The organism is Hymenobacter crusticola (assembly GCF_002154225.1).
Classification (GTDB): domain Bacteria; phylum Bacteroidota; class Bacteroidia; order Cytophagales; family Hymenobacteraceae; genus Hymenobacter; species Hymenobacter crusticola.
On the sequence record NZ_MTSE01000006.1, the window covers coordinates 230,685 to 346,027 of the forward strand.

The window sequence follows — 115,343 nt, forward strand, 5'->3', positions numbered from 1 at the left end:
TCGAACCAGCCCGTGCCCGCCGGTAGGTAGAGTGAGCGGTTGCGGGCACGATAGTCCGTCACGGGGTTCACCAGCAAGCTCGGTCCGAACAGAAACTGGTTGCTGATGTTGCGCACACCAGCATCCTGGCCGAAGTCCATCACTAGGCCGCGCATGATGGTGCCGTTCTCATGGTGCGTGTGGCCCGCCAGTGAGTAGATGTAGGGCATCAAGCGGTAGCGCAACTGATTGTAGTACACCATGCTCTGGTACGCGGGGCTGCCTTCGGGCGCGATGTTGTAGATCTCACGGAAGGGAAATTGCCCGTGCACCCGGAACAACGGGCAGAAGGCACCATACTGGTACCAGCGCGCATTCAGCTCGCGCCACTCCTCTTGGTCTTGCGCTGCCATCGGGGTTTTCTCGTAGCGGCGCTCCACGGCAAAACCACCGATGTCGGAGGTCCAGTACGGAATGCCGGACATCGAGAAGTTCAAGCCCGCCGGAATCTGGTTTTTCAAATCCTCCCAGCGCGAGGCAATGTCACCGCTCCAGATGGCCGCGGCGTAGCGCTGCGAGCCGGCGTAACCCGAACGCGTGAGCAGGAACACCCGCTGGTCGGGCTTGGTGCCGCGCTGCCCTTCGTAGATGCCCTTGGCGTTTTGCAGCGGGAACCCATTGAAGTACAGCGTCGACGACCCTAGGTGCGTGGGCGTCATCAGCTCCTTGCGGGTCTGCACGTTGGTGTTGGAGTAGATATCAGGCTCGGAGGCGTCCATCCACCAGGCATCGATGCCTTTGCTGAAGAGCTTGGTGTTGAGCAGGTTCCAGAAGGCCTGCCGCGCCTGCGGGTTGAAGGAATCGTAGAAGGTGGAAGTGTAGCCTTGCGCAATCCAGTCGCGGGTGCGGTTGGCGATGTTGCGCTTGTAGAGGTAGCCCTTGGCGTTGAAGTCGTTGTAGTTCGTGATGCCCTCGTAAAACTTAGGCCACACCGAAATCATGAAGTGCAGGTTTTGGTCGTGCAGGGTCTTGATTAGGCCCTCAGGATTGGCGAAGCGTGCGGGGTCAAACTCCTGGCTACCCCACTCCGCCTGCTTCCAGTACGACCAGTCGAGCACGATATTGTCAATCGGGATCTGGCGCTTGCGAAACTCGGCGGCCGTGGTCAGCATCTCGTCCTGGGTTTTGTACCGCTCCCGGCTCTGCCAGAACCCCATGGCCCACTTCGGCATGATGGGCGCGGGGCCCGTGAGGGTGCGGTAGCCGCTGATGACCTCATCGGCCGAGGCGCCCTGCACGAAGTAGTAGTTCAGGTCGCGGCCCGCTTCGGAGCGGAAGCCGTACTGCTGCTGGCTCGCGCCCACCAGCGGACTCAGCCATTTCAACCCGAGGTACGATTCGCCGCCGTCGGGGTCCCACTCTAGCTTAAGGCTGTACTTGCGGCCCTTCTCCATCTGGAGCGGCACCACGGACGTGCCGGGGTTCCAGGCTTGGCGCCATTTGTTCACTACCTCTTTGCCATCAATAAAGAGCTTGGCGTAGCCCGCGTTTTTCAGCCAAAAGTGGTGCAAGCCCGTGGTGCCCGACTCGACGCTGCCTTCCCAAGTGGCCAGCACGTCGCCGAGCTTCACCGTGGCCGGGAAGTTCTTTTGGTCTTCCAGATACTCGTAGTTAATCACCGACTCGGGCCGCTGCACCACGACCTGGCTGGGTTGCTTCTTATTGACGTACGTAGCCGTGAGCCAGCCTTCCTCGCCGGTCTTGGCGTAGAGCTTGAGCGTGGACAGGGGCTCGTAGGTGCGCGTGTCGCCGACTTGAGTAATGGAGTAGTTATCCCAGAGCACGCCGTAGTTCTTGCTGGAGAGCAGAAAGGGCACGGCCACGTCGGTGTTGTTTTGGGCCAGCTCCACCTGCTGGCCTTTGTAGTTCATCACCCCGTTCTGGTGCTGACCTAGGCCGTAGAGCGCCTCGTCGGTGGGCGACTCGAACGTTTGCGTCACTTCGTAAAAGGACTGCCCATCGGCTACAGTGGGCCGGAAGGTTTTGCCCCCGAAGCTAGGTTCGCGCAGCAGCACCTGCCCCTTGGCATTGGTGAAGGTGACGGCGCCGCTGGGCAGCGCCACGGCGGCCGTGAGCGTGGGCGTGCTGATACTCGCTTGGTCTTTCTTACTCTTATACTGCCACTTGGCGGTGGTGGGCTGCCGCTCCACCGCCATCAGGCTTTTCACCGTCGATACCGTATCGAGGGGGCTGGCTTGCACGTGCACGATCTTGTCGCCGATGACTTGCAGGCGAATGGTGCGGGCCTGCTTGGGGCCACTCGGCGGCAGGTGCACCAAGATGCCATCGGGCAGCTTCTCGACGCGCGCTTGTTGAGCCTGGGCTTGCGGGGCAGCCAGCAAGGCGCTTCCTCCGGCAACCAGAACAATGGCTAGGTAGTGTTTCAACATACGCTGGTGAATGGTTGTCTTAGGTACAATGAAGATCTCTGGCTCAAGGCGTTAGTACATCAAGCCAACTAGGTTCTGCCAGCCGTTGGTGCTGTGCTTACGGTTTGTTTCGCCAACAGCCGGCCGGGCGCTTAGAGTGCCGGACTAGGCGAAACAACTTATCAGGTGCCGTTTTGCGCTAATAACTGGCCACGTTTGGGGCCTCGCTTACTTGATGGCTTTATACACCTCCTGGGCCAGAATAGCGTCGCCCTCGGCCGTGGGGTGAATGCCGTCGGGGGCTAGGTCGTCGTGCCCGAGCAGGGGTGTGTAGAGGTCGATAACCTGCGCGTGCGTTTTCCGGGCAATGGCTTCCACCAGGGGCAGTATCTCGTTTTTGATAACTTCCGGGTTGATGCCAAAGTTGGCGCGGTACGCTGGCATCGGCTTGCAGATATACACCTTGGGGTGCGACGGCAGCTTTTTGAAAGACTTCACAAACGCTACGTAATCCTTCTTGAAGTCAGCTTTGTATTTCCAGTTTTGGGGCTTGGAGTCGTTGGTACCTAGCTTGATGATTACCACGTTGGGCTGCCACTGCAATGCTTCCTGGTACTTAGCTTCTTTCCAGTAAGGCCGGTCGCCCTTTTTCAGCAGTGTGCGACCCCCGAGGCCATAGTTGCGCACGTCGTAGGTGCCACCGAGCAGCTCCTGCAACTGCACGGGGTAGGTGCGGCCATCCTTGACGCCATAACCCTCTGTGATGCTGTTGCCCATGCACGCTACTTTGATCTTCGTTTGGGCAACGCTCGTGCTGATGATGAGAGCTAGCAGTAAGCTCAAAAACCAGGACTTGAGGATACGTGAGGGCATAACAAGAAAGTCGGACGCCGCTTTGCGCCCTGTGTTTTGGGTGGTAGTAGGTAGCAGACGGAATCAGGCCGAAGCCTAGCGGTAGCAAGTATAGGAAAAAGTGACGCCATCCGCTGCGCCAAAGCTGGCGCCACCGACGAAACTTTTTCGTGCCTCACGTAGCCTGTTCTCCCCTGGGCTACGCGCCGCGTGGCACTTTTTTCACGCGTTCAGTGAAGCTCAACGATTAACTCTGGCAGAAGCTCCGTCGTACAACTTTTACGCTGTTTACCCCGATTTTTTGAAGTGATCAGCACGGTGTAGAGCCATAATACGTTGCGGCTCGTCGCGGTGAGAACTGCCTGGGCACGTTGCAAAACCGCTTTCCGCGCACAAAATAGGCAGCGACGAGAAGATGCGAATTAATGCGGTTCTATACCTTTTTGAGATAACATGACTACGTTTTCAAGTACGCACTAGCACCCATTGCCATGCCCCTGCACCGTTTGTTAGACCAAAAGCTGAGCAAAACTTACGAGCCCTCGGCGCGCATAGATGATGTATTCAAAGGCTACGACATCACCTTTCTCACCAATGAGCTAGGGGAGCCCATCACGCTGTTCTTCGGCAAGCGCCGACCCGATGGTGCCATTGCCGGCGAGCGGTACACGCGCACCATCAAGCGCGAGCCCGGCAGCATGGCCGTGGCGCACAGCCACTGGGATTTGCGCGGCAAGGTGACGCGCTAGCAGCAAGCTTGAGTATAAAGACTAGATTCCCAAGTAAATACAGATACCCTTTCTAAAGCACATATTTGTGTGCTGCACCGAATTTTTATGCGCTACCTGTTTACCAACTGCACCATCTACACCGGCACGAGCGTATTGCGCAATCACGCGGTGCTGGTGAATGACACCCTCATCGAAGCTGTGCTGCCCGCGGTGGAAACCACGGCCGAAGTGCCTCGCTACGACTGCCACGGTGGTATTTTGAGTCCGGGCTTCATCGATTTGCAGTTGTATGGTGGTGGCGGCAAACTCTTCTCCGTCGAGCCGACGGTGGAGGCGTTGGCAAGCATTCGGGCGCACACCTTGCGCCACGGTACCACGAGCTTTCTGCCCACCATGCCCACCAACTCGCCAGCCATGATGCAGGCTGCGGTAGCCGCCGTGCGCGAAGCTCAGCTTACGATGCCCGGCCTGCTCGGGGTACACCTAGAAGGCCCGTACATCAACCCCATTAAGAAGGGTGCGCACCAGGAAGAGTTCATTCAACAGCCGACGCCGGCTAGCATCACGGAGCTGCTAGCTTACGCCAAAGGCATTTTGCGTATCATGACCCTAGCTCCGGAACTAACGACACCGGAAGTTATTGGTCAGTTGCGGACCGCCGGCGTGATACTTTCCGCGGGTCACTCCAACGCCACGTATGAGCAGGGCAGCGCGGCTTTTCACCAGGGTTTCACCGCGGCCACGCACTTATTCAATGCTATGTCGCAGCTCGGCAGCCGGGAGCCAGGCTTAGTAGGCGCCATCTACGACGCCGACATGGCCCGCGCCAGCATCATTGCCGACGGCGTGCACTGCGCGTTTTCCGCGGTGCGAATTAGCAAGAAAATGCTGGGCGAGCGACTGTTCCTGATTACCGACGCAGTAGATGAATCAACAGAAGGCGCCTACCGCTTCCACCGCAAAGACAACTACTTCGTGGATGAGCAAGGCATCTTAGGCGGCTCGGCCCTCACCATGCCCGGCGCCGTGCGCAACTGCGTGGAGCAAGTGGGCATTCCGCTGGCCGAAGCCCTGCGCATGGCCACCCTCTATCCTGCCCAAGCCATTGGCCTCGATGACGACCTAGGCCAGATCCACCCCGGCTACGTGGCCGATTTGTGCTTGCTCAACGACAAGTTTGAGGTGCAAGCCACCGTGCTCAAGGGCGAGTTGCAGTGGTACTAATCTAGTTTACAGCGTAATGTAGAGGCACCTACTTGTGTCACTACGTTGAACGACCTGCGTCGGCATGACTAAGTCAGAATGATGTGGCTCTGAACGACCTACGTCAACCACCTCAGCAACGAGGAGGCATAAGCGTGTGCCTCTACGCCCACTTGGTTCGTTGCTACCTGGCTATGGCCTGTGCTAAAGCCGACCTGTGACTACCATGCTCTAGCTTAACCAGCGCCCGCAATTCCGATGTGTTTTGCGGCGCACAGGCGCGTGCTAACATCCTACAATAACTTGCTAAAAGTCAGTAAAAATACCGACTGGGGTATCGCCATATTTGCAAGAGTCACTACTTTATTGCGCCAACAATTATTTTGTATTTAAGATTAATCTCATAAAAAATATTTATAAGCTTATCAACGAGCCATTTTAGTATTGCAAAGGCAACTAATATGAGCTTTATATTATCTTATCAACTACATACATTTATTTAATTATAAATTAATAAAAATAGAGCATCTACAACCAAGAATTGATTAACAACAAACGTTAATGAAGAAGGAAGTACTGAAATCTTGGTTGTTCTTTTTTGCTACAGTATTTGCCTTTACAGCGCACGCGCAATCCGACCAGAATAAGGTTCCGGATGCTGTCATGCAAAAGGTTTATAACGAAGTAAAAACTCCTTACAAATACGGCCTAGCTCTCATACCCACCGAGAATTCGAAGAAAATGGATTGCCCGAGCGTGTTTCGCAAGGGCAATCAGTGGTACATGACCTACATCATCTTCGACGGCCGCGGCTATGAAACCTGGCTGGCGCAGAGCAAAGACCTGCTGAAGTGGGAGACCAAGGGCAAGATCATGTCCTTCACCGATACCACCGACTGGGATACCAACCAGAAGGCCGGCTACGTGGCCCTGCAAGATTTCAAGTGGGGCGGCAGCTACGAGTGGCAGCCCTACCAGGGCAAGTATTGGATGTCGTATTTCGGCGGTAACTCCCGTGGTTATGAGAAAGGTATGCTGTCCATCAGCATGGCCTACACCACCAAAGACCCCACCACGGTCCACCAGTGGGAGCGACTCCCCAAGCCGGTACTTAAGCCCAACGACCCGGATGTGCGCTGGTGGGAAAACCACACCATTTACAAAAGCTCGGTCATTTGGGACAAGAGCAAACTCACGGGTCACCCCTTCGTGATGTACTACAACGCCAATGGCGACAGCCTCGACAAGAAGCGCGGGGCCGAGCGCATCGGTATGGCCGTGTCCGACGATATGACGCACTGGACTCGGTTCCGCCGCAACCCCGTGATGAACCACCACAAAGGCATTACCGGCGACGCACTCATTCAGAAAATGAACGACGTGTACGTGATGTTTTATTTCGGGGCGTTTTATCCTGGTGTGAAAGGTGCGGTGAATCGTTTTGCCTGCTCCTACGATTTAGTTAATTGGACGGACTGGAAAGGCGACGATTTAATTAAACCCTCGGAACCCTACGACGAAACGTTTGCCCATAAATCATTTGTCGTGAAATACAAAGGCGTAGTATATCATTATTACTGCGCCGTTAATAAAGCCGACCAGCGCGGAATTGCGGTTGCCACGTCAAAACATATGGGCAAAAGCAAATTAGATTTTATTGCACCGCCACCTTCTAAAGCGAAGAACAATTAAATTCTTTTTGAACTGTCATGCTGAGCTTGCCGAAGCATCTCTCCCGCTTCGTTGAACGATTAGAGTTAGCACTGCGGTAGAGATGCTTCGGCAAGCTCAGCATGACAGCACCAACAAAAACACCCTAGTAGCCGCTTTCATGTCCAGAGTTTATGTAATCTGTTTCGCACTATTTATCCTAGGTCAAGCAGCATTTGCGCGGCCGTTGCCCCGGGTCGTAACAGATTTCAACAAGGACTGGAAATTCTACCTAGGTGACAATGCCCAAGCCGAAGAGGCACAGTTCAACGACGCGCAGTGGCGTCGCCTGACGCTGCCCCATGACTGGAGCATCGAAGGGAAATTTGACGAGAAGAACCCCGCCAAACCCGAGGGCGGCGGCTTACCAACCGGCATCGGCTGGTACCGCAAAACCTTCGTGCTGCCCGCTGACGCGAAGGACCGTCATGTTTTTATCGAGTTCGACGGTGTGTATCGTAATAGCGAGGTCTGGATTAATGGGCACTCCTTGGGCAAGCGGCCGAATGGTTACATCTCGTTTCGCTACGAACTCACGCCTTACTTGAAGCCGGGCAAGCAGCCGAATATTCTAGCCGTGCGGGTCGACAACTCGGCGCAGCCCAACTCGCGTTGGTACTCGGGCTCCGGCATTTACCGCAACGTGCGGCTGGTTACGACCAGCAAAATAGCTGTCGATCAGTGGGGCACGTTCGTGACAACCCCGAAGGTTGACAACAGCTCTGCCGCTGTTCGGGTGAGCACCAACGTGCGCAATACCACCGGCAAGCCGCAGCAGGTGAGCGTCGTAGCGACGATCTACGACGCCGCGGGCAAGCAAGTAGCCGAGCAAATCAATCCTAGCCTCACGCTGCGCGACACCCTGACGACTGTAACGCAGGGCCTAGCCTTGGCGCAACCTAAGTTGTGGTCCGTTGAGCAGCCGTATTTGTACAAGGTTGTCACGACGATAAAGAGCAAGCAGGGCGTAGAGGACCGCTACGAAACGCCACTTGGTATTCGTTATTTCGGCTTCGACGCGCAGAAAGGCTTTTCGCTAAATGGCAAGACGATGCGCATCCTGGGCGTGTGTCAGCACCACGACCTAGGTGCCCTCGGTGCGGCCGTGAATGTGCGGGCGATGGAGCGGCAGCTGGAAATTTTGCGAGCCATGGGCTGCAACGCCATCCGCACGGCGCACAACCCGCCCGCACCCGAGTTGCTCGACCTCTGCGACCGGATGGGCTTTCTGGTGCTGGACGAGGCCTTCGACATGTGGCAAAAGAAGAAAAACGGCCAGGACTACCACGTCGATTTCAAGCAATGGCACCGCCGCGACCTAGAGGACCAAGTACGCCGCGACCGGAACCATCCGTCGGTGTTTATGTGGAGCATCGGCAACGAAATCCGCGAGCAGTTTGACAGCACCGGCACCCACCTCACCAAAGAGTTAACGGCCATTGTGAAGCGCCTCGACGCTACCCGGCCCGTCACCTCGGCGCTGACGGAGCAGGAGCCCGACAAGAACTTTATGAGCCAAGCAGGCGTGCTCGACGTGTTGAGCTTCAACTACAAGCACGAAGGCTACCCCGAGCTGCCCAAGCGGTTTCCCAATCAAATCTTCCTAGCTACCGAAACCGCCGCGGCTTTCGAAACTCGGGGCCACTATGACCTGCCTTCCGACAGTATCCGCGTGTGGCCTAAAGACGGCAAAACCAAACTCACCAACGGCAACCCCGACTTCACCGCCTCGTCGTACGACAACGCCCGGCCTTATTGGGGCGCCACCCACGAAGCGGCTTGGGGCGCTATCAAGAAAAATCCGCACCTGACGGGCCTCTTCGTGTGGTCGGGCTTCGACTACCTCGGGGAGCCGCTGCCTTATCCGTGGCCGGCGCGCAGCTCCTATTTCGGCCTCATCGACCTAGCCGGCTTCCCGAAGGATGCCTATTACCTGTACCAAAGCGAGTGGAGCAGTAAGCCCGTGCTGCATATTTTGCCGCACTGGAATTGGTCGGCGGGCCAGACGGTGGATGTGTGGGCCTACTACAACAATGCCGACGAGGTAGAGCTTTTCCTAAATGGTAAGTCGCTAGGCGTAAAGAAGAAAGGCAACGACGACTTACATGTAATGTGGCGCGTGCCGTATGCGCCCGGCACCCTGCAAGCTGTGTCGCGCAAGGGCGGCCAAACGGTACTCAAGCGCACCATCAGCACCGCCGGCAGGCCCGCCAAAATCGAACTTACCGCCGACCGGAACGCCCTCAAAGCCGACGGCCGCGACCTAGCTTTCGTGACCGTGCGCGTGCTAGACGACAAAGGCAACTTGATACCGAACGCCGATAACCTCGTCAACTTCACCACCAGCGGTCCAGCTTCCATAGCCGGCGTCGACAACGGCTACCAAGCTAGCTTAGAGCCTTTTAAAGCAAACTACCGCAAGACCTACAACGGCATGTGCCTAGCCATCCTCCAGACGCAGGAGAAAGGTGGCAATATCAAGCTCACCGCTACGGCCGAGGGCTTAGCTCCGGCGAGTATTACCCTGCAAAGCAAGCCCTGACGTAGGCGCCTCACCCCTGGCCCCCTCTCCGAAATGAAGAGAGGTAGCCAAACGAGTTAAGAATTGATTGAAAGCAACATGAATAGGCTTCACCCACATCATACTACCAATTGGAGTCGCTCTGGCTCCCCCGCAAATGCTTTATGCGCATTACCATTTCGGAGAGGGGGCCGGGGGGTGAGGCGCCCCATCTGGACGGCCCTGCTCCTGCTCCTTGCCTCAGTTGCAGCAAGCGCCCAAGAAGCTAGCGTGTACTACTTTCCCGGTGTTTCAAACCCACCGAAAATCTACAACGGTGAAGGGTGGGACAACCCTCTCGTTTCGGAACTCAACCGCGACCCAGCACGAGCCACGGCCTATTCTTTCACAAATGAAAAAGACGCTCTAGCCGGCGACCGGGCGAAGTCGCGCTTGCTCTCCTTGAACGGCAATTGGGACTTCAACTTTGTAAGCAAACCCGCCGATGCGCCGCAGGACTTCTATAAGAGTCGGGTGCAGGGTTGGAAGCAGCTAGAAGTGCCTTCCAACTGGGAAATGAAGGGCTACGACTTGCCGATTTACAAGAGCGCAAAGTACCCGTTTCGGCCCGTGAATCCGCCGTTCGTGCCGCAGGATTACAACGGCGTGGGTTCGTACCAGCGCACTTTCACGGTGCCGGCCAATTGGAAAGATTTGAACGTGACGCTGCACTTCGGCGGCGTCAGCTCGGCGTTTAAGGTGTGGGTGAATGGCCGGTTTCTAGGGTACGGCGAAGACAGCTGCTTGCCATCGGAGTTCAACGTAACGCCTTACCTGCAAGCCGGCGAAAACACGGTTTCGGTGCAGGTAATTCGTTGGAGCGATGGTTCTTACCTCGAAGACCAAGACCACTGGCGCCTCAGCGGCATCTACCGCGAAGTGCTGCTGCTGGGCGAGCCGAAGATGCGCCTAGCCGATTTTCACTGGCAGGCCAAGCTCGACAAGCAGTATCGCGACGCCGTGCTGAGCATCCGGCCTAGGTTGGAAAACCTCACCGGCAACGACGACCTCAAAGGCTATCTGCTGAAGGCCCAACTCTATAACAAGAACGGTCAGCCCGTTTTTGCCAAGCCGCTGGAGCGCACCGGCGACGCCATCATTAACGAGAAGTACCCGCGCCTCGACAACCGCAAGTTTGGCTTGCTGGAAACCACCGTGGCGAACCCCGCCAAGTGGAGCGACGAGCAGCCCAACCTCTACACGCTGGTGCTCACGCTGGAAAAAGACGGCAACGTGCTGGAAGCCAAGAGCTGCAAGCTAGGTTTCCGCGCCATCGAGTTTTCCAAGACCGACGGCAAGCTGCTCATCAACGGCAAGGTGACCTACCTCTACGGTGTGAACCGCCACGACCACCACCCGACCAAGGGCATGGCCGTATCGCGCGAGGATATTCGACAGGATGTGCGCACACTTAAGCAGTTCAATTTCAACTGCATCCGCACCAGCCACTACCCCAACGACCCGTACTTCTACGACCTCTGCGACGAGTACGGCATCTTGGTGATGGACGAGGCCAACCTCGAAACGCACGGCCTAGGTTCCAAGCTCAGCAACGACCCGAGCTGGACGCAGGCCTACGTGTCGCGCAGCACCCGCATGGCCCTGCGCGACAAAAACCACCCGAGCGTTGTCTTCTGGAGCCTAGGCAACGAGTCGGGCCGGGGGCCGAACCACGCCGCCATGGCCGCCTGGCTGCACGACTTCGACATCACGCGCCCCGTGCACTACGAGCCCGCCCAAGGCGACCCGCACCTCGACGGTTACATCGACCCGTCGGACCCAAACTACCCTAAGAATCACGCAAAGCGCATCCAGGTGCCGCGCGACCAAGCCTACGTGGACATGGTCAGCCGCATGTACCCCACGCTGACCACCGGTGCGCTGCTGGCCAACCAGCAAAACGGCGACAACCGCCCAATTTTCTTCTGCGAGTACTCGCACTCCATGGGCAACGCCACCGGCAACATGAAGGAGTTTTGGGACGGCTGGCGCGCCACCAAGCGCGTGATTGGCGGCTGCATCTGGGAGTTTAAAGACCAAGGCTTGCTCAAGCGCGACTCCCTGGGCACGCCCTTCTACGCCTACGGTGGTGATTTTCAAGAGAAATACTACGACGACTTCACTATCAAAGGCATCGTGGCCTCGGATGGCAAGCCGCACGCAGCCCTCTACGAGTGCAAGCGCGTGTACCAGCCCGCCGAGTGCGTACTGACAGATGCTGCCAAAGCCTTGATCAAGGTAACGAACCGCCATGCGACGGAGTCGTTGAACAGCTACAACGTGTCGCTAGTGGTGCGGGAAGACGGCAAAGTGGTAGCTATCAAAGCCTTGCCGCACCTGCGTTTGGCAGCCGGCAAGGACACGACTATCAGCCTCAAGTCGTACTTGCCCAAGCTGAAAGCGGGTTCGGAATACCTAGCGGACATCCACTTTACCCTGGCGCAGCCTACACTGTGGGCAGATATGGGCCACGAGGTAGCCTCCAACCAATTTGAACTGACCAGCCTAGCTAAGCCCACGAGCAAACCGCAGCAATACGTGGCACTCACCACACGGGAAGATGCCAGCGCCTACACGCTGAGTGGCAAGGGTTTCCAAGCCACTTTCGACAAAACCAGCGGCGCCCTCACCTCCTACCGTTGGAACAACCAAGAACAGATTCTAGCTCCGCTCCTGCCCCACTTCACCCGCCCCCTGACCGACAATGACCGGCGCGGTTGGAAGGCCGACAAGAAGTCAAAGGAGTGGTTTGAACCTAGCTTGAAGCTCAAAACCATCACGCTCGATCAGGCGCAAAAAGGCGTGGCAACTATAAAGAGCGACTACACGCTCATCGACGGCAAAGCGGCCGTGCAGGTGGTGTACACGCTCAACGGCGCCGGCGTGCTGAAAGTAGACTACAAGCTCAGTCCCCAAGCTAGCCTGCCCAACATGATCAAAGTGGGCATGCAGTGCGGCATCGCCAACGACTACCGCCAGATCAGCTGGTACGGCCGCGGCCCTTGGGAAAACTACATCGACCGCAGCTACGCCGCCGACGCCGGCATCTACTCCCAAGGTCTTCAGGATTTTATGGAGTCCTACGTGGTGCCGCAGGAAAACAGCAACCGCACCGACGTGCGCTGGATGCTACTCTCAAGCGCGCAAAAAGGCGGCCTCTTAGTAGTAGCCGACAGCCTCCTGAGCATGAGCGCCTGGCCCTACACCGAAGCCAACATTGCCAAAGCCAGGCACACCAACAAGCTCCAAGAAGCCGGCTTCCTCACCCTCAACATCGACCTGAAACAAATCGGAGTAGGCGGCAACACCAGCTGGGACGACGACGCCCAACCCGTTGAGCAATACCGCATGCCCGCCAAACCCTACGCCTACAGCTTCTACCTCCTGCCCACCAACAGCAAGAAAGAAGCAGCAAGCGCATTAGCCAAAAGCATCAAGTTTCAAAGTAAGTTTTCCTCGTCAGTAGGCGTGAAATGAAAACCAATCAGAACATCAGTATAGAGACGCGATACTTCGCGTCTCGGCGTTGAACGACCCGGCTCAGAGCAACCTAGCTAAACAACATCAGCAACGAGGAGACGCGAAGTGTCGCGTCTCTACACCCAAAACCCACCACATGACAACACAAGGCGGCTCGAAAATTCTGCGACATGGTTTGCTGGCCGCCTTTACCTGTGTAGTGGCGGCTAGCACGGCGCACGCCCAACAAGCACCGGCCGCGGCTACCTACCTGAAAACTATCTTCCAAAATCCACCTGAGTCGGCGAAGCCGTGGGTATTCTGGTATTGGATGAACGCCGCCGTGAGCCGCGAAGGCATCACCGCCGACCTAGAAGCTATGCGCGAGGCGGGCATTGGCGGGGCGTACCTCATGCCGATTAACGGGGCGGCCAACCCGCCCGCCCTCAGCCCGCCGGCGGAGCAGCTTACGCCGCAGTGGTGGCAGATGGTGCGCCACGCCATGCAGGAAGCCGACCGGCTCGGCGTGAAGCTAGCGATGCACGTGAGCGACGGATTTGCACTGGCCGGCGGCCCTTGGATAACGCCGGAGCTGTCGATGCAAAAGGTGGTTTTTGCTCAAACCCAAGCTGTTGGTGGCCGGCGCTACAGCCAAGTATTGCCGCAGCCGCAAGCCACCAAAGGCTATTACCGCGACATTGCCGTGTACGCCTACCCCACGCCAGCGGGCGGCACGGCCTCCACCTACACCACCAAGCCCCAGGTAACCACCAACGCCACCGGCACCGATGCGAATGCTGCCTCACTGATTGAGGCCGGCAACAAGAAGGGTTTCCAGAGCAGCGCGCCGTGCTGGATTGAATACAAATTCGATAAGCCGTTCACCTGCCGCTCCATCCGGATTCGCTCGAAAGGCTATAACTACCAGGCCAACCGCCTCCTCGTGGAGACCAGCGACGATGGGCAGCAGTTCCGACCAGTTGGGCGGTTGCAGGCGCCACGCAGCGGTTGGCAGGATAGCAGCGCCGTCACCCACGCCATCGTGCCGACCACAGCGCGCTACTTCCGTTTTCTATACAACCCCGAAGGCTCGGAGCCCGGCGCCGAAGACCTCGACGCAGCCAAGTGGAAACAGTCGCTGAAAGTCACCGAAATCCGCCTTTCGGAAGAGGCACGCATCAACCAGTACGAGGGCAAAAACGGCGAGGTATGGCGCGTGAGCAAGCGCACCACGGCGCAGCAAGTGCCTGATAACCTGTGCGTGCCGCTGGCGAAGATGGTCAACTTGACTAACAAGCTAGGTCCTGACGGCCGCCTGACGTGGGATGTGCCGCCCGGCCGCTGGACCATCCTGCGGGTGGGGCACACCTCTACGGGGGCCGTCAATACCACCGGCGGCGGAGCGCGCGGGTTGGAGTGCGACAAGTTTAATCCCGAAGCCATTACCCTTCAGTTCAATAGCTGGTTTGGTGAGGCTATCAAGCAAGCCGGCCCCGACCTAGCTTCGCGGGTGCTGAAGATCTTTCACGTGGATAGCTGGGAGTGCGGCAGCCAGAACTGGTCGACGAACTTCGCGGCCGAGTTTCAGAAGCGCCGTGGCTACGACCCCATGCCTTACCTACCCGTCATGGCCGGCGTGCCGATGCAGAGCGCCGACGTGTCGGAGCGCTTCTTATTTGATGTGCGCCAGACGATTGCGGAGCTGGTGAACGATAAGTTCTACGCCACGCTCGCCGACCTAGCCCACGCCAAAGGCTGCACTTTCACGGCCGAAGCCGTAGCGCCCACGATGGTCAGCGACGGGTTGCTGCACTACAAAAACGTGGACGTGCCCATGGGCGAGTTCTGGTTTCGCAGCCCCACTCACGATAAGCCCAACGACATGCTCGACGCCATTTCGGGCGCGCACATCTACGGCAAAAACATCGTGCAGGCGGAGGCCTTCACCGAGCTAGGCGTAGCGGGCATGGCCTGGGACGAGCACCCTGCTTTGGTAAAAACGCTGCAAGACCGACACTACGCTCTGGGCGTGAACCGCTTAGTGAACCACGTGTTTGTGCACAACCCCTGGCTCGACCGTAAGCCGGGCATGACGCTGAGCAACATCGGCCTCTTCTTCCAGCGCGACCAAACCTGGTGGAAACCCGGCCGCGCCTGGGTCGACTACACGCGCCGCTGCCAGGCCCTGCTTCAGCTAGGTCGCCCGGTGGTGGATGTGGCCGTGTTTACGGGCGAAGAAACTCCGCGCCGCGCCATCCTCCCCGACCGCCTCGTGCCCGACCTGCCCGGCATCTTCGGCCCGGAAGTAGTTGCGAGCGAGAAGAAGCGTCTAGCAAACAAAGGGTTGCCAATGCGCCAAATGCCCTACAAAGTCAATTTCACGGCCAACCTCACGGATGCCGAATCGTGGATTGACCCGCTGCACGGCTACGCCTACGACTCCTTCAACAAAGACGCCCTGCTGAACCTAGCCACGGTGAAGAACGGCCGCGTGGAGCTACCCGGCGGCGCCAGCTACGGCGTGCTCGTGGTGCCCGGCGCCCAAGCCATGTCGCCCGACAGCACCTCTATGTCGCCAGAAGTAGCGAGTAAGTTGCTGGCATTAGCCAAGGCTGGTGCTACAGTATTGCTAGATAAGAAACCTAGCCGTTCGCCTGAGCTCAAAGGCTACCCGGCTGCCGATCAAGAAGTCCAACAGCTTACAACCAGCTTACAACAGCTAGCCTTACAAAATACGTCAGGCTCCCCCTCTCCCTTTTCGGAGAGGGGGGCGGGGGGTGAGGCGCGCCGCCAGAACGGCCCCAACGCGGCACCTACCACACCATCTGTTGCCAGCCCAGGCCGAGTAATAAAAGGCCCGTTCACCACCGACTCCTTCCAAAGCCTAGGCCTAGAACGCGACGTAGTAGCCACCAGCCCCGACGGCCAGCGCGCCAACAAGCTAGCTTGGATGCACCGCACTGATTCACAATTTGACATCTATTTCATTTCCAATCAACTAGACAGCGTACGCACCATCGACTTGTCGTTGCGCGTAGCGGGGCGAGTGCCCGAGCTGTGGGACCCCGTGACCGGCGAAACGCACCTAGCTTCCGATTGGCAAGTGGAGAAAGGTCACACGCGCCTGCCTCTCCGCCTCGACCGCAACAGCTCCGTGTTCGTGGTATTCCGCCAAGCTACCAACGAGCAAGCGGCGCACACCGGTAAGAATTGGCTCGAAACCGAACCAGCCCAAACCCTAACTGGCGCGTGGCAGGTAAGCTTTGACCCAAAGTCGCACAGACCTAGCCAACCTATTGCTTTTCAAGAACTCACCGACTGGAGCAAGAACCCCGACGAGCTTATCAAGCACTATTCCGGCACGGCTACTTACACCAAAACTTTCACCTGGAAAGCCGCCAAAGTCAAGCAAAAGCGCGTGTACTTGGAGCTAGGTCAAGTAGCGAACCTCGCCGAAGTGCGCGTGAATGGCCAACCCTGCGGCATTGCCTGGACGGCGCCGTACCGCGTCGACATTACGCAGGCGCTGAAGAAAGGCAAGAACCAGCTCAGCATCGACGTGACGAACACCTGGGCCAACCGCATCGTGGGCGACCGTGCCTTGCCCAAGGACCAACAAATAACCCAAACCACCGCCGCCTACAACTTCCCCGAAAAGCCCCTCCTACCCGCCGGTCTGTTCGGCCCCGTGACCATCAGCACGGCTCCGGATACCAGCCTGAAATAGAATATCTAACCTCAAAACGTCATGCTGAGCTTGTCGAAGCATCTCTACCGCTTTGTTGCGGATGCCAGACCAATGTAGAGACGCAACACTTTGCGTCTCGGCGTTGAACGACTTACCTAGAACGACCTAGGCAAACAACATCCGCAACGATTGAGACGCAAAGTGTTGCGTCTCTACACCGGCCGACGAAGCAGTAGAGATGCTTCGGCAAGCTCAGCATGACAGACAATTTAAACTCCTGACCTTATGCTTCTTCCCACCCATAAAATCCTTCTTGCGAGCTTGCTGTCGTCGGCGCTGGTGCACCCTAGCCTTGCCCAAGACAAGGGTCTCGTGAACACCTCGACCAGCAAGTACGCCAAGCTCGGCACCGTGGACCTAGGTAGCGTGACCTGGACGCAAGGCTTCTGGGCCGACCGCTTCAAGGTGTGTCAGGAGTCGATGATTCCGACCATGTGGAAGCTCTACAAAGACCCAGTGCGCAACCATTCCTTCCGCAACTTTGAAATTGCAGCTGGCTTGGAGAAAGGAGAGCACAAAGGCCCACCCTTCCACGACGGCGACTTTTACAAGCTGTTCGAGGCCGTGGCCTCGGCCTACGCTACTACCCACGATCCGAAGCTGGATCAGATGATGGACGAGGTAATTCCGGTGATTGCCAAGTGCCAACGCGCTGATGGCTACCTAAACACCCAGGCTACCATTGCGGCCATCAACAGCGGGAAAAACACTGCGTTTCAAGATCGGCTGAACTTTGAGAGCTATAACCTAGGTCATTTAATGACGGCCGCCTGCGTGCACTACCGCGCCACCGGCAAAACCACCATGCTCGACCTAGCCCGCAAAGCCACCGACTACCTCTATAATTTCTACAAACGGTCGTCGCCGGAGTTGGCGCGCAATGCCATTTGCCCCTCCCACTACATGGGCGTGGTGGAGATGTACCGCACCACCAAAGATCCTCGGTACCTGGAGCTTGCCAAAAACCTGATCGACATTCGGGGCATGGCCGGAGATATCGGCACCGACGATAACCAAGACCGCATTCCGTTCCGCAAAATGACCAAGGCCGGCGGCCACGCGGTGCGCGCCAACTACCTCTTCGCTGGCGTGGCCGACGTGTACGCCGAAACCGGCGACCAGTCGCTCATGTCGACCCTGAACCTGATGTGGGATGACGTGACCAGTCACAAGATGTACGTGACCGGCGCGTGCGGCGCCCTCTACGACGGCGTGTCGCCCGATGGCACCGCCTACAAGCCCGACACCGTCCAGAAAATCCACCAAGCCTACGGGCGCGACTACCAACTACCCAACCACACCGCCCACGGCGAAACCTGCGCCAACATCGGCAACGTGCTCTGGAACTGGCGCATGCTCCTCGACACCGGCGACGCCAAGTACGCCGAGGTGATGGAAACCGCCCTGTACAACAGCGTGCTCTCCGGCATCAGTCTGGACGGCACCAAGTTCCTGTATACCAACCCCATGGCATTTTCCGACGACCTGCCCTTCAACCAACGGTGGTCCAAGGATCGGGTGGAGTACATCAACCTGTCGAACTGCTGCCCGCCCAACGTGGTGCGCACTATTGCGGAAGTGAACAATTACCTCTACAGTACTTCCGACAAAGGCTTGTGGTTCAACTTCTACGGCGGCAACACCCTCGCTACCAAGCTCAAAGACGGCTCCCCGGTGAAGCTCACCCAAACCACGAACTACCCCTGGGACGGCAACATCAACGTCACGTTCCAAGAAGCGCCCGCTAAGCCCACTTCGCTGTTCTTCCGCATTCCAAGCTGGAGCGGGCCGGCGAAGCTCATGGTGAACGGCAAGACCTGGACCTCTGCCCTCACGCCCGGTCAGTACGCTGAAATCAACCGCCAGTGGAAAGCCGGCGACAAGGTGGAGCTAGTGCTGCCCATGCAGGCCCAACTAGTAGAAGCCAACCCTTTGGTAGAAGAAACCCGCAACCAAGTAGCCGTGAAGCGTGGCCCCGTGGTCTACTGCCTCGAATCGACGGATTTTTCGAAGGACAAGAAAATCAGCAGCCTAGCTATTCCCGCCAGCTCCACCTTGACGCCCAAGCGTTTGCAAATCGCCAACAGCGATATTATGTACCTGGAAGGCAAAGGCAAGCTCACGCCCGAGCAGTGGAGCGCTAACCAACTCTACCGCCCCCTCACCGACCAAAAGCTAACCACAGTACCGCTCAAGCTCATCCCCTACTACGCCTGGGGCAACCGCGGCCACGCCGACATGGAAGTCTGGATTCCGCTGAGCCGGTAATTTTTGAGCTAGCTTACAGACAGCAACCATCAAACAAAATCGTCTGTCATCCTGAGCTTGCGAAGGACCTTATCACGCAAGAACAAGTCGTTGTTATTGACGTCGTTCTTGCGTGATAAGGTCCTTCGCAAGCTCAGGATGACAGTAAAGAGTATAGATCAGACTCTACCTACTATCTACATGACCCTCAAGTCTTCCCTTCTTTCCCTCAGCTTAACTATCCTAGCTTTTCCCGCAGCCTTACGGGCAGAAGTCAAACTACCTTCCATCTTCACTGATAACATGGTGCTCCAGCAGAAAGCTGACTGCGCAGTGTGGGGTTGGGCAAAGGCGGGCAGCACCATTACGGTGACCCCATCGTGGGGGAAACAGAAGTACACGGCCAAGGCCGACGCGGCGGGCAAGTGGAAGCTACAGGTGCACACGCCCGCCGCAAGCTACACCCCTTACGGGCTGAGTGTCAGCGGTGATGGACCAGTTGTTCAGCTCAAAAACGTGTTGATCGGTGAGGTGTGGCTGTGCGGTGGGCAGTCAAACATGGAGATGCCGATGAAGGGCTTCAAGGGCCAGCCAGTGCTAGGGTCGAACGAGGCGATTTTGCATTCCAAGAACGACCAACTGCGGCTCTACACCGTGCCGCGCTCGTCGGTAACCGAGCCGCAGGACAATAGCAAGCCTTCCCCCTGGCGCATAGCCGAGCCCGAGGCGGTGAGCAACTTCAGCGCGACGGCCTACTACTTTGGGCGCCTACTGCAAGAACAACTGCACGTGCCGGTGGGGCTGGTGCATTGCAGCTACAGCGGCTCCTTTATTGAAGCCTGGATGGACCCGGCCACGCTGCGCGAGTTTGCAGGCGTGAAGATTCCAGCCAAGGGCGACACTATCAAGCAGGTGAGTCGCACGGCCACCACGCTCTACAACGGCATGTTGCATCCTATTGAAGGCTACGGCATTAAGGGCGCTATCTGGTACCAGGGCGAATCGAATTACGACCGACCCGATGAGTACGAGAAGATGTTTGCCGCCATGGTGAAGCAGTGGCGCACGCATTGGGGCCTAGGCGACTTTCCGTTCTACTACGCCCAGATTGCTCCCTTCGACTACACCCGCACCTCCAAGAATAAAGGCGGCAAGTACAACTCAGCCTTCATCCGCGACACCCAGCGCAAGCTCCAGACCCAGGTGCCCAACACCGCCATGGCCGTGCTACTGGATATAGGCGAGGAGACGAGCATTCACCCCATGCGCAAAGAGCCCGGCGGTACCCGCCTAGCGCTGTTGGCGCTGAATAAGACATACGGTCTGAAAGGTTTCGGCGCCGTGAGCCCAGGCTATGAGTCGATGCAGGTGAAAGGGAATGAGGCGATAGTGCGGTTCAAGGACTCGCCCAACGGTATGACTTCCTTCAGCCAGGAGCTTACAGGCTTCGAAGTAGCCGGCGCCGATAAGAAGTTCTACCCAGCCAAAGCTAGCATCAACGGCAGCAGCATCACGGTATCGGCCGAGGCGGTGAAGGTGCCCGTAGCGGTGCGCTACGCCTTCCAAGATTTCACCCGCGCCACGTTGTTCAGCACGGAAGGGCTGCCGGTATCGTCCTTCCGCACAGACGATTGGGCGGAATGAGAATGTTCGATCATGCGCCTCACCCCCCAGCCCCCTCTCCGAAAAAGGAGAGGGGGAGCCTGACGACTACATTCAAAGAACGTCTTCACCTGAAATGTGCCGCCGTGGCTCCTCCTCTCCTTTTTCGGAGAGGGGGCCGGGGGGTGAGGCGCCACGTCAGCACGATCCTAGCGCTTCTTCTCCTAACTAGCCTTTCTATTCAAGCCCAAAACCTAGCTACCGAGCTAGCCGACTACAACCTAGCCTGGACTACCCAAAGCAAGAACAGCAGCGAATCAATGCCGTGCGGCGGCGGCGACGTGGGCTTAAACGTGTGGGTGGAAAAAGGCGAAGTGCTGTTCTACGTCGCCCGCAGTGGCACCTTCGATGAGAACAACGCCTTGTTAAAGCTAGGTCGGGTACGGCTTAAACTGACACCTAACCCGTTTGAAGGCCAGAGCTTCAAGCAAGAGCTTGTACTGCAAGATGGCTACGTAAAGATCAGCGGCGCTAATGGACAGCTTTCGGCGCAAGTGAACGTATGGGTGGATGTATTCAAGCCCGTCGTGCACCTAGAAGTTGCTAGCAACCAAAAGCTTAGCGCTGAAGCGAGCTACGAAACTTGGCGCTTTGAAGACCACGTGCCGAAAGGCAAGGAAAACAACGCCAACTCTTACAAGTGGGCGCCCCAAGGCGACGTGCGGACCTTCCAAGACAGCGTCCTATTCCAGAACCAAGGCGTTGTGTTCTACCACCAGAACCGCCCGCAGACGGTGTTTGATGTAGTGGTGCGGCAGCAGGGCTTGGAAGCTATAAAGCCGCAGCTGTTCAACCCGTTGCAAAACCTAATTTTCGGTGGCGCGCTGCAAGGCAATAACATGACGCCGGCAGGCACCACCAACGGCCAGTACCTAGATACCCGCTACAAAGGTTGGAAGATTAAGAGCCAAGCTCCCGCAAAATCACATGCTATAGCGCTGGTACTCAACACCGCCAAAACGGGCAGCGTAGCGCAGTGGCAAGCTAGCTTGCAGCAAATTATCAAGCCAGCTAGCGCCAACAGCAAAGCCGCCCGCCAACGCACCCTAGCCTGGTGGCACGACTACTGGAACCGCAGCTTCGTCTTCATCGACCCAGGCCAGAAAGCTGCCAATACCCCTAGGTGGCAAGCGGGGCGAAATTATCAACTCTTTCGCTACATGCTGGGCTGCAATGCGTTCGGCGAATACCCGACCAAGTTCAACGGCGGCCTCTTCACCTACGACCCGTCACGGGTTGATTCTACACTCAAGTTCACGCCTGACTTCCGCAACTGGGGCGGCGGCACGCACACGGCCCAAAACCAACGCTTGGTGTATTGGCCCATGCTCAAGAGCGGCGACGCGGACTTGATGCGCCCGCAGTTCACCTTCTACCAGCAGCTTCTGCGCAATGCCGAGCTGCGCAGCGAAACCTACTGGCACCACCCCGGCGCGTGCTTCACCGAGCAGCTCGAAAATTTCGGCCTGCCCAATCCGGCCGAATACGGCTGGAAGCGGCCCGCCGACTTCGACAAGGGCATGGAATACAATGCTTGGCTCGAATACGAGTGGGACACCGTGCTGGAGTTTTGCCTGATGATGTTGGAAACCGAGCGCTACGCCGGCCAAGATGCCACGGCTTACCTGCCTTTCATCGAAAGCTGCCTCACCTTCTTCGACCAACACTACCAGTACCTAGCCCGCCAGCGCGGCGCTAAAGCCCTCGACGGCGCGGGCCACCTCGTATTCTATCCTAGCTCCGGCGCCGAGACCTACAAGATGGCCTACAACTCCACCTCCACCACCGCGGCACTCCACACGGTGCTGACGCGCTTGTTGGAGCTACCGCCGAGCTACTTAACGGAGCAAAAACGCAAAGACTGGACGGCCATGCTCAGCCGTATTCCGCCCCTCAACTTCCGGAGTGTTGACGGCCACCCAATGCTAGCCCCGGCCAAGCTGTGGGAGCGAGTAAATAATACGGAAAGCCCACAGCTCTACCCCGTTTATCCCTGGGGCCTGTACGGCCTAGGCAAAGCCGGCCTCGATACGGCACGCAATACCTACCTGTATGACACTGACGTGCAGAAGTTTCGCAGCCATATCGGCTGGAAGCAGCACAACATCTTCGCCGCAAGGCTAGGTCTGACGCAGGAAGCCGCCGAGCTGACGGTGAAGAAGCTGCAAGACTCTAGCCGCCGCTTCCCTGCCTTCTGGGGCCCCGGCTTCGACTGGACGCCGGACCACAACTGGGGCGGCTCCGGCATGATCGGCCTGCAAGAAATGCTGCTGCAAACCGACGGCCGCAAGATCTACTTGCTTCCCGCTTGGCCCAAGGAGTGGAATGTGCATTTTAAGTTGCACGCGCCGTATCAGACTACCATCGAGGCAGTAGTGAAAAACGGAAAAGTGCAGGAACTGAAAGTACTACCAGAAACGCGGCGTAAGGATGTAGAGATAATGCTGAAATAATCTAATTGTATTGCCAGCACGAGTCGCTTACTCTTGTAGCTTATTTTCAAGTAGTTGATAGCGGAGTTTATTATTGATTGTGTCGACATACACCCTGAGGCTTGGACCAACGCCCTCTTGCAGGCTGATAGCTACTTCGCTGGACCGTTGGGGCGACTTGAAAACAGGCAGATTTTTCAGATGAATTGTTTGTCGCTTCAACGGCTGCCCTCGAGGGAGCAAATATAGTATCTTCCTTTCCAAGTCGAACAGGTAATGCGTTTGAGTAGATCGTAGGTAGCCGTAGTTTAAGTCAGTTCCATCCAAATAGTCGATTTCTGCGGCTCTTAGTGGAAAGGAGTCTAGCACCCGCCCATCGAATGTCATCACACAGGCGTTGTTTTTAGGCGCAGGGAATTCTTTTCCGTAGAAGTTACCATTCTCGTACAGCACCAAAGCGATACGGTCATTGAGTAGCTGCACGGCAGCGGTACGCAGCTTTTCGCGCGTTATATTTATTCGTCGGCCATCGGCGTGCAGGATAGCGGTACGAGTTAACAGCACACGGCCGTTCGTAGTGAGAGCGTTACCGTTATGCATATCCTCGCCACTGTGGTCAAATAGCGTGTAGCGCACTTTGCCAGATACAGCATCAAGCAGCAATAAGGCCGACTCAGCCCAGTCAGTTCCCTCAGCGACAAACCATAACTGGAAGATCAGCGCGTTAAATTGAGGCAGGTAGCCCAGAAAAGTGGGTTTGTCTGGTGTACTTTCTACTAACAGTTCTCTGCTCAGAGCAGGCGCAAAATCCATTGTGTGCCGCACCGTGGTAAATCGCGCACGACCATCAGGCGTTACTAATCTGAATGTGTAGATAGCATCATAGCCGTACCCACTCGAATCCATATTGGCTACCGTTGCTGAATCTGAGCCGATCGTGAGAGAATCTCTATCAATTAGCCTGTGTGTAAGGTCGGGCTTGCCACTAGTTTCTACCCAATACACCTGCCCGTTAATGCGAGCTATTGGGCTCCCATTTAGGGAGTCTATCTGCGCACCGAGTGGTTCGAATGGCGCTGTTGTATCAGCCGCCATTAAGCTATGCTTTATTATGGTCTGATCAGAAGCAACTGCTGGCACAGCATTTTCCTGCGTTACCACCGATTTTCGCGCCTCACAGGCGGTTATCAAAAGCAGTATTGCTAGCCCGTAGAGCCAATTGTACATAGCTTCAGTTCGCTTGAAGGTACGCTGTGTTGGTAGCCGCAACATGCGAAAACCAAGAAGCTCAACAACGCTGACACGAATTATACCACATTAAAAACACCTCAGTGTCCATTGAAAATCAAATACAACACCACCATTACCGCGGCTAGCGTGCCCCATAATACTTTCACGCGCGCAGTGGGCTTTGCCAGCACGCCATAATCCACGGCGACGCGGCGCTCCTGGCCGGCTTTGTCCAGCAACGACAACAGCACGGCGGCGACAAACAACACGGCGAAGATGCAGAACGACAGTGTCAAGTAATGCGGCCAGAAGGTATTTTGGGTGGGCGACGGCGGCAGCACCCACAGGTACACCACCCCTACCCCTAGGCTAAACGCCGAACCCCAGGATAGAATGGCGTTTACTGCTAGTTGTGTGGTGCGTCGCCAGAATACGGTCAGGAGGAACACCACGGCCAACGGCGGCGCAATGAAGCCAAGCACCGCCTGAAATACATCGAACAAATTCAAGCCTTTCACCGAGTCAATAGCTAGGGCGACGAGCACGGCGAAGGCACAGCCCACCAGCACCGTCATACGGCCCACGCGCACCACGTCTTTTTCCGTGGCATTGGGGTTGATGTTGCGGGCGTACACGTCCATGGCGAAGACGGTGCTCAGCGCGTTCAGCGAGGAGCTAATCGTGCCCACCAGCACGGCAATCAGCACCACGATTACCAAACCCTTCATACCGGCCGGGAATAGGCTCGTGACCATCGTCATGTAGGCTTGGTCCGGGCTGGTTAGGTTCGGAAACAGGACATAGCACAGGATGCCGGTCAGGATAAACAGCGGCAGTGAGAGAATCTTGAGCCAGCCAATGAAGTTCACGCCTAACTGCCCTTGTTCCAGACTCTTCGCCCCTAGCACCGACTGCACCATGGCTTGGTCAGTGCAGAAAAACGCTACGGCTGACACCGGATACCCTAGCAAGATGGCGTACCACGGATACTTCGGGTCAGAAGCCGGGTGCACGAGGTTCCAATAATTACCCGGCACGCTGTGCCACAGTTGGCTCAGACCGCCCACCTTCATCACGCCAATGACGGTGAGCGTAAGCGAAACGCCGATGAGCAGCAGCATCTGAAAGACGTTGACTTTGGCAATGGCTTTCAGCCCGCCGGCAAACGTGAAGAAGCCCGCAAACAAGACCAGCACAATCACCGACTGCCACATCGGGATACCTAGGATCTGCCGCACCAGCACCCCGCCCGAGAACAACCCCAGCGACAGCCACGAAATCAGAATCTTAATAAGGGCGTACCAAGCGAGGATGTTCTGGGTAGAATCGCCGAATTGCCGGCCCATGAAACCAGGCATAGTGCTAACGTTGGCCGCTAGGTAGCGTGGCGCAAACACCGTCGCTAGCAGAAACAAAAACACGAAAGCGTACCACTCAAAATTCACCGCCACAATGCCGGTGCTGTAGCCAATGCTAGCAAACGCCAGCAGCATCGACGGCCCCACGTTGGTCCCCCACATATTGAACCCAATGCTCGCCCACCCCAACGACTTATTCGCCAGAAACAACGATTCCTCGGTTTTCTCCTTCTTCGAAAAGCTAGCCCGGTAGCCGATAGCGAACAGGATAACAAGGTACGCCGCTACAATAGCGTAGTCCCAAATCGTCAGACGACCGAGTAAGTTATTTCCCATAAGGCGGGGTGATTAAGTTAGGGTGGGAGTGTAGAGAGGACGAGGAAAAAAGAACGGTCATGCTGAGCTTGCCGAACCGAAGGAAGGCGTCAGCTAAGCATCTCTACCGCTTCGGCAGAACATCACCGTAGAACGTCATTTCGACCAGCGGGAGAAATCTCGCAGGCAGTGCTAACTCTAACCATTGGAGATTACTTTGGCACGCGAGATTTCTCCCATTGGTCGAAATGACGGCCTAGCAAAGCGGTAGCGCTGCTTGGCTGACGCCTTGCTTCGGTTCGATAAGCTCAGCATGACGAGCTAGGTCTGGCTAATAGCCTAGGCCTTCAATGGCGTGCTCGGCTAGGATGTCGCGCACTTTCACTGGCTGGCCAGTCGTGAGTGAGCGGTCCATGGCTTGTAGCAGAGCCACGGTGCCGATGCCTTCGCGGATGTCGGGGTAGGCGGTAAAGTTCTGCTCGATGGAATCGACGAAGTACTCTAGGTAGTTCTGGTACTCGCCGGCGTGGTGGCTTTTGCCCTCGAAACGGAAGTAGTGCTTGAGCTTGTGCTCCCAAGTCACGATGCGTTCCTCGCCGGTGTTGTCGGTGATGGCGTAGCGTAGGTCCATGTAGTCGCCCTGGCTGGCGCCCTCGGTGCCGCGCAGGATGCAGCTCATTTCGGAGTCGCGCGTGACGGGCTGCACGGGGCCGGTGTAGCAGCCGCTCACCCGCGCCACCCGGCCGTCGGTGGCTTTGAAGATGAAGTGCATGGTGTCGGGGTTCTTCAGGCCGCCTTTCGCGCCGTTGGAGCTGAGCATGCCGTAGCCCATCACCTCTTCGATGTTGGGCAAGTACCACCGGATGAAATCTACGGGGTGGCTAAGGCCGCCGTAGAGCCACTTGAAGGCGTTTTCCAACGACCAGCCCTTGGCCAAAAACCAGCGGTGGTCGGCGTGATAGTAGCTTTCGATGCTGATCAGCTCTCCAACTAAGCCCGCTTCGTAGTCGGCGCGCTGGCGCTTCATGGGCTCGAAAAAGCGGGAGCTTTGGCCGATAAATACCTTCTTGCCCGTTTGCTCGGCTAGGGCTAGCAGTTCGTTGGCCTTCGACAGATCATCAATAAACGGCTTGGTGCAGACCACGTGCTTGCCAGCCCGCAACGCCTGCGACACGTGCTCAGCGTGCAAGTGGTCGGGCGTGTAGATGGCGATGATGTCGATTTCTGGATCATCGAGCATGTCCTGGTAATTCGCCGTGACGTGGCCCGTAAACTGAAACTCTGCGACGCGGTGCTGGCATAGCTCCTGGTTCCGGTCGCAGATGGTTTTGAGCGTGAGCTTGGGGCTGTTGAGCGCCGCCGACATGGTGCTGCGGCCCTCGCCCAGACCTAGGATTCCTAGCGTTAACATTTATTCGATTGATGGTTAATTAGTTCGCGCCTTGCTGTGCGGACAGAAGCATCTCGTGTGCTTTGCCTGCCGATTGTAGAGACGCAATACTTTGCGTCTCCTCGTTGCTGATGTTGTTTACCTAGGTCGCTCCAGATAGGCCGTTCAACGGGGAGACGCGAAGTGTCGCGTCTCTACAGTTGTGCTAGCGTCCGCAACGAAGCAGTAGAGATGCTTCGACAAGCTCAGCATGACGTTCTGTTTAGTCTTGAAGTGCCGGTTGCTTTTTCATGGCTATCGGTTGCAGAAACACCCAGACTTCGCCGGGCATGGTACCAGGCAGGCCTTCTTGGTACTGCTTCATGAGAGCGTTCCAGTCATCGACGCGGGGGTTGTTGCGCGTGGTTTTGGGGTTCAGCTCATCAAGGCTCGCTCCGTGCGGAATACTGATGACTAGCATCAACTGACGGCCATTGCGAAACACCAGCAATTGTTGGAAGCTAGCATTGCAGAAGCCTTGTCCGACTTCTGGCCACTTCTGAAACTGCGTGGCGTGGTAGGCTAGGTACTCCTGCTGCTTGGCTGGGTCGCGCACCAAGTTGGCGGTGAGCAGCACGTTGTCCCACTGCTTGCTGACGGCCTTATCCGTGCAACGCTGCCGGTCAAACTTGTAGAAAGGCGCACTGTACAGCTTCACCGTTGCCTTGCCGTAGGTTGTACCTAGCTGCTTGTGCACTTGTCGGATTTTCTCCGCCGGACCGTACGCGACTAGGTGGTTTTGCCAGCGCCGCACATCCACGGTCGGCACTTGGTACTTCCGGCACAGTTGCAGCAGCTTATCGGTGGGTAGCGGCGTGGTGCCCGTGCCGATGATTTCCACCACGGCGGCGGGCCCGGTCGGCTGCGCCACGGCGGGCGCTACGCGGAAGCCTAGCAGCAGCAAACCTAGCCCTAAGCGTGCGCCTGCTCTCTTAACTATGCTGACGCTCATTTCACCGCGGGGCTTTGCAGCGCTTGATACGTTACCACGTATTCGCTTCCCGGCGCGATCTGCATTTCGTACTGACCATTCGGCAAAGCCTTGATTTTGCCGCCTTTGCTTGTGGGTTTTACCTTACTCTGGAAGCGCAAGGTTCCCGTACCAGCAGCGCCTTTCACCTTGATTTGCTTTAGGTTACACGATACTGTGATGTCGCCTTGGGGCGTGGGCACGGTGCCTTCCATGAACTGCAAACCGCCTAAGTTGGGCTCGACCAAGTAGGTATCGTAGCCAGCCGTGAGTGGCTTGACACCGAGGTAATACTTGCCGAGCAGGTAAATCGGGCTGGCGCCCCAGGCGTGGCAGAGGCTCTTGCCGAAGGGCCGGCCGTACATGGCGTAGTGCTCAGCGCCTTTCTTGGCGGGGTCGTATTCTTCCCAGAATGAGGTGGCACCTAGGTCAATCATGCCGCCCCAGTACGACTTCATTTCCTTCAGCACGTACGACTGCTCGCCCATGGCGCAGAGGGCTTCCAGCTCGTAGAAACGCATGTAGGGCGTCGTGATTTTGGGCACTTCGGGATTCAGGAGCACATATTTCTTCACGTCTTGGCGCTGGGCCTCGTTGAGGTAGCCGAAGAAGATGGAGAACATGTTGGCGTAGCGCGTCACGTTGGTGGTGGGCTTGCCATCTACGCGGCTGTGCACCAGGGCGTGCTTGTTTTCGTCCCAATAGGTGGCGAAGATCTTGGCTTTCAGATCAGCAGCTAGCTTTTGGTAATTGGCGGCGCCCGCTTTGTCGTTCACGAGGTTGGCGCACACGGCCATGGTTTCGAGGCTGCGGCAGAACAGCAGCTGCTCAAAGCTCACCTCGCCTTTCTTACTCAGACCGTCGGCCCAGTCGATGAACACCCAGTCGCCGGCGAGGCCTTCCATCATGCCATCTTTGTTGCGGCGGGCGAGGCAGTAGTCCATCAGGCTTTGCATGCGCGGGTACATTTGCTGCACCAGGGCCTTGTCGCCGGTGTACTGGTAGGCGTCGTAAATCCCCATGAACCAGTAGAAAGTGTAGTCCATGATGGTGTTGATGTGGCTCGTGATGGGGTCTTTGCCGCGTAGGGCAAAGAGGGTGCGGCTCACCGTGGGCGTGTCGAAGTACAGGTAGTAGTTCATCAGGTAGCTCTGGTAAGCGTCGCCCGACCAAATCCACCGGTCGCGCTTGATGCCGTCGATGAAGAACTCCCGCGTGTTCAGGTGCATGGTGTACGACGCCACGTCCCATATCTTATTGAGCTGTTGATCGGAGCACCGGAACTTACCGCGCTCCAGCACCGGCGCAAACTCGTACAACATCGACACCGAATCGAGGCTGACGCCTTGGTCATACTGGATATTGACGTAGCGAAACGCCTTCGACATGTCGGTGGTGCGCTCGGCTTTCTGGGGCTGATCTACAACGATGCGGTCGAGGGTTTCGCAGGTTTCGGTGGCCAGCGCTTCCTCCCGCGACTCGCCATAGTACAGCGTCAGGTTGCCTTTGCCTTGCAGGCCGTGCAGCTTCACGTAGCCGAACGTTTCGCGCCCAAAATCCACGACCATCGACCTAGGTTGCGCCGCCACATTGGCGGCCCGTTGCGGCTCCGTAATCAGCCGAAACCGCGAAGGCGCCCCCCGAGGGTCGTCGAAGTTCCAGCTGCCGGCCTGCAACCACGTCGTGCCCGACTGGTCCGAGGCTTTGCCGGAGGCGTCGATCCACTCCTTGTCCTCGTAGGTCACCAGCCACGTATTGTCGGAGGCAATGGTGGCGCCGCGCACGTAGATGGCCGGCACCCGCTCCTGGTTGTACACCTTGATGTTGATGCGGTGCTTGCCGGTGGGCACCGTGAAGCGCTGCGGCGACCCCGAAATCAGCTTGCCGTCGACCTTCACGTTGTACTGCCCTTCGGCCCGCAGCTCCACTTCTTCGGCTTTGGCTAGGTCAAAATCCTTGTGGAAGTCGATGAGCACGTAGTGGCTATCCATGCGCCAGAACGGCGGGAAGAACGACCCGCGCTCGGTACGGCGGTTCTGCATTTGGTTGCCTAGCCAAATTTCGAAGTCGCCCGGATACCAGACCCAGGTGGCTTGGTTTTGGGCCATGGCGCCCGCCATCGGCAGGAGCAGGCAACCTAAAGTCAAGAGCAACCAACAACGCATTTTCTTGATTATCATCTGCTTGTTCTAATAAGTCAGGTTTCTTCTGCTTAGACTACCGTCATGCTGAGCTTGTCGAAGCATCTCGCCTGCAATGGTAATCAGATTACTTTGACAATGACCGCAGGCGAGATGCTTCGACAAGCTCAGCATGACGTTCTTTTCTATTTTACGACTTGACTTTTCATGGCTTCTTTCTTCAACTCCCGGTATGCCGGCTCAAGTCCCGCCGCTTGCTTGATGCGGTCGGCCACCATGGGACCGTTGTTTTGCCACACGTTGCCGGGGCCGTTGGCATTGGCCAAGAACTTCTCGGCCGGGCACCAGTTGTCGCGCACGGTGATGTTGGAGGAGCCTTCGTCGAGGTAGAGGTAGAACCAGTGGTTGGGGTCGTGCACGTAGGGCGAGAAGCCGATGCTGTCCACGCAGTTTTCGCTGATGAGCGTGTTCGGCTGAGCCGACAGCGTGTAGATGCCTGCCACGTCGTACATGTAGTTAGCGTAGTGGTGGATGTAGTTGTACTGCACCTTGTTATCGCGCATAGCGTTGGCGGTTTTGGTCCACCCCCACCCTAGGCTGATGCCGGTGTAAGGCACCTGCGCAATCTCGTTGTGGCGAATGGTAATGCCCCGGCCATACCCCACGCCGATGCCCACGCAGCCCCAGTCTTCATTGCCGCAGCCGACTATCAAGTTATTCTCGATCAACTCATTGGAGCATATTTCGCGCTCGTCGCTGGGGTTGTAGGGCAAGTGGGTTTCGGTGCCCGCGTCGGAGAAGGTCGCCATCTGAATGCCGTTGCCGCCGATGTCGCGGAACACGCACCCGACGATGGCATCATCATGGGTGCCGCTCACGTAATCGAGCCCGGCGGAAGCTAGGTGCTCGAAGCGGCAGCGCTCAAAGCCGGTGTGATGGGCGCCACTGAGCGTGACGGCCGCCGCGGGACGGCCAATCCAGGCTTGGTTTTCCAAGCCTTTCTTATCCGGCGTGCCGGGCACTTTCAGCTTGTACGCGTCGAGCATGAACATGCCCGCTTGCAACGGCACGTGCCCCGCCTGCGCCGGCCGCAGCCATGCGGTATGCGCAAACGTCAAGCCCTTGAAAAACACGTTGCTCACCGGATGATCGAGGTTGCCGCTCACCTGCACCAGGGTTTCCAGCGCCGGCACCACGGCCTTAGCCGTCGTCATCGTCTCTCCCGACCTAGGCCAGTAGATAATCTGCCTCCGCACTGCGTCATAAAACCACTCGCCCGGCCGATCCAGAAACTCAATAGCGTTGGTCAGGTAAAAGGCTGAGCTGCCGTTCTTGCCATCAATCACCGCCGACGGCCACGGGTGCTCGAACTCAATCTGGCTCTCAGGGTCCTGGAAGGTTATCTTCGTTTTAGCGCCTTGTACTTCCAGCGTTTTCAGACGAAGGAAAGCCACGGCCCACATTTGGTGCAGCACCATTTCGGCCTGCCCAGCGCTTTTCAGCCCAGCAAGCGACGAGGTTGGAATCCAGCCTTCTTGTTTGGTTTTATCCCAAGATAGAAGGCGCGGCAAGTCATTGTTATCGACTTCTCGTGCCCGCGTGGCTTTGCGGTCGTTTACCCAGAGCTGCCGAAATTCTAGCACCCGGCCATTGACCCTAGGTGCATCGGCTACCCACACGTTGCCTTGCGCCGCAACCGGCAAGCCGGGCAGCTTGGCAGTTGGTTTCCGCCAGCCTTTCACGCTCACGCCTCCGCTCAGCACCGGCTTTTCGCCGGGTGCGGCCTCTACTACCGTCGGGCTGCTAGAGGTGCCGGAGTCTTCGGGCCGAAAAAACAACGGCTCGTACAGCCGATACTCTCCCCCACGCAGCAGAATATGCACGCCACTCTGCACCGACTGATCAGCTAAGCGGCGCAGCTCACGGCCCTGGCGCACAGCCGCCGCCACAGAAGCTAGGGGCTTCTCCTTCGTGCCGGGGTTTTGGTCAGAGCCAGTGGGCGACACCCAGATATCGGCCGCCGTGACGGGTGCCGCCGCGAGTAGGCCAAGAGCGAAGAGTAAGCTTTTTCCGTTGAATCTACTTGTCATGAAATCTTGAGTATCCTACTAGGATTCATTGGCCTGTCATGCTGAGCCTGCCGAAGCATCTTTCCCGCTTCGCCTACCGATTGTAGAGACGCAATACTTTGCGTCTCGTCGTTGCTGCTGTTGTTTACCTAGGTTGTTCTCGCTAGGTCGTTCAACGCGGAGACGCAAAATGTTGCTTCTCTACATCGTTCTGGCTACCTCAACGAAGCAGTAGAGATGCTTCGGCAGGCTCAGCATGACGTTCTTTTATAAGCAGAAAGCTTTACTGATGGGCCACCGACTTATTGAACACCGCCTGCAAGGCATCAAAGCCTTTGATGGCGTTAGCCGGCAGCAGTTCGCCGTTCTTGCCGAAGACTCGTTGGGCTTCTTCCTTTTCAACTGTCACTTTCGCCTCATCGAGCTTGCCCGAGTTATCCTCAGCAGCGGCTAAGTTCAGGCCTAGGTTTTTGGCCATGAACTCGTACATGGCTTGGCGTTTCGAGGGGCCGTAGTCGTGGCCTTCCTTCGGCAGGTGCACGTTCTTGGCTAGGTCAACTTTGCCGTAGAAGCCGTAGATTTTTTGCACGAAAGGATAGGCCGTTTCGGGAGTTTGGGCGGTCCAGTCGCCGCCGTCGGTTATGGCAAGTAGGGGCCTGGGGGCAGCCATAGCGGCTATTTCGGCGTTGTTGGTGCCGCCACCGCAGAGGTGCACGGGCATGCCGCTTTCACAGGGGCAGCCGCCGCTATGGTAGGTCGAGAGCATTACCACAGGCACACTCACTTTGATGCGGTCATCGAGGGCGGTGAGCAGCATGGTTTGGCTACCACCGCCCGAGCCGCCGGTGATGGCCACACGGTTCTTATCAGCGTCTTTCAACGACAGCAGGTAGTCCAAGCTACGAATGCCGTTTAGCGCCTGCACCGTCATGGCGAGGCTACGGTGGTGGTCTTCGCCTTTAAACTGGAGCAACGATTCGCCCCAAGCAAACAGGTCGTAGCTGTACACCATGGCGCCCATGCGGGCTAGGGTCGCGCACCGGTACTGCGCATCCGCCCGGTAGCGGCCGTCGCCAAAGTGGCCATCGGGGCTGATGATGACTGGGACTTTACCTTTCGGTTTCAGTGGTTTATACAATGAACCCGTCACGTAGAGGCCGGGCAGCGTTTCAATAGCTAGGTTCTCAACGGTGTAGCCGTCGTACTGCCGCTTGTTGGTGATGATGGGCTTGCTGCTCGGCTTGGCAGGCAGCGGCGAGAGCCGGAGCGCCTGCCACATGCAGCTGCGCAGCTCGGTTTTGCGCTTTTCCCAGGTGTCTTGGTCGTGGTACAGCGTGGAGAGGTAGGCTAGCTGCTCCCTGCCTTCCTCGGGGGTTTTGAGGTGATACTGAAAGGTCTTCAGCTTGTACGACTTGTCGCCCGATGGCGTCACCTGAAGGTCAAATGGCGACAATACGTTGCGTAGCGTCTCGTCCACATCGGGGCGGTAGCGCCACTCGGCGTAGGTCAAGGACTTGTCCTTCACCATGTCGGGCGAGTACTTGATCTTCACGTTGTAGCGCTGCTGAATCTCGTCCAGCACCGTCTTGAGCGGCATTTGGTACTGGTCGTCCGAGTTCTGGGCGAAAGCACTAAGGCGAATCAGGCTAGCACCAATAAACAGAAGAAGCTTCTTAGACATAGAAAGTAGGTTATCGTTCTGGTGGGCGCCTCACCCCCTAGCCTCCTCTCCGAAAGGGAGAGGGAGGATTAGCTCTAATACATTAGCTCTTAGCCTTTAATAATAAAAAAGCCAGTCCAGTATTAGAGAAACTAGAGCTAGTCCTCCCTCTCCTTTTCGGAGAGGGGGTTAGGGGGTGAGGCGCCCGTCCGCGCTACAGCGTTTAGTCTTTGGTAATCTCGGCGGAGCCTTGCGGCGGTTTGTAGCCTTTGATCGTGGGCCACACGCCATTCTCGATTTTCACTAGCTTCATCTTCTTCGGGTCGAGCACGGCGTGTTTGATGCGTTGGCGCCGCCACGTGTAGATGAAGTGCACCAAGCCATCTTTGGTCTGAATGACAGAGGGATACGAATACTGGCTAATCGGCGAATCTTCCAGAATGGCGGCGGCGTACCACGTCTTGCCGTCCTTCGACACGGCTACGTTGAGCGGCGTGCGGGGGCCTTTGGCCAGGGTGCCGGGCGGCAGCACGTGGTTGTACACCAGCAGTTGCCGACCGTCGGCTAGGGTCACGGCGTCGGTGCCGGAGTTGTTGTTGGGCAGCGTGGTTTTCGCCAGCGGCGACCAGGTTTTGCCTTGGTCCGTCGACCACGTTTCGAGGATGGCCCGGTCGCGGCTGCGGCAGAGGGCTTGCAAACGGCCGTCTTTGTAGGTCAGAATGCTAGGTTGGATGGCACCTTGGGTCTGGCCATTGTCCACGGGGCCGATCATCGACCAGGTTTTGCCCTTATCGGTTGATGCTTCGAAGTGCACTTTCCAGCCGCCGCTGCCCTCGGTGCTGGTGGGGCTGAGCAACGTACCATTGCTGAGCAACACCGGCTTGTTCTTCACCGGCCCGATAAAGCCTTCCGGTAGCGCTTCGGCCGCCGACCACGTCAGGCCGTTGTCTTGGGAGGTGCGTATCCAGCCTTTCCACTCCGAGGGCTTCGGGCCAATTTTGTAGAACAGCAGCAAGTCGCCGTTAGGCACTTGGTAGAGCACGGGGTTCCAGGTCGGGTAACGCAGCGTCTCGTTCACGATGCCGTTGGCCACTTCTACCGGCGCAGTCCATTTGCCGTTTTCCTGGCGGCTCACCCAAATCCCGACGTCGGGGTTACGCTCCTTGGTGCCGCCAAACCACGCGGCGACAAGGCCCTTTGGCGTCTCGGCGATAGTTGCGGCGTGGCTCTCTGGGAACGGTGCTTTCTCGAAGATAAACTCGTCAACTACAAGGCCTTTCTGCCAAGTTTTGAGTTGCGCCTGCACGTTGCCAAGGCCAGCGGAGCAGCCAAGCAACAGGAGGAAAAGGGCTTTTTTCATTCGTCTACTATGTAAATACTTAGAACGTCATGCCTCGTTGACCCCACCCCCGTCCTCTCCCCTCCGGGAGAGGGGTGCGTTCAACGAAGCTAGGTTGTCGTCTGGCACCCCTCTCCCGGAGGGGAGGGGACGGGGGCGGGGTCCTCATTTCACCTCAAAAGCATAATCACCCGAGCCTACTTCAAACACAGCCCTATCCCCTTCCATCCGCACGAACTTCACGCCTTCTGCGGAATTGGCTTTCTTGCCGCCTTCGCGCACGTCTTTCTCCGACTTGGCGGGGAGGTAGAGTAGCGCTTTCGTGTTGCCGGGCACCGAGATATTCCAGGTGAAGCGCTTGGCGTCGCGCTTCCAGCTGCTGCGGATCAGGCCGTGCACGGAGCGGTAGGAGGCTTGCGTGGAGGTCAGGCCGTCGATGAGGGCGGGCTTCATTTCGAGCTGCTTGAAGCCGGGGGCGCCGGGGGCCGACTTGATGCCGGCTAGGTTTTCGTAGTACCAGATGAGCAGGTCGCCGAGCAGCATCACGTGGTTTTGGGAGTTCATGGCGGGGTCGGCGGTGTTGCCGTTCCACAGCTCCCAGATGGTGGTGGCGCCGTTGGCGGCCATGTAGCCCCAGCTCGGATAGTCGCGGTTGGTGGCGAGCTTGTAGGCAATGTCGGGGCGACCATTGGTGGTCAGGCCGCGCATGAGCCACTGCGTACCGATGACGCCGGTGCTGATGTGGCCTTTGTTCTCGACCAGAATCTTATCGGCAATGTTCTGAAACACCTTAGCGCGGTCTTGCTCCCGCACCATGCCATAAGCAAGGGGTAATAAGTTGGCCGTCACGGTGTTGTTGCTGTACTGGCAGCTTTCCGCGTTCAGGAATTTCTTGTTGAAGCTTGCCTTGATTTTGGCACCTAGGTCGGCGTACTCCTGCGCGTCCTGGGGCTTACCGACGATGGTGGCGAAGCGCTGCATCAGGTTGAGCATCTGGTAGTAAGTGCTGCTGGCGATGAGCACGCCGTCGGTGTTGCGAGCGGGGTCCTGGGAGTGAATCAGCTTCTCCGATTCGGGCGGCACGCACCAGTCGCCGTACTTGTCTTTGGTCACGATGTAGTCCGCGGTCATGTAGTTGGCACCCATGTAGGTGAGCCACTTCTTCATCGAATCGTAGTGTTTCTCAATGGGTTTCCGGTCGCCGTACTGGGTGTAGAGCATGTCGGCGACGGTGAGGTAGGTGCCGGGCCAGGTCACGTTGTCGCCGTAGTAGCGCCAGAAGGTGGGCGCCACGTCGGGGATGCTGCCGTCGGCTTTCTGGGCATTCGCAATGTCGTCGACCCACTTGGCGTAGAGGCGGCCGTTGTCGAACACGAAGCTTTCCCCGTAGGCGCCGGTGGTCCGGTCGCCGAGCCAGGGCTGGCGCTCGTTGCGCTGTGGGCAGTCGATGGGCATGCCTTTGTAGTTGCCCCGAATGCCCCAGTAGGCGTTCTTATACACCTGATTAATCGTCGGGTCGGAGGTCGTGAACTCGCCGGTGGTCTGGATGTCGTCGTACACCACGCGGCCGTCGAAGTCCTGCACCGAGGGCGTGCCGGGGAAGCTGGTGACCTCCACGTAGCGGAAGCCGTGGAAGACGAAGGTCGGCTCCCAGGTTTCGGAGCCACCGCCGCGCAGGGTGTACACGTCGGTTACCTTGGCGTCGCGCAGGTTGGCTACGTACAGCTCGCCGCTTTTTTGCAGGGTTTCGGCAAAGCGCAGGGTCACTTTGTCGCCGCGCTTGCCGGTGGTGCGCATCCGCAGCCAACCCACCATGTTCTGGCCCATGTCGAGGATGTAGACGTTGGGCTTCAGGCGGGTGATAGACGCGGGCTTGCGCGTTTCCATCACCTTCATGTTGTCGTTCATCTGGGCCTCGAAGGCGCCGCCGGGCTCCTGCACCAGCTCCGCTTTCAGCCAGCTTTTGTCGTTGAAGCCGGCGGTACTCCAACCGGGCATTTCCTTGGTAGCGTCGTACTCTTCGCCGTCGTACTCGTTGTTGGTGCGGATGGGGCCGTCGGCGGTACCCTTCCAGGTGTCGTCGGTCTTGATGACGTCGGTGCTGCCGTCGGCGTAGGTTACTTCCAGCTGCATCAGCATCTTGGGGTAGCCAAACGTCTTGATTTTGTAGGGCTTGTAATTCTGCCGCATGGCGTAGAAGCGGCCGTTGCCGAGCGCGGCACCTAGGGCGTTGGGGCCTTGCTTGAGCAGCGAGGTCACGTCGAAGGTGTTGTACTTCACGTTCTGGGTGTAGTCGGTGGGGCCGGGCGCCAGCACCTGGTCGCCCACCTTCTGCCCGTTCAGGTACAGCTCGTACAGACCTAGCCCGATGATGTAGGCCGTGGCTTGCTTGATGGGCTTAGCGGCGGTAAACTCCTTGCGGTAGTAGCGGGCCGAGAGCCGGGCGTGGCTTTCTTCCTTATCCCACGCAAACGGGTGGTCGAAGCCGATCCAGCGGCCTTTCCAGTCGAGGTAGTTTAGCAGGCCCATGCTCCAGGAGTTAGCCGGGCTCCAGGCGCTTTCGCCCTTGGTCGTCCAGGTTTTCACCTTCCAGTAGCACTGCCGACGACTTTTGAGCGGTACGCCCGCATACGCCACGTGCACTGATTGCGAGGAGGCCACTTTCCCCGAATCCCACAAGTCGCCCTGATCGGCGGCTAGCTTCTCGGGCGTGGAGGCGACCAGCACCTGATACGCCGTTTGTTCGAGGCCGCGCTCCGAGCCGGTCAGTTCCCAACTCAGCCGGGGGGCGGTAGCGTCGATGCCTTTGGGGTTGGTAAGCAGTTCGCACCGCAGATTTTGCAGCGCCACGCCGGTGGGCGCCGTCACGCGGAAAGCCGACAGCAGGATTGCCGCGAAGAGGGTAAGCAGGAGTTTGTAGTTCATACAGCGACCTCACCCCCTAGTCCCACTCTTACGAGCAGAAAACCAGCCGATTGGCCGGCGTGCGCCGGAGGTTCGTGGAATGCACTTTTAGGCGCTCCATAGTTCGCAAATTTTCCCGCCGAATCATTCTAGGATATTAGCACAAACCTTCACGATTTATACATGGTGGGCGGTTTGGGTGCTTTTTGAGGGTAGACAGTACTTCTGCTGTCGTGAAGGTGTGTTGTCTCTTTTGGAACTCAAAAGCGCTGCCCTTAAATGTCCTTCATCAACTTAGGGTTGAGGACGAGGCCTTTTTCTATATTTTTCTTGATAAATATACCTTGCAAGGTCTTCTTGATAGACCCTCTGCGCTGCTTCTCTATAAGCTGATAAGTATATTTTATCATCATACTTCTTAGCTAATAACTTCCTCATCTCGGTATCATAGCATTCTATTGTACGGTTTGTTACACAACCGCCACGAGCTGTTTTGATTTTATACTTTGTTTCTAATACCTCAGCAGTTACGTCCGAAGTTTTCGAGTCGCCCATTCCCCATTGCACTATTTGATATATGCCTCTTTCAAAATCATTTTGCGCAGAACGCTTAGCGCCATCACATGTTTCACACTTCTTTATCAAGTTATAATACATACGATCGATATATAACTCGCTTTCTAGAACGAAGTATAGTTTTGAAATAGCGATTGTAAATACAAGCACTACGCTGATTAGGAGAAGCGGTATTCTTATGGGTACATTATAACGATGCATATTACCGAACTACTATCTTTTTTGTCACTTTCTACAATAACAACAAAGAGGTATGCTTTATTGCCTTGTTCCCTGAACCTAGATCCTACCTTCTCTTTGGCATTTGTAGTAAGGTAGCTTTGTCTCGTTGATTAGGATTGGCTTCTAGGTTTCTTAGTATGTTATCTGCTTTTCCGTGTCCTAGTTCTCTTGCCTGTTGTATAAAAGCCAGGGCTCTTTCGTACTCGTTTGATTCTGTTAGGAGCTTAACATCATAATCAAACACAGCTTCTCTCGTCACAGGAACATAGGTAATATTTCCTGTTTTGACATCAACAGCAAAATAGTCCTCAGCTACTTTTTTACTCTTGTAAGAACGTATCCAATTGATCTGATAAATATTTATCATCTCGCTATTTATCCATTTTAATCTATCGAATGACCTAAAATCAAATTCTCCAATTAAAAATATTCTAGAAGTCAAATGATCTTTATCAAATAAGACTAAAGAAGTATGTTTGATATCCTCAGACAGATACCCTCTTAATTGAGCTGATTGCCTCTTATTTGGACTAACCTTTATATCCTTATAAAAGCCACTGAATACAATCCCATCTGCAAGAACTCTTTGCTCTATAGCTTCAAAAGGTTCAAATGAACAGTTACGAGCATGACAACATAACTTTATACCCTTTACAAGCAGACTTAATAGCACTTGCTTACGCTCAAGATTACCTAGTTCAAGCAACTTATTTTAATCACAAAAGACGTAGCAATCCTGACATAGACCAACTTCTTGAACCGTTTCATCTAAGTCTTTATTAGATGTTAGTTGAATTATAAAACGCCAGATATTATTACCGACTTCAATTTTTTGGAAGTAGTATATTAAAAAGGTCTTCAATTAAGCAGCATTGCTTTTGTATGTATTTTTGCTGATCACTGAAGCTATCAACTCGATACATTAAGTCCTGAAGATACCTACCCATATTATTAAAATAGATTTTATATACTTACTCAAGTAAAACTTCGCGTCTTCAGTTCAGCTGCCGGTACTCCGTCGGCGACTTCCCTGTTTTGGTCTTGAAGATCTTGGTGAAATGCGAGGGATGCTCAAAACCTAGGTCATACGCAATTTCACTGATGGACTTTTCGGTACTCCACAGCAGCGCTTTGGCCTTGTCGGTCAGGTGCAGGTGAATGTGCTCCTGGGTGGTCTTACCGGTGTAGCGCTTCAGCAAGTCCGACAAGTAGTGCGGCGACAGGTTCAAGGCGGAAGCAAAGAATTTCACATCCGGCAAGCCGGCTTCGACAAGCGTTTCCTGGGCAAAATACGCTTTTAGCAGCTTTTCGAAACGCTGCACCAGGTCGTTGCTTACGTTTGCTCTGGTCAGAAACTGCCGGTTGTAGAACCGGTCGCAGTAATTAAGCAACAGCTCGATATTATTCTGAATAAGGCTTTGCGTGTGCTGGTCGATATTCTGCGAGTATTCTCTTTTGATATTTTCGATGCAGCCCTCAATAATTAATTTCTCTTCTTCGGATACGTGCAATGCTTCATTCGCATCGTAGTAAAAGAACGTGTAGCCAGCTATTTTTCTACCTAGCTCCGTTCTGTTTAGCAAGTCGGGATGCATGAGCAAGGCCCAACCTTCTTCTATTTGCAAGTTGGGGCCGGGTGATATTACCTGCCCAGGAGCGGTAAACATCAGCGAGCCTTCGTTGAAATCATAATACGACTTGCCGTATTTTAAAGCCCCCTTGAATTTCTTGTAATAAACGCTGTAGAAACCTAGCCGGTAAATACCCTCCGCTTCAATGCTGCTGCGGTTTATTTGCGTCAAGTCGAAAATCGACACAAGCGGGTGCTTGGGTTTTGGCAAGCTATACAGGTTGTGCAAATCACTTATCGAGTCGATATCAATGTACTTGGCTTGCATAGCGAAGAGTTTTTGGTAATTGCTAGTTGAATAAAAAAGAACGTCATGCTGAGCTAGGCGAAGCATCTCTACTGCTTCGTTGCCCGGTGTAGAGACGCAACACTTTGCGTCTTGTCGTTGCTGCTGTTTTGCACCTAGGTCGTTCAACGGGGAGACGCAAGGTATTGCGTCTCTACATGGTTCTGGTGTCCGCAACGAAGCGGGAGAGATGCTTCGACCAGCTCAGCATGACGTGACGTTCAATGGAAGATGAAGGACGTTATTAGCGTTGTTATCAGCAGGTCTTAATTGATGAACCAGTCGCGGACTAGTTTTACAAAATCCTCCTGGCTGTTTTCCTTTTTCGCGTCAATATAGAACTGCGCGTCCTCGCCTACCACATAGCGTAGTTGTGCTTTGCCGTCGGTGGCGGCTTGGTAGATGGTGGTGGCTACGTCTTCGGCCGTGGCTTTGGCTAGGTGCTGCGTTGGTTGGTCGTAGCGTTGGAAGAACGCAGTCATCAAGGGATTGTACTCGGCTATGTCGTTTTTGATGAGTTCCAGGCCGTTGCGGAAGTTGGTATGCACGGCGCCGGGCTCCACGATCTTCACCGCAATGTTCAGCTTTGCTAGCTCGTGCGACAGCGACTCAGAGAAGCCTTCCACGGCGAATTTAGTGCTGCTGTAGAAGCCGCCAAACGGCAGGGCCACCACGCCGCCGAAGGAAGAGATGTTGATGATAGTACCGCCACCATTAGCCCGCAGATAGGGCAGCACGGCTTGGGTTACGTCCATCAGGCCGAACACGTTCACGGCATATTGCTTCTGAATCTGCTCGCGGCTTGCCGATTCAAAAACGCCCATGAGCCCATAGCCCGCGTTGTTCACCAGTGCATCGAGGTGGCCGAACCGCTCCACACCTGCTTTAACTGCTTGTTGGATGGACTCCAGATCCTGCACGTCTAGGTGAGTAACCAGCACGTTTTCTAGCTTGGTCAGCTCGTCTTCCTTCTCTGGGGCACGCATGGTTGCCACTACATTCCAGCCGTTTTGCTGAAATAGCTTAGCTGTTTCTTTTCCGAAACCGGAGGAAGCGCCTGTAATCAATACGGTCTTTGCCATTGTCTTTTCTGTTGTGAATGAACAAGGCAAAGGTCCGGCACCCGGTTGCGGCAGGCTTATACGTTTCTACTGAGTACTTATACGTTTGGTGGTTCTTGTAGCGTGCTAGGCAGGTGCAGTTTAGCGCAGCTTTAGTCTTGATTAATGATAATGGGACCAGCACCCATTTCTCCTTTGTTCAAGATCGAATTGACCTTATCGGATAGCCTAGTCAGTACAGCGTACGTGTTGATTTTCGTGTTGAGGACGAAAACTGTCAACGTGTATTTCTCAAAGTTCTGCTGATGTTGAAGGTTTTTATCAAACGTCAGTAGTGCGTCAAAGCTGTCGGCAAGCATCCGCTTTAGTAGCTCTCCGTTCTTGACGCCATTCCAACCCTTATCGCGAACAGTAAAGATTTCGTGATTGGGGAAGTCTAACTTCAGCCGCTTCGGCAAGTTTTCGTCAAGCAACAGCCGCATACAGCTGAGCTATGTTTTTTGAAGTTAAAAGCCTGTTGGCTAGCTCCAGAACAGCAACCGCTTGCTCTTTGGTTACCGTGGGGAAATCGTCCAAGAATTCATCCAACGAAACACCAGCTTCTAAATGGTCGAAAAGTGACTCGACTGGAACGCGTGTACCCGTGAATACAGGTTGACCACCTAGGGTATCTGGGTCAACGGTTATGAGTGTGTTAATGTCCATGTTTCAAATATGATAGCTAATTATATATTGAAAAACATCAAAGCACGTTTTAGTTGCTCACTTATCCATTCTTACCACTCTCGAGTCGCTATCAGCTCTTCTCCATCAGCCTCAAATCCATAAGCTGTTGCGATAAAGTCAAAATCACTTCCAATGCAGTCTCTCGCAGCTGTTTCTATCTCACTATCTGCTTCCAAGAATTCTTCTTGTAACTCATTAAAATCATCAGTCGCAGAATGTGTCAGTTTATACAATTCCTCTAACGTCTTTGGCTGCTCTCGTTCGATTTGCAAGCACAATTCCGCTAGGATTTTCTTGCCTTTATCAACAAGCTTGGGTGGAAAATAAGAGTCTTCGTACATCTCCTTCAGAAACGAATATTTTCTAACTGCCTCATTTTGAAGATCTGCCTGCTTCTTTGCCATTTCGTTTCTCTTAAGGGTTCTCGCTTGCGTAGGTATTTCTTTACCATAATACATAAGAAAGCCGCAGATAGTAGTCATCAACTTACTATCTGCGGCTTATATGAGAATTAGCGTTTACCGCTGTCCTACAGTGGGTGCTTGCGCTTGCTTGCCAGAGAAGTCGAAGTACAAGGTCATTTCCTTGGCGTAGGAGGGGTCTTTGCTGTAGTCGTAGTACATGTTGGCGCGACCCATGGGACCCATGTTCTCGGGTTTCTGCGATTTGGTGCCGATGGGTGGGATGCCGTGCATGAAGGAGAGGTTGCCGCTGGGGAAGGGTGGGGCCGTGTTGTAGGGCTTGGCGCCGAAGCGGGGCGTGAACAGGCGCAAGTACACGTCTTCCTGGTCGCAGAGGATGGTGAGGGGCTGGCCGGTGGTCTGGAGCGTGAGCCAGTAGAAGTTGGAGTAGTAGCCCTTGAACTCGGGGTAGACGGGCGACTTGGTGCCGTCGGGCTCGCCGGTGCTGGTGTTGTTATAGTCTTTGCTCCACACACCTAGGTTGGTGCCTTTCAGGCGGTCCTTCCACACGCGGTAGGGGCCGTCGCCGCGCCACTGAATGCCTTTTACTTCTTTTTCGGGGTAGTTGAAACTTAGGCCGGCCAATTGGAAATCATAGTCTTTGGGGAAGTACTTGGCCGTCATCTTCACCCAGCCCGAGGGGTACACCGTCCATTGCAACGACTGGTAGCGGCTCGCCTTTCCAAACTTCGCGTCGATAACTACATTTTGTCCTTCCTGACGCTGGCTCAGGCCTTCAAAGGCCGTTTCGCCCTCAGCTAGCACGGGGCCGTGGCTCAGCGGAATGATACCCTTGGCGTTGCGCACCTGTCGCAGCAAACCGGTTTTGCGGCTGAAGGCAAGCGTGATACCATTGGCCGAGGCCGTGTAAAGCGAGTCGCTCTCTGACACCGTGGCCGCGCTGCCGCCCTGCTTGCTGACGAGGCGCTGGGCTACCTGGGCCGGGTGGGCAATGGGCCAACTCCAGGTGTAGATTTCGCGACCAGCGGGGTCGATGGCCGTGATGTAGAGGACGTCCTGCTGCTGCCAGTCGGCGGGCAGGCTTAGCTTGAGCGGACCAAACTCGGTGGGCGCGATGCTCGGGGCGGTGACGGTGCCGGTTTTGGTGACGGGCGCCGCTTTGCTGCCGGGGCTAGGTAGCTGGGCTAGCTTCCAGGTGAAGCGGCACTGGTTGAGGTTGAGGTAGTGGTAGCGGTTCTGGACCCGAAACGTGCCATCGAAGGCGGGCGTGATTTCGCGGCGCTCGAAGAACACGGGGCTCCATACTTCCTTGATGGTGTAGTAGCTCCCCTCCTTCTCGTGGTAGGGACCTAGGATGCCGTCGGGGGCATGGTCGCCGTCGACGTCGAGGATGCCGCCCTTGTCGGTGCGGACCACGGCGGCGTCAGCGAAGTCCCAGAGGAAGCCACCAGCTGAGAGCGGCTCACGCCACATCTGCTCCCAGTAATCTTGCAGGCCGGCGCCGTGGCCGCCGTCGTAGAGGCCGTGCAGAAACTCCGTTGGGAATACGATGTTGTGCCCTTGCAGATGGGTGCCGTTGCCGTAGTCGTAGTTGATGTAGTGCTGGGTATCGGTGCCGCGGAATACTTGCCAGGCGTGCACCACAGGACGCTTTTGCATGTCCATGCGGTCGAGCACGGGGTCGAGGTCGAAATTGTGGCCGCCCTCGTTGCCGTTGACCCACACCACAATGCTCGGGTGAGTTTGGTCGCGCTTCACCATTTCCTCGGTCAGCTTGGTGCCCACTTGGGTGTCGTAGGCGGCATGCCAGCCGGCCACTTCGTCGAGCACGAACAAGCCGAGGGAGTCGCACACTTCCAGGAAGTGCTCGTCGGGTGGGTAGTGCGACATGCGCACGGCGTTCATGTTCATGTCCTTCATCAGGTTCACGTCCTCAATGCTCAGCGCCTTGCTCATGGTGCGACCTGAGCTAGGCCAGAACGAGTGCCGGCACACGCCCTTGAACTTGATCTTGGTGCCGTTCACGTAGAAGCCTTCCCGCTCGCGCAGCTCCACCGTCCGGAAACCAAACTTCTTGTTGACGGTATGCACCGCCTTGCCGCCCTGGCGCAGGGTCATCACCACGCGGTAGAGGTTCGGCGTTTCGGACGTCCAGAGGCGGGGGCTAGGTAGCTTGGTTTCGAGGTGTACGGTAGCGTTGCCGCCAGTCACGGCACCCTTGAACTCTTGTCCAGCCTTCTGACCATCAAGCGTATAAAGTTGTCCTACTACTTCGTCGGCGCTGGTGCCGTCACCTAGGTATACATCGGATTTAAAGCTGCCGTCGGCTTTGGCGTCGAGGGTTATGCGTTCGATGTGCTGGGGCGGCAACGCCTCCAGGTACACCGGCCGGAAGATGCCGCCGAAAATCCAGAAGTCACCGCGCCGTTCGGCACCGTTCACCGATTCGTTGGCGGAGTGTTTGGCGACGGTGGCTTCGAGCAGGTTGGTTTTGCCGTACTTCAACAGCTTGCTGATATCGTACTTAAAGCGGTAGTACGACCCTTGGTGCATCGCCCCAGCCGATTGGCCGTTGATCTTCACCTCCGTGTCGGTCATGGCGCCTTCGAAGACGATGTTGATCGTCTTGCCTTGCCAGTTGGCGGGCACCTTGAACGAGTACTTGTACAGGCCTTTTTCCTTGCCGCGCGCCGTGTCTTTGTCGTGGCCGTAGTTGTACTTGCCGAAGCCTTGCAGTTCCCAGTTGGAGGGCACTCCAATGGTGGTCCACTTGCCGGAGTTGCGCCCGGCCGTGCAGAAGAACTTCCACTTCACCGTGTGGTCTTTGTCGGTGCCGGAGAGGTACTGGGTTTCGGTAGTCTGAGCGCGGAGGCTCAGGGGGATAAGTAGCAGGAGGATGAGTAGGTATTTGGGCATGTTGTTCTGGTGGGCGCCTCACCCCCCGGCCCCCTCTCCGAAATGGAGAGGGGGAGCCTGACGACGGTGATGGTAAGTGGGACTATTTATTTTATAGATTGGTTTTGATGGCGGCGAGAACTGCGTCCATTTGGTTAAGGGCTTGCTCGTTGGAGAAGCGTAGGATACAATAGCCTAGCTCTTCTAGTAGAGCAGAACGTCCACGGTCGTAATCGGCTTGATCGGGTTCTGCGTGTCCGGCGCCGTCTAGTTCTACTATTAGCTTATGTGAAAGACACACAAAGTCTACGATGTAGCGGTCGATGCTATGTTGCCGACGGAACTTCACTCCAAGCTGACCTCCTCGTAGCTGTTGCCAAAGCTTGTCTTCAGCGGCCGTTGGCTCATGGCGCATTCTTCTGGCCCGTCCCTTCAGATCTAGCTTGCTGTACTGATTTTTATTAGCAGTGAAAATCTTGTCTTGAGGTAGATAAGGTTCAGTGGGTTCCATCCAATCCAAAACGAACAAGTTAAAAACACGTCGCGCCGCCGTGGCTCCCCCTCTCCTTTTCGGAGAGGGGGCCGGGGGGTGAGGCGCCCACACTAGGGCTACTTCGCTCCCACATCTTTAGAAGCTTTCGGAGCTAGGTCAGTGGTCGAAGTTTTCAACGACTTCAAGTAGAACGTCGCGAGTGGCTCCGAGTCGCCGGTGTGCGGCAGGTCGGTGTCGCGGTCGGCGGGGGTGTCGGGGGTGGGGTAATGGCGGGCTTCGCCGGTGCGGAACAGGATGCGCTCAAAGGAAGGCACCGGCGCGTAGAAGATGAACGTGCTGGTTTTGCCGCCATTCACCGCTACCGTGCAGGTGCGGTTGGGGGCATCGAGCGTTACGCGTAGGTCGTATTGCTGACCGGCTTGGTACTTAGTCACACCCTTGAAGCGGGCGCCGGCTTTATAGATCAACGTACCGGTCGAGTCGAAGGAGAGTTGCACCGCAGGCAGGCCTTTTCCATCTTGAAACTCGATTTGGAGCAGGCCTTTGTCGTTTTGCGCGGGAATGATGGAGAACTCCGCCACCATATTTTTGGCCTCCGGAATGATCCGCTCGGCGGTGCCGTAATCAAACTTATCGGAGTCTTTGAGGACCAAACCCTTCGAGCCGTCGGGCAGCTTGTCGATGCCGACGGGCGCTTGCACGAGGCTGTAGGTGTTCCAGTTAGCTAGCTCCTGGCCGGCGGGCATTTGGGCAAACACCTCATTCGCTGGCGCGTCCGTTTTCACGCGCATGGGCACGGGCACCGAGGAAATCCAGATGTCCTCCTTGTTCATGCTGTAGGTCACCCACATGTTTTTGTCGGGTGGCGTGCCGTCGCCTTCCTGGATGCCGCGCACGTATTGCGGGCCATACGACTTGTAGTTGCCGCCGTAGCGCATGGGCGAAATCTCGCCGTGTACCAGCCACAAGTCGGTATAATCGAGGCCATTCGCGCTGGGCGAAACGGCCAGCGGCCACCGGAATTCGGACGGGTTGTACACCGTGGCGTAGTGGCCATCGGACGTGCGCTGCCCCCAAATTTTGGCGTTGCTATTCACGAAGTGCGGCGCCCGAATAACCGGATTCGGCCAGCTCTTGCCCCCGTCGGGGCTGATGGTTGTCAGGGCGTGCTTCCAGAGGCCCACCACCCGGTTATCGGGCAAGTGATAGTAGCTGAAGGCTTTGTAGTCTTTGTGGATGGGGATAAGCGGGTCGTCCTTGTCTTGCTCCTCCACCATCTGCTGCATCATCAGCGGGTTCGCCAAGATTTCCTCGCAGGCCGCGACGAAGCCTTTGTCCTTGCTCTTCTTGTAGAAAGGATACGTCGACTTCGATTGGTCCCAAGTCTTGTTGTAGCGCAGAAAGTAGATGGGGCCGTATTTGCCGCCCGGCAGCACTTCGCGCACCACCCGCCCTATGCCTTGGCCGTCGTTGGGGTCATCTTTGGCATCGAGGGCAATGCCGTAGTAGCCTAGAGTAAGCAGGCGGTTTTTCTTCGACACGTAGAAGCCGACACGCTGGTGCATCACCGCGTCGAGGTTCTTAGCCACTTTGCCCGGCTGGTCGGGCTTCGTGACGCCGTCCGGGATTTTGTAGGGCGGGAAGATCACCGTGGGGTTGCTCCAGGTGCGGCCGTCCTTGGAGGTTAGGAGCAGGGTGCGCCCCGGCGGCACGTGCTCCCCAACGGGGTTGCTCAGGTATTGCAGGTAGAACTGATTTTTCCAATACGCCAGCATCGGGGCGTGATTATACGTCCAGCCCTCGCCGTTGGCGGCAGTCGGATGCTCGCGGTCGGCCCGTAGTACCTGCTGATTGTGAACGCCAATGACCGGGCGCAGCTGCCCGTGGTGGTAATCCACGTTGCTGAGCGTGGTGCCGGTGTAGCGGATGGTTTCTTGGGCGTGCGCCGAACCTAGGCCGAGCAGACCTAGCAGCGCGGTAGTGATGAGCAGACGATTCGCCTCACCCCCCAGCCCCCTCTCCAAAGGGTGGCGCGCATCAAGCGCTTGCGGGGGAGCCAGACGGCAGAGTTTTCTAGCTATTCCCTTATTCATGGTTTTACGCTGCTTGAGGTGGCGCCGACGGCCGGAGCCGCGGGTGATGCTTGCTGTAGTTTCTTGAGGGTTTTGCGCGGGGCCATGAAGATGGTGCCGTGCTTGTGCCCCACCGGCACGCTCACTTGCGCGGAGGCATCGGTGAACGTCTTAAAATCAGAGGTTTTCATGGCGCCGTACTTCTTCTCGCGATAGGCGTCGTAGTAGATTAGCCACTCGCCGTGCGGCAGTTTGGCCACGCTTGGGCCTTCGGTGAAGTTGGCCGTGAAGGGCTTCGACACGTTCGGAAACGGACCTAGGGCCGTGGGGCCGAAAGCGACCTTAATGTCGCGCTCGGGCCGGGTGTTGTCCTTCACGACCAGCACGTAGTCGCCGGGGCCGCGCTGGAGCACCTCCGAATCGATGGCGCTGAACCCAGGGTCTAGGTAGAGCTTGGCGGGCGTGAAGGTTTGGAAATTCTTCGTGGTGGTGTAGTAGAGGCGGTGGTTGTTGTCCTCGTCCTCCTGCCCTTTCGGGAAGCGGAAGGGAATGGTCGAGGCCCACACGATGAGGTATTGCTGGGTAGGCTTGTCGTAGAAAATCTCGGGCGCCCACACGTTTACGGTGGTCGGCTCGTGGCTCATCACATCAACAAAGCGCTGTGACGACCAGTGAATCAGGTCTTTGGAGCTAGCATAGCCGAAGCCTTTGTCGCCCTTCCAGCCGCAGGTCCAGACGAGGTGGTAGGTGCCATCGGGGCCTTGCGTGATGGACGGGTCGCGCATGAGCTTGCTCGGACCGGCCTGCGGGGTGAGGAAGGTTTTACCTAGGTCCTGCCACTTGTAGCCGTCGTAGCTGTAGAGCAGGCGCAAACCTTCGTTGGCCGGCTCGTGGAAGGACGTGAATAGGTACACGTCTTTGGAGCAGGACGCCAGTAGCCCTGCGCACAGCAGCGAGGTTAGGCAGCGTACAGCTTTATACTTGATTGTCATTAGGTTAAATCAAAACACTAGAACGTGTCATGCTGAGCTTGTCGAACCGAAGGAAGGCGTAAGCCAAGCATCTTTACTAATTACTAGAACGTCATTCCGACGATAGGAGAAATCTCGCGTGCGGTCGTTGCAATGGCAACCTGACGATTGGAGTTACTACTGCACGCGAGATGTCTCCCGTTGGTCGATATGACAGGCTGGCGGAGCGGGAGAGATGCTTGGCTTACGCCTTCCTTCGGTTCGACAAGCTCAGCATGACGTTCTTTTTAGATTATTCAACATCTGCACAATCATTCTACACCGAATCCAGAATTAGCACCCAGTCGTTGCCATCCTTCTTCTCGGCCGGCGGGTTGAACTCTTGCGTGCCTTTATTGGGGAATGTACCGATGGCCGTGGTCTTGCCATCACGGGGGCTGAACCAAGAGGCTTTCACCTTCGCGCCGGCGATTTTGCCTAGGTTCACCTTCATGTTCCGGCCGTTGTAAGTGTAGATGAAGGCGTAGTTCTTGCCACGGGTGGCCACTAGCCGGTCGTACTTCTGGCCTGCTTCGCCGGCAATCAACGACTGGTCAGGCACCCGGTCGAAATAAGGCCGTGAAAGCATCAGTGTTTTCAGGTGCACCATCTGCGCGGAGCCCGGCGCGTTGATGGCCGACGACCACAGCTCTTTCGAGCCGTAGGCGCTGCCTTTGTCGAAGCTGCTGTGCATCTGCATCACCGAGTTCTGGCCGTAGGTGTAACCGAAAGCACCGGCAAACACCGACCAGTAGCCGTAGCGGCGCACGTCGGCATCGGTCCAGCGGGGCTGCGTGATGTCGTGGAGGCCCTGCGGGATGCCTTCGTAGGAAGGCTCGCCGTCGAGGCTAGGTTTGGTAGGCGTCATTTTGTAATCAGCCTGCTGGTAGCGCCAGTTATCGGGGCCGTAGTGGTTCTTTTCTTTCCGCGACGTATCCTGCTCGTAGCGCTGGTGGCCCGATTGGTACATATTGAAATCCAACCACTTGGCCTGATGAAACCAATCAGACGACTGCGTGCGGCCGCGCGGGTGGTACGTTACCAGGTGGTTGGGGTCATTAGCTTTCAGCGTGGCGCCGATGGTATTCCAAACTTGTAGGGAGTCGGAGCCAGCAATGTCGCCGCCGTTGAGCCAGATAATGTTTGGGCGGTTGCGGTAGCGCTCGGCCAAGAAGGTGGCGTAGGTTTTGGCTTGTTTCTGGGTCACTTTGCCGTTTTTCACGTTGGTGCCCCACACCGGCACCATGCCCATGTAGAGGCCTTTCTTCGCGGCTAGGTCGACGATGTAATCGACATGGTCCCAAAAGTCGTATTGTGCGGGGTCGGTAGCGGTGTTGCCTTGGGTGGTCAGGGGCCGGGCCACGTCGGCGCGCACCAGGGCCGAGTCGCCGTACACGTTCACGGCCGGCACTTGGTGCAGCACCATCACCTGAATCACGTTGAAGCCCTTTTTGCGGCGGTCTTCGAGGTAGGTTTCGGCTTCTTCGCGCTTGAGCTTGTTGAATAGCAGCCAACCGGTGTCGCCCAGCCAGAAGAACGGCTTGCCGTTCTCCGTCGTCAGGTACCGACCGTTGGCCGACACCTTCAGCTTGCCGGTGGGCTCCACCGGCGTCCAGGCCGCCAGCAGGGAAATCAGGAGAAACAGAAAAGGGGTACGCGCTTTTATAGACATCTGATTACTGAGAGAGACTACTTATTCCGTGTCGTGCTGAGCTGGTTGAAGCTCTCGCATCGTTGCCCGGTGTAGAGACGCAACACTTTGCGTCTCGTCGTTGCTGAGGTTGTTTACCTAGGTCGTTCTAGGCAGATCGTTCAACGAGGAGACGCAAAGTGTTGCGTCTCTACAATTGTTCAACGAAGTGGTAAAGATGCTTTGGCAAGCTCAGCATGACGTTCTTTTTGGATTATGCGTGCTCCACCCACAGGATAGCGGGCGAGGCTTGCGGGTTCTTCAGTTCCAAGGCTTTGCCGCCCTTCACCTTCTGCTCTTTCCCGATAAGGTGACCATCTTTTGCATCGAGCCAATGCACCCGGAACGAGCCAGTGGCTTTGCTCAGATCAATTTGGGCGGGCATATTGGCGTCGCAATATTGGATGTAGGACTTACCGGGGCTAACTAGGGCAAACTGCTTGGCCGTATTTTCTGGCTGCTCCGTGGGCTGCGCTGCCACGGGCATAGCGGCCGCAGCCGCCAGGAACCTAGCTTCTGGCACGGCTGGCACATCGGGCAGCGAACCACCGGCCATTAGCACGGCCCAGCCAAACTTGTCGGCGCCGTCGCCGGAGTAGATAACGGCTTTTTCGGGGTAGCGCTGGCGGTACTCGTGCACGGCGCGGTACACTTGGTCGAAGGAGCTAGCTTTGGGCTTGAGCAAGCGCGCGTGCTGGCGCGGAGCTAGGTTCTGACCGCCTTCTGGCGCGTAAGCCTTCCCGTCGGCTTGGTAGTGCCAGTAGCGAATGTCGATGATGTCGACCACGGCGGCGCGAGCCGGATCGGCCAGGATGGCGTCTTGCACATCTTTGGTCGTGCTTAGGCCCACGAGGGCGTTTTTGCCGGTTTCCTGCTCCCACTCCTTGATGGTATCGAGCCAGAACTGCACAAAATGCAGCGGCCCCGTAAACTCCGCCCCGATCAGCTGAATGACGCCGTTATTCGCCGTGAAGTTATTGAGACACTGCCGAATATAAGCCCGGTGCAACGCCCGCCGTATCGGATGGTTGACGTCGTAGAACTGCTCGGCCATGAAGATGCGCTTGTCGCCGGCGTACGGGGGCGGCTCGGGAAAGCCCGTATTATTGATGTTGTTAACGGGGCGCCAAGTGAAGTCGGCGTAGTGGGCGCCGGCTTCGATGATGTTGTGCTGGAAGTAGTTCTGGTGGATAAGTACCAAGCCTTTCTGATCGGCTAGGTCGGCAAACTGGCGCAAGCGGCCCCAGTACCACGGGTTGTACTTGGTGAGGTCGTACTTGCTCAGGCCGTCCCAGGCGGTTTCTTGGCCGCTACGGGCGAAGGGCACTTCGTAGAACGGTGGCCATACGTCGCCGTCGAGGCGGCGCACCCGCTCGTGGTCATCGCGGCGGCGCTCGTACCAGAGGGCGTAGTTCTGCTCGATACCCACTTGGTGACGGCTGAGCATGGAGTCGGTGAGCTGGGCTAGGTCGTCGGTGAGGCCGCGGCCGGTGCGACCGGGCACGTAGCGCGTAATGGCTTCGCCAGCCGACTTCAACACCTCGGGCCGCACGCTGCTGTTCCACCACGGCACATCTTGGCGGCTGCCGGTCACTAGGTTGGTGCCTCGCACCAGCCAGCCGTTGACGACGCGCATGGGCGCCGCCGACGGCTGGCTGGCCGAGGACTTTGTTTTTACTTGATCAATGGTTTTGACCCCACCGGCTGCCACCGAAATCGGCTGGCGCTGGCTGGCTTGGGTAATCCAGTTGGCAAGCTGCGGGGCGGGTTGGGTCGAGTTGGCCGTTAGCTCATTCGCCACTTTCACGCTCGGGCTGCTGGAAGCTTCGGTTTGCACCGGCATCACGTGCGGCTTCACAGCTAGGTTATTACCTAGGCGCTCAGCGAGTTGGGCGTAGTAGAGGCTGCGCGGCTGAATGCTGTTGTTCGACTCGCCCCAGTAGCCATTGCCCTGAAATTGGGCCCAACTGCCAAACGCCCAGTTTTGGGCCGTGGGGGGTTGAAAGCAGTCGATGCGGGCGGCGGTGCACTGCCAGAACACGCTGTTGGCGGCGCACCAGCCGGCACCCTGCCCGTCTTGGCCGCGGTTGGCGTAGCTCAGGGCGTTGCCGTCGATGTTTACCACATCAAACAGTACGCCCGAGGCCCAGCTATCCGTAGCGCCGCTGAAGCTCAGCGACTCGTACGTTTGCCCCTGCACAAAGGCATTTGGGCCGGGCGCGGCATACCCCACGGTAAAATCATGGTAGCCATGCTCGGAGTAGAGGCGCTGGAAAAGCGTTTGTTGGCCATTGGTGTAGAAGGCGTTGCGGCGCTGCCCGCCTATTTCCGATACCGGAGCTAGGTTCTTGCAGTCTTCCACCGTCACGCGCTTGGCCGTTTCGAAAGCTGCCACGGCAGAACCGGCAAAATGCTCAAACACCACCTGGCGCACCCAGGCGTCGGCGGTGTTTTCGAGGGAAATGGCCATCCAGCGGTGCGCCTCGTCTTTGGGGTTCTTGGCGTCGAAGGAGGAGCGGCAACGCAGATTTTCGACCCCTACTTGCGTGATGCGACTCGGCCAGCGGTAGGTGCGCACGGTGCCACCGCCGTAGGTAGCGTCGAGGGCAGTGGTGAGCGGGGCGTCCAGGGTTAGCACGTCGCCTTCCACGGCAACCACTTGCCGGTCCCAGTCGATTTCGCGGGTGCCGGGCTTCCACCCGAGGGCCGAGATACCGCCGCCAAACTCCAGCGTACCTAGCTCTTGCAGCCACTCCTTGGTCGTAGGCCGGTGCACCAGCACTTGGTCGCCGGCTTTGAAGGCGCCGGCTTTTGCCACGCGAATCTTGGTGGCGTTTACCGGCACGTAGGCATCAGCCACGGGCGCGGCGGCGGCGAGCTTACGGTCGTTCTTCCCTAGGATGCGAACAAGCGTTTCGCGACTCAGGCCGCTGCCTAGCAAGATGGTGCCGTCTTCGCCCATACCGTTGCCGCGCAGCACCACGCCCGAGGCTTTGATCTGCAAGCCGCCGGCTACTTCGTAGGTGCCTTTTTCCAGCAACACCGCGCCGCGGATACCGTCGCGGCTAGCCGGTAGTGTGGCGACGTAGTCGAGGGCGGCTTGAATGCGCTGGGTGGCGTCGCCGGATTTTAGGGGTACCAGGATGCGCACGGGCGCGTCTGGAATGGCTTTTTCGCTGGCCGCGTAGCCGCAGTAAGAGAAGTCTGGAATGCGGTTGCCTTTCTCATCAGCCACGTACACCAGCTTGTCGCCTTTTTCGGCTGAGAGCGGGGGTAGCGGCTTAACGACTTTGGGCTTTTGGGCACTTGCGGAGCTAGGCCAAGCCAAGCACCCCACAACCACCCACGTAAGTAGTTGAAGCGGCAGACTCTTTCTACCAGACACAGAAAGCGGACGAGGGGGTATCAAAATCTAGGTTCGGTTTTCGGTTCTGGGTAGTCGGGTGTTGCGCTTTTACGTTCGTCAAGAAGAGGAAAGCGTGTCATGCTGAGCCGGCCGAAGCACCTCCCCCGCTCCGAGTCCCACGTCAGAGCGAAAGAGCTGCTTAGCTTGCGTCTTCCTTCGTTTAGCCGGCTCAACACGACACATTTCCTTTAGTAATAGCTTATAAAACACGGATATAAATCACTTTTTCACTTTCAATTCTCTGCTAGAGGCTAGCATTAGAGGCTAACAGCTCCCCTCCTTTTTTCAAGGAGGGGTTGGGGGTGGTTCGGTTAGAATTAGAAACCTAGATCTAGCCTGTCGTTCAACGACTTTAACCACCCCGTCCTTCGGGCACCCCTCCTTAAAAAAGGAGGGGAACTAGACCTAGCTTTAGTTCTAGCTCATCCTTACGACTTGCGCTGACCTGATGCAGCGGGCTTCACTTTCTGGATTTCCACGGCGCTGTTCAAGAACTCCTCGATGTTGGTGTAGCCGTCTTTGTCGCGGTCCTTGCTGGCGTCGGTGGGGTCTTTGGGGTTGAGGCCGTGCTTTTTTTCCCAGTCGTCGGGCATGCCGTCTTTGTCGGTGTCCGTGTAGGGCTTGCCTTGGTAGGTGGGGTAGCCGCCTACTTGCTGCGGATCGGTGATAATACCTTGTTTGTAAGAATCTTCCGGCAAGCGGCGTTTGATGTAGGGGCTCTTGGCGTAGGGCTTCGCGTCCTTGGCGTAGGTGATTTTGCCGGTGCGCACATCCTCCACGATGCGGGCATCTACGGCGTCGCGCTTGGGCAGGGTAGCCCCCGCGTTGGCTAGCACATACTGGTAGGCTTCCTGGGCCGGAATTACGGTCACGTTCGGCAGCGGGAAAGGCTTGTCGGTGCGGATACTAGCTAGGATCTTCTCCGGCTCGGGCACGTCTTCCACTTGCACCCCGCCGGCCCAGTTATCCTTGGTAATCTTGTCGTTACCTTCAACAATGTTACCAGCTACGTAAGCTTTGCCAAATACATTTTTCAGCTCTTTCTCGCGGCTTCCTTCGGGCTTGAGGATGCGGTAGCTGATGGGTTTATCCATCGGCGTGATGGGGCCGGGCTTGTAGTAGTTGTTCACGAAGTTGTACTCCGAGCGGTTGTCGCCGCCGTCAGCCGAGCGGTTCCACCAGTTGAACACCACGTTGTTGGCAAAGCCAAAGTCGCCATACATGCCCACCGAGGGGTTGCGGGCAATGTTGTTGGCCCACAGGTTGCGCACGAAGGTGCTGTTCAGCCCGCCGATGGTGCTGCCGAAGGCATGGTTATAATAGTCAAGCGCCTCCGAGAAGATGGAGTTCTGGATGGTCACGTTCACCGTCGGCAGCTTGTCGGCCTTGCCGGTTTCGGGGTTGTGGTACACGTGCCGGTACATCGACATGTTCTCATCTAAGCCCCAAGAGGCCGACACGTGGTCGATCAGGATGTTGCCCACGGGGTTGCCGCCGAGGGCATCGTCGCGGCGGCCCACCTCCGTAGCGCCCCGACGGAACCGCAGGTAGCGCACCACTACGTCGTGGGTGTTCAGCCACACCGACTCGTTGGCCACGCACACGCCGTCGCCAGGGGCCGTTTGGCCGGCAATAGTGATGTAGGGGGCCCGAATAATAATGGGGCTCTGTAGCTTGATAATACCCGCCACGTTGAACACCACAATGCGGGCGCCACCTTGTTCGCAGGCTTCGCGCAGGCTACCAGGGCCGCTGTCGGCCAGGGTCGTTACGACGTACACCTTGCCTCCGCGCCCACCAAACGTGTGAGCACCCCCACCTTCAGCGCCGGGGAAAGCGACGATGCTAGCTTGGGGCAAGTCCGACGGCTTGGCGGCCCACGGCACGAACGGCTTCCCGGCTTTCGCTTCCTTTTCTACAATGGGCAGCGCCTTCGCCCACATCTCATCCGAGTGCTTCTCGGCGGCCGCGAGGTAGGCTTCGGCCTTGGCTTCCACGTCGGGCGGGATGGTAGGGTACTGTGCCCACGCCGGCCGCGCCGCACCGGCTGCCACAAGAAGAGTAAGGAAAGCTAGGTTCTTATTCATGGTACTTTGTGGAAATCAACTATCGTATTGCCGGATCTTATGGCTTCTTAGAAGCTAGTAACCAGGATTTTGCATAAAGTCACCTTTGCTCGTCACGGCGTCGATGTCGCTCTGCGGAATGGGGCGCAGCAAGTGGAAGTCCTTGATATCGTTTTTGGCGTCGGGGTTGTAATTGCGCACACGCTCTAGCAGCTTGCCAGTGCGCTTGAGGTCGAGCCAGCGCACCTGCTCGCCGGCTAGCTCCCGGGCGCGCTCGTCGAGAACGAAGTCTAGGTTCATCTGAGCGGCAGTGACCTGCATGGCGGCCGTGCGGCCGGGCAGGGCGGCGCGAGTGCGCACTAGGTTCACGTAGTAAGCGGCCGAGTCGGCTTTGCCGAGGCGCACTTGGGCCTCCGCCCCAATCAGGGCAATGTCGCCGACACGCAGGATGAATACATCGCGGGAGCTTTGTGTTTCTGTGGCCGAAGCACGGGTTGGGTCGTCGAACTTCCGTAAGGATGGATAGTGGAACCGGTCCTTGGGTGTGCCGTCGGCGCTGTAGATATCGTCGATATCGTAGGTGCGGAAGCGGAAGCGCGGGGTGTAGCGCTGTTGAAAGTCTGGGATGCTGCGCTTGGTGGTCAGCACGGCGGTGTCGCCCACAGCAAACTTAGGTTGATTCAGTAGCGGCGCTAGGGCAGCGTTCTGGCTCACTTCGGCTTGGCTCCAGCGCGGAATAGTAGCACTGTTGTTAGCTAGCCATGCCTGCTTAAAAGAAGCCGTATAGCGGCTGTCATTCTGCTCGTTATACAGACTCAGCAGGAAGCGCGTGGGCATGTAGCGCACATTGGCGAAGCCATTGGTCACATCGCGCGTCATGCCGGGCAACGTGTTGTACTCCATCAAAAAGAAGGTGTGCCCTAGGTTGCTGCCCGCGTTGAAGGTCAGGTTGGTGGAGTAGTTCACCGCCCACAGCACCTCCGAGTTGCGCTGGTTGTTGATGTTCCAGAGGTCAGCGTAGCTGGCGACGAGGCGGATGCCCTGGCTGGTGTAGCCGGTTGTTACTTTGCGGGCGTAGTTGGCGGCGCGCTGGTATTGGCCCCGCGTGAGGTACACCTTCGCGGCGAAAGCCTCAGCGGCCGGTCGTGTGATGCGGCCATAGTCACTAGCGGTAGCTGGAGCCGGGTAAGCAGCCAACGTCACGGGCAGGTTCGCCAAGGCAAACTCTAGGTCGAGCAGCACCTGGGTATACACATCGTCGACGGAAGCGCGGGTGGCAGTAGTCACCACGCCTTCGGTTGGCTCTAGGCGCAGTGGTACCGCCCCGAAGTTTTCTGCCAGCAGGTAATAGTACCAAGCGCGCATGAAGCGGACTTCAGCTTCCGCCGACGGCCGGCGGGCCGACGTTACGTTCGCCGTGCCGATGTACTTCATAGCTTGGTTGCAGAGGTTGATGCCGGCGTAGCACTGCTGCCATAGGTTGTTTTTCACCCACACGTTGTCGGCATTCAGGCCTTGGTAGGTCATCAGCGACGGTTGCGGGGTCACGCCGTTGGTCGACGTAGCGCCGTTGTTGGCAGCGCTGGTCCAGATATCGGTACCCATTTCCAACAGCGCGTAGCCCGACTCCTTGCCGTAGATAGCGCGGTTGTAGGTGTAGGTGCCGTTGATGGCCGTTTCTATTCCCTCGGGGGTAGTAAACACGGCCTCAGCCGTAGCCCCACTTGGGTTATACTCTTCCAGCTGTTCTTCGCAGGCCGTGGTAGCTAGGCCAAGCAGCGCGAGAGTCAGGAGACGAATGTTCTTGTTCATGGCTGACTGTCGAATTAAAAGCCCACGTTCAGCCCGATTACATAGGCACGGTTCAACGGCCTATCAATAACGCCCTCACCCTCCGGATCAAAGTCTTTGATGTCGCTGAGCGTGTAAAGGTTACGACCCGACACATACACCCGCACGTTGTCGATTTTGGCTTTCCCGACAATCGACTTCGGAATGGTATACCCTAGGGTCACGTTGCGTACTTTGCCGAACGAGGCTTGGCGCTCCGTGAGAGTGGTCACGTAGCTCAGCGAGCGAGTGGCGTGGGGACGCGGATACTCGTTGGTGGGGTTTTCGGGCGTCCAGTAGTCTACGCGGGCGCCGTTGTTGACGCCGCTGCGGGTGTACTTGGCGTAGTAGTCGGAGCTGATCCACTGGCCCACGCGGGCCACCAACAGCACGTTCAAATCGAAGCCTTTGTAGCGGAAGTCGTTGCTGAGGCCACCCGTCCAGGCTGGCACCCGCGAGCCAATCACCTTACGATCGGCAGAGGTTATTTTGCCGTCGGGCACACCGTCGGGACCGGAGATATCCGCCACCTTCAGGTCGCCGGGAATAGCGCCGAACTGCGCGGCAGCGGTTTCCTCACCTAGCTGCCAAATGCCGGTTTTCACGTAGTCGTAGTAGATCTGCGCGGGCTGACCCTGAATGAGGGAGTTGCGGTAGTCATCGGCAATCACATTGCCATTGGGCAGCTCCACAATGGTTTCCTTGTTGCGAGCGAAGGTGGCTGTGGTCGACCACGTGAAGCTCTTGCCCGTCAGGTTTTGCGAAGTCAACGACACCTCAATACCCTTGTTGCGGGTGCGGCCGATGTTGCGGTTTACCGTCGTTACGCCCGTCAGCAGCGGCAGTGTGTAGGGAAAAATCAGGTCCTTGGTTTTGGCGTCGTAGTAGTCGACGGTACCGGTGATGCGGTTGTCGAAGAAGCCGAAATCCACGCCGAAGTCCGTCGTATAAGTTTTCTCCCAACCTAGGTTGGCGTTGCCGATAGTGGGCGAGATAGTATAGGTGGGCGCAGCGTTGGCGTCGCCGTACGAAAACGACGTATTAGTCAGCGAATTTTGCGTGCCATACGGGTTAATTACGTCGTTACCCGACAAGCCATAAGAGCCGCGCAGCTTCAGCTCGGTGACGACCTTCAGGTTCTGCATAAACGGCTCATCGATCAGGCGCCACCCTAAGCCCAGCGAGGGAAAGTTGGCCCACTTATGCCCCGGCGCGAGCTTCGAAGAGCCATCGGCGCGGTTGGTCACGGAAAGTAGGTAGCGGCCTTTGAAGCTGTAGTTGACGCGACCCGTAAACGAAATCAGTTTGTTTTCGGAGAAGCCGCTGCCGTAGAAAGGGTTCTGGTTGGCCGAACCTAGGTTGTAGAACGATTGCGAAGGCAGCACCTGGTTGTTGCCGCCCGCGAAGCTCGACGTGTTGGTAAACGACAGATAGCTAGCTACTCCCGTGAAAGTGAACGAATGTTCGCCCACATCCTTCTTGTACGTCAATACGTTTTCCCAACTCAAGTTCCGGTTTTGGTTGTTCGTGATGGAAGCCTGCGAGTTGGCCCCACGCCCGTCAATAGTGTTCCGGCCGTAAAAGCTGCCCGCTTCCGACGTAGCGTAGTTGGCCGCGAAGGTTGAGCGCACACTCAGCCCATCCAGCGGTGTCATCTCCACGTAAGCGGCGGCAGTGATGCGGTTGGTTTTGGTGTTGCGCTGGTAAGCGCCGGGCTGCTCGTCGGCCAAGGGGTTCACCTGCGTGCCGCCCAGTGGGAAGACGATCAGGTTACCTTCGTCGTCGTAGGGTTGGCCGAGCGGGGCAATCTGCGAAGCGATGTTGAACGGGTCGCGGCGGATATCGTTGTTGATGTACGCTAGCTGGGTTTGCACCCCCACCTTCAACCACTTATTCACGATCTGGTCGACGTTGGCGCGGGTGGTATAGCGCTTAAAACGGTCGAGCTTCAGCAGACCTTTCTCGTCGTAGTAGCCCAGCGAGAAGTACACTTTCGTGTTCTCGGAGCCACCAGACAAACCAACCTGGTAGTTCTGTTGCATGCCCTTGTGCAGCAGTTGATCGGGCCAGTTCACGTACTCGCCGTTTTCAATGGCCGCTAGCTGGTTGGGGTTGAATACTTTAGAATCGTCTTCGGGGCTGTTCCAGGTGCCAGCAGCGCGGAAGGCCTCACGGCGGAACGCTACGTATTCGGGTCCGCTCATAAACTCGCCGTAGCCGGCCACTTTCGTGATGCCGGAGTAGGCATTGAAGGAAATCTTGGGCTTGCCGGTGCTGCCGCGCTTCGTGGTGATAATAATAACGCCATTGGCCCCACGGGAACCATAGATGGCCGTGGAGGAAGCATCTTTCAACACCTCAATGCTTTGCACATCGTTGGGGTCAATGTCGGCGGCGTTCACGCCCTGCACCCCATCCACGATATAGAGCACGTTGTTGGAAGCGCTCGGGTTAGCAATAGAGCGGTTACCCCGAATCCGGATAGACGCTCCCTGACCGGCGTAACCGTTGGCACGGGTGATATCGGCGCCCGGGATTTTACCCTGGAGCGCCTCCGTCACGGTGGTTACCGGTAGCTTAGTTACTTCTTCACCTTTCACGGAAGATACCGAGCCGGTCAGGTCGCGTTTTTTCACGGTTCCGTAGCCAATTACCACGACGTCATCGAGCGCCGCAGCCTCTTGCGAGAGCCGAATTTCCACCCGTGTCTGGTCAGGCCTCACGGGCAGTTCCTGGCTTTTATAACCTAGATAGGAAACGGTAAGAGTGACCTCGCTTTTATCCGGTACCTGAATGGTGAAGCGACCCTCACCATCAGTTGAGTTACCGTTGGTTGTGCCCTTCACCACTACCGTTACGCCAGGAAGCGCTTCTCCTTTGTCGCTGCTCACCACTTGGCCGGTAAGAGTGCGCGTCTGGGCCTGCGCTGCCCCAACGAGCAGCAACAAGACCGACAACAACAGGAGAATTCGTTTCATAGCTTGGAGAGGGAGAGTGGGAATTGGCAGGGGCAACGTTCGGAAAGGAAGCTGAGCGGGGCTTTTACCGAGTCTTATTGAGCCAATTCGGCTTGCTCAACTGGTTGGGCGCTTTCGGCTAATTCCACAGCTCCGCAGAAATGCACCTCAAGGCCTAGCTCAGCCATGGCCGCCGCCTTGATGCGGCAGGCGCGCTGGGCGCTGGCTTCGTCGGTGGCGTACACGACTTGGATGTGGTTGGCTTTGTGGCGGGCCATCATCTGGTCGCGGCTCACGCCTTTCAGCGTAGCGTTCATGATGGGCCACTGCGGGGTGGTTTCTTGCCAGCGGCGCTGGGTTTCGGCTTCGGGCAGCGCTACGGCTTCGCCCACACCTAGGTCGCAGTGCAGCTTGCCGTCCATCACGTACACGCGGCTCCACACGATAGCGCCGGGCCGACTTACGCCTTTCAGGCTGCCGCCGCCCAGGCGGAAGTACATGGGCGGCTGCCGCTCGCTGCTAGCGCCTTGGTAGCCACCCACAAAGTGCGCTGGCGGCGCGGCGCCCGAAATCAGGAATACCCACACAAAATCGTCGATACCGTTGCCAGTGAAGTGTTGGCCCCAGCGCAGGTCGTGCAGCGTGGTTTCGCCGGGCAGACCTAGCTTTTGCCACAGGTGGTAGGTGAGCAAGGCATCGAGGCCGGCGCACTCGTCTACTTCGTTGAAGTGCGGTAGCGCCTGGCCGGCGTACAGCTCCTCCCCTGCCTCCGAGAATACCGGCGGACGGTCTTGGTTGTTGAGCAAGCCTTCGACCAGGTCGCTGGCGGGGGTCAGGTCTTTCAAACCTTGCTGGTACTGAATGCCGATGGTGGCGCAGCCGAACGTATCGGCCAGGCGCACGGCGGCGATGTACATTTTGCACTGCTCCAAGGTCTGGGCTTCCGTTAGCTCGGTGGCGTCGTCGGTGCCCCAGTTGAATTTCATGCCTTTGGCCAGCAGCCAATCGAGCACTTGGCGGGCTTCCGCGTCGGTTACGGTGCGCATGGTGGCGTACAGCGTCGATTGGCTTAGGCGCTCCTTAAATAGGCCCGTGGGGTGCAGCAGCTCGTCGGGGATGATGGCGTTGTACATGCCCATGCAGCCTTCGTCGAACACGCCCATGATGGCTTTGTCGCGCTTGAGCTTGCTGGCAAAGTCGCGACCTAGTTGCTCGTCTTCGGCCGGCAGCTCCACGGAAGCTAGGTCGGTCACGTGGCTGTCGTCTTGGGTGATGGTGCCGGTGGTAAGCCACTCCTGCAAGCCTTGCGCGAAAAACTCATCCGTGAAGTCTTCGCTCCAAAGACTGCTATAGGTCACGCCGGCTTTGGTCAGGGAGCCGTTCAGGTTTAGCATGCCCACGAGGCCGGGCCACTGTCCGCTCCAGTTGGCCACCGTCAGGATGGGGCCTTGGTGCGTGGTGAGGCCAGCCAGTACGTGGTGGGTGTACTGCCACACGCTTTCGGCCACGATGAGGGGCTGCTGCGGATCGAGGTGGCGAAACACCTCCATGCCCATCTTCTGCGAGTCGATGAAGCCGTGCTGCTTTTCCGCGTCGTACGGGTGGGCCCGCTTCACCGACCAGCCTTGCTTTTCCAAAGCAGCCGTCAGCAGGCGCTCCATCTCGGCTTGAGCGGCCCAGCAATCCTGGTTGGCCGCGAGCCGCAGGTCACCACTCGCCACTAATAGAACTTCCTTCCTCGCAGTAGACTCCATGGCTAGCACAGCTATTAATTAATTCGATGCAGAATTAAAACGTTGGTCATTTTTAAAACCAACTTTCGTAAACACCAGAAAAGCAGCATAAATAACGACGACCCTATTTTGCAAAAACTCAAGATTGGATTATCGTTAAGTTTTTATGGAGCAAAAGAAGCGTTTCGTTATCCGAAAAATCTGCTGAGCAAAAAGGCTAGCTAAGCTGGTATGCAAATATGATTGTTCCTTAATCAGCGCCCTTATTCGTTATTATCTACTTACTATAGGATATTATCATTCACTACTCAGGCATTCAGAAAGCAGCTTTTTCCATCTATTTATTTGATAAGTGCAGGATGCTCTCTCGGTTCACTGCCGGAAACGCCAGACCTAGCTTGTAGACTGCCAACAACCTCCTTTCTTAGCAGACTTCCTTATCCTATTACTTACTTGGTAGATAATAAAGAAAGATTCTACACCAATTTAAATTGCTGTAAAACAATATCTTATACTGACGAATAAGCTTACTCACGCACCTTGCGGGCAGTACCATTCGCTTAGCGTGAGCTTTCGTTAGCGAGGTCGGCCTCTACCAAGCTGGTGCAGTCTAGGAAATAACCTAACTGTGAAAGCACACTGAAACGTTTGCGCATGTCTTTTGCGCCCGAAAGCCAGAATTTAGTAGCTGGGGCAAGACGCTTTTGCTGTAAAGTTGTTCCTCAAACTCAAGCGCATGCCTATTTCAGCCTGCGGATCTCGTTTGACCTGCTTGGCAAAGGCAGTACTCTACAGGAGAGTTGGCCCAAATGAAAACCGATACTTTGGGTATCCTACGCAAACCTTACAGTAAACTTCTCGTCCAGTGATTTCCTTGAAGTAGGCGGTACTTCTACTGAATCGGAATTCGTACCAGAAGATAAGATCGTAGAGTAAGAGTATAAGAGAGCATGTTACGCAGGCAAAAGGTGCTGCCCATCCGGTGCTTCCGGAAACGTTTGCTTGACTGATAACAAGTAAGAGTATGATTAAATACTGCTTCTGAACAGCCCCACTGTTTGGCGCAGTGCTGCCGCCAATCAGCCTTATTGATTAAACGTCTTCCCACATTAATTATATCTGCTTTCATTTTCCCACTTCCACTCTTCCTGCTATGAAAGCCCACTTTCACAAAGTCCCCGTCAATACGCAGAATTCGTTTAGCATTCGCCACGACCGCCAAGCGAATTTTGGTACTACTTGGCATTATCACCCCGAATTAGAATTACATTATGTAATTCAGGGAGAAGGTGTGCGATTAGTTGGGGATAATATCAGTAATTTTTCTTCGGGTGAAATTATTTTACTCGGCGAAAATCTACCGCATACGTGGCGCTGCAAAGAAGAATATTTTCAGCAAAATCCAGAATTAGCAGTTGAAGCAATTGTCATTCAATTTTTACCCGATTGCCTAGGTCGCTACTTGCTAGGTTTGCCCGAAGCGTATCTTATCCCAAAGCTATTTGAGAAGGCCAAGAACGGCTTGATGGTAACCGGCGCGGCTAGGGAGAAGCTTATCCCGCTGATGTACGCGGCGGTCGAAGCCACCAACCTCGACCGAATCATCATCCTGCTTTCCATCCTCAAGATCCTGGCGGAAACCGACGAAGTTGACACAATTGCTACGAAGTATCACGCCTTTGCGCAGTCGAACGAATCGGATACGGTGCGCATCAACAAAGTGTGCAGTTACACGCTGACGAACTACAAAAAGGAAATTACGCTCGAAGAAATTGCTTCCATCAGCAACCTCAGCGTGACGTCGTTCTGCCGCTATTTCAAGCTCATTACCAAGAAGACGTACTACGACTTCCTGATTGAAATTCGCATCAGCCACGCTTGCCGCCTTCTCATTGAAGATAAGCTGCCCACCGAAGTGCTCTGCTTCGATTGTGGCTTCAACAACGTGTCGAACTTCTACCGTCATTTTAAGAAGATCACCAAAATGACGCCCTTGGAGTATAAGCGCAAGTACCTGCACCACAACTACAAGGAGCTGATTGCAGCTTAACCTAGGTCGTGGCAGTAGCACGGACTACACAGCCTGTGCTACTACCACGACCTAGGTTACACGGCGTATTCCAACGACTTGCGCAAGCTGGCGTACTCGCCGTAGAGGTTCTCGACGTTTCTTTTCACCGCGTTTGAGAAATTGCCCACTTTCCGGCGCGTGAACGTCGAAATATCGATGCCGCGCTGGTTCAAAGAGTACTTGGCCACGATGGGGTACACGTTGTGCATCACGTTCATGTTGCGCACGAAGAACTTCTGCACCTCGTTCACTTCGCCGGCTAAGGAAGCATCGTCGTAGTGGTTGCACAGCCAGACGATCAGCTCGGGGTAGAAATTGCCTTGGATGCACGACAGCCCCGCCGAGCCTGCCTTGAGTGAGTCGACGGCGTGCACCATATAGGCGTCGTACAGACCGAAGTTGTGGCCTTGCACGGCAGCTAGCTTGCGCTGCACTTGGCTGATATCGAGGCAAGTATCTTTGTGGTAGATAACCCGGCCAGTCTCCACGAACTTCTTCAACTGCTCAGACGACAAAAGACGCTTGTACGGCTCTGGGCACTCGTAGAAACCGAGCGGAATGCCGGGCGTCAGGTCGAGTAGCTGAAACACCTGGTCGTTGAAGTACCCTTCAGACTGGTCCTCGGTAGCCAGCAGGCCCGTGATGGCAATGACGGCTTCGGTGCCAGCGTCGTACACTTGCTTCACAAAGTCGGCCTGCTGCGCGATGGGGCCGCCGAAGGTGCCGGTTGCCACCACGGGCACGGCGCCACCCACTACATCTACAACGTGCCGAATGGTCTGGAGCCTTTCTTCAGGCGTTAGCTCAAACATCTCGCTGGAGAGGCAGTTGGCAAATAAACCTGATGCACCCGCGTCTAAGTATAACTCCGTCAGCTTGGTAAGTGCGTTGTAGTCTACCTGCCCATCATTTTGAAAAGGCATGAGCATGACCGGGACAAATCCCTTTCGTGATTTTTCCATTGTTATTGTAAGTCAGAAATTGCGGGTTGAGGGGAAAGGGCCTAGGTTAGTGGACCGACTGTTTGGCGGGTTCCGTGGTGTTGTACACGGCTGTGCCTCTGCGAAGTTTGGTGAGAAGAAGACCGATTAAGAAAATGGTGAGGGTACCCACCACGATGATCATGCTTTTGTGCAGCGTGTTGCGCAAGCCGGCGTACTCGTCGGGCAGGCTGCCGGAAAACGTCATCCAGATGATAACGAAGATGCCGCTGATGGTGGCTGTTAGGGCTTCGTGGCTGCGGGTTTGGCGACTGATTACGCCGAGCAAGAACAAGCCGAGCATGCCCGCGGCGAAGATGCCGGAAAGCTCCCACCAGATATCGAGCACGCTTTTCACGCCAATCATGGCGATGCCGGTGCCCATGCCGAACAGGCCGAAGCAAACGGTAGCTAGGTGCAGGAGCCACAGCGTTTGACGCCCCGTCATTTGGGGTTTGAAGTAGCGCTGGTAAATATCGACGGTGAAGACGGTGGCCGAGGCGTTCATGCCCGAGCTGATCGTGCTCATGGCTGCCGACAGGATGGCCGACACAATCAGCCCCACAAAGCCTACCGGAATCTTGGTTACCATGAAATGCGGCATCACTTTGTCGCCGTAGTCGGCGGGCGACAAGCGCGCGGCAGCCTCCGCAATTTGGGCCGCAGTAGCGGTTTGGGGCAGGTTGGTAGCTGCCACTTGCAGCTTCACCGCCTGAATGAACTCGGGGTGTACCTGATAGTAAGCAAACAAGCTGGCGCCAATGACAAAGAACAGCAGCGAGGCCGGCAAGTACAGCCACACGCACAGCCAGATGGACTTGGACGCCTGCTGTGGCGAGGCCGCCGTATGATACCGCTGCACGTAATTCTGGTCGACGCCGAAATTATTTAGGTTGATAAAAAAGCCATACAAGAACACCACCCAAAACGTAGATTGGGTGAAATCGGGAGAGAAACCCCCTAGGCTGAATTTATTATTTGCCTGGCCGATTTCCATAACTTTCGCTACGCCGCCAGGCATATCGTAAATAATTAATCCAATAATTAATAAAGCGCCAATTGTTTTAATTACGCCTTGCACTACTTCCGTCCAGATAACGGCTTCGATGCCACCTAGCACGGTGTAGATAATAATACAGATGCCCGTAATAAGCATAATCAGTTCCATCGAAAAGCCCGTCAGCGCTTGTAGCGTGAGGGCAATGCCGTAGAAAATAGAGCCAATACGGGCCAGTTGGGTTAGCAGGAAGCACACAACGGCATAGGTGCGCGCCCAGGGGCCAAAACGGTGTTCTAGGTGCGTGTACGCCGATATTGCGCCAGTGCTGCGGTAAAAGGGAACAAAATACCTAGCCGCTATCCAAGCCGCAAATGGCATGGAAATACTAAATACGAAGGCGTTCCAATTGGTACCGAAAGCTTTGCCCGGAACTCCTAAGAAGGTATTGCTACTTAAAAAAGTGGCGTAGATAGATAAACCAATTGCCCACCCCGGAATTGAGCCGGAAGCGCGGGAATATTGATCAGCATCGTCATTTTTTCGGGAAAAATAAATTCCCACGCCAATCATGGCGGCTAGGTACAGGCCAATAATTACTAGGTCAGGGGCGCGTAGATTGTTCATGCAAAGGCTATTTTTTGAAATATAGCTTATCTCGCTCTATACCTTAGGCTATTGGTCTTGCTTACAAATTTACCGGTAGGCGCTGCGTCGTACGTGTACCATTTTCTCTATCTATTGTAGCATATTAGCTTTGACGGGCTAGCCTCATCCGATACGAAGATGCCCGCCGGTTATCGTTGCGGTCATCCACCGGTCGGACGCCCTAGGGCGTCCGACCGGTTGTCGTCAGAACAACTCATCAGAACGATGGTCGTGCACCTAGCTCGTGCAAGCGTCCGCAGCCGACAACCGGTCGGACGCCTAGGACGTCGGGCCGGTGGACAACGCGACTCTTACTGCACATCTAGGCCCGATATGCTTAGGCCGGCGGCGTTGGTGGCGGTTAGCTTCACGCGGTAGCTGCCGGCGTTGATCATGCTGCCGGTGGAGGTGGTCAGGTAGTTCCACTTGCCGGTTTTCGAGGGGTCTAGCTCCACGAGTTCTTCCTTGATCAGGGTGCCATCGGCGTAGGCGACGGTGAGCTTGCCGGTAAGCTTCTGGGTGAGCGGGTTAGCGTAGCGGAAGGTGAGGGAGTACGTATCGGCCACCCCCACGGCGAACGTCCACTCCAAGGCGCCGCCGCTGGGTTCTTTGAAGGTGATGCTCTCCTTCGTGTTCACCGTCTCCTTCACCATGCCGGGGCCTGATACGCGGGCTGTAGCCGGTTTGTAGCCGGTGGTAGGCTTCAGGTCGTAGGCAGGCTCAATGGTGCTGGCGCGGTTCACGACCACAATGTAGGCCAGCGGTTTCTTACCTGCCGCGCTGCCATTCGGACCTAGCTCGACGGTCGCTTTGGCTGGAAAGCGTTTACGGTACACCCGGAACAAGTGGCCGCCATTCTGAGCTAGCGCTAAGCTGGTTTTCGTATCCTCGTACTCTTTCAGCCAGGCGGGCAAGGCAGTTATTTGAGCGTCCAACCCGATGTAGACGTCGGCAGTGGTCGTCACGTCGAACGATACTCGTGGCGCGGTGGTCGTCATGGTTTTCGGCGTGCGCAGCCACTCGGCGCCGTACAATCCAGAGGGTAGTTCGCTGAAAGCGGCTAGGTCGTCGGTGTAAGGCGACTGACCGGTATCCAGCCACGTTTGCGCCGACCACTTACTGGCTGCTGCGGGGTCGGCCATCGTCAGCTTCCCGATGACAGCCGGTGAGCTAGGTGCAGGTTTGGCATTAGCATCGGCGGAGGCAATAGCGAGGGCAGAAATCAGCGCTTGCCCAGAAGCTACGCACGGGAAGGAAATGACGAGCTGACCGCCAGTTACGCGTGCTTTCACCGTCTTCTTCAAAGCCTGATCGTGGCCGGCTTCCTTCCAGATGTCGAGGCCGTGCAGCACCGTTTCGCCGTTGATGGCCACGTCGAATAGGCGCCAGCCGGTGCAGTCGAGGCCACCGCCGGTACCTAGCCAGGGCTCAGCGAAGTAAAGTTCTACTAGGTACTCGCCATCAGGCACGGGGAAGCTGTAGCGGAGCTTGTCGCGGCCGTAGCGGAAGTCTTGGAACAAGGGCCAATCGGCGGTACCTAGGACAGGGTCGTGAGTGCGGCGCTGGCTGGCAAAGAACGGCGCTAGGCCGGGAAAGTCATTCGTCCACGACTCAGAACCCCAGGTACTGGCGTCGGTGCGGGGCTGGTCGGCGAGCCAAGTGTTGCCGCTTTTGTCGACGTACGTGGGGCCGCCGCAGTTCACGCGGTAGAGGTAATTGTAGCTAGGTTGCGGCGCTGTGATGGGTTTGGCCCCGGCGAGAAACTCGCTGAAGTGCGGGGCCTGAGGCAAGTGGTGCAGCACGATGTAATCTTTGGCCACGGCTTTGCCCTGCACGTAGCCCACGGCGTACAGCACATTATATTGAATAGCAGCGCCGTCCCACTGAAAATGCGTGCCGACACCCGCCCGCGTTTTGCGACCTAGGGAGGTGCTGTTTACGTCGTTGAACAGCTCTACTTCGTCGCAATTTGAGTACACCGTGATGCTGTCCTTTTTGCCGGGCGTGAGCCAACGGTCGGGCCAGGTGTGGGAGGCGATGTACACCATCGGCTCGGTGGCCTTGGGGGCGTAGTTGGCCCGAAACATATAGAAGGCGTCGGTGGGCTCTTCCCACGGCGTGAGCAGGCCTTTGTAGTTCACGGGGCCAATGCGGTCTAGCTCGCGCTGCCCTTCGCCGCCCTGCACCCGGCCGGGGTTGTCGTGCGAGGTGAAGATCCAGAAGAAATGCCCGGCGGTTTGGTCCTTTACTGATTCCGCCAAGCGCACTTTCGTCTCCATAATCTGCGTCATGCGGTCCTCGCTGAAAGGGCCGTTGTTGAGAATGGGTGGACCTTCGGCGTGCAGATCGAGGGTGCGCCAGGCGCCGTACTCACCTACCAGCACTTGGCGCTGCACGTCGGTGGCGTAGCTCGCGGGGTCGCCGCCGTAGGTGCCGGTCCAGTTTTGGGGCACGTCCCAATCGGTGCCTTTGCCGCCGTTGCAGGTCGTGACTTTGCGCTGGCTCGAAGCCGTGGGGTCGAGCTGCCGGATGAGGGCGGTGCATTCCTTGGCAAAATCTTCGGGCAGCGTGCTCTCGTTTTCCAAACCCCAGAGCACGATGGACGGGCTGTTGCGCCGCTCCTTGATCCAGTCGACCAGCAGGGTTTTGAAGTTGGCGCGGAAGGCGGGCGTGTCGTACCACACGTGGGCGGCAAGCTGCGGCCACCAGAGCAAACCTAGGGTGTCCCAGTTGGCTTGGTAGCGCAGGTTATGGGGCTGGTGCGCGTCGCGGAAAGCATTGAAGCCGAGCGCTTTCATCTGCTGCACCCGTGTACGGATTTGGGCGGCGCTGAAGGCGTGGCTTTGCCCAAGCAAGTGCTCGTACTCCGCAATACCATTGATGAATACGGGCTTTCCGTTGAGCAAAAACGCTTTCTGGTTGGCAGCCGCTTTGCCGATGGGCCAGCTGATCCAACGAATGCCGTAAGGGGTGACGAGTTCATCAACCGGCTTTCCCTTCTCCACTATCCGCGTGACGAGGCGGTACAGGTACGGGTCTTCCAACGACCACAAATGCGGCTGGTTAAGCCGTGGAAATTGCTGCTTGATAGTGGTAACCACGCCCGGCCGAAGCTGCTGCTTGGTTTTCACCTCCGCTATCGTATCTCCTTTCTTGTCAATCAGTTGGCTCAATACCGTGACGGACCTAGCTTTGCTTTCGTAGTTCTTCACCTCCGTGGTGAGGTATAGCTGCGCCGACTTCTCCGACACCGTCGAATCGCTCCAGATGTGTACGCCGAATGGCTCCACCCGCACCGGGCTCGTCACGACGAGCTGCACCGGCCGGAAGATGCCCATGGGCTGCGAGCCTTCCGAAAAGCCCCGCTCCTCGGAGCAGCCGCCGCACACCCATGGCAAATCCTGGATACCGGCCGGATGGTCGGCGCGTACGGCTAGCAGGTTGGGCTTACCATCGAGGTGAATGGCCTCGTTGACATCGAGCGTGAAGGTGGTGCGGCCGCCCGCGTGAAAGCCTACCTTTTTGCCATTCACCCACACGGTAGCGTAGGAGCCCACGCCTTCGAAAAACAGGAAGTAGCGCTGGCCGCTTTTTTCGGGCTTGACAGTGAACGTCTTGCGATACCAAGCGTAGCCGTGGCGGTTGCCGTGGCGCAGGCGGCGGTAGCCTTCGTAGGCGTCCCAGTTGTGCGGCACAGCGACGGTTTTCCAGTCTTTGTCCGAAAAGCTAGCTTGCTCGAAGCCGTTGAATGCTTGCGGGTTGTTGTCGTCGGCTACGGTGCGCCAGTCCGTTTCGAGCGGAATGGTGTGGCGAAGCGCCGACTGTGACCTAGCCGCAGTAGCAGCCAGCATCAACAGCACGAGCAACGTTAAGTGCTTGACAACAAACATGAACTGTTTAGCCATGAGGAAATATTCACAATAAAAAAGACCGTGTCATGCTGCGCTTGTCGAAGCTTCGCTGCCGAAATCAGAACGATGTAGAGACGCGACACTTCGCGTCTCCGCGTTGAACGACCCGGCCTAGCGCAACCTAGGCAAACAACATCCGCAACGACAAGACGCAAAGTGTTGCGTCTCTACAATCGGTAGGCGAAGCAGTAGAGATGCTTCGGCAAGCGCAGCATGACGGCAATGTGTGTATTAAAGCGACTTCAAATCACCGTTCAGTCGGTAGGTTTTACCCTTTTGCGTCGCTAGGCTCACTTCTTTGGTGCCGTAGTGCAGCACGCAGGTGCCACCCGTTTTCGACAGAATTTCAAGTTGTTGGAGCTTGCCTTGCTGCCACTTCATAGCTAGTTCGAAGCCGCCGCGGGCGCAAAGGCCGCGAATCTCGCCGGTAGGTAGGGCGGTGGGCAGGGCAGGCAGCAGGTCGAGGTAGCCGACTTGGCTTTGCACCAGCATTTCGGCCAGGCCCGCCGCGCCACCGAAGTTGCCGTCGATCTGGAAGGGCGGGTGGGCGTCGAACAGGTTGTGGTACACGCCGCCCCGCTCGCTACCGGTGCCGGTTTCGGCAGGCGAAAGCAAGTTCTTCGCAATGAGCAAGGTATGGTCGCCGTCCTTGAACCTAGCCCACAGGTTGACCTTCCAAGCTAGGCTCCAGCCCGTGCCCTCGTCGCCGCGGTAGAGCAGCGACTGTTTGGCGGCTTTCAGCAGGTCGGGCGTGGCCCAAGTGATGTCGGTGCCGGGGAATACACCCCACAGGTGCGACACGTGCCGGTGGGTGTCCGTGGGGTCGTCTTTGTCTTCGAGCCACTCCTGTAGCTGGCCATGCTTACCAATTTGGTTTGGAGCGAGTTGGCTGGCTTTTTCTGCTAGCGTTTTCTGGAAATCAGCATCGGTGCCGAGCACTTGAGCGGCGGCGCTGCAATTCTTGAACAGCTCCCGAATAATCTGGTGGTCCATGGTAGGGCCGGCCACGAGGCCGCCGTGCTCCGGCGAGTTCGAGGGCGTGCTGATGAGCCAGCCAGTTTTGGGGTCCTTCACCAGAAAATCCACGAAGAAGCTAGCCGCTTCCTTCATCACCGGGTACTGCTGGCGCAGAAACTCTTCGTCCTGCGTGAACTGGTAATGCTCCCAAATGTGCTGAGTCAGCCACGCCGCACCCGTCACCCAAATGCCGTGGTTGGAGGCGTTGATGGGGGCCGTGCCGCGCCACAGGTCGGTGTTGTGGTGGAGCACCCAGCCGGGGGCGTTGTAGTGGGCCTTGGCGGTGCCTTTGCCGGCTTCCGCCGCTTCATCAATCAGCCGGAACAGCGGCTCGGTGCAGGCCGAGAGGTTCAGCACCTCCGCCGGCCAGTAGTTCATCTGCAAGTTGATGTTGGTAGTATACTTACTGCCCCACGACGGTGTAAGCGACTCGTTCCAAATGCCTTGCAGGTTGGCCGCCTGCGCGCCGGGCCGCGAACAGGAGATGAGCAGGTAGCGCCCGTACTGCATGTACAAGGCCAGCAGCGCCGGATCGGCGGTGGTGCTGAACTGCCGGATGCGCTCATCCGTGGGCAAGTTCTCGTTGGCGCTATGCCCTAGGTCGACGGTGAAGTTTTTGAAGTAGCCTTGGTACTCCCGCAGGTGCTCGGCTTTCAGCGCGTCGTACTGCTTGCCCTTGCTAGTAGCTTGTGCTTGGGCAGCTAGCTTTTCCGGGTCGGCCGATACGTCTTTGTAGCTCTTGAAGCTAGTGGCCGCCGTCAGGGTGAACGTGGCTTCGTCGGCGTTTTCCAGTTTGATCTGGTTGTTGGTCACCGTCACGTTGCCGCGCTTGGCATCCACGCGCAGGTAGCTCACGCCCCGTAGCACCCCGTCGCGCACCTGCACCGAGAGGGCTAGGGTGTGGTCGTCCACGCGGCGCGTAGTCAGCTGCTTATGCGGACTTTTAAGCACGGCGGCTAGGTTGATAGCGCCTTTTTTATCGGCCGTGAGGTGACAGATGATAGCTTGGCGGGGTGCGCTGGCGAAGTACTCGCGGGTGTAGTTGACGCCGTTGCTGGTGTAGGAAACGCGCGTGATGGCCTCGTTCAGGTCTAGCTCGCGGTGGTAGTTGGTGGGGGTTCCGGCTTGCGGAAACTGCAAGTACACGTCGCCAAACGGCTGGTAGCTAGCTTCGTAGGAAGGGGTTAGCGGCGGATTATCATCCTGAACCCAATATTGCCACGCTGGGTCGAGCGGCACGTTGGTTTCGGGGCTGCCGCCTTCGGGGTACACCACAAACACGGGCTGGTTTTCCTTCACCCCGATCAGGCCGCCTTTGTCGTAGAAGTTCAGCACCTTGATTACCAGCTGGTTCTTGCCAGCATGCAGCGCCGCGGCCGGAATGGTGTAGCGCCGTTTCTTGCTGATGCCTTCGTCGGTGCCGATCTGCGTGCCATTCACGTAGGTGTAGTCCACATCCCGAATGCGACCTAGGGCCACGGTCAGGTTTTTGCCGGCCCAGGCTGGGGGCACGTCGAACGACGTCTTCAGCCACACGACGCCATCCAGCCCTTCAAGGCCAGCGCTTTCCCAACCGTTTGGAGTCGGAATAGCTAGGTTCTTCCAGGTGTGGCCGGGCGCTAAAGCAGCCGATACGTTCACGGTTCCCACTTTTTGCAGCCATGCGGCCTTCTGTGCCGCATACTCGCCCTCGTGGTCTTTCACGCCCATGAAGTGCTGCTCGGCTAAGGCTTCGGCCTCGGCTTGCTTACCCTCGGCCAGCAGCTGTCGAATCGGACCTAGGTACTGCGCGGCGCCTTCGCGGTAGTAGGTGCGCGGCCGCCCCGTCCAGAGCGTCGCCTCATTGAACTGAATCCGGTCTTCCGCCACGCCACCGAACACCATCCCGCCGAGCTTGCCGTTGCCGATAGGCAGGGCGTCGGTCCACTTCTCGGCGGGCTGGTTGTACTGTAGCTTTAGCTGCTGCGCCTCACTGGTGCCTAGGGTTAAGCATACTAACCCGGTGATAATGAGGACAAAGCGCAGGTTGATCATACTATTGGTAATTGTCATGCTGAGCTGGTCGAAGCATCTCTACTACTTCGTTGTAAACGCCAGGCTGATGTAGAGACGCGACACTTCGCGTCTCCTCGTTGCTGATGTTGTTTAGCTAGGTGATCGTGCAAAGGGGAGACGCGAAGTGTCGCGTCTCTACAATCGGTAGGCGAAGCGGGAGAGATGCTTCGACCAGCTCAGCATGACGTTCTTGAGAGTTTGCTTTTACACTAATCCACTACCACTTGCTCCTTCACCACATCCTCCTTCTTCAAGGGCGCTTTCACGTACTTGAAGTTGTTGTTGCGCAGCACCACGTTCTTGGTTTTGTCGCCGTTGAGCTTCAGGAAGGTTTCGGTGCCGGCGGCGGGAAAAGAGTTGTAGACGAACACGTCTTCGGCGTTGGTCAGGTCGATGGTGGCGGTGGCGGCTTTGGGTGCTAGGGTGCGTACGCCGTCGAGCAGCAGGGTTTTTACGTTTTCGGCGCGCACGGCGGGGCCGGTGGCGGCATTCACCTGCACGTTGTGAAACTCAATGTTTTGCGCCTGTTTCACCGTGAAGCCGGTTTTGGCATTGAGGTTCATGTTGTTGAAGGTGACGTTTTCGATGGGCATCTCTTCCAAGCCGTTCAGGTAGCCCGCTTGGTTTGTCTCGGCGGTGATGTTGCTGAAGTGGATGTTGCGGAACCTAGGGGTGCGCTCCGTGATGGGCTCGGGCTGGCTTTTGGCGTACTGCATATCCAGCACAATGGCCTGTTCGCGGATGTTTTTCATCACGATGTTGTCTACCCGGATTTCCTCCACCACGCCTCCCCTGCCGCGGGCCGTTTTGATACGGATGCCGCGGTCGGTGCCGTCGAAGATGCAGTTGGAGATAGTGATTTTCTTCACGTCGCCCGACATCTCGCTGCCGATGACCACGCCCCCGTGCCCCGAGAGCATGGTGCAGTTGGTGATGGTGTAATTCTCGGCTGGCGCAGCCATCTTCCGGCCGGGGCCATCCTTGCCTGATTTAATGGTAATGCAGTCGTCGCCGACGCTGATGTGGCAGTTGGAAATGTGCACGTACTTGCATGACTCCGGGTTGATGCCGTCGGTGTTTGGCGACTTCGGGTTGTTGATGGTCACGCCCGTCACCGTCACGTTCTCACAGAACTCGGGATTGACCGTCCAGAAGGGTGAGTTGCGAATGGTGATGCCTTCAATCAGCACATTCTTGCAGTACATGGGCTGGATGAATGGTGGCCGCAGGAAGGCGCGCTCCATCACTCCCGGCACATCGGGCTTCAAGCTGTTCAACACGTCCGGGTTCAGGCGTCGGAATTCCTTTTGCCACTTCGACTCGTTTTCCCGCCGCGACTTGCCCTCGGCAAACGCCCACCACTTTTTGCCCTGCCCATCAATCAGGCCGCGACCTTTAATGGTAATGTTCTCGACTTTATAGGCGTAAAACAGCGGCGAGAAGTTTATCACATCCACGCCCTCGTAGCGCGACTGCACCATGGGCAGGTAATCGTCGAAGTTGTTGCTGAAGTAGATTTCCGCCCCCGCATCAATGTCGATGGTGATGTTGCTTTTGAGGTGAATCGGGCCGGTTTTGTACTTACCCGCCGGGAAGTACACCGTGCCGCCCCCCGCCTTTGATGCCGCGTCGATGGCTTTGGCAATGGCCTGGGTAGCTAGCTTGCTGCTGTCGCGGCGCGCGCCGTATTTCACCACATTGTAGTACTGCTGCGCAACGGAAGCCGTTGAACTTGCCAGCAAAAGCAACAAGCCGAAGGCTAGGCTTTTGAGGTTTCGGAGTATTCCGTTTTGCTTCATAGGGTACTTGAGGTTGAATAATGAAGTAATTAATGCAGGCGGAGCGCCTCACCCCCCAGCCCCCTCTCCGAGAAGGAGAGGGGGAGCCATCGTCTGAAGTGTTGGGTGAGAAGGGTTGAAGGTTGCGTTAAAAAGGTCACTTAAAACTGAGAACCTAGCACTTCTCACTTCTTGCATCAGGCTCCCCCTCTCCTTTTCGGAGAGGGGGCCGGGGGGTGAGGCGCCCCACCTGAACGAGACGAATTACCTAGCCTGGCAACGTCGCCAATGCGCGCTTCAGGTCTTTGCCTTGGTAGATTTGCTTGCCGTCGGCGTAGATGCGCAGGCCTTTGCCTTTGCCGTACTTCTGGCCGGTTTCGTCCCACAGCACCGTGATGCTCTTACCGTGGTAAGGCACATTATCGAGGCAGAACCACGCCCACTTTCCAGCCGGAACAAGTGAGAAGACTTCTACCTTGTTATCGGCGCGGGGCTTCAAGCCGACCAGGTCGCTGATGACTAAGTCGCAGAAGCCGGAGTGATTGTAGAAGCTGCTGCGGGGGTTGTCACCTTTGAGCCAGTAGCCGTTCTTTTCGTCCTGATACTCACCTAGGTAGGGCACGCCGTTCTTCTGGTGCGAAAGGGCATATTTGCGCAGCTCGTCGTAGTACACCTGCGGGCTCATACCGTCTTGGTGCTTGTACTGGGTGAGCAGGTTGGCGAGGCCTTTTAGGGTTTGGGTGGTGGCGAAGGGCCACACGGCGCCGTCCCATTCGCAGCCGTGGCCGGAGCCGTGCGTTCGGAAGGTGGGGGCGCGGCGCTCGGCGGTGGTCAGGCCCCATTTGGCTTTGAAGCCGGCCGTGTCGGTGAGCTGCTCCCACTGCTTGGCGTACTTGGCTTTGTCGTCGGGCAGGGAGAAATACCAGGGGATGTAGCCTAGCTCCTCGCGCGACTCGCAGAGCGGACCAGCTTCGTACTTCACTTTAAAGAATGATGCGGGTTCATCCCATAAATTCTTCTGTACTAAAGTCTTCAGCTCCTTTTCCTTCTGCTTGTACTTGCGCGTGAGGCTGTCATTTTTCACCAGCGCCGCCATAGCCGCTAGCGCCTTGGCGTTGCCGTACATGTAGCTGTTGATGGTGGGGCGCACGTTCTTGGCCTTGCGCGAGCCGCTGATGGATTCCTCCATGGCGTCGCGCACGTCGAATTGCCAGAACATCTGGTTGGGCAGCTTGCGCTCCGTTTCCCACAGGCGGTAATCGTCGTTGAGGGCGGGCAGCACGGCCTGCACGAAGGCTAGGTCGGGCTTGACGAGGTAGCGGTTGTACACGGCATCATCGAGCCAGCTACTGAAGGCGTGCAGGTGAGGCTTCTTCTGCTTCGGATCGACGAACAGCCAGAACTTGATGTATTCGTCGAGGTACTGCTGGTTGCGCAGCCAACGCGCCTCGTAGATGTGGTGCCCCAGGGCGCTGCTGATGGTGTTATGAACGCCCGCGTGGTTCATCGGCGTGATGAACTCCGTGAATACGTAGCCGTCGGGGGTCTGCTTCAGGTGCTTGCGCATGGTCCACCAGCGGTAGTAGTAGGTCTCCTGAATGGCCGAGTCGGGGCACTCAAACAGCGGCACGTTCTGCGCCATCCAGTCGGCCGACTGGGCGTTGGTGACGTAGTTTTTCACGGCTTCTTCTGCGTCCAGCGAGTTGAAGTACGCGACGCTGCTTTTCAGCTTATCGGTGTTCAGCACCACGGGCGTGCTCTGCTGCGCAAAGCTAGGTTGCGGCCGTTGCCACAGGGCTAGGCAAGCGAAGGAGAGAAGAAGCTTGGTTCGTAAATGCATGGTTTGTACTACCTCTTTATGTAGCGCGGACTTTGTGGTCCGCGCCTAGCTTGTTCACGCCGCGGACTACAAAGTCCGCGCTACTTGCACCCGACTGGAGAAGGACACTTTATTCAAAAAGCCAGTCGATTTCCTTTTTCTCCCCGCCCGTCCCTAGGCCAGCGTCGTAGGTGCGCACGTCCTGGTTGCCGTCGATGAAACCTAGGATCAGGCAGGCGCCCCGGTTTAGGTTCAGAGTGTGCGTGCCGGCTTTGAAGGAGAACGTGTGCACGTTCACAGGCGGTTGGTTGCCGGCGAGCAGTGCGTGAGCGGTTTTGGTATCGGCCTGGCCGAAGTCGTTGGCGCTGGCGTCGGTTTCGAGTTGCGGCGCTTGCAGGTAGCCCGCGCCTTTTTTCTCAAAGTAGCCTACCAGCACTTTCACCGGCTTGGTGGCCGAAAACTTCACCTCCGTACCTTGTTTCTGCTGGCTAGCTTTGGAGAGCAGCACTCCTTTCAGGCCCACTAGCTCCGAGGCAAACTCCTTGATCTGTGCGGTAGTATCGGCAAAAACTTCTTGCCCCGGCGCAATGGTGTAGTAGCCCTCCACTTTGCTGAGCACGTTCACCGGGGCGTTCTTCAGAACAACGAGCTTCTTGGCTTGGGCCGAGGGCTTGATGGCCTTCAGCGAGTCGATGTTGTGGCGGAAATTGGTTAGCTCTTTCTCGTACACCGGCAGCATTTCCACCCAGGTTTTGTAGGTACCATCCACCCCGCGCATCGGAATTTTGCGCTGGGAGGTTTGCATGCTATTGGCGTAGAGGTAAGCGTTTTGGGTGTGCTCCACCAGCTTTTTGAAGTGCTCGATACTGCGCTGCAAGGGCGGCACGGCTAGCTCTAGGTCAGCCACGTTGTTGGAGTATTTGTAGCGCAGCACCTGCACGGCGGCCCGCGCCTTTTCGGCGTAGAAGTTGGCCATGGCGTCGTAGCAGTACATGTCGTTTTTGAGGCGCTCAAACTCCTCCTTGTTCTTCGTCACGCTCGGCGCGGCTTTCTCGATGGCGGCCACCGCCTTGCGGCCGTGCACCACCACTTCGTCGGCTACTTGCGGGGGTGTCTCGCCGATGTGCGGCTGACGGGCGGCTTCTTTCGCGGCATACTCAATAATCATCTCGCCCTCTGGCGCTTCCGAGTTATAGAGCAGCGTAAACAGGCCGTAGCGGTTCGGGTTGATGAGCTGGCCCATCAGCATACCTAGGGTCAGCGTCTGGCGGTTGCCATCGGTGATGCCGTAGCGGCGCAGGAGCTTCGGCGAGATTTCGCCCGACTCTTCGTAGGCTTCCAAGATGGCTTTACCGGCTTGTTCGTCGCAGCCGTACATCTCGCCGATGGAGCTGCCCCAGTAGTTCACTTCCGCGGGGCGCGGGCGGTTGGCTTTCCAGGCGTAGCGGGCCCAGCCTTTGTACCAAATCCAGTCGCGGTCTACTTGCAATTGGCGCTGCGCTACCTTGTCGGCGGTGTAGGGCCAATCCCAGTACGAGGCTTGCGGGTAGAGGTGCAAGCCGTTGGCTTCGTACACGTTGTGCATGGCTTGCACGCTTTTCTGCATGAAGTCGGCTGAGCCGTAGCGGAAGGGTTCTAGGTTGGCCAGGATGTGCACGTTCTCAATCTGCACCGTGCCGATGCGGCTCAGGTTGCGGTGCAGCTCGGCCCAGGGGCCGCGGGGCGTGTAAGTTGTCAGGGCCTCGCCGTTGAACTTGGCTTCCGTGTACAGATTTTTGTAGATGGGCAGCGCCGCTTTCATCACGGCTTGCGCGTCGGTGTCGTGGGCGCGCAGCACGATGGGCGGCTGCGTGGTCTGACCGAGGGCTTTCAAGCCGTCCTGCACGCCGGGGATGATGGTTTTGGTAAACCAATCTACGTCGTCTTGGCCCACACCTTCCATGGCCTCCCCTAGCGCCACCATCAGGCCCACGTTCGGGTACTTCTCCACGAAGGCGGCAATCGACTTACGGGTGTAATCGGCAATGAGCGGCACGATGGGCCGGTTGCGGTCCTGGGTTTTGATGTTGTGGTGCTCGGCGAAAGGCTTGGAAACGATAATGTTATAGAACATCTGAATCACCCAGATACCGCGCTTATCTGCCTCTTTGGTCACAAAGCCGAAGATTTCTTCATTCTTCTTAAAAGTCGCCTCGTCTACTTCTACCGCGTACGGGTATTCCTTCAAGCGTACCAACGACGCAAACGGGTGCCCGTTCCAGAGGTAGAGCGAGTTGTAGCGGTTCTCGACCATCATGTCGAGGTACTTCACCCACAGCTCTTTATCGTAGAGCCACGGAAACACCTCGGGCGTGTACGGATACTCGTACACGCCGCGGCCGGGCAAGTACGTTGGTTTTTGAACCCCGATGCAGGTACCGCGCAGCACCATTTCGGGCTGGTCGATATAAGAAATCTGCTCAGGTAACGCCTGCTTTTCCTTCACCTGATCGGCTAGTTCCAGGCAACCGTACAGAGCGCCTGAGTCGTCGGCACCGGTGATAACCAGCACGTTGCTCTTCGCCGAGTTGATGGCAAAGCCTTCCTTGGCTAGGGTTTTGGTCGCGCCAAGCTGGTAGGTGGTCGTTGCTTTTTGCAGCAGTTCATCCCCCGGCTTGCCTATCACGATTAGCCCCTGCTTGCCGGCTAGCTTATCTTGCTTCACTACTTTCACCTGATAGCCCGCTGCTTGCAGCGCCGTTGCCAGTCGATTGGCACCGAACTCTACCCGAGCGTGCGCCGCCTTCGGAATTACAATGGTGCGCGACTGGCCTTTAACCGGTTTGCCTAGCCCATAGGACCTAGGCGAACAAAGCAGCAGAAAACAGCTGATAAACAGTAAAATGCTGGCTGCTTTTTTCAGGGGAGAACGATGCAAAGGACTAGGTTTTAGGAGGAGGTTAACTTTTGACTCGCGTCTGCCGGTCCGACGCCTAAGGCGTCGAACCAGTTGTGGTGTGCTGCTGTCTGCACAAGCTAGGTGCACAATGATCGTTCAACCAGCTTGTTCTGACGCCTGCCGGTCGGACGCCCTAGGCGTCCGACCGGCAAGCGTCAGCAATTGAGCGCAGCGCTACCGTTCGGACGGTTAGTACTGTCCGACCGGCGGGTGATTCGTGCTCTAGTACCCAGGATTTTGGCCGAACTCCGCCGCGTTGGTCAAGGAGTTCAGCTCCTCCTGCCGGATGGGCCGGAGCACGTGGAAGGGCTGCACTTGGTTGATGTCGGGGTTGCGCTGCTTGATGTAGTTCACGAAGTCGTCGCTGCTGCGCACGCCTTTCATGCGCTTTACATCGAACCAGCGGATGTTTTCGCCGGCAAACTCGCGTGCACGCTCATCCAAGATGAAGTCGAGCGTTACATCGGCGGCCGTTATCTGCATGGCCGCGGTTTGGTTCACGGGCGTTTTGCGGGCGGCGCGGGTCCGCAGCACGTTGATCATGGTGGCAGCCGCAGCTTTGTTACCGAGCTGCAACTCCGCTTCCGCCGAAATCAGGTACATCTCGGCTAGGCGCATTACCATCACGTCGTTGGTGCCGGCCTGCACGTTGGGCGCCGAGCGGTTCGGGTCAAAGAACTTCTTTAAGTTCACGTAGTTCAGCCCGTCGCGGATAGTGCGGTTGGGCAAATACACGTCGTTGCGGTCGTACACCACGTAGGTGCGCAGGTTCTTATTGGTCAGGGCGCGTTTGGTGACTACTAGCGCGGTGTCACCTACGCGCAGCTGTTTGCCCACAATGCTAGCATCCTTGCCAAAGGTGCGGGCGTCGGCGGCCGTCCAAGTGTAGGCTTTGTTAGCCAGCCACACTTCCTGGAAAGAAGCCTCGTAGCGAGCATCCTTGGTAGCGTCGTAGAGGTCCAGCAGCGTGAGCGTAGGCATCAGGCGGCGGTTGTTTTCGTAGCCATAAGCTAGGCTCTGCTCTAGGCCCGGCCGACCGTTGTAGGGAGCCTGAAATACTTGAAACAGGCGGTTGCCTTGGTCGTCGATGTTGAGGCTAGGGTTCGTGGAGTTGCTTACCACGTACAGCGCCTCTCCCCCGTCTCGGCCTTGCTTTTTGTTGTTGGCGGGGTTGAAGAGGTCGGCGTAGCTAGGTACCAAATCGACCTTCAGCTCCCCCTTGCGAGTGATGATGCTGTTGGCCATGTCGCGGGCCTTGGTGAAGTACGTCTGCGCGTCGCCACCCGTCGCGTAGTAGGCCTGCGATAGATACGCCCGCGCCAAGAAGCCCATAGCGGCCTTGTTGGTGGCGCGGCTATACTCGTTGCCCCAGCTCACGGGCAGGTTGGCGGCCGCAAACTCTAGGTCACTGATGATCAGCTTATAAAAATCGTCTACCGAGCTGCGCGTCGCCGTCACAACGGGCTCTTTGGTTTCCTCGGTGCGCAGCATCACGCCGCCCCAGGTTTCCACCACGTGCCAGTAGTAGAAGGCCCGCAAGAAGCGCAGCTCGCCTTCGCGCTGGTTCTTATCTTGCGCCGAGGTGAAGCCCGCTTCGTTGATGCGATTGATACCAGCATTACACAAGTTGATCGACTTCCACAGGGCCGTCCAGGCCGCACGGTTGGGGTTGCCTTGCAGTGGGGTGAGGCCCGCGTATTGGGTGAGCTGGCCGGCATAGGTGCTCTTGGAACTGTTGAACCACAGGTCGGTGCCCGTTTCGCTCATGAACTCGCCGTCTTCCTTGCCGTACCAGGAGCGCTGCTCGGAGTAAGCACCGTTCACCACCGTCACGAAGCCTTCGGGCGTGCTCCACACGGTATCGGCGGTAGCGTTGGAGGGGTTGTACTCGTCGAGGTCGTTGCAGGCACCTAGCCCTAGCGTGAGCATCAGCGCGAGCCCGCGGGAGAACAGGACTTGCTTGTTATTTGCCTTATGAAGTAGGTTCATGTTCGTATCTCAATTAGAAATTAAGATTCACCCCGAGGATAAATTGGCGGCTCAAGGGCGTCGATTCGCTGCCACCGCGCTCGGGGTCGTAATCTTTGATCAGGTGGCTTTTGGCCAGCACAAAAAGGTTGGAGGCCGTGGCATAAATGCGGGCACTTTCCAGGAATGCTTTGCCCGCAATTCCTTTCGGAATGGTGTAGCCTAGGGTCAGGGTTCTCAATTTCAGATAGGAACCATCCACAAAATTCAGCGCCTGGTAGCCGGTGTAGCCTTGGTAGGAGCTCAGCGTGGTGCCTCTGCGTGGCCGTGGGAAATCATTCGTGGGGTTTTCGGGCGTCCAGTAATCAATGATAGCTGGTCCGTTGCCGGAACCCGCCGTATTGTAGCGGCCCAAGAATTCGGCATTGATCATCTGCCCGTAGCGAGCAAACCAGAACATATTCAGGTCAAAGCCTTTGTAGGTGAACGTGTTCTGGAAACCAGCTACCCACTTCGGCACGTTCGAGCCGATGTACATCTGGTCGGCGGCGGTGAACGTGTAATCACCATTCAAGTCCAGCAGCTTGATATCACCGGGCTTAAAGGTGTAGTTACCTAGCTTGTACTGCGCGGCAATGTCGGCTTCGTTCGTCTGCCAAATACCTAGCTTTTTGTAGGTGTAGAACGACCGAATCGGGTGACCGAGCAGCAGCGAATTGCTCTCGGGGTTGCTCGAGGCAATAATGTCGGTGCCGCTGATGAGTCGCGTAATCTCTTCAATGTTGCGGGAGAACGTAATCGTCGACGACCATTTAAAGTCTTTGGCCTGAATGTTCTGCGTGGTCAGGGCAAACTCGATTCCGCGGTTGCGGGTAGCCCCGATGTTTTCGTATACCTGACTCACACCCGACGAGATAGGCAAGGGCCGCAGCAACAAAATGTCGGAGGTGCGCGTGTCGTACACATCCACCGTGGCGCTCACGCGGTTATTGAACATACCTAGGTCCAACCCGATGTCCGTCGTTGCCGATTTTTCCCACCCTAGGTTGGGGTTACCCACCGTAGCTTGGAATAAATAGGCCGTCGCGGGCACATCGCCAAAGCCCATGCGGGTGCTAGCCGACAGCACGCTTTGCGTGCCATAAGGGTCGATGGCATAGTTGCCGGCCACGCCGTAGCTAGCCCGAAGTTTCAGGTTATTCAGCTTTTCGAAGTCTTTCAGGAATGCTTCGTCGCTGATATTCCAGCCCACGGCTGCCGACGGAAAGAAATCCCACTTATTGCCAGCTGCCAAGCGCGAAGCACCATCGTAACGGCCGGTCAAGGTCAATAAATATTTTCCTTTGTAGCTATAATTTAAACGACCTGCATACGCCATATTTTTCGAACCCACGTAGGGCGAGCGAATAGTGCGCGTAACGGAAGTGCTCGTAGCACTCAAATCGTAAAATAATTGCGAAGCCAACAATTGGTTGGTACCGCTGGCGTAGGTATTATCATTATCACTCTGGATATAGTTAGTAATACCCGTGAGCGTAAAATTATGGTCGCCGAAATCCTTGTTGTAGCTTATAATATTATCCCAGTTATAAAACCGGCTGAAATTATTTTCCGTCGATGATACGGAGGTGCGGTTGCTGGCTTGCGTGAGCGACGTACGGTCGTTGTAGATACCGCGGCGGCTGAACGTCAGGTTCGTACCGAAGTTTGAGCGCAGCGACAGGCCTTTTACCGGCGTGACTTCTAGGTAGCCGTTGGCGATGATATTGGTGCGAATGGTGTTGTCGCGGGCTACGTACGGACCGCGCTCATCCGCGAGCGGGCTCACGCGGCTCTGGTCGGCGGCAATGGGGTATGTGTTGATAGCACCATTGGCATCATACGGCACCCCGAGCGGACTGAGGGAGGTAGCCTGCCCAAGCGGATTCTGGCGGTTGTCCTGCTTGAAATAGGTAATCTGGCTTAGGAAGCCGGTTTTGATGATCTTGCTGATGTTCTGGTCAACATTGAGGCGCAGGTTATAGCGGTCATAGTCGTTGTTGCGCAGCATCCCTTCTTCGCGGAAGTAGCCTGCCGAGGCAAACACCTTGGTGTTGTCGGAGCCGCCGCGGAGCGATACGGAGTGGTTTTGCTGAGTGCCATTGCGCTTCACGAGGTCTACCCAATCGACCCACTGCCCGGCTTGCACAGCCGCGTACTCGCCTACTTCGGGAAAGATCTTGGCGTCGTCGTCGGGGCTGTTCCAGTCACCGGTAGTACGCCATGCTTCGCGGCGCAGGTTCAGGTAATCCTGACCAGTGCGCGACTCCGGAAAGCGGTACGTGTTGACGCCGTAGTAGCCGTTATACGCTACCCGTACCTTGCCCGCCGCGCCCTTTTTGGTCGTCACGATGATAACGCCGTTGGCACCCTGCGCGCCGTAAATAGCCGTAGAGGAGGCATCTTTCAGCACCTCAATCGACTCAATATCATTGGGGTTCAGATCGGCGATGTTGCCGCCCTGGAAGCCGTCGATGATGGTGAGCGGACCGTTGCGGTCGATGCCGCTAGCAGCACCGGTACCAGCGTTGTTGATGGAGCGCGTGCCGCGGATAGAAATGCTCGAGTTAGCCCCTGCTGCACCTGAGGTTCGCACAATATCAGCGCCGGGCACCCGACCCTGAATGGCTTCGATGGCGTTGTGGGTGGGCGTTTGCACGATATCATCCGACTTCACCGAGTACACCGAGCCGGTTAGGTCGCGCTTCTTCACGGTACCGTAACCGATCACGACTACCTCGTCTAGCGCGGCTGTGTTGGCCGCTAGCCGAATGTCGAGTCGGGCCTGGTCGGGTGCTACGTCCAGTTCCTGCGCCTTAAAGCCGATGTAGCTCACCACAAGCGTGACGCGCTGATTGCCGGCTACGTTCAGGGCAAACTCGCCCTTTGTGTCCGTCGAGATGCCGTTGGTGGTGCCCTTCTCCACTACCGTTACCCCAATTAGCGGCTCTGATTTGTCCGCACTAACGATCCGGCCGGTTATGCTTCGCGTTTGTGCGTAGCCAGCTACTATGGTACCTAGCAGCAGGAACCACAGGAGAAAAATTTGCTTCATAGAATAGCGTAGAACAGGAGGTTGGGTGGCACTTCCTCTACTCGCAGTAGTTGGGAAGCATAACACCAAAAGTAATTTTATCCTGTGCTGCTGCCTTATATCATTTTCTCAAACCATTATAGGAAGTTATCATAGAGACACACGACAATTACAGCACTTCTATAATACGCACTAAAGGTTTATTTTTTAAATAATTAAATCAATAAAAAAATAAACCTTATTCATAAAATAGTATTTACATAAATTATAAATAAAAAAGCGTCACTATACTAGTATAGCGACGCTTTTTTATTTATTAAAAGAACAATAACTAAAACAAATTATTAAAATTTATTCCCATCATGTTCAACTTGTTGAAGCATGCCCAAAACTCAATACCCTATCAGCGGCTAGCTACAGCGTTCAATTTGCTGTGCTTATTGCTGTAGCTGAAATAAATAGCCAGTCCAATAATCAGCCAGCCAAAAAATAAGATCCAGTTGCTGATACCTAGCTGCGTCATCAGGTATAAGTTGGTGAGCAGACCTAGCACCGGAAGCAACGACAAGCGCTTGGTGAACGACACCACTGCCAGCCCCACGCAGAACAGCAAGAACACAATCATGGGGATGAGGTGGCGGAATTGCTCGTAGCTGCCACTGCTGAAGGCGCCCCAGAACTCGTTGATAGCCGGGCGGTTGTAGTTCCAGAGCAGCACCGCCCCAATTAGCAGCACTACCGGCACCAAGAAGCGGCCGTTCACGTAAGGCACCTTAAAGCGAGCGTCAGATTGGCCGTAGGGGTCGATAACGAGGATGCCGCCGCACACTAGCGCGAAGGCGAACAGGGTTCCGATGCTAGTCAGGTCAATGACGAGATCCATGTTGAGCAGCAAGGCCGGCACACCCACGAAAAAGCCCGTAACGATGGTACTGAACGAGGGCGTGTGAAAACGTGGGTGCACTCTGGCAAACACGGGCGGCAGCAACCCGTCGCGGCTCATAGTCAGCCAGATACGCGGCTGCCCGATTTGAAACACGAGCAGCACCGAGGTCATGGCGAATACCGCTGATACGGCTACCACGCCCGCCAGCCAATCGACGCCTACTTTCTTGAACACGAACGATAAAGGGTCGCCGACGCCTAGCTCTTTGTAGCTTACCATGCCGGTAAGCACCAGCGTGATAATGACGTACAACACGGTGCAAATTACCAGGGCGTAGATCATGGCGCGGGGCAGGTCGCGCTGCGGATTCTTGCACTCCTCGGCGGTGGTGCTGATGGCATCGAAGCCGATGTAGGCGAAGAACACCGCCGATACGCCCTTGAGCACGCCACCGACGCCGTTGGGCGCGAAGGGCGTCCAGTTGGCCGATTTCACGTAGAAAGCGCCCACCGCAATGACCACGGCCACGACAGCTAGCTTCAACAAAACCAAGAAGTTAGAAGCCGTCTTCGATTCCTTGATGCCAATGTACACCAGGGCCGTTACGAGCACCGTGATGCAAAACGCGGGCAGGTCGCACACCAGTTTAAAGTCGCCAAACAAGGCGGGGGCGCTGTTCCAGATCCGGTACGCGTCGAGCTGGGCAGGCGAGGCTTCCGACAAGGGCTGCCCGGCTTGCATGAGAGCAAGCACGTCGTGGTAGCCTTTGTAGGCGCTCTGGGTGCCTAGGGTCAGATAATCGGGGATGTGCATGCCGATGCCGTCGAGCAGGCCCGTGAAGTAGTCGGACCAGGAAATGGCCACTACGATGTTGCCCACGGCATATTCCATGATGAGTGCCCAGCCGATAATCCAGGCGGCTAGCTCGCCGAAAGAGGCGTAAGCGTAGGTGTAGGCCGAGCCGCTCACCGGGATGGTGGCCGCGAATTGCGCGTAGCACAACGCCGAAAAAGCGCAGGCTACGGCCGTAAACACAAATAGCAGCGACACCGCGGGGCCACCGTCGTGGGAGGCGTTGCCGATGGTGCTGAAGATACCCGCCCCAATAACGGCCGCAATGCCGAGGGCGGTGAGGTCGCGCACGGTGAGGTGCCGGGCTAGGCCACCGTCGCCGGGGCCGCCGTGGGCGTCGGCGGGGGGGCTAGCTTGAAGTTGGGCAATACTTTTTCGACGAAATAAGGTGCTGGCGCGCGATGGAGGCAGAGGAGTAGACAAAGGCGTAATTGGTTTTGAGAGGGCAAAAGATACAGAATAATGCGCCGCGGCTGCATCATGCGTCTACTATGGGCGGGTTTCGAGCCACACAACCTGCTGCGGGCCACAACGACAAAGTACCTGTCATGTTGACCAGCGGGAGAAATCCCGCTGGTTGTGGCTGCCGGAGTAAATCCTAACGATTCGGGCTGCCATTCCACGCGAGACTTCTCCCGCTGGTCGAAAGGACTGCCTGCTACTAGCGAGTTATTCGACACAATTCCTTCCGCACTCGTGTGGAATCTATGGGCAGGCGGCATCTAGGTACTAAACCTTCTACTCCGTTGCCTATGCCTAGCTTTTCTGTTCCTAGCCCCTGTGCTCAATCGTGGGACCACATGACCCCGGCAACGCACGGCCGTTATTGCGCTGCCTGCGAGAAGGTGGTCGTAGATTTTAGTTGCATGAGTGAAGCTGAGCTGCTCGACTTTTTCGCGACCCGCCCATCGGAGCGCGTGTGCGGTCGGTTTCGGCCCGATCAGCTAGAGCAACCCCGGCCCGCGCCGCCCACCGCAGCGCCCTCCTGGGCTAGGTGGCTGGCCACGGCCGCCGTGGCGCTGAGTAGTTGTGAGATGCCCCCGCCTCTCGTTGGACAACTGGATGCGCAACAAGCCACGGCGGCAACGGAGTTCTTCACCGTACGCGGCCACGTCACCGACCGCGTCACGCGCGTGCCGCTCGCCAACGCTTACATTACCTGCTTGCAAGACACAACGCACACCGTCCGCACCGGACTCGATGGAAGCTTTGAGTTGCTGCTTCCTGTGCAATTGATTGGGAGTAAGCTGCTAGTGAGAGTAGATAATGGCTTTCTGTACTCGGCTCATGTATCTATTGCCACCCCCAAACTGAACATCAGTTTGCAACCCCTTGAACCAGTTGTAGGGCAAGTGCAGCACGATAATCTGGTAATGGGAGACACCGTGCTTCTTCCAGAAGCTGTAGTATCTGTCATCAAGTTCACACCACCTAGAACACCATCAGCAGGCCTAAAATCTATAAATACAAAATAAGATATTATTAATCAGTGCTTTATGCAGCGTCCTAGCCTCTCTATACCTAGCCCCTGCTCCCAGCCTTGGGACGCCATGACGCCCACCGCGCACGGTCGCCATTGTGCAGCTTGTGCCAAAGTAGTGGTTGATTTTACCAAATTTACCGACGCCGAGCTGCTGGTGTGGCTGCACCAACAAGCCGGACAGCCAACGTGCGGGCGCTTTCGCACCGATCAACTGAAGCGGGAGCTCCGCCCAACAGTGGCACCTAGGCCTAGGTCGTGGCGCGCTTGGCTGGCGGCGGCCGTGGCGGTGTGGGGCTTGCGGGAAGGTGCTGCCAATCCTTCAAAAGCGCAGACGTCCACCGAGCAACGGCAGCGGCAAGGTGAGCCCATTTCCATAGCCGATTATGTGCAACAGCCTGTGGTGATACGCGGGATAGTAACCGATTCAGCTTCCCACGAAGCATTGCCTGCCGTCACGGTTTTGCTCGCCGGAACTAACCTAGGGGTAGCTACCAATGCAACTGGACAATTTGAGCTAACGATTCCGGCTGATATATGGGCGGCATCTACTAAGCACCTGGCAGTTAGTTATATTGGCTTCGTTAGAAAGGATATACCCATATCCGCTTCGACTACACAGCTGCTTCATATTGCTATGGCTGCTGATGTCACAGGATTAATGAGGACGGTAACCGTAGGGGGAGTAGCTATAGTAAATACACCCCAACCCTGGCACAGTCCGCGTGGTATTTGGCAGCGCTTAAAACGTCCGTTTCACCGTTAATACTTCCGTGCGCCGGTTCGACGCCTTTGGTGTCGAACCGGTTGTCGCCTATGGACATCTGCATACTTGATGCACGATTATCGTTCAAATACCTCGTTCAACGATAACCGGTCGGACGCCGAGGGCGTCGGACCAGCGCACGACTTACTCCTTTATTACCCTTTTTTGCCCATGTCGCACCCTAGCTTTTCGATACCTAGCCCTTGCTCTCAGCCCTGGGATGCCATGACGCCCACCACCATCGGGCGACACTGCGCCGTGTGCGCCACCGAAGTCGTGGACTTTTCGCGCATGAGCGAAGCCGAAATTCTGGCGTTCCTGGCGCAACCCAGAAGCAAATCTGTATGTGGCAACGCACACGCGGCACAGCTTCAGCCCGCGGCAACTGTGGTTTCTCCTATCAAACGCTGGTCGCGGTGGGTGCTGGCGGGGCTAGCTTTTCTGGGTTTGCGAGCAACAGAAACGCAAGCTGCTGTGCCACCGGTGCCGGTGGTAAGCCTGGCGCTAGCCGATGCACCTAAGCATTTGGTTAACAGCGCACCCACTCAAAAATCGGTGGTGCTGCAAGGGCGCGTGCTGGATGACTCCACGGGCTTGGGCGTGCCCGGTGCCTGGATCTTTATCGACAACACAAAATACGGCGCCGTAACCGACGACGAAGGCCGCTTCTCGCTCACGCTGCCCGCCTCGTGGAAGTCGCTCAAGAAAGGCAAAGTGAGCTTGCGGGTGCAGGCTAGCCCGTTTGAGTTCAAGCCGCGCACGGTCGTCGTGACGGTGCCCGCCCGCCGGCAGCCCGCGGCCTTGGCGGTGCGCCTGCTATCGGTACCCGGCCGCGGACAGATTATGGGCAGAATAAAACAGGCCGAACCACCAGTTGCACCGCCGAAGTCGTAGAAGCTAGGTATTTACCCTAGCCCCTACGCCCATGCGTGTTCCTTACCAGCAGCTCCAACAAGAGTTCAAGCGTGTCTTGCTCGGCCTAGCTTTTCCGGAAAACAAGGCCGAGCGCTGCGCCACCATCTTCGCCCAGAATAGCCGGGACGGCGTGTACACCCACGGCCTGAACCGCTTTCCGACCTTCGTAGGTCACGTGCAGAAAGGCTTGGTCGACCCGCAAGCCGAGCCCGAATGCCTGGAGCGCAACGGACTCGTGGAGCGCTGGGACGGCCACCTAGCCCCCGGCATGTACAATGCTAGCTTGTGCATGGCGCGCGCCATCGAGCTAGCAGAGCAGCAAGGCATAGGCTGCGTCGCCATTCGCAATACCAACCACTGGATGCGCGGTGGCACGTACGGCTGGCAGGCCGCCGAAGCCGACTGCATCGGCATTTGCTTCACCAACACCATTGCCAACGTCACGCCCTGGGGCGGTACTGATGCACGGCTTGGCAATAACCCACTGGTAATCGGTGTGCCGCGGGCCGAAGGACCCATCGTACTCGACATGGCGATTTCGCAGTACTCCTACGGCAAGCTTTCCTCCTACGCCACTGCCCACGAGCAGCTGCCCGTGCCCGGCGGCTACGACAACGAAGGCAAGCTGACCACCGACCCCGCCAAAGTGCTAGAGTCGCAGCGGGGCCTGCCGATTGGCTTCTGGAAAGGTTCCGGGCTTTCGTTGGTGCTCGATGTGCTCCTCACGGCTCTCAGCGGCGGGCGCTCCACAGCTGAGATTACCAAGAGCGGGCAGGAATCCGGCGTCTCGCAGTGCTTTATCTGCCTCAAGCAGCCGCAGCTACACGCCGAGTTGGTCGAAGAGATTTTGCGCTACACCAAGAGCAGTCCGCCGGTGCCCGGCGAGGAAGTGTTCTACCCCGGCGAGAAGTCGCTGGCGACGCGCAAAGAAAACCTAGCGCAGGGCGTACCGGTGCAAGTAGATATTTGGGAGCAAGTACTCAAATTTTAATACAATTACCTGGTCAACAATGATTTATCATAAACACCACGCAGGCCTAGGTTTTAACGAGCCTAGGCCTGCGTGGTGTTTATGAACCCCTGCGCACGAGGAAGCTGTGCGCTTATTTTTTTATTAATAATAAAAAATAGTAATTTATTAAGGCAAGCCAGACTTTCGCGAAAACAAAGCCTGACTTACCTTCGTCTTACTGATCTGATTACCTGTAAGAAATGCCCTACCATACCCCACTATATGACTCACACCGTTACCCCCACCCACTCATCAGCACACCCCAGCTCTAAGCTCCCCTGTGCCCTGAGTACTGGTTTGCTCGTGCTGTTAGCCGGCGTGGCCCAGGCGCAGGCACCTACTGCTACCAGCTTCCTCCCCGCCCAGAATGCCCGTTCGGCGGCGCGCACCACCGATGTAGTAGTCAGCTTCAACCAAGTGTTGGGCAGCAGCAATGCCCAACAAGCGCTAAAAGTATTTAGCCAGCAAGCAGGTGGTCAAAAAGCCGGTACGACCACCATCAACGGAAAAACGCTCACGTTTAAGTCCGACAACGAATTCAAACCGGGAGAAACCGTTACGGCCATCGTCACGGGGGCTGCCCGGGGTAGCAATGGCGCGGCCGTTACCCCCCAGGTTTTTCAGTTTACCACGGCCGTGGCACCTAGCGCTGCTACCTTCAGCGGTGGTTCGGAGATTTCCGTTGGCCGGGGCCCGCGCCGCGCCAAAATAGGCGACGTGGACGGCGACGGCGACCTAGATCTGCTCACGGCTACGTCACTGGGCAGCACCGGTACCGTGAGCATCCGCCTGAACGATGGCAAGGCCAGCTTTAGCAACGGCGGCGAAGTAGCCCTCAGCGAAGGCCCCCAGGACCTAGCGCTCGGCGACCTAGACGGCGATGGTGATCTGGATTTTGTCACGATAGGCGGCACCGTAGCCCGCGTGAGTCTCAACAACGGCGCTGGCCGCTTTACTACCGGTCCGGCAACAGCCCTCGGTAGTGGCCTAGCGCTTAGCGTGGCGCTGGGCGACGTGGATGGCGACGGTGACCTCGACTTAGTTACCGTCAGGTCGCTAAACGGCGTGAGCGTGCGCCTCAACAACGGCAACGGCACCTTCAGCGGAACACAAGACTTGCAAACGGGCTTCAACCCTCAGGAAGTGGTGCTCGGCGACATCGACAGCGACGGTGACCTCGACCTGCTCACCGCCAACAACCTGTACGGCAGCGCAAGCACCGTTGGGGTACGGGTAAATGACGGCGACGGCAACTTTTCGGGCACCTGGGAATACCCCGTCGGGCTAGGTGCGATGAGCCTGACGCTAGGTGACGTCAACGGCGACGGTGACCTCGACCTGCTCACCGCCAATGTCTCCAGCAACACGGTAAGTGTGCGCCTGAATGACAGCAAAGGCGTTTTCAAAAATGCCGCCGATGTGTCGGTGGGCATCCGCCCCACCAACGTTACCGTGGGTGACCTCGACGGCGATGGTGACCTCGACCTGCTGACTACCAACAATAATTTCAGCAATGGCACGCCCCAAGCGGGCACCGTGAGTGTCCGCCTGAATAATGGCGCTGGCGGCTTCAGCGGCACGCAGGAAGTAGACACGAAAGTCGTAGGGCCTGCTCACGCCGCGCTGGGCGACCTCGACGGTGATGGTGACCTCGACTTTGCTACGGCCAATGCTGATTTTGAAGAAGGCAAAGTGACGGTGCGTCTGAATCAGCCTGCCACGACTCCGCTGGTCGTCACGAGTGTTTCGCCCACGCGCAACGCCCGTGCCGCCGCCAAGGCCACTGAAGTTTCGGTGAGCTTCAACCAAGAACTCAGCAACACCACCGCTACCCAGCAAGCCCTGAAAGTGTTCGGGCAGCAGGCCGGCGGCAAGAAGGCTGGTGCCGTTCGGGTGAGCGGCAACACACTCAGCTTTAAATCGAACGCCGACTTCAGAGCGGGCGAAACCGTATTCGCCACCCTGACCGCTACTGCCCGCGGCAACAGCGGAGTGGCCCTGACCAAGCCGCAAGTCTTTCAATTTACCACGGCTACCAGCCCTAGCGCAGGCACCTTCGGAGGGGGCTCAGAAGTAGCCGTAGTTGGAGTACCTTATGCGGTGAGCAGTGGCTTGACCACGGGCGACGTCGACGGCGACGGCAACCCCGATTTATTAACCACCAACCCGCTGAACAATTTAGTAAGCGTGCGTCTGAATGATAAAAGGGGAAATTTCAGCGGTACGCAGGAAGTGCCAGTAGGCAGCCGGCCCGAGAACATCGTGCTCGGCGACGTAGACGGCGACGGCGACCTCGACTTAGTAGTAGTAAACCAAGGCACAACGGCCAACAACTTTGCTGGCACGGTGAGCGTGCGCTTAAATGATGGCAAAGGCGGCTTCACTGGCACCCAGGAAGTAAGCGTTGGAAGAGCGCCGTATGATGTAACCCTCGGCGACGTAGATGCCGACGGTGACCTCGACTTCATTGCCTCCAACGGTGGCAACATGACGGCTAGCGTGCGCCTGAACGATGGCGCAGGCACTTTCTCTGCGGGTCAGGAAATAACCATCGGCATTTCGCCCTTCGCGGCAGTGCTGGGCGACATTGATGGTGATGGGGACCTCGACCTGCTGGCCGGCAACTACTACGCTAGCTCCGTGATAACGCGCCTGAACAACGGTGACGGCACTTTCTCCGCCGGCAAAACGATCGTTGCCGGGGGCCAGCCGGCGGGCTTAGCCGTGGGCGACATCGACGGCGACGGCGACCTAGACCTGCTCGCAACAGCCTTCCTAGGTGGCGTTGATGTGCGGGTGAATGATGGTGAGGGCAACTTCAGCGGCACCCAAGTAATACCCGGCATCAGCAACTTTAGCCTCGGTGACGTAGACGGCGACGGCGACCTTGATGTGGTAGGAATTGGCGGCGGCCTGAACACCGCCAGCGTGCGTCTAAACAACGGCGCGGGCGCTTTCAGCCCCGGCCAGCTACTAACAGTAGGCGCCGGCGCGGGCACCTTGACCCTGAGCGACGTAGATGGTGATGGGGACCTAGACGTGCTGACTCGTAGCAAAAACAACAACAATAACTCGGTGAGTGTACGCTTGAACCAAGCAGCGGCACTGGAAGTGGTATCGACCTGGCCCGTGCGCAACATCAACACAGCCGCCCGTGGCACCGACGTGGCCGCGAGCTTCAACCGGCCCTTGGACAACACGCCCGCTACTCGCCAGGCAACCAGCGTATTCAGTCAGCAAGCCGGCGGCAAGAAAACTGGTACTCTTACCGTAAGCGGTGCGGTGTTGAGCTTCAACCCAGACGAGAACTTCAAGGCTGGCGAAACGGTGTTTGCTACCGTAGCCGCAAAGGTGCAAGGTCAAAACGCTGCTAGCTTAACCACTCCGCAGGTTTTCCAATTCACGACGACTACGGCCATAGCGCCCGCCGTATTCCGCGGCGGCACTGACCCGGCGGTGGGCACCAACCCGCAGGGCGTAACCCTCGGCGACGTAGACGGCGACGGCGACCTGGATGTCCTCACCGCTAACAACCTAGCTAATTCCGTTGCGAACGGTACCGTGAGCATACGCCTGAACAACGGCGATGGCACGTACACAGATGGACAAGAGGTAACGGTGGGCCGTGGCCCTTATAGTGTGAAGCTAGCCGACATCGACGGCGACGGCGACCTAGATCTGCTCACGCCTAATTCCAACGTGAATTCGGTGAGCATGCGGTTTAACAACGGCAACGGCCGCTTCGTGGGCAACCAAGAAGTAGCCGTGGGCAACCTACCCCACGACATTGCCCTCGGCGACATCGATGGCGACGGTGACCTCGACTTGCTCGCTGCTAATTACACTGTAGCAAACAGCCTGACCACCAGCACCGTGAGTGTGCGCCTGAATAATGGCAACGGCATCTTCAGCAGCTACCAGGAAGTGCTAGTTGGCTCGCGGCCCCTTACCGTAGCGCTCGGCGACGTGGACAACGACGGCGACCTGGACTTTGTGACGGCTAGCTCCAACGGCACTACGGTAAGCGTGCGCCTGAACAACGGCTCGGGCACCTTCACGGGCAGCCAGGAAGTGCTGGCAGGCTTCAACCCCGCGGCCGCTGTACTCGGCGACGTCGATAATGACGGCGACCTAGACCTGCTGGCCGTCAACTACTTCAATTATGCCAACACCAGCCGATACACCAGTAGCACCGTAAGCGTGCGCCTGAATGATGGTGAGGGTACGTTCTCGGGAACGCAGCAAGTAAGCGTAGGAGAAGGCGCCAACAGCCTCGCCCTAGGCGACGCGAATGGTGACAAATTCCTAGACCTGTTCGTTTCGAACAGCCTCAGCAAAACAGTAAGCTTGCGCCTAAACGATACCAAAGGTGCTTTCTTAGGTACCCAACAGATTACGACTGGCAGCGAACCTGTTAGCCTGGCTGTGGGGGACCTCGATGACAACGGTACCCTCGACTTGGTGGTGGCCAACTACAGCTCAAACGACGTGAGCGTGCGCCTGAATACGCAGGAATCGGTGGCCGAGCGTGTGCTGGCAACTGCTCCGGCCGGGTTGACCGAACAGATCAACGTGTATCCGAACCCGGCGCACTCCGCCGTACGCTTGTTATTGCCCCAGGCCCTTGCCAAGCAAGCCCTGCAAGTGAGTTTGCTCAATGCCCTAGGTCAGACAGTGCTGGAGCGGCAGTTTACGGCGGCACAAGTAGTGGATGGCCCAGAGCTTGACTTGAGCACCCTCCCAACTGGCTTGTACACGGTACAGATGCGTACTAGCGCCGGACTGGTAACCAAGCGCTTGATGGTAGAATAACCAACGTCTAACAAGGCTGCCCTAGCTTTTCTGCAAGCGGCGCTTATGCTATTCTTTTACTCAGAACGACCGGAGGCTATGATAGCCTCCGGTCGTTTTTGTTTTTACTCCATGAGCGGCGTAGTTGAATGCGCCTCATCCTAGGTCTTTTTGCTTACTCTGCGCTACAGCTTGAAGGACCAAAGAAGACTGTGGAGCCCCCGTTAGCTGAAGACGATGTGATAGGCACAGCCCACAGGTAATTGCCGCTCGTCATCATTTCAGGCTACCCTCATACAGGTGAGAAAGCCTAGCCTGCTCCCAAGGCTAAACTCAGACGAATATTAACTTTTCAAGAATACATAGTCTTATGCAGAAACAAAACCTACCTTGTTCCCGTCTACTGCTCTGATAATCTGGCACAACCAACTTCACCTTTCTAATAAGCTAGCTATGATCCGAACACCTACTTTTAAATTTCAACGTGGTTCTATCATCCAAAAATCCTGGCTAGGATTGAGCGCAGCGCTGCTGCTGACGGCGAACATTGCTCATGCTCAAACTCCTACCGTTACGGCCCTTTCGCCGGCCCGCAACGCCCGCTCAGCGCCACGCACCACCAATGTGGCGGTGGGCTTTAGCCAAACGTTAAGCAACAATGCCGCTACCCTAGGTGCCCTCAAGGTCTTCAGCTCACAGGCGGGCGGCAAAAAAGCGGGCACGGTCACCGTTAATGGCAACACGCTCAGCTTCAATCCGAGTACTGATTTCAAGCCCGGCGAAAGAGTGTTTACCACCGTCAGCGCAGCTGCGCAGAGCACGGGGGGCACCGCCGCCACGCCCCATGTCTTTGAGTTCACCACGGCTACCTCCCCGAGCACGGGTGTTTTAGCGGGCGGTTCGAACGTCAACCTGGTGCAAGGCGTAATTAATGTCCGTCTGGGCGATGTGGATGGGGATGGCGACCTAGATTTCATCTCCGATAACCCACTCTACAACAGCGTGCGCGTGCGCCTGAACGACGGCAGCGGCTCCTTCTCCGGCACAACGGAAGTTGCGGTGGGGCAAAACCCCAATGCCTCCACACTTGCCGACGTAGATGGCGACGGCGACCTGGACCTACTCAGCGCCAACCGGGTTAATTCTTCCGTTAATCCCAGCACCGTGAGCGTGCGCCTCAACAATGGCGCTGGCAGCTTTAGCGGCACGCAAAATGTGCCGGTGGGCAGCTTCCCCGTAGACCTAGCTACCGGTGATATTGATGGGGATGGTGACCTCGACCTGCTTACCGTCAATGCCACTAGAACGGTGAGCATTTGGTTAAATGATGGGGCGGGTAACTTTAGCGGCACCCAACAGGCGCAGGTGAGTGGCGAGGCAGCCACCGTCACGGTGCGTGATATTGATAACGATGGTGATCTGGACTTGCTGACCACGAACAGCGACGGTGCGACGCAAGCCGGCACCGTGAGTGTGCGCCTGAACAACGGCAGCGGTACGTTCAGCGGCACCCAGGAAGTTCCCGTGCTTAACGCCAGAAAACTAGCCCTGGGCGACATCGACGCCGACGGTGACCTCGACTTCGTAACGGGCAGTCCGCTAAGTGTGCTTCGAAACGACGGAACCGGCCAGTTTGCGAGTACGCAGCAAATACCTTCTGCCAGTGGTATTTCCTCTTCCGCCCTAAGCGACATGGATGGCGACAGTGACCTAGACCTTGTTATCGCCGATAACCTCAGCAACACGGTGACGGTTCGCCGGAATGATGGCAGCGGCACTTTCGGCAGCAGTCAGACAGTAACCGTAGGTCTCCAACCCTCCGACCTAGCGGTAGGCGACGTGGATGGTGATGGCGACCTAGATGTACTCACGCCTAGTGGCAATACGATCAGCGTGCGCCTCAACCAGAATGGTTCTGCTTTGCAGGCTAGCTCATTCGCACCCGCTCGGAATGCCCTTGCGACCGCGCGAACGACGAACGTGACAGTCGGCTTCAACCAACCGCTAAGTAGCACCGCCGCCACGCAACAAGCTCTGACCGTCTTCAGTCAGCAGGCTGGCGGTCGAAAAGCTGGCGTAGCGGCGGTGAGTGGCAGCACCTTAACGGTGAACCCTACGACCGACTTCAAGCCGGGCGAAACGGTGTTTGCCACGCTGACCACGGTGGTGCAAAGCAGCGGTGGCGTTGCTTTACCCACGCCCCAGGTTTTTCAATTTACCACGGCCACGACGCCGAGCGCCGGCCGCTTTGGTCCGGGGCCAGACGTTTCGGTGAGTACCCCCAACAGTAATCCTCAGGGGCTAGCCACCGGCGACGTAGATGGCGACGGCGACCTGGACCTACTCACGGCCAACGTGGATGGTACCGTGAGTGTGCGCCTCAACAACGGAGGTGGCTCTTTCTCGGGCACGCAGGAGGTACCCGTTGCGTCTACGGCGGCGATAGCCGTTGTGCTAGCCGACTTGGATGGCGATGGCGACCTAGATTTTGCCACCGCCAACGGTTTTGGCAATGTGGGCACCGTGAGTATTCGGCTGAACAATGGCAGTGGCACCTTTAGTGGCACCACCACCATCACCACGGGCTACCGCTTCAATCGAAACACCCATGGCCTAGCCGTCGGCGACGTGGATGGCGACGGGGACTTGGATTTGGTTACCAGCTACTCCGCGGCTCCTGCTATCGGCAATGACTTAGTAGGCACGCTGCTCAACGACGGCAACGCGAACTTCCGATTAACGCAACAGATTGGTACCGCTGCCGTGCCCTACGAAGTAGCCCTGGGCGATGTAGACAACGATGGGGACCTTGACCTGCTGGCGGCTGATTACAGTGCGAACTCGGTGTTAGTGCGCCTCAACGACGGGAGCGGTACGTTCAGCGGCACGCAAGCCGTAGCAGTCGGCAATAACCCCCGCAGCCTAGCCCTGGGCGACCTAGATGGCGATGGGGACCTCGACCTGGCCACGGCAAACTTTAGCGCCAGCACCATCATCAGCATTCGGCTAAACAACGGCAGCGGCATCTTCAGCGGCACGCAGACCCTATCTATTCCCGATACCCCTTTTGGGGTGCGGCTAGGCGATGTGGATGGCGACGGCGACTTGGACCTAGCGATCCTCCGCGCAAGCGCATCAGGCGTAGATGTGTACTTGAACAATGGTAGTGGTTCCTTCACCGCCAGCCAATTTGTCGCCGTGGGCGGCTCGCCTCAGCTGCTAGCTTTTGGCGACCTAGATGGCAATGGCACCTTAGATCTAGCTACCGCCAACTACAACGGGCAGAGCGTGAGCGTACGCCTGAACAACAGCGGGGTGCTGGCTAACGCCTCCAGGCAGCTTACTGAGCAGGTGAGCCTCTACCCCAACCCGACGCACGCCTCCGTGCGCTTGTTGTTGCCCGCTGAGCTAGCCAAACAACGCCTACAAGTACGGGTGCTCAACAGCCTCGGACAGGTGGTGCTCACCCAGACCCTAGCCGCGCACGCCACGCCTGAGCTAGCGTTGTCACACTTAGCCGCCGGCCTCTATACTCTTCAGCTCCAGACTAATCAAGGACTGATCACTAAGCGACTGCTATTAGAATAGCGTCGATTTATTGCCTCTACTTCATTCCGTTACAATCTATACCCTAACACCATGAACTTATTTTTTACGCGTTCCTGCTACCTAGCTCGAAGCTGGGCAGGAGCTAGCTCGGCCCGCATCTTCTGCGCGGGCACCTTATTGCTGCTAGCTAGCGGCGCCAGCGCTCAAGCGCCCATTCTTACCTTGACTGTGCCGGGCCGTAATGCCAACTCGGCCTCCACCACGCGCAACGTGACGGTAGGTTTCACGCAGCTGTTGAGCAACAATGCCAGCACGCAGCAGGCGTTGAAGATTTTCAGCCAACGGCGCGGGGGCAAAAAGGCCGGTCCTACTACGGTTCAAGGCAATACCATCACCTTCGACCCTAGCACTGACTTCGTGCCTGGTGAAACCGTGTACGGTACCGTCACGGCTGGGGCTCAAAGCACTACGGGTGTTGCCACCAAGCCCTATGTCTTTCAGTTTACAACCGCCACCTCGCCCAGCACGGCTATCTTAAGTGGCACCACCGAGATACAGGCCTTAAATACATATTCTGATGTAACCCTAGGGGACATTGATGGAGATGGCGACTTGGATTTACTGACTTGCTATGGCACGGCTGCACCAGCTCCGGGCGGTGTTGTTTTACGTCTGAATGATGGCACAGGAAAGTTTACGGGTACGAAGGAAGTACGAGTAGGTACCAATCCGAATACGGTAGTTTTGGCCGACGTGGATAGCGACGGCGACCTAGATATACTTACGCTCAATTCGCGTAACTCCGTTATCAACAGCACGGTGAGTGTGCGCCTCAACGATGGAAATGGAAACTTCAGCGGCAACCAGGATGCCTCGGTAGGCCCCTTTCCAAACAGCCTAGCAGTAGGCGACTTAGATGGCGACGGCGACCTAGATATACTTACTGCTAATCGAAATTCACCCAGTGCTAATACCCTAAGTGTACGCCTCAACGATGGCGCTGGCACCTTTAGTGGTACACAAGAAGTGCCTGTAGAAGCTATTTCCTATTCCGTAACAGCGCAGGATGTGGACGGCGACGGCGACCTAGATATTCTGAGTGCCAACGAGAACAGCACCGTTAGTGTGCATCTAAATGATGGCAAGGCCAACTTCAGTGGCAGCCAAAAAATACCGGTGAGCGGCTACTATAAACTAGCCGTAGGCGATATAGATGGTGATGGAGACTTAGATTTTATCACCGCCAATTATCTCCCGCTCAATGGCTCTATGAGCATCCGCCGCAACGATGGCAACGGCAAATTTTCGGGTAACCAAGAAATAATTTCAGGCAGCGTCAATGCACTGTCCTTGAGTGATATGGATGGAGATGGCGACCTAGATCTTGTAACGGCCGACTACAGACCAGAAGCCATAAGTGTACGCCTCAACGATGGCACCGGTACGTTTGGCAGCAGCCGAAGCGTACCTATTAGTGGCGCACCTTTCAACTTGGCCCTTGGCGACGTGAATGGGGATGGCAGCTTGGATGTAGCAGCCCCAACTTTTGGTATTCCCCTATCAATTAGTGTGCGCCTGAACCTGCTCGCGCCCGCCGGGACGTTGGCCGTAACGTCGACCTCGCCCGCCCGCAACGCCCTCACGACTCCGCGCACCACCAACGTGGCAGCCACCTTCAACGAAGCCCTGAGCACCGGCGCTTCCACGCAGCAAGCATTGGCTGTATTCGGCCAGCAAACGGGTAAGAAAGCAGGCACGACGACTATCAGTGGCAATACCTTAACATTCGACCCGACAGCTGACTTTAAGCCCGGCGAAACGGTATTCGCGAGCGTGACTACGGCCACCCAGAACAGTGGCGGTGCCAACCTAGCTTTGCCAAAAGTCTTTCAGTTTACCACGGCGACCAGTCCTAGCCCTGGCCGCTTCGGCGCCGGTTCTGATGTATCGACAGTGGGGCCCAATGGCGGCGCTGGACCAAACAAAGTAATTACGGGCGACGTGGATGGCGACAGCGACCTCGACTTCGTGACATCTTCTCAGTCGGGGAGTCAGGTGGCCGTACGCTTAAACACGAGCAATGGCACCTTCACCGAAGGCCAGCACATACGCGTTGGGGGAACCCCGCTGAACATGGTCCTCGGGGACGTAGACAGCGACGGCGACCTCGACTTACTCGTCGCAGGCCAGGCCGATGCCGTGATTCTACGTCTAAACAATGGGCAAGGGATCTTCACCGGTACCCAGGAAATAGCGACCGGTTTTCGCACTCGTTTTCCCGGATTGAGTCTTTTTGATATCGATGGCGACGGTGACTTGGACTTGCTGACCAGTTACACTACAAATTCGAGTAGTCAAGATGGACTGGTGGGGGTGTTTCGAAACGATGGCACAGGCGCCTTTAACCGCAGCCAGGAAGTAGCCCTAAGCACGTATCCGTTCAGTTCCAAACCTTACGAAGTGACCGTAGGCGACGTGGATGGCGACGGCGATGGTGACTTAATAATTGGTAGTGAACTCGGTATAAGTATACGCCTAAACAATGGCTTAGGAATATTTGCATCTGCGGGGCAGGAGATAGCCGCCGGATCGTGGCTCGTGCGCCTCGGGGATGTGGACGCAGATGGCGACTTAGACTTACTGCTGGGTAGTGCAGGCAACAGCTGTCAGATTTACCTGAATAATGGCTTGGGTGCCTTCAGTCAAAAGCAGCAACTGATTATTGCAGGCTTCTTCCTAGATTTTGCACAAGGCGACGTAGATGGTGACGGAGACCTAGATTTAGTATTCCCTCGTCGGGATACCAACGAGGCCAGCATTCACCGCAACGATGGTACGGGCACTTTCAGCAGCAGCCAAGGAGTGGCCGTAGGCGCTACACCTTATAGTGCCGCCCTCGGCGACCTAGATGCCAATGGTACGCTGGACCTGCTCGTAGCCAATTTCTTTGGCAACTCCGTGAGCGTACGCCTGAATAATGGTGTGCTGACCAATGCACCGGCCCAGCTCACGGAGCAGGTAAGTGTATACCCCAACCCGGCGCACACGTCGGTGCGCCTGCTGTTGCCCGCCGAGCTAGCCAAGCAGCGCTTGCAAATACAGTTCGTGAACACCCTAGGTCAAACCGTACTGACGCAAACCCTAGGTGCGCAAGCTTCGCCCGAAGTACCTCTGGCCCCATTGTCGGCTGGAATCTATAGTGTACAGATCAGAGCCACTCAAGGCATAGTCACCAAGCGCTTGGTGATAGAATAACGCTCTTCTCTCTTACTACCAAAAACTACCTTATGAAGCGATTCTTTACTGTTGCTCCGCTTGCCAACGGCAGGCAGAGCGCTAGGTTGGCACGCGCACTAGCAGCTAGCTTCTTGTGCCTGACGACCGGTACAACTTATGCCCAACAGCCTACCGTTACGAGCCTCTTGCCTACGCGCAACGCGCGCTCCGCCCCACGCACGACGGATGTAGCCGCGACATTTAGTCAGCCGTTGAGCAACACAGCGGCTACCCTAGGTGCCCTGAAGGTGTTCAGCCAGCAGAGCGGCGGCAGGAAGGCCGGCACCGCCACGGTCAGCGGCAATACGCTCACCTTCAACCCAACAACGGATTTTAAAGCCGGCGAAACCGTGTATGCCACGGTCACGGCGGACGCCCAAAGTAGCAGTGGCACGGCAGCCAAGCCGCATGTTTTTCAGTTTACCACGGCTGTCAGCCCTAGCACCGGCACGTTCGTCAACCGGCAAGAGGTTCCCGTGGGCGTGCAGCCTGCCGAGTTAGTCAGCGGTGATATCGACGGTGATGGCGACGTAGACCTGCTTACCGCTGACTATAGCAGCAAAACGGTGAGTGTGCGCCGCAACGATGGCACGGGTTTCTTTGCTGGCAACCAAACGCTCAGCTTTACTGCTGCGAGAAGCTTAGCCTTGGGCGACCTAGATGGCGACGGCGACTTGGACTTAGTTGTTGGCAACTACTCTGCCTTGAACCCAACAGCAATCAGTGTGAGCGTGCGCTTCAACGACGGGGCTGGCAATTTCTCCGGCGCTCAGACGGTAGTAGCAGGAGCAACAGATGTGTCGCTACGTGATATAGATGGCGACGGCGACCTAGACCTTCTCTCCGGCGCCTCTTCCTACTCCGTTAATACGGTGAGCGTACGCCTGAACAATGGCGCAGGTATCTTCTCCGGCACGCAAGAGGTGACTGTAAACGGTTCGCCGAGTAGCTTAGCCACCGCCGATGTAGACAGTGATGGGGATCTGGACCTGCTCACGGCCAACCCAGAGAACAACACCGTAAGCATCCGTTTGAACAATGGCCTCGGTACCTTTTCGGGTACTTACTATGTAACGGTGGCCGCTACGCCCCTTAGCATAGACGCCGCCGATATAGACGGCGACGGGGATTTGGACTTCATCACGGCCAACGGGAATGGCGCCTCTCCTTACCCCGTTTTTTCTCGTACTTTGAGCATTCAGCTCAACAATGGCAGCGGCACCTTCGCGCCGGCCCCTGATCTAGTCGTGAATGGCTATACGGCCAGCGTAACAACTGCCGATGTAGAAGGCGACGGAGACCTAGATCTGTTGATCGCCTATGGCAATAGCGTGGCCTTGCGGCTGAACAATGGCACGGGCACGTTCTCGGGCACCCAAGATGTGTCGACGAGCGCTGGCCCCCGCAGGGTAAAAGCCATAGACGTCGATAACGACGGCGACCTGGATCTACTCACGCTCAACAGCTCCAATGATGTGAGCGTACGGTTGAACCAGAACGCTACACCAAGCACGCCAGTGCAGGTTACGGCAGTTTCGCCTACCCGCAATGCTCGCGCGGCAGCCCGCACGACTGATGTAGCCGTGAACTTTAACTATGCCCTAAGCAACACGACCGGCACGCAGCAGGCTTTACGCGTGTTCAGCCAACAAGCTGGGGGCAAGAAACCCGGCACCGCAGCGGTCAGCGGCAACACGCTCACGTTTAACCCGAACACCGACTTCAAGGCGGGCGAAACGGTGTTTGCTACTGTGCGGCCTGACGTAGTAACCAGCAGCAACTTCGCCTTGCTGATGCCCCATGTCTTCCAGTTCACTACCGCTACCAGCCCCAGCGCAGGCCGCTTCGGCGCGGGCGCTGAAGTGCCGGTGAGTAATCCTAACGGCAACCCCTACAGCGTAGCCACTGGCGACGTAGACGGCGACGGTGACCTCGACCTGCTAGCAGCCAACCAAGGCAACAATACAGTGAGTGTGCGCCTGAACAACGGCAGTGGTAGCTTCTCGGGCAACCAGGAAGTAGCCGTCGGCTCGGCGCCCCTCACCTTAGTGCTAGGTGACGTAGATGGCGATGGCGACCTAGATTTTGCCACGGCGAATGGCCTGAGTACGGCGGCCAACGGAACCATAAGCATCCGCCTCAACAATGGCAACGGCACTTTCTCGGCTGGGCAGGAAATCATCAACGGCGTGCGCTTCAATGGCTACGGTAATGGACTAGCCCTGAATGACATGGATGGCGACGGTGATCTTGACGTGGTGACCAGCTACCCCCTCGATCAGTACAGTGCTACCGGCGTGACGGCGGTGCGCCTCAACAACGGGGACGGCACCTTTAGCGGGGGCGCAGAACTAGTCACCCTGAGCCCTTTCCCCCGAGACATAGCGGTGGGCGACGTGGATAACGACGGCGACCTCGACATTCTCACGGCTAATGCCGTCGATGTGAGTGTACGGTTGAATAGTGGCCTTGCCACCTTCGCCGGCAACCAGCAGGTAAGCGTGGGCTTTGGGCCCTTAGACCTAGCCCTGGGCGACTTAGATGGCAACGGTACGCTTGACCTGGTGACGGCGAATAACAACAACACCTTGAGCATTCGCCTAAATACGAATGGTATTTTCGGTGGCACGCTAAACCTCCCGTTAGCCCGTGGCCCCTTGAACCTAGCCCTCGGCGACATCGATGGCGACAACGACTTGGACATCGTAGTCGTCCGGAAAGAGTCGAATGGCGCGGAGCTCTACCTGAACGCAGGCAACGCTACCTTCACCCCCGGCCAAACCGCAGGAGTGGGCACCGCTCCCTACGCTGTAGCCCTAGGCGACCTAGATAATGATGGCACTTTGGATCTGCTCACAGCTAACTATACTGCCCAAACGGTGAGCGTGCGCCTGAACAAAACCATCCTGGCTAACGCACCCGCTCAACTCACCGAGCAAGTGAGCCTCTACCCTAACCCCGCCCACGGCTCCGTGCGTCTGCGCTTACCCGCTGAGCTAGCCCAGCAGCACTTGCAGGTGCAGCTAATAAACACCCTAGGCCAAACCGTGCTAACGCAAACTCTAGCCGCCCAGACTACGCCCGAAGTAATTCTGGCACCGTTGGCGGCTGGGGTTTATAGCTTACAGCTCAGGACCAACCAAGGCGTAGTCACGAAGCGCTTGGTGATTGAATAATCGCCTACTCTCTTACCATACCACTTTCCTATGAAACTACCCTTCACTCTTTCCCCACTTGCTGCTGGCAGGCGGGAAGCGAGGTTAATGCGCGCTTTAGCCGCTGGCTTGTTGTGCTTGCTAGGCGGCACAGCGTATGCCCAAGCGCCGGTAGTCACAAGGCTTTCGCCCACCCGCAACGCCCGCTCCGCACCGCGCACCACGGACGTAGCCGTGACGTTCAGCCAACCCTTGAGCAATACAGCAGCTACCCTAGGTTCGCTCAAGGTCTTCAGCGCGCAAGCCGGCGGTCAAAAAGCAGGCGCCGCCTCCGTGAGCGGTAATACACTTAGCGTCAACCCAAGCGCCGACTTCAAAGCTGGGGAAACCGTATTTGCGACCGTAACCTCTGGCGCACAGAGCACTGACGGCACCCCCGTAACACCCCACGTTCTTCAGTTTACTACGGCTACCGCGCCGGCGCCGGGCTTCTTCGATGGCGGCTCCGATATCAGCATCAACAACCCCGTTAATGTGGTCACGGGCGACATCGACGGCGACGGTGACCTAGATTTACTGATTAGAGTATTCGAATCGATGATGATAGAGGTGCGCCTGAACACGGGTAATGGCACCTTCACCAACGGCATCAATGTGCCGGTTACAGCTTTAACCAGTAGGCCAAAGCTAGCAGACGCCGACAACGACGGCGATTTAGATCTGTTCCTGGTTCGTCCGGGTTCCGGAATAATCATTCGCAAGAACAATGGTGCGGGTAATTTCACCCTCACCCCGGAAACAGTAGTCAGTATGCCCGGCAAGAGGATATCTAACCATACGCTGGGCGATGTAGATGCAGATGGCGACTTAGACCTAGTCGTCGCTAATGGCTCTGACATTGCCACGGTGTGCCTGAACGATGGCAGCGGCAACTTCACCAGCACGCAAGAGGTGACTACCTTAACGGGCCTTGGTCTTAGTCCTGATATCACCCTTGGCGACCTAGATAACGACGGTGACTTAGATTTGGTCACGACGACCAGCGTGACGCCCTTCCCATCGGTGAGCGTGCGCCTCAATGATGGGCAGGGTCGTTTTTCGGGTACGCTAAACCTAACAAGCAAGGGCTCGGGGGGCAGCGTCGTGCTAGGCGACGTGGATGGCGATGGTGACCTGGACCTGGTAATCGGCAATAACCGTAGCGATGATACCGGCGGCTCCGCTGGCAACACCGTTAGCATTCGGCTGAACAACGGCAATGGCGCTTTCAATGAAGCCAAGGAAGTACCTATCAATGGCATTATCGCGACCGTACAGCTGGGTGACGTCGACGGAGATGGTGATCTGGATATGGCAGTGGGCCAGTTTTACTCCACCACGGCTATCCGGCTGAACGATGGCAAGGGTAACTTCAGCGGCACGCAAGATGTTCCGAATATCACAACCCAGGACGTAGCTTTTGCCGACGTAGATGGGGACAATGACCTAGACCTAGTCGTCGCTTCCACGGGGTTCAGTCGTGCGGTGAGCATCCGCCTGAATCGGAACCTTGCCGCCCCTGTTCTCACAAACGTGTCGCCGAACACGGCACCCGTGGGTGGCCGCGTGGTTATTACGGGCAATAACTTTCTTACTACGAGCCGCATCACCTTCAACGGGGTAGACGCCGATAGTTTCCAAATCGCCTCGAATACCCGGCTAGTTGCCTTCGTTCCGGCGGGTGCCACCTCAGGGCCGCTGGTGATTACCTCCTCTTCCGGACCTAGCAACGAGTTGCCGTTCACAGTTGGCCCCACGCCTACGGTCGTTTCCACCTCGCCAAAAGCGAATGCCCTAGCTGCTTCTCGCACGGCACCTGTCGAACTCACGTTTGATCGGGAGTTGGTTTCTAGTCCTGCTACGTTAGCTTCGTTGCGCGTAAGCGGTAACCAAGCCGGGAGCTTCGGTCGCGTAACAGTCAGCGGCAACAAGCTGTCCTTCAGCCGAAACACCAACTACAAGCCCGGCGAAACCATCTTCACCACCCTGAGCGCCGACCCTAGTAGTAACAGCAGCCAAGTTTTCTGGAAGCCTTACGTGTTTCAGTTCACGGCTGCTACAGCTCCCGCCACGGGCGTGTTCAGTGGCGGCTCCGACCCAACGGTGGTGGCCAACCCGCAGAGCGTCGCCATTGGCGACCTAGACCGTGACGGTGACCTCGATATTGCCACAGTAGATAACCGCCCGGGTTCTGCGTTCCCGGGCTTGGCGAGTGTTCGCATTAATAACGGAGCAGGCGTATTCACTACTGTCGGAACCGTGCCCGTGGGGCGGGGACCGTATCAGGTGGTGTTAGCGGATATGGACTTTGACGGTCTGCTAGACATCTTCACGGCCAACTCCAACCACGACCCCGGCGCCGCCGGCACGGTGAGCGTGCGCCGCAACCTAGGGTATGGCAACTACTACGGCGCTGATCAGGAAGTGCCTGTGGGTTCTAACCCCCACGGCCTAGCCCTCGGCGACCTTAACGGCGACGGTAAGCTAGATATAGTGGCCGCCAACTACACCGCCGGTACGAGCACTGCTACCAGCACCGTGAGTGTACGGCTAAAAGAAGACCTCTACTTCGCCACGACTGGGCAAGAAGTGATGGTAGGCAGCCGCCCGCTGAACGTCGCCCTCGGCGACCTAGACAGCGACGGGGACCTAGACTTGGTAACCAGCAGCTCCAACGGCACCACTGCCAGTGTGCGCTTCAACAACGGCCTAGGTACTTTCTCAGGCAACCTCGAGGTATCCGTGGGCTTCAACCCGCACCAGGTAGTGCTAGGCGATGTGGACGGCGACGGCGACCTGGACCTGCTCACGGCCAACTACTACGACTACACCAACCCGCGCAACGACTACACCAGCAGCGTAGTGGCCGTGCGCCTCAACGACGGCAAAGGCGCCTTCGCGGGCACTCAGCAAGTGAGCGTGGGCCAAGGCGCCCGCAGCCTCGCCCTCGGCGATGCCGACGGCGACGGCGACCTAGATCTGTTTGCCACCAATGAACTGACCAACAGCGTGAGTGTGCGCCTGAATAATGGCGCAGGCATTTTCAGCGGTACGCAGCAAGTGGCCGTCGGCAACACGCCCACGAGCATCGCTCTCGGCGACCTCGACGGCGACGGCACCCTCGACCTAGCTACCGCCAACTACGGCAGCTCCTCCACCAGCGTCCGGCTGAACCAAGCAGTAGGCTCCACGAAGGTGTTGGTCAACGCCCCAGCTCAGCTCGCCGAGCAAGTAAGCGTGTACCCCAATCCGGCCCATACGTCTGCGTGGCTTCAACTTCCGGTTGCGCTCAGCAAGCAAGGGGTGCAGGTAAATGTGCTCAATGCCCTAGGGCAAACGGTTCTGAGCCGGCAGTTCGGGGCGGCCGAAGCCGCGAGTACGCCAGAGCTACCGCTCGGCACCCTAGCCGCGGGCGTGTACACGGTGCAGCTACGTACCGGCGAAGGGCTGATAACCAAACGACTAGCCGTAAAATAAGAACACTCCGCTTTTACCAACCTTACCAAAGGCAGCGCAACCTAGCAAGCTTCTCCGGCGCTAGTTGCGCTGCCTTTCGCGTTGGCGTTTGGCTGCTTAGGCAAATAGGGCTCAGCAGTAAGCATATAACTATTTATAAATAATATAACTATAACATTTTTCAATATCACTTATAGCAATAAAGAAATAAGTTTACGGCTCTTATCCGAGCTATTACTACCAGCCCTTCTTAGAGGGCACCGCAAGCGCTCAGCTTACTACAGCTGTTCTACTGAGTTATCTCTCCCTATCAGTTCTTTTCCTTTCCCTACCGTTTGCTATGGATCAAACCCCTACTCCTAAACCAACCGCCTCTCCGGTGGTAGGAGCTACTTCGCGCCATCTATTTCGGGGCGGGCTTGTGGTAGCGCTACTAGCCCAAGCCGCCATTGGCCACGCCCAGGCCCCCACGGTGACCAGCCTAACGCCGGTGCGCAACGCCACCTCGGCCCCGCTCACGACCAACGTAGCCGTGGGCTTCAGCCAGCCGCTGAGTACTAGCACGGCTACCCAGCAAGCGCTGCGCGTATTCAGCGCGCAAGCTGGCGGCAAAAAGGCGGGCACGACAACGGTTAGCGGCAGCACGCTCACCTTCGACCCCACCACCGACTTTAAAGCGGGCGAAAAAGTATTCGGCACCGTCACGGCAGCGGCCCAGAGCAGCGGCGGTGCGGCGGTACGGCCCCACGTGTTTCAGTTTACCACGGCCGTTGTACCTAGCCTCGGCACCTTCCAGGGCAGCGGCGGCGTGGCCGTCGGCAACGAGCCGAAAGATGTGGCCGCCGGCGACCTCGACGGCGACGGCGACCTGGACCTGGTAGCGGCCTGCTGGAACTACGGCAGCGGCGTGGCCAGCGTGCGCCTGAACAACGGCAACGGCACGTACACGGGCACCCAAAACGTAGTCCTCGAAAGCAACCCCCTGAGCGTAGTGCTCGGCGACGTGGACAGCGACGGCGACCTCGACCTGCTGGCGCTGAACAACAACTTCGGCTACAGCACCGTCAGCATCCGGCTCAACAACGGCGCGGGTGCTTTCAGCGGCACTCAACAAGCATCGGTGGCGTGGGCTTCCCAAGACCTAGCCGTGGGCGACGTAGACGGCGACGGCGACCTCGACCTGCTAGCTGCTGGCTCCAACCTTTCGGCACCGGGCAGCTTAATCAGTCTGCGCCTGAACAACGGGCAGGGTGCCTTCACGGGCAGCCAGGAACTTAGCATCCCTGGTAGCACGACCAGCATCAGTCTCGGCGACCTAGATAACGACGGCGACCTTGACCTAGCCGCGGCCAGCACCGACAACTTTGTGCGCGTGCGGCTGAATAACGGCCAAGGCATTTTCGAAGGCACGCACCAAGTGAGCGTTGGCTCGAACCCACTGCATCTGGCGCTCGGCGACTTAGATGGGGACGGCGACCTCGACCTCGTAACGGCAAACAACAGCGGCAGCACGGCCAGCGTGCGCCTGAACAACGGCAACGGGACGTTCATCGTGCTGGCCAATCAGGAAATACCGTTGCCAGAAAACCCGACTAGCGTCATGCTCGGCGACGTGGACGGTGACCAAGACCTTGACTTGATAGCCGCTGGTAGCAACGCCTACGTGCGCCTGAACGACAGCCGCGGCGGCTTCACGGGCACCCAACAAGTCACCATTGATGGCTACCTCAGCCAAGTAACCCTCGCCGACGTGGACGGCGACAAAGACCTAGACCTGCTTGCTACCACGTACGCGGCCGTAAATGTGCGCCTGAATCAGAACCTGACGGCGCCCGTAGTAGCCAACGTAACCCCCAGCGCGGGCACGGTGGGCAGCACCGCCGTGATTACCGGCACGGGCCTAATCGGTGCCACCAGCGTGACCTTCAACGGGGTAGCAGCCACGAGTTTCGTGGTGAATTCGGCTACGCAAATCACCGCCACCGTACCCGCTGGCGCGACGACCGGCCCGCTGGTTGTGACAACGCCGCTGGGCACTAGCAACGGCGTGGCATTTATTGTGGGGCCTCTCATGACCGTAACGGGAATTACGCCGCCGCGCAACGCGCGGGCTATTGCCCGCACATCGCCGGTGGCCGTCACGTTCAGCCAACCGTTGAATACTAGCGCGACTACTCAGCAAGCGTTGCGCGTATTCAGCCAACAAGCAGGTGGTAAGAAAGTGGGCACAGCGACCATCAGCGGCAATACGCTTACGTTCGCCCCCGGCAGCGGCTTCAGGCCGGGAGAAACCGTATTCGGGTCTGTCACGACGGCGGCCCAAAGCACCAGCAATGCTACCCTAGGGTTGCCCCAGGTGTTTCAGTTCACGACGGCGGCGGCCACTAGCCCCGGCACTTTCGCCGGTGGCTCCGAAGTAAGTGTGGGTAACAAACCGCAGAGCGTAGTCCTCGGCGACGTGGATGGCGACGGGGACCTGGACATGATGACGGCCAATAACTCGTCCACTAACCTGATCAGTGGCCTGGTAAGCCTGCGCCTGAACAAAGGCGACGGCACCTATGACAATACCTACAGCAGTGAGCGGGAAATAAACGTGGGACCAGGCCCCTACAACCTGCTCCTCGGCGACGTGGATGGCGACGGCGACCTCGACCTACTCTCGGCCAGCGCTAACGGCAACACGATCAGTGTCCGCCTGAACGACGGCAAAGGAATTTTCGTCGGCAACAGCAGTACGCCCTTCAGCGGCGGGCCAGAAGTATACGTCGAGAGCAGCCCCCACGCCCTAGCCCTGGGCGACGTGGACGGCGACGGTGACCTCGATTTGCTCGCGGCCAACTACACCTCCGCTATTTCTTCCACGGGCAGCACCGTGAGCGTGCGCCTCAACAACGGTAGCGGCTTCTTCAGCGGCGGCTCGGAAGTGGCTGTAGGCTCGCGCCCAACCGCCCTAGCGCTCGGCGACCTCGACAACGACGGCGACCTAGATTTAGTAGTACCTTCTTCGAACGCCTTCTCCGTAGCTGTACGCTTCAACAACGGGGGCGGCACCTTCAGCGGCACTCAAACGGTGAACGTTGCCAATAACCCAGAAGCCGTAACCCTCGGCGACGTGGATGGCGACGGTGACCTAGATATGCTAGTTGGCAATACCGGTACCAACAGCGTGAGCGTGCGCCTGAACGATGGCAGCGGCGCCTTCAGCGGCACCCAAAACGTGACCGTAGCCGACGGCCCGCGCACCATCAACCTAGCCGACGTGGATGGCGACGGCGACCTCGACTTGCTTACGGCTAGCTACGGACGCGTGGCCTTTAGTGGCATCGTCAATGGCACCACTGCCAGCGTACGGCTCAACAACGGCAGCGGCGTTTTCTCGGGCACCCAGAACGTGACCGTGGGTACCCAACCCAACGGCCTCGCCGTAGGCGACGTGGACAACGACGGCGACCTAGACTTCGTGACGGCCAATACCGTCAGCAATACCGTGAGCGTGCGCCTAAACCAAGCGTTGGCGGGCCCTACCATCACGAGCCTCACGCCAGTAGCAGGCCCCATCGGCAGCACCGTGGTGATTACGGGCACCAACTTTTCAAACCCCAGCAACTCGGGCGTAACGGTGAGCAGCGTCACCTTCAACGGCACGCCAGCACCGGGCTTCGTAGTTAACTCAGCCACCCAGATTACTGTGGCAGTGCCAGCTGGCGCTACAACGGGGCCGTTGGTCGTGAACACCACTATTGGTGCCAGCAATGCTGTGCTCTTCACCGTGGCACCGCGGCCCGTCGTAACGGCAGTAGCGCCGACGCGCAACGCCCCAGCAGCACCGCGCAACACCGCGGTAGCTGTCACCTACGATCAGCCGCTCAGCAACAACGCTGCTACCCAGCAGGGCATCCGGGTGTTCAGTTCCCAAGCTGGCGGCAAGAAAGCGGGCACGGCTACAGTCAGCGGTAACATCTTGACCCTGACGCCCTCCACTGGCTTCAAAGCCGGTGAAACGGTGTTCACCACCGTTACGCCAACGGTGCAGGGCAGCATTGGCAACCTAGCCCTGCCGCACGTGTTCCAGTTTACCACGGCTACCAGCCCCAGCACCGGCACGTTCTTCGGCGGCGCCGACCTAGCCACGGGCGTAATCACCAATGACCTAGCCCTCGGTGACATCGACAATGACGGCGACTTGGATCTGTATACCGCGGGCCAGGGTGCCGTGAGAAGCCGCTTAAATAACGGCACTGGCACATTCGATGCAGGCACGCCCGTGAACGTGGGCAATAGCTTCTCGAGCACCACCCTCAGCGACTTAGATAACGACGGCGACCTAGACCTAGCTTCCATCAACATCGGCGGCAAGCTGGATATACAGCTGAATGGTCCTGGCGGTAGCAGCCTGGACGAATCGC

General features: G+C 57.1%; 58 protein-coding genes (2 of these 58 cut by a window edge). 20 read left to right on the top strand and 38 right to left on the bottom strand.

Annotation, left to right across the window (positions count from 1 at the left end; translation table 11 throughout):
• Both BXP70_RS13850 and BXP70_RS13855 read right to left on the bottom strand, forming a co-directional pair.
• Nucleotides 1-2,429, bottom strand: the 5' portion of a protein-coding gene (locus BXP70_RS13850; RefSeq protein WP_086594693.1) for a glycoside hydrolase family 31 protein. The gene continues 439 nt to the left of window position 1, outside the view; only the first 2,429 of its 2,868 coding nucleotides appear in the window; its start codon is at nucleotides 2,427-2,429; its stop codon lies beyond the left edge, outside the window.
• A 207-nt stretch (nucleotides 2,430-2,636) separates the two neighbouring features.
• Nucleotides 2,637-3,281 (bottom strand): GDSL-type esterase/lipase family protein, encoded by a 645-nt coding sequence (locus tag BXP70_RS13855; protein ID WP_086594694.1) that lies wholly within the window; start codon nucleotides 3,279-3,281, stop codon nucleotides 2,637-2,639.
• A gap of 470 nt (nucleotides 3,282-3,751) precedes the next feature.
• On the opposite strand from BXP70_RS13855, the gene BXP70_RS13860 reads away from it, so the two are divergent.
• From BXP70_RS13860 to BXP70_RS13900, 9 genes are all read left to right on the top strand, one after another.
• Nucleotides 3,752-4,009: a hypothetical protein gene (locus tag BXP70_RS13860; protein ID WP_086594695.1), complete on the top strand. Its 258-nt coding sequence runs from the start codon at nucleotides 3,752-3,754 to the stop codon at nucleotides 4,007-4,009.
• A gap of 87 nt (nucleotides 4,010-4,096) precedes the next feature.
• Nucleotides 4,097-5,215, top strand: coding sequence for an N-acetylglucosamine-6-phosphate deacetylase (gene nagA / locus BXP70_RS13865; protein ID WP_086594696.1), 1,119 nt, complete (start codon nucleotides 4,097-4,099; stop codon nucleotides 5,213-5,215).
• 540 nt (nucleotides 5,216-5,755) lie between these two features.
• Nucleotides 5,756-6,886, top strand: a complete 1,131-nt coding sequence (locus BXP70_RS13870) for a glycosylase (protein ID WP_086594697.1) — start codon at nucleotides 5,756-5,758, stop codon at nucleotides 6,884-6,886.
• 139 nt (nucleotides 6,887-7,025) lie between these two features.
• Nucleotides 7,026-9,446, top strand: coding sequence for a beta-galactosidase GalB (gene galB / locus BXP70_RS13875; protein WP_086594754.1), 2,421 nt, complete (start codon nucleotides 7,026-7,028; stop codon nucleotides 9,444-9,446).
• Nucleotides 9,447-9,623: 177 nt separating this feature from the next.
• Entirely contained in the window at nucleotides 9,624-12,941 is a 3,318-nt protein-coding gene (locus BXP70_RS13880; protein WP_245849629.1) for a glycoside hydrolase family 2 TIM barrel-domain containing protein, read from the top strand.
• A 139-nt stretch (nucleotides 12,942-13,080) separates the two neighbouring features.
• Nucleotides 13,081-16,650 (top strand): glycosyl hydrolase, encoded by a 3,570-nt coding sequence (locus tag BXP70_RS13885; RefSeq protein ID WP_086594698.1) that lies wholly within the window; start codon nucleotides 13,081-13,083, stop codon nucleotides 16,648-16,650.
• A gap of 246 nt (nucleotides 16,651-16,896) precedes the next feature.
• Nucleotides 16,897-18,939, top strand: a complete 2,043-nt coding sequence (locus BXP70_RS13890; protein ID WP_086594699.1) for an aceric acid hydrolase — start codon at nucleotides 16,897-16,899, stop codon at nucleotides 18,937-18,939.
• 180 nt (nucleotides 18,940-19,119) lie between these two features.
• Nucleotides 19,120-20,562, top strand: coding sequence for a sialate O-acetylesterase (locus tag BXP70_RS13895; RefSeq protein WP_086594700.1), 1,443 nt, complete (start codon nucleotides 19,120-19,122; stop codon nucleotides 20,560-20,562).
• A 104-nt stretch (nucleotides 20,563-20,666) separates the two neighbouring features.
• Nucleotides 20,667-23,033 carry a DUF5703 domain-containing protein gene (locus tag BXP70_RS13900; RefSeq protein WP_245849630.1) on the top strand — a complete coding sequence of 789 codons (2,367 nt, stop codon included), beginning with the start codon at nucleotides 20,667-20,669 and terminating at the stop codon, nucleotides 23,031-23,033.
• A gap of 27 nt (nucleotides 23,034-23,060) precedes the next feature.
• On the opposite strand, the gene BXP70_RS13905 is transcribed toward BXP70_RS13900, so the two are convergent.
• The 26 genes from BXP70_RS13905 to BXP70_RS14025 all read right to left on the bottom strand — a co-directional run bounded on the left by BXP70_RS13905 (nucleotide 23,061) and on the right by BXP70_RS14025 (nucleotide 63,523).
• Nucleotides 23,061-24,239 carry a hypothetical protein gene (locus tag BXP70_RS13905; RefSeq protein WP_086594702.1) on the bottom strand — a complete coding sequence of 393 codons (1,179 nt, stop codon included), beginning with the start codon at nucleotides 24,237-24,239 and terminating at the stop codon, nucleotides 23,061-23,063.
• 101 nt (nucleotides 24,240-24,340) lie between these two features.
• Nucleotides 24,341-25,936, bottom strand: coding sequence for a sodium:solute symporter family transporter (locus BXP70_RS13910; RefSeq protein ID WP_086594703.1), 1,596 nt, complete (start codon nucleotides 25,934-25,936; stop codon nucleotides 24,341-24,343).
• A 310-nt stretch (nucleotides 25,937-26,246) separates the two neighbouring features.
• Nucleotides 26,247-27,326 carry a Gfo/Idh/MocA family protein gene (locus BXP70_RS13915; protein ID WP_086594704.1) on the bottom strand — a complete coding sequence of 360 codons (1,080 nt, stop codon included), beginning with the start codon at nucleotides 27,324-27,326 and terminating at the stop codon, nucleotides 26,247-26,249.
• Nucleotides 27,327-27,567: 241 nt separating this feature from the next.
• Complete coding sequence (locus BXP70_RS13920; RefSeq protein WP_086594705.1) at nucleotides 27,568-28,296, bottom strand: L-rhamnose mutarotase; 729 nt, start codon at nucleotides 28,294-28,296, stop codon at nucleotides 27,568-27,570.
• Entirely contained in the window at nucleotides 28,293-30,461 is a 2,169-nt protein-coding gene (locus BXP70_RS13925; protein ID WP_245849631.1) for an alpha-L-rhamnosidase-related protein, read from the bottom strand. Before BXP70_RS13925 ends, BXP70_RS13920 begins: the two co-directional genes overlap by 4 nt.
• Nucleotides 30,462-30,640: 179 nt before the next feature.
• Nucleotides 30,641-32,545, bottom strand: coding sequence for a right-handed parallel beta-helix repeat-containing protein (locus BXP70_RS13930; protein ID WP_086594707.1), 1,905 nt, complete (start codon nucleotides 32,543-32,545; stop codon nucleotides 30,641-30,643).
• A 262-nt stretch (nucleotides 32,546-32,807) separates the two neighbouring features.
• Nucleotides 32,808-34,205, bottom strand: coding sequence for a DUF4974 domain-containing protein (locus BXP70_RS13935; protein ID WP_086594708.1), 1,398 nt, complete (start codon nucleotides 34,203-34,205; stop codon nucleotides 32,808-32,810).
• 202 nt (nucleotides 34,206-34,407) lie between these two features.
• Nucleotides 34,408-35,544: a sialidase family protein gene (locus BXP70_RS13940; protein ID WP_086594709.1), complete on the bottom strand. Its 1,137-nt coding sequence runs from the start codon at nucleotides 35,542-35,544 to the stop codon at nucleotides 34,408-34,410.
• A 144-nt stretch (nucleotides 35,545-35,688) separates the two neighbouring features.
• Nucleotides 35,689-38,448 (bottom strand): alpha-L-rhamnosidase, encoded by a 2,760-nt coding sequence (locus BXP70_RS13945; RefSeq protein ID WP_086594710.1) that lies wholly within the window; start codon nucleotides 38,446-38,448, stop codon nucleotides 35,689-35,691.
• 273 nt (nucleotides 38,449-38,721) lie between these two features.
• Entirely contained in the window at nucleotides 38,722-39,153 is a 432-nt protein-coding gene (locus tag BXP70_RS29485) for a hypothetical protein (protein WP_218779790.1), read from the bottom strand.
• Nucleotides 39,154-39,289: 136 nt separating this feature from the next.
• Nucleotides 39,290-39,931, bottom strand: coding sequence for a hypothetical protein (locus BXP70_RS13950; RefSeq protein WP_086594711.1), 642 nt, complete (start codon nucleotides 39,929-39,931; stop codon nucleotides 39,290-39,292).
• Nucleotides 39,932-40,220: 289 nt separating this feature from the next.
• Nucleotides 40,221-41,123 (bottom strand): helix-turn-helix domain-containing protein, encoded by a 903-nt coding sequence (locus BXP70_RS13955; RefSeq protein ID WP_086594756.1) that lies wholly within the window; start codon nucleotides 41,121-41,123, stop codon nucleotides 40,221-40,223.
• Nucleotides 41,124-41,407: 284 nt separating this feature from the next.
• Nucleotides 41,408-42,223, bottom strand: a complete 816-nt coding sequence (locus tag BXP70_RS13960) for an SDR family oxidoreductase (RefSeq protein WP_086594712.1) — start codon at nucleotides 42,221-42,223, stop codon at nucleotides 41,408-41,410.
• Nucleotides 42,224-42,354: 131 nt separating this feature from the next.
• Nucleotides 42,355-42,684 (bottom strand): DUF5615 family PIN-like protein, encoded by a 330-nt coding sequence (locus BXP70_RS13965; protein ID WP_086594713.1) that lies wholly within the window; start codon nucleotides 42,682-42,684, stop codon nucleotides 42,355-42,357.
• The gene (locus tag BXP70_RS13970; RefSeq protein ID WP_086594714.1) at nucleotides 42,668-42,907 is read right to left on the bottom strand and encodes a DUF433 domain-containing protein; all 240 of its coding nucleotides are present in this window, start codon (nucleotides 42,905-42,907) and stop codon (nucleotides 42,668-42,670) included. Before BXP70_RS13970 ends, BXP70_RS13965 begins: the two co-directional genes overlap by 17 nt.
• A gap of 71 nt (nucleotides 42,908-42,978) precedes the next feature.
• Nucleotides 42,979-43,332, bottom strand: coding sequence for a DUF5713 family protein (locus tag BXP70_RS13975; RefSeq protein WP_086594757.1), 354 nt, complete (start codon nucleotides 43,330-43,332; stop codon nucleotides 42,979-42,981).
• Nucleotides 43,333-43,446: 114 nt separating this feature from the next.
• On the bottom strand, nucleotides 43,447-46,266 hold the full coding sequence (locus BXP70_RS13980; RefSeq protein WP_086594715.1) for a glycoside hydrolase family 2 protein: 2,820 nt from the start codon (nucleotides 46,264-46,266) through the stop codon (nucleotides 43,447-43,449).
• 91 nt (nucleotides 46,267-46,357) lie between these two features.
• Nucleotides 46,358-46,756 (bottom strand): endonuclease domain-containing protein, encoded by a 399-nt coding sequence (locus BXP70_RS13985; protein WP_086594716.1) that lies wholly within the window; start codon nucleotides 46,754-46,756, stop codon nucleotides 46,358-46,360.
• Between the two features lie 98 nt (nucleotides 46,757-46,854).
• On the bottom strand, nucleotides 46,855-48,831 hold the full coding sequence (locus BXP70_RS13990; RefSeq protein ID WP_218779791.1) for an exo-alpha-sialidase: 1,977 nt from the start codon (nucleotides 48,829-48,831) through the stop codon (nucleotides 46,855-46,857).
• The gene (locus tag BXP70_RS13995) at nucleotides 48,828-49,802 is read right to left on the bottom strand and encodes a glycoside hydrolase family 43 protein (protein ID WP_086594717.1); all 975 of its coding nucleotides are present in this window, start codon (nucleotides 49,800-49,802) and stop codon (nucleotides 48,828-48,830) included. The genes BXP70_RS13990 and BXP70_RS13995 overlap by 4 nt, the downstream gene beginning before the upstream one ends.
• A gap of 295 nt (nucleotides 49,803-50,097) precedes the next feature.
• The gene (locus tag BXP70_RS14000; protein WP_086594718.1) at nucleotides 50,098-51,492 is read right to left on the bottom strand and encodes a glycoside hydrolase family 140 protein; all 1,395 of its coding nucleotides are present in this window, start codon (nucleotides 51,490-51,492) and stop codon (nucleotides 50,098-50,100) included.
• A gap of 232 nt (nucleotides 51,493-51,724) precedes the next feature.
• On the bottom strand, nucleotides 51,725-54,895 hold the full coding sequence (locus tag BXP70_RS14005; protein WP_245849632.1) for a DUF6298 domain-containing protein: 3,171 nt from the start codon (nucleotides 54,893-54,895) through the stop codon (nucleotides 51,725-51,727).
• Between the two features lie 449 nt (nucleotides 54,896-55,344).
• Nucleotides 55,345-57,003, bottom strand: coding sequence for a pectate lyase family protein (locus BXP70_RS14010; protein WP_086594719.1), 1,659 nt, complete (start codon nucleotides 57,001-57,003; stop codon nucleotides 55,345-55,347).
• Nucleotides 57,004-57,057: 54 nt separating this feature from the next.
• Complete coding sequence (locus BXP70_RS14015) at nucleotides 57,058-58,794, bottom strand: RagB/SusD family nutrient uptake outer membrane protein (RefSeq protein ID WP_086594720.1); 1,737 nt, start codon at nucleotides 58,792-58,794, stop codon at nucleotides 57,058-57,060.
• A 14-nt stretch (nucleotides 58,795-58,808) separates the two neighbouring features.
• Nucleotides 58,809-61,790: a SusC/RagA family TonB-linked outer membrane protein gene (locus BXP70_RS14020; protein WP_086594721.1), complete on the bottom strand. Its 2,982-nt coding sequence runs from the start codon at nucleotides 61,788-61,790 to the stop codon at nucleotides 58,809-58,811.
• 74 nt (nucleotides 61,791-61,864) lie between these two features.
• Nucleotides 61,865-63,523 (bottom strand): fucose isomerase, encoded by a 1,659-nt coding sequence (locus BXP70_RS14025; protein ID WP_086594722.1) that lies wholly within the window; start codon nucleotides 63,521-63,523, stop codon nucleotides 61,865-61,867.
• Nucleotides 63,524-64,655: 1,132 nt separating this feature from the next.
• Between BXP70_RS14025 and BXP70_RS14030 the strand changes: the two genes are divergently transcribed.
• Nucleotides 64,656-65,552 carry an AraC family transcriptional regulator gene (locus BXP70_RS14030; protein WP_086594723.1) on the top strand — a complete coding sequence of 299 codons (897 nt, stop codon included), beginning with the start codon at nucleotides 64,656-64,658 and terminating at the stop codon, nucleotides 65,550-65,552.
• Between the two features lie 56 nt (nucleotides 65,553-65,608).
• Here BXP70_RS14030 and BXP70_RS14035 read toward each other — a convergent pair whose 3' ends face one another.
• The 10 genes from BXP70_RS14035 to BXP70_RS14080 form a co-directional block, all read right to left on the bottom strand.
• Nucleotides 65,609-66,496, bottom strand: a complete 888-nt coding sequence (locus BXP70_RS14035) for a dihydrodipicolinate synthase family protein (RefSeq protein WP_317044467.1) — start codon at nucleotides 66,494-66,496, stop codon at nucleotides 65,609-65,611.
• Between the two features lie 85 nt (nucleotides 66,497-66,581).
• Complete coding sequence (locus tag BXP70_RS14040; protein ID WP_086594725.1) at nucleotides 66,582-68,177, bottom strand: sodium:solute symporter; 1,596 nt, start codon at nucleotides 68,175-68,177, stop codon at nucleotides 66,582-66,584.
• 332 nt (nucleotides 68,178-68,509) lie between these two features.
• The gene (locus tag BXP70_RS14045; protein ID WP_218779792.1) at nucleotides 68,510-72,103 is read right to left on the bottom strand and encodes a malectin domain-containing carbohydrate-binding protein; all 3,594 of its coding nucleotides are present in this window, start codon (nucleotides 72,101-72,103) and stop codon (nucleotides 68,510-68,512) included.
• A 237-nt stretch (nucleotides 72,104-72,340) separates the two neighbouring features.
• The gene (locus BXP70_RS14050; protein ID WP_245849633.1) at nucleotides 72,341-75,178 is read right to left on the bottom strand and encodes a glycoside hydrolase family 95 protein; all 2,838 of its coding nucleotides are present in this window, start codon (nucleotides 75,176-75,178) and stop codon (nucleotides 72,341-72,343) included.
• A gap of 212 nt (nucleotides 75,179-75,390) precedes the next feature.
• Nucleotides 75,391-76,980 (bottom strand): glycoside hydrolase family 28 protein, encoded by a 1,590-nt coding sequence (locus tag BXP70_RS14055; RefSeq protein ID WP_086594727.1) that lies wholly within the window; start codon nucleotides 76,978-76,980, stop codon nucleotides 75,391-75,393.
• Between the two features lie 247 nt (nucleotides 76,981-77,227).
• Complete coding sequence (locus BXP70_RS14060; RefSeq protein WP_143436502.1) at nucleotides 77,228-78,799, bottom strand: MGH1-like glycoside hydrolase domain-containing protein; 1,572 nt, start codon at nucleotides 78,797-78,799, stop codon at nucleotides 77,228-77,230.
• A gap of 109 nt (nucleotides 78,800-78,908) precedes the next feature.
• A complete protein-coding gene (locus tag BXP70_RS14065) occupies nucleotides 78,909-81,695 on the bottom strand; it encodes an alpha-d-galacturonidase (RefSeq protein WP_245849634.1) in 2,787 nt (928 codons plus the stop codon).
• Nucleotides 81,696-81,938: 243 nt separating this feature from the next.
• Nucleotides 81,939-83,705, bottom strand: a complete 1,767-nt coding sequence (locus BXP70_RS14070) for a RagB/SusD family nutrient uptake outer membrane protein (protein WP_245849635.1) — start codon at nucleotides 83,703-83,705, stop codon at nucleotides 81,939-81,941.
• A gap of 13 nt (nucleotides 83,706-83,718) precedes the next feature.
• Nucleotides 83,719-86,778 carry a SusC/RagA family TonB-linked outer membrane protein gene (locus BXP70_RS14075; protein ID WP_086594729.1) on the bottom strand — a complete coding sequence of 1,020 codons (3,060 nt, stop codon included), beginning with the start codon at nucleotides 86,776-86,778 and terminating at the stop codon, nucleotides 83,719-83,721.
• A 382-nt stretch (nucleotides 86,779-87,160) separates the two neighbouring features.
• Nucleotides 87,161-88,918 (bottom strand): amino acid permease, encoded by a 1,758-nt coding sequence (locus BXP70_RS14080; protein ID WP_245849636.1) that lies wholly within the window; start codon nucleotides 88,916-88,918, stop codon nucleotides 87,161-87,163.
• Nucleotides 88,919-89,247: 329 nt separating this feature from the next.
• Here BXP70_RS14080 and BXP70_RS14085 point away from each other — a divergent pair, with 329 nt between their 5' ends.
• The 10 genes from BXP70_RS14085 to BXP70_RS14130 form a co-directional block, all read left to right on the top strand.
• On the top strand, nucleotides 89,248-89,970 hold the full coding sequence (locus BXP70_RS14085) for a peptidase associated/transthyretin-like domain-containing protein (protein ID WP_143436503.1): 723 nt from the start codon (nucleotides 89,248-89,250) through the stop codon (nucleotides 89,968-89,970).
• Nucleotides 89,971-89,991: 21 nt separating this feature from the next.
• Nucleotides 89,992-90,741, top strand: coding sequence for a carboxypeptidase-like regulatory domain-containing protein (locus tag BXP70_RS14090; RefSeq protein ID WP_086594731.1), 750 nt, complete (start codon nucleotides 89,992-89,994; stop codon nucleotides 90,739-90,741).
• A 69-nt stretch (nucleotides 90,742-90,810) separates the two neighbouring features.
• Nucleotides 90,811-91,635: a carboxypeptidase-like regulatory domain-containing protein gene (locus BXP70_RS14095; protein ID WP_086594732.1), complete on the top strand. Its 825-nt coding sequence runs from the start codon at nucleotides 90,811-90,813 to the stop codon at nucleotides 91,633-91,635.
• A gap of 31 nt (nucleotides 91,636-91,666) precedes the next feature.
• A complete protein-coding gene (gene yiaK / locus BXP70_RS14100) occupies nucleotides 91,667-92,647 on the top strand; it encodes a 3-dehydro-L-gulonate 2-dehydrogenase (RefSeq protein ID WP_086594733.1) in 981 nt (326 codons plus the stop codon).
• Nucleotides 92,648-92,890: 243 nt separating this feature from the next.
• The gene (locus BXP70_RS14105) at nucleotides 92,891-97,480 is read left to right on the top strand and encodes an FG-GAP-like repeat-containing protein (RefSeq protein ID WP_179197693.1); all 4,590 of its coding nucleotides are present in this window, start codon (nucleotides 92,891-92,893) and stop codon (nucleotides 97,478-97,480) included.
• A gap of 432 nt (nucleotides 97,481-97,912) precedes the next feature.
• Complete coding sequence (locus BXP70_RS14110) at nucleotides 97,913-101,047, top strand: FG-GAP-like repeat-containing protein (protein ID WP_086594735.1); 3,135 nt, start codon at nucleotides 97,913-97,915, stop codon at nucleotides 101,045-101,047.
• Nucleotides 101,048-101,098: 51 nt separating this feature from the next.
• The gene (locus BXP70_RS14115) at nucleotides 101,099-104,263 is read left to right on the top strand and encodes an FG-GAP-like repeat-containing protein (protein WP_086594736.1); all 3,165 of its coding nucleotides are present in this window, start codon (nucleotides 101,099-101,101) and stop codon (nucleotides 104,261-104,263) included.
• 32 nt (nucleotides 104,264-104,295) lie between these two features.
• Nucleotides 104,296-107,460 carry an FG-GAP-like repeat-containing protein gene (locus BXP70_RS14120; protein WP_086594737.1) on the top strand — a complete coding sequence of 1,055 codons (3,165 nt, stop codon included), beginning with the start codon at nucleotides 104,296-104,298 and terminating at the stop codon, nucleotides 107,458-107,460.
• 30 nt (nucleotides 107,461-107,490) lie between these two features.
• Nucleotides 107,491-110,955, top strand: coding sequence for an FG-GAP-like repeat-containing protein (locus tag BXP70_RS14125; RefSeq protein WP_086594738.1), 3,465 nt, complete (start codon nucleotides 107,491-107,493; stop codon nucleotides 110,953-110,955).
• Nucleotides 110,956-111,274: 319 nt separating this feature from the next.
• Nucleotides 111,275-115,343: the start of an FG-GAP-like repeat-containing protein gene (locus tag BXP70_RS14130; protein WP_086594739.1), read on the top strand. It continues 4,340 nt past the right edge of the window; the window shows 4,069 of its 8,409 coding nt (coding positions 1-4,069); it begins with the start codon at nucleotides 111,275-111,277; its stop codon lies beyond the right edge, outside the window.

What these genes read in the sequence shown, in the direction of transcription:
- BXP70_RS14125 (WP_086594738.1), top strand. Translation starts at nt 107,491, where the DNA reads ATGAAACTACCCTTCACTCTTTCCCCACTTGCTGCTGGCAGGCGGGAA.
- BXP70_RS13920 (WP_086594705.1), bottom strand. Translation starts at nt 28,296, where the DNA reads ATGAGCGTCAGCATAGTTAAGAGAGCAGGCGCACGCTTAGGGCTAGGT.
- BXP70_RS14075 (WP_086594729.1), bottom strand. Translation starts at nt 86,778, where the DNA reads ATGAAGCAAATTTTTCTCCTGTGGTTCCTGCTGCTAGGTACCATAGTA.
- BXP70_RS13975 (WP_086594757.1), bottom strand. Translation starts at nt 43,332, where the DNA reads ATGGCAAAGAAGCAGGCAGATCTTCAAAATGAGGCAGTTAGAAAATAT.
- yiaK (WP_086594733.1), top strand. Translation starts at nt 91,667, where the DNA reads ATGCGTGTTCCTTACCAGCAGCTCCAACAAGAGTTCAAGCGTGTCTTG.
- BXP70_RS14015 (WP_086594720.1), bottom strand. Translation starts at nt 58,794, where the DNA reads ATGAACAAGAACATTCGTCTCCTGACTCTCGCGCTGCTTGGCCTAGCT.
- BXP70_RS14035 (WP_317044467.1), bottom strand. Translation starts at nt 66,496, where the DNA reads ATGCCTTTTCAAAATGATGGGCAGGTAGACTACAACGCACTTACCAAG.
- BXP70_RS13895 (WP_086594700.1), top strand. Translation starts at nt 19,120, where the DNA reads ATGACCCTCAAGTCTTCCCTTCTTTCCCTCAGCTTAACTATCCTAGCT.
- BXP70_RS13990 (WP_218779791.1), bottom strand. Translation starts at nt 48,831, where the DNA reads ATGAATAAGGGAATAGCTAGAAAACTCTGCCGTCTGGCTCCCCCGCAA.
- BXP70_RS13890 (WP_086594699.1), top strand. Translation starts at nt 16,897, where the DNA reads ATGCTTCTTCCCACCCATAAAATCCTTCTTGCGAGCTTGCTGTCGTCG.
- BXP70_RS14045 (WP_218779792.1), bottom strand. Translation starts at nt 72,103, where the DNA reads ATGGCTAAACAGTTCATGTTTGTTGTCAAGCACTTAACGTTGCTCGTG.
- BXP70_RS14030 (WP_086594723.1), top strand. Translation starts at nt 64,656, where the DNA reads ATGAAAGCCCACTTTCACAAAGTCCCCGTCAATACGCAGAATTCGTTT.
- BXP70_RS14070 (WP_245849635.1), bottom strand. Translation starts at nt 83,705, where the DNA reads ATGAACCTACTTCATAAGGCAAATAACAAGCAAGTCCTGTTCTCCCGC.
- BXP70_RS14020 (WP_086594721.1), bottom strand. Translation starts at nt 61,790, where the DNA reads ATGAAACGAATTCTCCTGTTGTTGTCGGTCTTGTTGCTGCTCGTTGGG.
- BXP70_RS13995 (WP_086594717.1), bottom strand. Translation starts at nt 49,802, where the DNA reads ATGACAATCAAGTATAAAGCTGTACGCTGCCTAACCTCGCTGCTGTGC.
- BXP70_RS13955 (WP_086594756.1), bottom strand. Translation starts at nt 41,123, where the DNA reads ATGCAAGCCAAGTACATTGATATCGACTCGATAAGTGATTTGCACAAC.
- BXP70_RS13970 (WP_086594714.1), bottom strand. Translation starts at nt 42,907, where the DNA reads ATGGACATTAACACACTCATAACCGTTGACCCAGATACCCTAGGTGGT.
- BXP70_RS14000 (WP_086594718.1), bottom strand. Translation starts at nt 51,492, where the DNA reads ATGTCTATAAAAGCGCGTACCCCTTTTCTGTTTCTCCTGATTTCCCTG.
- BXP70_RS13915 (WP_086594704.1), bottom strand. Translation starts at nt 27,326, where the DNA reads ATGTTAACGCTAGGAATCCTAGGTCTGGGCGAGGGCCGCAGCACCATG.
- BXP70_RS13910 (WP_086594703.1), bottom strand. Translation starts at nt 25,936, where the DNA reads ATGGGAAATAACTTACTCGGTCGTCTGACGATTTGGGACTACGCTATT.
- BXP70_RS13985 (WP_086594716.1), bottom strand. Translation starts at nt 46,756, where the DNA reads ATGGAACCCACTGAACCTTATCTACCTCAAGACAAGATTTTCACTGCT.
- BXP70_RS13945 (WP_086594710.1), bottom strand. Translation starts at nt 38,448, where the DNA reads ATGAACTACAAACTCCTGCTTACCCTCTTCGCGGCAATCCTGCTGTCG.
- BXP70_RS14060 (WP_143436502.1), bottom strand. Translation starts at nt 78,799, where the DNA reads ATGCATTTACGAACCAAGCTTCTTCTCTCCTTCGCTTGCCTAGCCCTG.
- BXP70_RS14040 (WP_086594725.1), bottom strand. Translation starts at nt 68,177, where the DNA reads ATGAACAATCTACGCGCCCCTGACCTAGTAATTATTGGCCTGTACCTA.
- BXP70_RS13905 (WP_086594702.1), bottom strand. Translation starts at nt 24,239, where the DNA reads ATGTACAATTGGCTCTACGGGCTAGCAATACTGCTTTTGATAACCGCC.
- BXP70_RS14105 (WP_179197693.1), top strand. Translation starts at nt 92,891, where the DNA reads ATGACTCACACCGTTACCCCCACCCACTCATCAGCACACCCCAGCTCT.
- BXP70_RS14055 (WP_086594727.1), bottom strand. Translation starts at nt 76,980, where the DNA reads ATGAAGCAAAACGGAATACTCCGAAACCTCAAAAGCCTAGCCTTCGGC.
- BXP70_RS14110 (WP_086594735.1), top strand. Translation starts at nt 97,913, where the DNA reads ATGATCCGAACACCTACTTTTAAATTTCAACGTGGTTCTATCATCCAA.
- BXP70_RS13965 (WP_086594713.1), bottom strand. Translation starts at nt 42,684, where the DNA reads ATGCGGCTGTTGCTTGACGAAAACTTGCCGAAGCGGCTGAAGTTAGAC.
- BXP70_RS13940 (WP_086594709.1), bottom strand. Translation starts at nt 35,544, where the DNA reads ATGAAAAAAGCCCTTTTCCTCCTGTTGCTTGGCTGCTCCGCTGGCCTT.
- BXP70_RS13855 (WP_086594694.1), bottom strand. Translation starts at nt 3,281, where the DNA reads ATGCCCTCACGTATCCTCAAGTCCTGGTTTTTGAGCTTACTGCTAGCT.
- BXP70_RS14095 (WP_086594732.1), top strand. Translation starts at nt 90,811, where the DNA reads ATGCACGATTATCGTTCAAATACCTCGTTCAACGATAACCGGTCGGAC.
- BXP70_RS13935 (WP_086594708.1), bottom strand. Translation starts at nt 34,205, where the DNA reads ATGTCTAAGAAGCTTCTTCTGTTTATTGGTGCTAGCCTGATTCGCCTT.
- BXP70_RS14010 (WP_086594719.1), bottom strand. Translation starts at nt 57,003, where the DNA reads ATGAATAAGAACCTAGCTTTCCTTACTCTTCTTGTGGCAGCCGGTGCG.
- BXP70_RS13980 (WP_086594715.1), bottom strand. Translation starts at nt 46,266, where the DNA reads ATGCCCAAATACCTACTCATCCTCCTGCTACTTATCCCCCTGAGCCTC.
- BXP70_RS14025 (WP_086594722.1), bottom strand. Translation starts at nt 63,523, where the DNA reads ATGGAGTCTACTGCGAGGAAGGAAGTTCTATTAGTGGCGAGTGGTGAC.
- BXP70_RS13930 (WP_086594707.1), bottom strand. Translation starts at nt 32,545, where the DNA reads ATGACAAGTAGATTCAACGGAAAAAGCTTACTCTTCGCTCTTGGCCTA.
- BXP70_RS13860 (WP_086594695.1), top strand. Translation starts at nt 3,752, where the DNA reads ATGCCCCTGCACCGTTTGTTAGACCAAAAGCTGAGCAAAACTTACGAG.
- nagA (WP_086594696.1), top strand. Translation starts at nt 4,097, where the DNA reads ATGCGCTACCTGTTTACCAACTGCACCATCTACACCGGCACGAGCGTA.
- BXP70_RS13885 (WP_086594698.1), top strand. Translation starts at nt 13,081, where the DNA reads ATGACAACACAAGGCGGCTCGAAAATTCTGCGACATGGTTTGCTGGCC.
- BXP70_RS14115 (WP_086594736.1), top strand. Translation starts at nt 101,099, where the DNA reads ATGAACTTATTTTTTACGCGTTCCTGCTACCTAGCTCGAAGCTGGGCA.
- BXP70_RS14120 (WP_086594737.1), top strand. Translation starts at nt 104,296, where the DNA reads ATGAAGCGATTCTTTACTGTTGCTCCGCTTGCCAACGGCAGGCAGAGC.
- BXP70_RS14085 (WP_143436503.1), top strand. Translation starts at nt 89,248, where the DNA reads ATGCCTAGCTTTTCTGTTCCTAGCCCCTGTGCTCAATCGTGGGACCAC.
- BXP70_RS14050 (WP_245849633.1), bottom strand. Translation starts at nt 75,178, where the DNA reads ATGACAATTACCAATAGTATGATCAACCTGCGCTTTGTCCTCATTATC.
- BXP70_RS14090 (WP_086594731.1), top strand. Translation starts at nt 89,992, where the DNA reads ATGCAGCGTCCTAGCCTCTCTATACCTAGCCCCTGCTCCCAGCCTTGG.
- galB (WP_086594754.1), top strand. Translation starts at nt 7,026, where the DNA reads ATGTCCAGAGTTTATGTAATCTGTTTCGCACTATTTATCCTAGGTCAA.
- BXP70_RS13870 (WP_086594697.1), top strand. Translation starts at nt 5,756, where the DNA reads ATGAAGAAGGAAGTACTGAAATCTTGGTTGTTCTTTTTTGCTACAGTA.
- BXP70_RS13960 (WP_086594712.1), bottom strand. Translation starts at nt 42,223, where the DNA reads ATGGCAAAGACCGTATTGATTACAGGCGCTTCCTCCGGTTTCGGAAAA.